123 protein-coding genes and 1 pseudogene (1 of these 124 cut by a window edge) are annotated in these 109,063 nt (G+C 67.9%); 27 read left to right on the top strand and 97 right to left on the bottom strand.

From position 1 onward, the window contains the following. Positions 1-174: 174 nt before the first annotated feature. The 3 genes from KNN16_RS00880 to KNN16_RS00870 all read right to left on the bottom strand — a co-directional run bounded on the left by KNN16_RS00880 (position 175) and on the right by KNN16_RS00870 (position 2,892). Entirely contained in the window at positions 175-1,545 is a 1,371-nt protein-coding gene (locus tag KNN16_RS00880) for a CpXC domain-containing protein (protein ID WP_303898093.1), read from the bottom strand. 233 nt (positions 1,546-1,778) lie between these two features. Next, the gene (locus KNN16_RS00875; protein WP_299283274.1) at positions 1,779-1,928 is read right to left on the bottom strand and encodes a class III signal peptide-containing protein; all 150 of its coding nucleotides are present in this window, start codon (positions 1,926-1,928) and stop codon (positions 1,779-1,781) included. A 121-nt stretch (positions 1,929-2,049) separates the two neighbouring features. After that, positions 2,050-2,892 (bottom strand): hypothetical protein, encoded by an 843-nt coding sequence (locus KNN16_RS00870; protein ID WP_303900577.1) that lies wholly within the window; start codon positions 2,890-2,892, stop codon positions 2,050-2,052. Between the two features lie 154 nt (positions 2,893-3,046). Here KNN16_RS00870 and KNN16_RS00865 point away from each other — a divergent pair, with 154 nt between their 5' ends. Then, positions 3,047-3,628: a class I SAM-dependent methyltransferase gene (locus KNN16_RS00865; protein ID WP_303898092.1), complete on the top strand. Its 582-nt coding sequence runs from the start codon at positions 3,047-3,049 to the stop codon at positions 3,626-3,628. A gap of 9 nt (positions 3,629-3,637) precedes the next feature. Here KNN16_RS00865 and folD read toward each other — a convergent pair whose 3' ends face one another. Together folD and KNN16_RS00855 are read right to left on the bottom strand one after the other, a co-directional pair. After that, positions 3,638-4,576 (bottom strand): bifunctional methylenetetrahydrofolate dehydrogenase/methenyltetrahydrofolate cyclohydrolase FolD, encoded by a 939-nt coding sequence (gene folD, locus KNN16_RS00860; protein ID WP_303898090.1) that lies wholly within the window; start codon positions 4,574-4,576, stop codon positions 3,638-3,640. Positions 4,577-4,590: 14 nt separating this feature from the next. Further along, positions 4,591-5,538, bottom strand: a complete 948-nt coding sequence (locus KNN16_RS00855) for an SPFH domain-containing protein (RefSeq protein ID WP_299283283.1) — start codon at positions 5,536-5,538, stop codon at positions 4,591-4,593. Between the two features lie 113 nt (positions 5,539-5,651). Here KNN16_RS00855 and KNN16_RS00850 point away from each other — a divergent pair, with 113 nt between their 5' ends. Together KNN16_RS00850 and KNN16_RS00845 are read left to right on the top strand one after the other, a co-directional pair. Further along, positions 5,652-6,335 carry a uracil-DNA glycosylase gene (locus KNN16_RS00850; protein ID WP_303898088.1) on the top strand — a complete coding sequence of 228 codons (684 nt, stop codon included), beginning with the start codon at positions 5,652-5,654 and terminating at the stop codon, positions 6,333-6,335. Between the two features lie 52 nt (positions 6,336-6,387). Then, positions 6,388-9,165, top strand: coding sequence for a transglycosylase domain-containing protein (locus KNN16_RS00845; protein WP_303898086.1), 2,778 nt, complete (start codon positions 6,388-6,390; stop codon positions 9,163-9,165). 93 nt (positions 9,166-9,258) lie between these two features. Here KNN16_RS00845 and KNN16_RS00840 read toward each other — a convergent pair whose 3' ends face one another. Further along, positions 9,259-10,116 carry a DMT family transporter gene (locus tag KNN16_RS00840; RefSeq protein ID WP_303898084.1) on the bottom strand — a complete coding sequence of 286 codons (858 nt, stop codon included), beginning with the start codon at positions 10,114-10,116 and terminating at the stop codon, positions 9,259-9,261. A gap of 176 nt (positions 10,117-10,292) precedes the next feature. Between KNN16_RS00840 and KNN16_RS00835 the strand changes: the two genes are divergently transcribed. After that, positions 10,293-11,780 (top strand): DNRLRE domain-containing protein, encoded by a 1,488-nt coding sequence (locus KNN16_RS00835; protein WP_303898083.1) that lies wholly within the window; start codon positions 10,293-10,295, stop codon positions 11,778-11,780. A 54-nt stretch (positions 11,781-11,834) separates the two neighbouring features. On the opposite strand, the gene paaD is transcribed toward KNN16_RS00835, so the two are convergent. From paaD to KNN16_RS00790, 9 genes are all read right to left on the bottom strand, one after another. Continuing rightward, on the bottom strand, positions 11,835-12,344 hold the full coding sequence (paaD, locus tag KNN16_RS00830; RefSeq protein ID WP_303898081.1) for a 1,2-phenylacetyl-CoA epoxidase subunit PaaD: 510 nt from the start codon (positions 12,342-12,344) through the stop codon (positions 11,835-11,837). Next, positions 12,338-13,132: a 1,2-phenylacetyl-CoA epoxidase subunit PaaC gene (gene paaC, locus KNN16_RS00825; RefSeq protein WP_299283304.1), complete on the bottom strand. Its 795-nt coding sequence runs from the start codon at positions 13,130-13,132 to the stop codon at positions 12,338-12,340. The genes paaD and paaC overlap by 7 nt, the downstream gene beginning before the upstream one ends. Next, positions 13,104-13,427 (bottom strand): 1,2-phenylacetyl-CoA epoxidase subunit PaaB, encoded by a 324-nt coding sequence (gene paaB / locus KNN16_RS00820; RefSeq protein ID WP_088572040.1) that lies wholly within the window; start codon positions 13,425-13,427, stop codon positions 13,104-13,106. The genes paaC and paaB overlap by 29 nt, the downstream gene beginning before the upstream one ends. Then, positions 13,399-14,430 carry a 1,2-phenylacetyl-CoA epoxidase subunit PaaA gene (gene paaA, locus KNN16_RS00815; protein ID WP_303898080.1) on the bottom strand — a complete coding sequence of 344 codons (1,032 nt, stop codon included), beginning with the start codon at positions 14,428-14,430 and terminating at the stop codon, positions 13,399-13,401. Before paaA ends, paaB begins: the two co-directional genes overlap by 29 nt. Before the next feature lie 15 nt (positions 14,431-14,445). After that, positions 14,446-15,009, bottom strand: a complete 564-nt coding sequence (locus tag KNN16_RS00810; protein WP_299283392.1) for a TetR/AcrR family transcriptional regulator — start codon at positions 15,007-15,009, stop codon at positions 14,446-14,448. A gap of 600 nt (positions 15,010-15,609) precedes the next feature. Then, positions 15,610-17,592, bottom strand: a complete 1,983-nt coding sequence (locus KNN16_RS00805) for a molybdopterin biosynthesis protein (RefSeq protein ID WP_303898079.1) — start codon at positions 17,590-17,592, stop codon at positions 15,610-15,612. Between the two features lie 326 nt (positions 17,593-17,918). Beyond that, entirely contained in the window at positions 17,919-18,125 is a 207-nt protein-coding gene (locus KNN16_RS00800; protein ID WP_088572039.1) for a cold-shock protein, read from the bottom strand. Positions 18,126-18,414: 289 nt separating this feature from the next. Then, positions 18,415-19,230 (bottom strand): inositol monophosphatase family protein, encoded by an 816-nt coding sequence (locus KNN16_RS00795; RefSeq protein WP_299283348.1) that lies wholly within the window; start codon positions 19,228-19,230, stop codon positions 18,415-18,417. 13 nt (positions 19,231-19,243) lie between these two features. After that, positions 19,244-20,419 carry an extracellular solute-binding protein gene (locus KNN16_RS00790; protein ID WP_303898078.1) on the bottom strand — a complete coding sequence of 392 codons (1,176 nt, stop codon included), beginning with the start codon at positions 20,417-20,419 and terminating at the stop codon, positions 19,244-19,246. A gap of 85 nt (positions 20,420-20,504) precedes the next feature. On the opposite strand from KNN16_RS00790, the gene KNN16_RS00785 reads away from it, so the two are divergent. After that, positions 20,505-21,380: a nitrilase-related carbon-nitrogen hydrolase gene (locus KNN16_RS00785; RefSeq protein WP_303898077.1), complete on the top strand. Its 876-nt coding sequence runs from the start codon at positions 20,505-20,507 to the stop codon at positions 21,378-21,380. Between the two features lie 86 nt (positions 21,381-21,466). On the opposite strand, the gene rpsI is transcribed toward KNN16_RS00785, so the two are convergent. The 37 genes from rpsI to rpsG all read right to left on the bottom strand — a co-directional run bounded on the left by rpsI (position 21,467) and on the right by rpsG (position 43,593). Next, positions 21,467-21,901, bottom strand: coding sequence for a 30S ribosomal protein S9 (rpsI, locus tag KNN16_RS00780; protein WP_366972091.1), 435 nt, complete (start codon positions 21,899-21,901; stop codon positions 21,467-21,469). Positions 21,902-21,966: 65 nt separating this feature from the next. Then, positions 21,967-22,395 (bottom strand): 50S ribosomal protein L13, encoded by a 429-nt coding sequence (rplM, locus tag KNN16_RS00775; RefSeq protein WP_273091625.1) that lies wholly within the window; start codon positions 22,393-22,395, stop codon positions 21,967-21,969. Between the two features lie 23 nt (positions 22,396-22,418). Then, positions 22,419-23,246 carry a tRNA pseudouridine(38-40) synthase TruA gene (truA, locus tag KNN16_RS00770; RefSeq protein ID WP_303898075.1) on the bottom strand — a complete coding sequence of 276 codons (828 nt, stop codon included), beginning with the start codon at positions 23,244-23,246 and terminating at the stop codon, positions 22,419-22,421. A gap of 36 nt (positions 23,247-23,282) precedes the next feature. Then, positions 23,283-23,657 (bottom strand): 50S ribosomal protein L17, encoded by a 375-nt coding sequence (gene rplQ, locus KNN16_RS00765; protein WP_088571996.1) that lies wholly within the window; start codon positions 23,655-23,657, stop codon positions 23,283-23,285. Positions 23,658-23,659: 2 nt separating this feature from the next. Then, positions 23,660-24,640, bottom strand: a complete 981-nt coding sequence (locus tag KNN16_RS00760) for a DNA-directed RNA polymerase subunit alpha (protein WP_299283357.1) — start codon at positions 24,638-24,640, stop codon at positions 23,660-23,662. Between the two features lie 104 nt (positions 24,641-24,744). After that, positions 24,745-25,383, bottom strand: coding sequence for a 30S ribosomal protein S4 (rpsD, locus tag KNN16_RS00755; protein WP_088571994.1), 639 nt, complete (start codon positions 25,381-25,383; stop codon positions 24,745-24,747). Between the two features lie 75 nt (positions 25,384-25,458). Continuing rightward, positions 25,459-25,845 (bottom strand): 30S ribosomal protein S11, encoded by a 387-nt coding sequence (gene rpsK / locus KNN16_RS00750; RefSeq protein ID WP_200808196.1) that lies wholly within the window; start codon positions 25,843-25,845, stop codon positions 25,459-25,461. A 128-nt stretch (positions 25,846-25,973) separates the two neighbouring features. Continuing rightward, positions 25,974-26,363, bottom strand: coding sequence for a 30S ribosomal protein S13 (gene rpsM, locus KNN16_RS00745; protein ID WP_088571992.1), 390 nt, complete (start codon positions 26,361-26,363; stop codon positions 25,974-25,976). A gap of 75 nt (positions 26,364-26,438) precedes the next feature. Then, positions 26,439-26,552 (bottom strand): 50S ribosomal protein L36, encoded by a 114-nt coding sequence (gene rpmJ, locus KNN16_RS00740; RefSeq protein WP_088571991.1) that lies wholly within the window; start codon positions 26,550-26,552, stop codon positions 26,439-26,441. A 121-nt stretch (positions 26,553-26,673) separates the two neighbouring features. After that, a complete protein-coding gene (gene map / locus KNN16_RS00735; RefSeq protein WP_303898070.1) occupies positions 26,674-27,510 on the bottom strand; it encodes a type I methionyl aminopeptidase in 837 nt (278 codons plus the stop codon). Further along, complete coding sequence (locus tag KNN16_RS00730) at positions 27,507-28,175, bottom strand: adenylate kinase (RefSeq protein ID WP_303898068.1); 669 nt, start codon at positions 28,173-28,175, stop codon at positions 27,507-27,509. The genes map and KNN16_RS00730 overlap by 4 nt, the downstream gene beginning before the upstream one ends. 15 nt (positions 28,176-28,190) lie before the next feature. Further along, entirely contained in the window at positions 28,191-29,495 is a 1,305-nt protein-coding gene (gene secY / locus KNN16_RS00725; protein WP_088571988.1) for a preprotein translocase subunit SecY, read from the bottom strand. A 19-nt stretch (positions 29,496-29,514) separates the two neighbouring features. Further along, on the bottom strand, positions 29,515-29,973 hold the full coding sequence (rplO, locus tag KNN16_RS00720; protein ID WP_303898065.1) for a 50S ribosomal protein L15: 459 nt from the start codon (positions 29,971-29,973) through the stop codon (positions 29,515-29,517). After that, positions 29,960-30,169 (bottom strand): 50S ribosomal protein L30, encoded by a 210-nt coding sequence (gene rpmD / locus KNN16_RS00715; protein WP_088571986.1) that lies wholly within the window; start codon positions 30,167-30,169, stop codon positions 29,960-29,962. Before rpmD ends, rplO begins: the two co-directional genes overlap by 14 nt. Beyond that, on the bottom strand, positions 30,159-30,689 hold the full coding sequence (rpsE, locus tag KNN16_RS00710) for a 30S ribosomal protein S5 (RefSeq protein WP_088571985.1): 531 nt from the start codon (positions 30,687-30,689) through the stop codon (positions 30,159-30,161). Before rpsE ends, rpmD begins: the two co-directional genes overlap by 11 nt. 15 nt (positions 30,690-30,704) lie before the next feature. Then, positions 30,705-31,073 carry a 50S ribosomal protein L18 gene (gene rplR, locus KNN16_RS00705; protein ID WP_088572037.1) on the bottom strand — a complete coding sequence of 123 codons (369 nt, stop codon included), beginning with the start codon at positions 31,071-31,073 and terminating at the stop codon, positions 30,705-30,707. Positions 31,074-31,121: 48 nt separating this feature from the next. Beyond that, positions 31,122-31,691 (bottom strand): 50S ribosomal protein L6, encoded by a 570-nt coding sequence (gene rplF / locus KNN16_RS00700; protein ID WP_088571984.1) that lies wholly within the window; start codon positions 31,689-31,691, stop codon positions 31,122-31,124. Between the two features lie 11 nt (positions 31,692-31,702). Further along, positions 31,703-32,113: a 30S ribosomal protein S8 gene (rpsH, locus tag KNN16_RS00695; protein ID WP_299283374.1), complete on the bottom strand. Its 411-nt coding sequence runs from the start codon at positions 32,111-32,113 to the stop codon at positions 31,703-31,705. Positions 32,114-32,190: 77 nt separating this feature from the next. After that, entirely contained in the window at positions 32,191-32,373 is a 183-nt protein-coding gene (locus KNN16_RS00690) for a type Z 30S ribosomal protein S14 (RefSeq protein ID WP_088571982.1), read from the bottom strand. A 44-nt stretch (positions 32,374-32,417) separates the two neighbouring features. Then, on the bottom strand, positions 32,418-32,960 hold the full coding sequence (gene rplE / locus KNN16_RS00685; protein ID WP_143597606.1) for a 50S ribosomal protein L5: 543 nt from the start codon (positions 32,958-32,960) through the stop codon (positions 32,418-32,420). 43 nt (positions 32,961-33,003) lie between these two features. Then, positions 33,004-33,324: a 50S ribosomal protein L24 gene (gene rplX / locus KNN16_RS00680; RefSeq protein ID WP_088571980.1), complete on the bottom strand. Its 321-nt coding sequence runs from the start codon at positions 33,322-33,324 to the stop codon at positions 33,004-33,006. 15 nt (positions 33,325-33,339) lie between these two features. After that, the gene (locus KNN16_RS00675; protein ID WP_299283379.1) at positions 33,340-33,663 is read right to left on the bottom strand and encodes a nucleotidyltransferase domain-containing protein; all 324 of its coding nucleotides are present in this window, start codon (positions 33,661-33,663) and stop codon (positions 33,340-33,342) included. Positions 33,664-33,681: 18 nt separating this feature from the next. After that, a complete protein-coding gene (gene rplN / locus KNN16_RS00670; RefSeq protein WP_088571978.1) occupies positions 33,682-34,050 on the bottom strand; it encodes a 50S ribosomal protein L14 in 369 nt (122 codons plus the stop codon). A 13-nt stretch (positions 34,051-34,063) separates the two neighbouring features. Continuing rightward, the gene (rpsQ, locus tag KNN16_RS00665) at positions 34,064-34,369 is read right to left on the bottom strand and encodes a 30S ribosomal protein S17 (RefSeq protein WP_273091651.1); all 306 of its coding nucleotides are present in this window, start codon (positions 34,367-34,369) and stop codon (positions 34,064-34,066) included. Beyond that, positions 34,366-34,578 carry a 50S ribosomal protein L29 gene (gene rpmC / locus KNN16_RS00660; protein ID WP_234977048.1) on the bottom strand — a complete coding sequence of 71 codons (213 nt, stop codon included), beginning with the start codon at positions 34,576-34,578 and terminating at the stop codon, positions 34,366-34,368. The genes rpsQ and rpmC overlap by 4 nt, the downstream gene beginning before the upstream one ends. A gap of 38 nt (positions 34,579-34,616) precedes the next feature. Then, complete coding sequence (gene rplP / locus KNN16_RS00655; RefSeq protein WP_088571975.1) at positions 34,617-35,033, bottom strand: 50S ribosomal protein L16; 417 nt, start codon at positions 35,031-35,033, stop codon at positions 34,617-34,619. A gap of 3 nt (positions 35,034-35,036) precedes the next feature. Then, entirely contained in the window at positions 35,037-35,729 is a 693-nt protein-coding gene (gene rpsC, locus KNN16_RS00650; RefSeq protein WP_088571974.1) for a 30S ribosomal protein S3, read from the bottom strand. A 44-nt stretch (positions 35,730-35,773) separates the two neighbouring features. Next, the gene (rplV, locus tag KNN16_RS00645; RefSeq protein ID WP_088571973.1) at positions 35,774-36,121 is read right to left on the bottom strand and encodes a 50S ribosomal protein L22; all 348 of its coding nucleotides are present in this window, start codon (positions 36,119-36,121) and stop codon (positions 35,774-35,776) included. Positions 36,122-36,154: 33 nt separating this feature from the next. Then, positions 36,155-36,436, bottom strand: a complete 282-nt coding sequence (rpsS, locus tag KNN16_RS00640; protein ID WP_088571972.1) for a 30S ribosomal protein S19 — start codon at positions 36,434-36,436, stop codon at positions 36,155-36,157. 16 nt (positions 36,437-36,452) lie between these two features. Further along, positions 36,453-37,289, bottom strand: coding sequence for a 50S ribosomal protein L2 (gene rplB / locus KNN16_RS00635; RefSeq protein WP_088571971.1), 837 nt, complete (start codon positions 37,287-37,289; stop codon positions 36,453-36,455). Between the two features lie 41 nt (positions 37,290-37,330). After that, positions 37,331-37,639, bottom strand: coding sequence for a 50S ribosomal protein L23 (gene rplW, locus KNN16_RS00630; RefSeq protein WP_303898059.1), 309 nt, complete (start codon positions 37,637-37,639; stop codon positions 37,331-37,333). A 28-nt stretch (positions 37,640-37,667) separates the two neighbouring features. Beyond that, positions 37,668-38,345 (bottom strand): 50S ribosomal protein L4, encoded by a 678-nt coding sequence (gene rplD / locus KNN16_RS00625; RefSeq protein ID WP_088571969.1) that lies wholly within the window; start codon positions 38,343-38,345, stop codon positions 37,668-37,670. 173 nt (positions 38,346-38,518) lie between these two features. Beyond that, positions 38,519-39,160 (bottom strand): 50S ribosomal protein L3, encoded by a 642-nt coding sequence (gene rplC, locus KNN16_RS00620; RefSeq protein ID WP_088571968.1) that lies wholly within the window; start codon positions 39,158-39,160, stop codon positions 38,519-38,521. 55 nt (positions 39,161-39,215) lie between these two features. Beyond that, positions 39,216-39,524 carry a 30S ribosomal protein S10 gene (gene rpsJ / locus KNN16_RS00615; protein ID WP_088571967.1) on the bottom strand — a complete coding sequence of 103 codons (309 nt, stop codon included), beginning with the start codon at positions 39,522-39,524 and terminating at the stop codon, positions 39,216-39,218. Positions 39,525-39,558: 34 nt separating this feature from the next. Then, positions 39,559-40,761 carry an elongation factor Tu gene (tuf, locus tag KNN16_RS00610; RefSeq protein ID WP_303897667.1) on the bottom strand — a complete coding sequence of 401 codons (1,203 nt, stop codon included), beginning with the start codon at positions 40,759-40,761 and terminating at the stop codon, positions 39,559-39,561. A 48-nt stretch (positions 40,762-40,809) separates the two neighbouring features. Beyond that, the gene (fusA, locus tag KNN16_RS00605; RefSeq protein ID WP_299282437.1) at positions 40,810-42,909 is read right to left on the bottom strand and encodes an elongation factor G; all 2,100 of its coding nucleotides are present in this window, start codon (positions 42,907-42,909) and stop codon (positions 40,810-40,812) included. Between the two features lie 216 nt (positions 42,910-43,125). Continuing rightward, positions 43,126-43,593: a 30S ribosomal protein S7 gene (gene rpsG, locus KNN16_RS00600; protein WP_088571265.1), complete on the bottom strand. Its 468-nt coding sequence runs from the start codon at positions 43,591-43,593 to the stop codon at positions 43,126-43,128. 471 nt (positions 43,594-44,064) lie between these two features. Between rpsG and glpX the strand changes: the two genes are divergently transcribed. Further along, the gene (gene glpX / locus KNN16_RS00595) at positions 44,065-45,075 is read left to right on the top strand and encodes a class II fructose-bisphosphatase (protein ID WP_303898052.1); all 1,011 of its coding nucleotides are present in this window, start codon (positions 44,065-44,067) and stop codon (positions 45,073-45,075) included. Here the strand turns inward: glpX and KNN16_RS00590 are convergent. Further along, the gene (locus KNN16_RS00590; RefSeq protein WP_299282431.1) at positions 45,029-45,643 is read right to left on the bottom strand and encodes a vancomycin high temperature exclusion protein; all 615 of its coding nucleotides are present in this window, start codon (positions 45,641-45,643) and stop codon (positions 45,029-45,031) included. The two genes, glpX and KNN16_RS00590, sit on opposite strands and share 47 nt — an antisense overlap. 162 nt (positions 45,644-45,805) lie before the next feature. Here KNN16_RS00590 and KNN16_RS00585 point away from each other — a divergent pair, with 162 nt between their 5' ends. Continuing rightward, positions 45,806-47,632, top strand: coding sequence for an SLC13 family permease (locus KNN16_RS00585; protein ID WP_303898050.1), 1,827 nt, complete (start codon positions 45,806-45,808; stop codon positions 47,630-47,632). Here the strand turns inward: KNN16_RS00585 and KNN16_RS00580 are convergent. The 5 genes from KNN16_RS00580 to pdhA form a co-directional block, all read right to left on the bottom strand. Continuing rightward, on the bottom strand, positions 47,589-48,224 hold the full coding sequence (locus KNN16_RS00580) for an FmdE family protein (RefSeq protein WP_303898048.1): 636 nt from the start codon (positions 48,222-48,224) through the stop codon (positions 47,589-47,591). The genes KNN16_RS00585 and KNN16_RS00580 overlap by 44 nt on opposite strands. Positions 48,225-48,265: 41 nt before the next feature. Further along, complete coding sequence (locus KNN16_RS00575; protein WP_088571416.1) at positions 48,266-48,445, bottom strand: twin-arginine translocase TatA/TatE family subunit; 180 nt, start codon at positions 48,443-48,445, stop codon at positions 48,266-48,268. 164 nt (positions 48,446-48,609) lie between these two features. Further along, on the bottom strand, positions 48,610-49,878 hold the full coding sequence (locus KNN16_RS00570) for a dihydrolipoamide acetyltransferase family protein (protein WP_303898046.1): 1,269 nt from the start codon (positions 49,876-49,878) through the stop codon (positions 48,610-48,612). Positions 49,879-49,905: 27 nt separating this feature from the next. Beyond that, positions 49,906-50,877, bottom strand: a complete 972-nt coding sequence (locus tag KNN16_RS00565) for an alpha-ketoacid dehydrogenase subunit beta (RefSeq protein WP_299282418.1) — start codon at positions 50,875-50,877, stop codon at positions 49,906-49,908. A gap of 23 nt (positions 50,878-50,900) precedes the next feature. Beyond that, positions 50,901-51,974 carry a pyruvate dehydrogenase (acetyl-transferring) E1 component subunit alpha gene (pdhA, locus tag KNN16_RS00560; protein ID WP_303898045.1) on the bottom strand — a complete coding sequence of 358 codons (1,074 nt, stop codon included), beginning with the start codon at positions 51,972-51,974 and terminating at the stop codon, positions 50,901-50,903. 225 nt (positions 51,975-52,199) lie between these two features. Here pdhA and KNN16_RS00555 point away from each other — a divergent pair, with 225 nt between their 5' ends. The 3 genes from KNN16_RS00555 to prmA are packed head-to-tail and all read left to right on the top strand — an operon-like array spanning position 52,200 to position 54,893. Then, complete coding sequence (locus KNN16_RS00555) at positions 52,200-52,814, top strand: nucleotide exchange factor GrpE (protein WP_303898043.1); 615 nt, start codon at positions 52,200-52,202, stop codon at positions 52,812-52,814. Between the two features lie 6 nt (positions 52,815-52,820). Further along, complete coding sequence (dnaJ, locus tag KNN16_RS00550) at positions 52,821-53,945, top strand: molecular chaperone DnaJ (RefSeq protein WP_303898042.1); 1,125 nt, start codon at positions 52,821-52,823, stop codon at positions 53,943-53,945. A 15-nt stretch (positions 53,946-53,960) separates the two neighbouring features. Further along, complete coding sequence (gene prmA / locus KNN16_RS00545) at positions 53,961-54,893, top strand: 50S ribosomal protein L11 methyltransferase (protein ID WP_303898040.1); 933 nt, start codon at positions 53,961-53,963, stop codon at positions 54,891-54,893. On the opposite strand, the gene KNN16_RS00540 is transcribed toward prmA, so the two are convergent. Together KNN16_RS00540 and KNN16_RS00535 are read right to left on the bottom strand one after the other, a co-directional pair. After that, positions 54,881-55,348 carry an MjaI family restriction endonuclease gene (locus KNN16_RS00540; protein WP_303898038.1) on the bottom strand — a complete coding sequence of 156 codons (468 nt, stop codon included), beginning with the start codon at positions 55,346-55,348 and terminating at the stop codon, positions 54,881-54,883. The two genes, prmA and KNN16_RS00540, sit on opposite strands and share 13 nt — an antisense overlap. A 7-nt stretch (positions 55,349-55,355) precedes the next feature. Next, on the bottom strand, positions 55,356-56,558 hold the full coding sequence (locus KNN16_RS00535) for a DNA methyltransferase (RefSeq protein ID WP_303898036.1): 1,203 nt from the start codon (positions 56,556-56,558) through the stop codon (positions 55,356-55,358). 188 nt (positions 56,559-56,746) lie between these two features. On the opposite strand from KNN16_RS00535, the gene KNN16_RS00530 reads away from it, so the two are divergent. After that, the gene (locus tag KNN16_RS00530; RefSeq protein WP_303898035.1) at positions 56,747-57,148 is read left to right on the top strand and encodes a class I SAM-dependent methyltransferase; all 402 of its coding nucleotides are present in this window, start codon (positions 56,747-56,749) and stop codon (positions 57,146-57,148) included. A 15-nt stretch (positions 57,149-57,163) separates the two neighbouring features. After that, positions 57,164-57,403, top strand: coding sequence for a hypothetical protein (locus KNN16_RS00525; RefSeq protein ID WP_303898033.1), 240 nt, complete (start codon positions 57,164-57,166; stop codon positions 57,401-57,403). Between the two features lie 6 nt (positions 57,404-57,409). On the opposite strand, the gene KNN16_RS00520 is transcribed toward KNN16_RS00525, so the two are convergent. From KNN16_RS00520 to KNN16_RS00505, 4 genes are all read right to left on the bottom strand, one after another. After that, entirely contained in the window at positions 57,410-58,543 is a 1,134-nt protein-coding gene (locus KNN16_RS00520; protein ID WP_303898031.1) for a metal ABC transporter permease, read from the bottom strand. Then, positions 58,524-59,414, bottom strand: a complete 891-nt coding sequence (locus KNN16_RS00515) for a metal ABC transporter permease (RefSeq protein WP_299282392.1) — start codon at positions 59,412-59,414, stop codon at positions 58,524-58,526. The genes KNN16_RS00520 and KNN16_RS00515 overlap by 20 nt, the downstream gene beginning before the upstream one ends. A 62-nt stretch (positions 59,415-59,476) precedes the next feature. Beyond that, positions 59,477-60,223: a metal ABC transporter ATP-binding protein gene (locus KNN16_RS00510; protein WP_303898029.1), complete on the bottom strand. Its 747-nt coding sequence runs from the start codon at positions 60,221-60,223 to the stop codon at positions 59,477-59,479. Next, on the bottom strand, positions 60,220-61,185 hold the full coding sequence (locus tag KNN16_RS00505) for a metal ABC transporter solute-binding protein, Zn/Mn family (RefSeq protein WP_303898028.1): 966 nt from the start codon (positions 61,183-61,185) through the stop codon (positions 60,220-60,222). Before KNN16_RS00505 ends, KNN16_RS00510 begins: the two co-directional genes overlap by 4 nt. A gap of 247 nt (positions 61,186-61,432) precedes the next feature. Here KNN16_RS00505 and KNN16_RS00500 point away from each other — a divergent pair, with 247 nt between their 5' ends. Genes KNN16_RS00500 through KNN16_RS00490 form a run of 3 tightly spaced genes read left to right on the top strand, consistent with a single transcriptional unit; the run spans position 61,433 to position 64,478 of the window. Next, the gene (locus KNN16_RS00500) at positions 61,433-63,076 is read left to right on the top strand and encodes a thiamine pyrophosphate-binding protein (protein ID WP_303898026.1); all 1,644 of its coding nucleotides are present in this window, start codon (positions 61,433-61,435) and stop codon (positions 63,074-63,076) included. Positions 63,077-63,113: 37 nt separating this feature from the next. Beyond that, positions 63,114-63,980, top strand: a complete 867-nt coding sequence (gene rfbD, locus KNN16_RS00495) for a dTDP-4-dehydrorhamnose reductase (RefSeq protein ID WP_303898024.1) — start codon at positions 63,114-63,116, stop codon at positions 63,978-63,980. Between the two features lie 36 nt (positions 63,981-64,016). Beyond that, positions 64,017-64,478, top strand: a complete 462-nt coding sequence (locus KNN16_RS00490) for a GatB/YqeY domain-containing protein (RefSeq protein WP_299282383.1) — start codon at positions 64,017-64,019, stop codon at positions 64,476-64,478. Positions 64,479-64,502: 24 nt separating this feature from the next. On the opposite strand, the gene KNN16_RS00485 is transcribed toward KNN16_RS00490, so the two are convergent. Further along, complete coding sequence (locus KNN16_RS00485; RefSeq protein WP_299282382.1) at positions 64,503-65,261, bottom strand: SIMPL domain-containing protein; 759 nt, start codon at positions 65,259-65,261, stop codon at positions 64,503-64,505. 117 nt (positions 65,262-65,378) lie between these two features. Then, positions 65,379-66,965, bottom strand: coding sequence for a murein biosynthesis integral membrane protein MurJ (gene murJ / locus KNN16_RS00480; protein WP_299282379.1), 1,587 nt, complete (start codon positions 66,963-66,965; stop codon positions 65,379-65,381). 278 nt (positions 66,966-67,243) lie between these two features. On the opposite strand from murJ, the gene KNN16_RS00475 reads away from it, so the two are divergent. Continuing rightward, the gene (locus KNN16_RS00475; RefSeq protein WP_299282377.1) at positions 67,244-68,179 is read left to right on the top strand and encodes a sensor histidine kinase KdpD; all 936 of its coding nucleotides are present in this window, start codon (positions 67,244-67,246) and stop codon (positions 68,177-68,179) included. Between the two features lie 87 nt (positions 68,180-68,266). On the opposite strand, the gene speD is transcribed toward KNN16_RS00475, so the two are convergent. Continuing rightward, entirely contained in the window at positions 68,267-69,790 is a 1,524-nt protein-coding gene (gene speD, locus KNN16_RS00470) for an adenosylmethionine decarboxylase (RefSeq protein WP_303898022.1), read from the bottom strand. A 714-nt stretch (positions 69,791-70,504) separates the two neighbouring features. Here speD and KNN16_RS00465 point away from each other — a divergent pair. The 4 genes and pseudogenes from KNN16_RS00465 to KNN16_RS15055 all read left to right on the top strand — a co-directional run. After that, complete coding sequence (locus KNN16_RS00465) at positions 70,505-70,879, top strand: methylglyoxal synthase (RefSeq protein ID WP_299282370.1); 375 nt, start codon at positions 70,505-70,507, stop codon at positions 70,877-70,879. After that, positions 70,876-72,057 (top strand): tetratricopeptide repeat protein, encoded by a 1,182-nt coding sequence (locus tag KNN16_RS00460; protein WP_299282367.1) that lies wholly within the window; start codon positions 70,876-70,878, stop codon positions 72,055-72,057. The genes KNN16_RS00465 and KNN16_RS00460 overlap by 4 nt, the downstream gene beginning before the upstream one ends. A 21-nt stretch (positions 72,058-72,078) precedes the next feature. Beyond that, positions 72,079-74,262 carry a glycosyltransferase family 39 protein gene (locus tag KNN16_RS00455; protein WP_303898021.1) on the top strand — a complete coding sequence of 728 codons (2,184 nt, stop codon included), beginning with the start codon at positions 72,079-72,081 and terminating at the stop codon, positions 74,260-74,262. Positions 74,263-74,729: 467 nt separating this feature from the next. Then, positions 74,730-75,611, top strand: a pseudogene (locus KNN16_RS15055) (sensor histidine kinase); the annotation flags it as partial. Positions 75,612-75,659: 48 nt separating this feature from the next. Here KNN16_RS15055 and KNN16_RS00445 read toward each other — a convergent pair. Continuing rightward, positions 75,660-76,613, bottom strand: a complete 954-nt coding sequence (locus KNN16_RS00445; protein ID WP_299282362.1) for a phosphatase PAP2 family protein — start codon at positions 76,611-76,613, stop codon at positions 75,660-75,662. 139 nt (positions 76,614-76,752) lie between these two features. Between KNN16_RS00445 and KNN16_RS00440 the strand changes: the two genes are divergently transcribed. Further along, entirely contained in the window at positions 76,753-77,442 is a 690-nt protein-coding gene (locus tag KNN16_RS00440; RefSeq protein WP_088571302.1) for a metal-dependent hydrolase, read from the top strand. A gap of 147 nt (positions 77,443-77,589) precedes the next feature. On the opposite strand, the gene KNN16_RS00435 is transcribed toward KNN16_RS00440, so the two are convergent. The 29 genes from KNN16_RS00435 to KNN16_RS00295 form a co-directional block, all read right to left on the bottom strand. After that, the gene (locus tag KNN16_RS00435) at positions 77,590-78,690 is read right to left on the bottom strand and encodes a peptidoglycan bridge formation glycyltransferase FemA/FemB family protein (protein ID WP_303898019.1); all 1,101 of its coding nucleotides are present in this window, start codon (positions 78,688-78,690) and stop codon (positions 77,590-77,592) included. After that, positions 78,687-79,697 (bottom strand): peptidoglycan bridge formation glycyltransferase FemA/FemB family protein, encoded by a 1,011-nt coding sequence (locus KNN16_RS00430; protein ID WP_303898017.1) that lies wholly within the window; start codon positions 79,695-79,697, stop codon positions 78,687-78,689. Before KNN16_RS00430 ends, KNN16_RS00435 begins: the two co-directional genes overlap by 4 nt. A gap of 80 nt (positions 79,698-79,777) precedes the next feature. Next, entirely contained in the window at positions 79,778-80,467 is a 690-nt protein-coding gene (locus KNN16_RS00425; RefSeq protein ID WP_273088656.1) for a response regulator transcription factor, read from the bottom strand. Between the two features lie 158 nt (positions 80,468-80,625). Next, positions 80,626-81,153, bottom strand: coding sequence for a ribosome maturation factor RimM (gene rimM / locus KNN16_RS00420; RefSeq protein WP_299282349.1), 528 nt, complete (start codon positions 81,151-81,153; stop codon positions 80,626-80,628). A gap of 24 nt (positions 81,154-81,177) precedes the next feature. Next, positions 81,178-81,411, bottom strand: a complete 234-nt coding sequence (locus KNN16_RS00415) for a KH domain-containing protein (RefSeq protein ID WP_088571307.1) — start codon at positions 81,409-81,411, stop codon at positions 81,178-81,180. A gap of 9 nt (positions 81,412-81,420) precedes the next feature. Further along, the gene (gene rpsP / locus KNN16_RS00410) at positions 81,421-81,753 is read right to left on the bottom strand and encodes a 30S ribosomal protein S16 (protein WP_314186292.1); all 333 of its coding nucleotides are present in this window, start codon (positions 81,751-81,753) and stop codon (positions 81,421-81,423) included. Between the two features lie 98 nt (positions 81,754-81,851). Beyond that, positions 81,852-83,174, bottom strand: coding sequence for a signal recognition particle protein (gene ffh, locus KNN16_RS00405; RefSeq protein ID WP_299282344.1), 1,323 nt, complete (start codon positions 83,172-83,174; stop codon positions 81,852-81,854). Between the two features lie 487 nt (positions 83,175-83,661). Beyond that, the gene (locus tag KNN16_RS00400; protein WP_299282341.1) at positions 83,662-85,074 is read right to left on the bottom strand and encodes an NADH-quinone oxidoreductase subunit N; all 1,413 of its coding nucleotides are present in this window, start codon (positions 85,072-85,074) and stop codon (positions 83,662-83,664) included. Between the two features lie 21 nt (positions 85,075-85,095). Beyond that, on the bottom strand, positions 85,096-86,619 hold the full coding sequence (locus KNN16_RS00395) for a NuoM family protein (RefSeq protein ID WP_303898014.1): 1,524 nt from the start codon (positions 86,617-86,619) through the stop codon (positions 85,096-85,098). Positions 86,620-86,676: 57 nt separating this feature from the next. Then, a complete protein-coding gene (nuoL, locus tag KNN16_RS00390; protein WP_303898013.1) occupies positions 86,677-88,602 on the bottom strand; it encodes an NADH-quinone oxidoreductase subunit L in 1,926 nt (641 codons plus the stop codon). 73 nt (positions 88,603-88,675) lie between these two features. Next, on the bottom strand, positions 88,676-88,978 hold the full coding sequence (gene nuoK, locus KNN16_RS00385) for an NADH-quinone oxidoreductase subunit NuoK (protein ID WP_299282333.1): 303 nt from the start codon (positions 88,976-88,978) through the stop codon (positions 88,676-88,678). 3 nt (positions 88,979-88,981) lie between these two features. Then, positions 88,982-89,491 (bottom strand): NADH-quinone oxidoreductase subunit J, encoded by a 510-nt coding sequence (locus tag KNN16_RS00380; protein ID WP_273088002.1) that lies wholly within the window; start codon positions 89,489-89,491, stop codon positions 88,982-88,984. Positions 89,492-89,533: 42 nt separating this feature from the next. Then, a complete protein-coding gene (gene nuoI, locus KNN16_RS00375; protein WP_088571314.1) occupies positions 89,534-90,058 on the bottom strand; it encodes an NADH-quinone oxidoreductase subunit NuoI in 525 nt (174 codons plus the stop codon). 28 nt (positions 90,059-90,086) lie between these two features. After that, complete coding sequence (gene nuoH, locus KNN16_RS00370; RefSeq protein ID WP_299282326.1) at positions 90,087-91,085, bottom strand: NADH-quinone oxidoreductase subunit NuoH; 999 nt, start codon at positions 91,083-91,085, stop codon at positions 90,087-90,089. Then, a complete protein-coding gene (gene nuoG, locus KNN16_RS00365) occupies positions 91,066-93,654 on the bottom strand; it encodes an NADH-quinone oxidoreductase subunit NuoG (protein WP_303898011.1) in 2,589 nt (862 codons plus the stop codon). The genes nuoH and nuoG overlap by 20 nt, the downstream gene beginning before the upstream one ends. Beyond that, positions 93,630-94,361 (bottom strand): nucleotidyl transferase AbiEii/AbiGii toxin family protein, encoded by a 732-nt coding sequence (locus KNN16_RS00360; protein ID WP_303898009.1) that lies wholly within the window; start codon positions 94,359-94,361, stop codon positions 93,630-93,632. The genes nuoG and KNN16_RS00360 overlap by 25 nt, the downstream gene beginning before the upstream one ends. Beyond that, positions 94,354-94,641: a hypothetical protein gene (locus KNN16_RS00355; RefSeq protein ID WP_303898008.1), complete on the bottom strand. Its 288-nt coding sequence runs from the start codon at positions 94,639-94,641 to the stop codon at positions 94,354-94,356. Before KNN16_RS00355 ends, KNN16_RS00360 begins: the two co-directional genes overlap by 8 nt. A gap of 96 nt (positions 94,642-94,737) precedes the next feature. Next, positions 94,738-96,024 (bottom strand): NADH-quinone oxidoreductase subunit NuoF, encoded by a 1,287-nt coding sequence (gene nuoF, locus KNN16_RS00350; RefSeq protein WP_303898007.1) that lies wholly within the window; start codon positions 96,022-96,024, stop codon positions 94,738-94,740. Then, positions 96,024-96,500 (bottom strand): NADH-quinone oxidoreductase subunit NuoE, encoded by a 477-nt coding sequence (nuoE, locus tag KNN16_RS00345; protein WP_303898006.1) that lies wholly within the window; start codon positions 96,498-96,500, stop codon positions 96,024-96,026. The genes nuoF and nuoE overlap by 1 nt, the downstream gene beginning before the upstream one ends. A gap of 69 nt (positions 96,501-96,569) precedes the next feature. Then, entirely contained in the window at positions 96,570-97,178 is a 609-nt protein-coding gene (locus tag KNN16_RS00340) for a hypothetical protein (protein ID WP_299282311.1), read from the bottom strand. Then, the gene (locus KNN16_RS00335) at positions 97,175-98,002 is read right to left on the bottom strand and encodes an alpha/beta fold hydrolase (protein WP_299282308.1); all 828 of its coding nucleotides are present in this window, start codon (positions 98,000-98,002) and stop codon (positions 97,175-97,177) included. The genes KNN16_RS00340 and KNN16_RS00335 overlap by 4 nt, the downstream gene beginning before the upstream one ends. A gap of 43 nt (positions 98,003-98,045) precedes the next feature. Beyond that, entirely contained in the window at positions 98,046-99,251 is a 1,206-nt protein-coding gene (gene nuoD / locus KNN16_RS00330; protein ID WP_366971952.1) for an NADH dehydrogenase (quinone) subunit D, read from the bottom strand. Positions 99,252-99,298: 47 nt separating this feature from the next. Beyond that, positions 99,299-99,844, bottom strand: coding sequence for an NADH-quinone oxidoreductase subunit C (locus KNN16_RS00325; protein WP_366971950.1), 546 nt, complete (start codon positions 99,842-99,844; stop codon positions 99,299-99,301). 43 nt (positions 99,845-99,887) lie between these two features. Continuing rightward, positions 99,888-100,415 (bottom strand): NADH-quinone oxidoreductase subunit B family protein, encoded by a 528-nt coding sequence (locus tag KNN16_RS00320; protein ID WP_322794804.1) that lies wholly within the window; start codon positions 100,413-100,415, stop codon positions 99,888-99,890. Further along, a complete protein-coding gene (locus KNN16_RS00315) occupies positions 100,403-100,774 on the bottom strand; it encodes an NADH-quinone oxidoreductase subunit A (protein ID WP_273091449.1) in 372 nt (123 codons plus the stop codon). The genes KNN16_RS00320 and KNN16_RS00315 overlap by 13 nt, the downstream gene beginning before the upstream one ends. A 301-nt stretch (positions 100,775-101,075) precedes the next feature. Next, a complete protein-coding gene (locus tag KNN16_RS00310; protein ID WP_303898004.1) occupies positions 101,076-101,258 on the bottom strand; it encodes a selenium-binding protein SBP56-related protein in 183 nt (60 codons plus the stop codon). An 18-nt stretch (positions 101,259-101,276) separates the two neighbouring features. Beyond that, positions 101,277-101,777, bottom strand: a complete 501-nt coding sequence (locus KNN16_RS00305) for a carbonic anhydrase (RefSeq protein ID WP_303898003.1) — start codon at positions 101,775-101,777, stop codon at positions 101,277-101,279. Between the two features lie 187 nt (positions 101,778-101,964). Continuing rightward, positions 101,965-102,207 carry a hypothetical protein gene (locus tag KNN16_RS00300; RefSeq protein WP_303898001.1) on the bottom strand — a complete coding sequence of 81 codons (243 nt, stop codon included), beginning with the start codon at positions 102,205-102,207 and terminating at the stop codon, positions 101,965-101,967. A gap of 70 nt (positions 102,208-102,277) precedes the next feature. Next, complete coding sequence (locus KNN16_RS00295) at positions 102,278-103,123, bottom strand: sulfurtransferase (RefSeq protein WP_303898000.1); 846 nt, start codon at positions 103,121-103,123, stop codon at positions 102,278-102,280. 649 nt (positions 103,124-103,772) lie between these two features. Between KNN16_RS00295 and KNN16_RS00290 the strand changes: the two genes are divergently transcribed. The 6 genes from KNN16_RS00290 to gcvPB all read left to right on the top strand — a co-directional run. Beyond that, positions 103,773-104,543 carry a class I SAM-dependent methyltransferase gene (locus KNN16_RS00290; RefSeq protein WP_303897998.1) on the top strand — a complete coding sequence of 257 codons (771 nt, stop codon included), beginning with the start codon at positions 103,773-103,775 and terminating at the stop codon, positions 104,541-104,543. 19 nt (positions 104,544-104,562) lie between these two features. Then, a complete protein-coding gene (locus KNN16_RS00285) occupies positions 104,563-105,270 on the top strand; it encodes a polyprenol monophosphomannose synthase (RefSeq protein ID WP_303897997.1) in 708 nt (235 codons plus the stop codon). A 14-nt stretch (positions 105,271-105,284) separates the two neighbouring features. Continuing rightward, complete coding sequence (locus KNN16_RS00280) at positions 105,285-106,190, top strand: class I SAM-dependent methyltransferase (protein WP_303897996.1); 906 nt, start codon at positions 105,285-105,287, stop codon at positions 106,188-106,190. Between the two features lie 69 nt (positions 106,191-106,259). Then, positions 106,260-106,649 (top strand): glycine cleavage system protein GcvH, encoded by a 390-nt coding sequence (gene gcvH / locus KNN16_RS00275; protein ID WP_299282279.1) that lies wholly within the window; start codon positions 106,260-106,262, stop codon positions 106,647-106,649. A gap of 64 nt (positions 106,650-106,713) precedes the next feature. Further along, positions 106,714-108,108, top strand: coding sequence for an aminomethyl-transferring glycine dehydrogenase subunit GcvPA (gcvPA, locus tag KNN16_RS00270; RefSeq protein WP_303897994.1), 1,395 nt, complete (start codon positions 106,714-106,716; stop codon positions 108,106-108,108). 242 nt (positions 108,109-108,350) lie between these two features. Next, on the top strand, positions 108,351-109,063 hold the beginning of the coding sequence (gene gcvPB, locus KNN16_RS00265; protein WP_299282274.1) for an aminomethyl-transferring glycine dehydrogenase subunit GcvPB. Its footprint extends 772 nt past the window's final position; 713 of the gene's 1,485 nt are visible here — the first part of the coding sequence; its start codon is at positions 108,351-108,353; its stop codon lies beyond the right edge, outside the window.

Below are 109,063 nucleotides of genomic sequence, written 5' to 3'. Positions count from 1 at the left end.
GAACCCCTGTCATCGATCCCATAGGGTGGCGGCGAAAGCCGCTCCGACAAGGAGGGGGGCCATCCACGAACGCTTCCTTCGGAGCCTCCGCTTCTCCTCATTCGTGTATGCGTGCTCCATTCGTGGACGGCCTTTCTCCCTCGCCATAGCGAAAAAGGTCGCGGCGGAAGCCGGTTAGGAAGGGCGGAGGATGGCCGGGGTGGCGGCGACCTGTTCGGCCATGGTGCGGATGGCGGCGATCTGCTCGGCGACCTCCGCCCGCCCCTCCTCCCGCATGCGCCCCTCCATCTGCTGCAGCCACTGGAGCCACTCCGGGGTCAGGAGGCGGCGGTTGCGCTCCAGGAGCCGACGGCGCCCCTCCTCGGAGGGGGTGTTGAGCAGGGCGTTGAGCAGCCGCAGCTCGGGCGGCAGCGTCTGCTGCAGAACGGCCATCGCGATCCGCCCCAGGAGGTCCAGGGCCTGGGCCAGCCGGGTCTCCCCCTCCTCCAGAGCCGCCCGGATGTTCATCTGCAGGACATCGAAGAAGATGTCGTCCAGCTCGGCGAGGTGCTGGACCAGCCGCTCCTGCAGCTCGCGCTCCGAGGGGGCGCTCAGGAGCTCCCGGATCAGACGGGCCCGCTCCTCATATACCCGCTGGATCTCCTGATCCACCGCCTCGCGGGCCTCGAGGATCTCCCGGCGCAGGGCGATCAGGCGTTCGGCCTCCTCGGCGCGCCCGGCCTGCTCCGCCTCCTCGATCCGACGCGTCAGGTTCTGGAAGAAGCGATAGTCCAGGAAGGGACGGCCCAGGGCCACCAGGGTCCGGCGGGTCGCCTCATCCGGAGCCTCCAGTAGCGCCTCCAGCAGGGTCTCTGAGCTGGGCGCCCGGGTGAATTTCTCCACCACCTGCGTCCGAGCCCGAACCATCTGCCCATAAGGGGTGAGCTCCAGCAGGCGATCCCGGATGGCCATCAGACGCGCGAACTCCTCCGCCGAGCCCTCCTCCTGGACCGCCGCCAGAGCTTCCTGGAAGAGCCGGAAGAACTCGCCGTTCATCTTCTCGGCGTTCTCCCGGATGATCTCCTCCGCGTCTTCGATGCGCCGGGCGTTCAGGAGGCGATGCAGCAGGAGCGTCCGTTCCTCCATGGCCTTGAGGTCCTCATCTGTGTAGCCATCGGCCCGGAGGATGGCCTCCAGCATGCTCGGGATGGTGAAAAACTCCTTGGGCTGGAGCAGATAGGCCTTGCGCTTCTCCCGGGGCAACTGGCGCAACACCGTCTCCACGAGCTGCCCCACGATACGCTGGCGGTCGGTCTCCTTCAGGTCCGCCTGGATCGGGATGAAGACGAAGGCCAGCTCCTTCTCCGGGTCGTGATACAGGAAGGGCGCGGCGAAGCTCACCCGGTTGCCGCACCGGGGGCAGACGAAGGCGTTGAGACGCCCGGCCAGAAGCAACCGCTTGAGCGGAGGCTCCTCCGAAACGTCGATGATCTGACGGACCGGGACCTGCACCGGCTGACCGCAGAACGGACAGCGGATGGTCATCGGCGTGGGGGGAAAGGGCATGCCGTTCCTCCTCGCACGATCTTGGGTTCTCCACAATCCACACCGGATGCGCCGCGCGGCGTCCGTGGGTTAGATTGTAAACCCGAAGGGTCGATCCGTGAAAAGACGAGGAAGCCCTCCGCTTGCCGGAAAGGAATCAGCGGACGAGGAAGCTCGGCGTCTGCGGGCCCGATGAGGCGAGATGCGCGGCAAGCCGCGCTGGGGGCGATTGAAGGTGCTCCGGCGCGAGGCGCTCAGGGCCAGCTGGAGACCACCTGGGAATACAAAGAGGAGACCGACTGCCCGAACACGGTCAGGGCCACCAGGACGACCAGCGCAATCAACAGGATGAGCAAGCCGTATTCCACCAGCCCCTGCCCCCGCTCCCGAATCCGATTGCGCATCCGGGCTCCACTCCTGAGATCATCGGGTCCTCTCCCGGCCCTGGACCGTTCCGTCCTCGAGGCAGGGAGGCTCTGTTTCTCAGTGTAATCCAGAAGGCCGGGCCGGGCGGTAGGACCTTGGTCATGGGGGTGGCCCGCCCGGGTGCGGCCCGTCCTCCCGGATCAGGCCGGTCAGCTCGGCATAGGGGATGAACTCGAACCACCGGGCTTCCTCTGCAGACCGGGGGAGAGGGGTCGGGCGGCGGGCGGGATGAAGGCCGGCCTCCGGCGGCCAGCGCTTCTCAGAGACCGTCACCGCCCAGCAGGGCCGTCCGAACGCCCGGGCCAGCCGGGCGATGGCCCGCGTCCCTACCTTGTTGACGATCCCCTCCGCATCCCAGGCGTCGGCCCCCACCAGGACCAGATCCACCTCCGGCAGCCATTGCAGGGCCACCAGATCCGGGAGGAGGAGGGCGGAGTGACCCTGGGCGGCCACGTCCTCCGCCATCCGTCGGCCCTCCCCACCGGGTTCCGAGAAGGGGCAGATCACTTCCAGGGGATGGCCCTCCCGGGCGAGGAAGGCCAGGGCACGGAGGACGGTGCCGCTGCGGGAGTGGGTCATGATCACGCGGGCCCTATGCAGGAGGGCCGCCGCGTGCCGGGCCGCCGCCTCCTCATGGGCCTCCAGCCGCTCCCGGAAGGCCCGAGCGGCCGCGGAGAGCGCCGCTCGCGCGGCCGGAGGATCGGGGGCCTCCGCCAGCGCCCGCCGGGCGGCGGCGGCAAGATGCAGCGGCGGGGCCATATCCGGGTGCGCGGCGTGCAGGGCGGCCAGCAACGCCTCCAGCCCGGCGCGGAGGTCCTCCATCCGTTCCGCCGGGGCGGCCTGCGCCCACGCCTCCAGGATCCACGCGGCCTGATCCGCCAGGGCCATGGCCCCCGAGACCCGGTCCGCCTGATACGCCCGCAACCGCTCCTGCCAGTCCACGCCCAAGCCCTCTCCGGCGCCGGATCCTCCCCGCCTCTTAGACGGAGTCGCGTCGGCCCCATTCTGTGGCAAAATCGAACATCGGGAGAGGGGCGAAAGCCCCTCCTACAAAAATTATCATTGCACCGCAACCCCCTGAAAGACGGAGCGCGTGATGGGATCCAACTGGCTGTTCGAATGGGTGGCGCCCTTCTACGACGCGGCGATCCGCTTCCTGGATCCGGAGCCTCTGGCCCACCATCTCGTCCTCCCGGCGGAAGGACGGCTGCTGGACCTCGGCGGGGGGACCGGTCGGGTGGCCTGGGCATTACGCGGTCAGGTCAGCGCCGCGGTGGTGGCGGACGCCGCCCAGGGGATGCTCCGGGTGGCGCGACGCCGCCCCGGGCTCCTCCCCGTGCAGGCCCTGGCCGAGCGGCTGCCCTTCCCCAATGCCTCCTTCGACCGGGTGATCATCGTCGACGCCCTGCACCACTTCATCGACGCCGGGGCCGCCATCCGGGAGGCCGCCCGGGTGCTCCGGCCGGGCGGACGTCTGGTGATCGAGGAGCCGGACATCGGCCGGTGGCCGGTGAAAGGGATCGCCCTCCTGGAGCGGTTGCTCGGGCTGCGAAGCCGCTTCCTCCCCGGGGAGGTCATCGAAGCCCTGGCCCGCTCCTCCGATCTGCAGACCCGAATCGAGCGCGACGCCCGCTCCTTTCGCCTCTGGGTGATCGGCTGGAAGCCACCGGAAGCGTGACGCCTTCCGCTATTGGACCCCGCCCGGCTGCTCCGGCGCCGGGCTCACGGGGAGCCAGGGGGAGGCGGCACCCTCCACCTGACGCTGGGCGGCCTTGAGGGTGTTGACCAGCAACATGGCGACCGTCATGGGGCCCACCCCGCCGGGGACCGGCGTGATGGCGCCCGCAATGGGCGCCACCTCCTCGAAGGCCACGTCCCCCACCAGCCGATAACCCCGCGGATCCTGGGGGTCCGGCACCCGGTTGATCCCCACATCGATCACCACCGCCCCCGGGCGCACCATCTCCCTCCGCACCAGGCCCGGGCGCCCCACGGCGGCGATCAGCAGGTCCGCCTGCCGCGCCAGCGACGCCAGATTGGGGGTCCGGGAATGACAGAGGGTCACGGTGGCGTCCAGCCGCAACAGCAACAGCGCCATGGGAAGCCCCACGATGCGGCTGCGCCCCAGGACCACAGCGTGGCGTCCGGCGATGGGGATCCCGGCCTCCTGCAGCATGGCCAGGATCCCCAGAGGGGTGCAGGGGATGAAACAGGGATCCTTCCCCTTCAAGCCCAGCCGTCCCAGGTTCGCCGGATGGAAGCCGTCCACATCCTTCTCCGGCGGGATGGCCCCCAGGATCTCCTCCTCATCGAGGTGCGATGGGAGGGGCAGCTGGATCAGGATGCCGTGGATCTCGGGGCGGGCAGCGAGGGCCTGCACGCGCTCCCGCACCGTCTCCGGATCCACGTCGGCGGGGAGATGCTCGCCGAAGGCGCGGATCCCCACCTCCGCGCACGCTTTCTGCTTGGCCTGGACGTAGGTCCGGGAGGCCGGGTGATCGCCGATGAGGACGGTGACCAGGCCAGGGACCTGCCCGGTGCGGGCCCGGAAGGCCTCCACCTGGGCTTTGACCCACGCCCGCCAGCGGGCCGCCATCGCCCGCCCGTCCAGGATGCGCGCCGCCATCCCCCGGGTCCCTCCTACCCGGAAGCTCCGCCCGGCGCGGCGCCCTCCCCGGAGGCCCGGGCGCCGGCGTCTCCCATCAGGTTCGAGAGGGGAGCCACCAGCCGGGTGAACTCCATCGGGAAGACGAACTTGGTGGCGGGGCTGGCTCCCAGGGCCTTGAGGGCCTCCAGATACTGGAGGGTCATCGTGTTGGCGTCGAGGGTGCGGGCCACGCTGAAGATCCGTTCCAGGGCCAGGGCGAACCCCTCCGCCCGCAGGATCTGGGCCTCCCGCTCCCCCTGGGCTCGCAGGATGGCGGCTTCCTTCTCCCCTTCCGCCTTCAGGATGGCCGCCTGCTTCTCGCCCTCGGCCACCTTCACCGCCGCCTCCCGCTTGCCGTCGGCCTCCGTCACCAGGGCCCGGCGGTTGCGCTCCGCCGACATCTGCCGGGTCATCGCCTCCAGCACGTCCCGGGGCGGCTGGATCTCCCGGATCTCCACGGCGGTGACCTTCACCCCCCAGCGCTCCGTCACCTCGTCCAGCTTCACCCGCAGGGCCTGGTTGATGTATTCCCGCTTGGCCAGCACGTCGTCCAGCAGGATGTCCCCGATCACCGCCCGCAACGTGGTGGTGGCGATCCCCACCGCCGCCGAGACGAAGTCCCGCACCTGCACCACGCTCTGGACCGGATCCACTACCCGCCAGTAGATCAGGAAGTCGATGCCGATGGGGGCGTTGTCCTTGGTGATGGAGGTCTGCTGGGGGATCTCGCGGAACTGCTCCCGCAGGTCCACGGTGATGGCGCGGTCCACAACGGGGATGAGGAGCACCAGGCCCGGCCCCTTGGCGCCGATGACCTTCCCCAGACGGAAGACCACCAGGCGCTGGTATTCGGGGACGATGCGGATCATGGAGCCGAGGAGGGCGAGGAGGATCAGGCCGACACAGAGCACCAGGACCAGCATGCTGATCAATGCTTCCATCGGGGCCTCCAAACGTGAAGTTCTGCCATCCGACCGCTTTACTGTATTTTACCCGGAGGCGGGGCCGGTCCGGGATTAGAATACAGATAGCCTGAACAGGAGGGGCGGGATCGGTGGGAGAATCCCTGGAGGAGATCGCCCGGGAGGTGATCGCCTGCCGGCGGTGCCCGCGGCTGGTGGCCTATCGGGAGGCGGTGGCCCGGCGCAAGCGGCGACAATTTCGGGACTGGGAATACTGGGGCCGGCCGGTCCCCGGTTTCGGCGACCCCCAGGCCCGGGTGCTGGTGGTGGGCCTGGCGCCGGCCGCCCACGGGGCGAACCGGACCGGGCGCATGTTCACCGGGGACGGCTCGGGGGATTTCCTGATCGCCGCCCTGTATCGCGCCGGCTTCGCCAACCAGCCCACCTCCACCCATCGGGAGGACGGGCTGGTCCTGCGGGACGTCTATCTCACCGCGGTGGTGCGCTGCGCACCGCCCGACAACCAGCCGTCCCCCGAGGAACGGGCGCGGTGCCGGCCGTATCTGGTGCGGGAGCTCCGGGCGCTCCCCCGCCTGCAGGTCGTGGTCACCCTGGGGCAGATCGCCACGGAGGGGTTCATACGGGCGTTGCGGGAGCTGGGTTACGAGGGGCCACGCCCGGCCTTCCGCCACGGGGCGGTGCATCCCCTGGGACCCGGGTGGCCCGTTCTGATCACCTCCTATCATCCCAGTCGCCAGAACACGCAGACCGGTCGCCTGACGTCGGAGATGTTCGACGCCGTCTGGGAGACGGTGAGACGCCTGCTGAAGGATTGAGGAGAAGAAGGCCGCGCCGCTTTCGGAGCATCCAGCGCTGGGGGAGCCGTCCATGAGCGAGCATTGGCCGCATCCGACCGGGGATGTGAGCGAGACGGCCGGCTGGTGGGTGCCGGGCCGGGATCGCACGCAGCGGATCCCACCGCGGCCGACGGCGGGAGGGCCGTCGGGAGGGCCGCCGCGTCCGCCCCGCGCCACCCCGGCGGCCTCCCGCCGCCCCTGGGGCCGGCGCATCCTCGCTGGGTTGCTGATCCTGATCCTGCTGGGCGCCGCGGGGAGCGTGGCCGCCCTGGCCGGCTACGTCTATGTGGCCATGCAGCTGCCGCCGCCGGAAACGCTCCAGGAGCGAGCCCTGAACCTCTCCACCTCGCTGGTGCTCACGGACCGCAACGGGGAGCTGATCGGGGAGATCGCCGACCCCCAGAGCGGGCGCCGCCAGCTGGTCCGCCTCTCGGAGATCTCCCCCTGGCTGATCCGGGCCACTGTGGCCACCGAGGACCCCCGGTTCTGGCAACATCCGGGGTTCGACCCCATCGCCATCGTCCGGGCGATCTACCAGGCGATCCGGGAGGGGGAGGTGGTCAGCGGCGCCAGCACCATCCCCCAGCAGCTGGTGCGCAATCTGATCATCTCCCCGGAGCGGACGCTGCGGCGCAAGATCAAGGAGGCGGTGCTGGCCGCGGAGATCACCCGCCGTTACCCCCGGGAGCAGATCCTGGAGATCTATCTCAACACCATCTACTACGGGAACCTGGCCTATGGCGTGGAGGCCGCCGCCCGCACCTACTTCGGGAAGCCGGCCAAAGACCTCACCCTGGCGGAGGCCTCCTTCCTGGCCGGGCTCCCCCAGGCCCCGGCCCTGTATGATCCCTTCACCCCAGAGGGTCGGGAGCGGGCCCTGCGGCGTCAGCGGGACGTGCTCCGGCTGATGGTGGAGGCCGGCTTCATCACCCCGGAGCAGGCAGAGGCCGCCGCCCGGGAGATGCAGGCGTATCCCTTCCAGAAGCCCCCGGCCGCCTCCCCCGCCCCCGAGGCGCCCCATTTCGCCCTCTATGTGCTGCAGTGGCTGGAACAGACCTTCGGCCTGGACCCCCAGACCCTCCACCGGGGCGGGCTGCGGGTGGAGACCACCCTGGACCTCCGCCTCCAGCGGATGGCGACCCGCGTCCTGCGGGAGCACCTGGCCAAGCTGGCCGATAAGAACGTCCACAACGGGGCCGTGGTGATCCTGGATCCCCGCACCGGTGAGATCCTGGCCATGGTGGGGAGCCCCGATTACAACGACGCCGCCCACGGCGGCCAGATCAACATGGCCATCGTCCCCCGCCAGCCGGGCTCCTCCATCAAACCGTTGACCTACCTCGTGGCCTTCGAAAAGGGGTGGACCCCCGCCACCCTGATCTGGGACGTGCCGACCCGCTTCCCGGACGGGCCGGGGCGATTCTACGAGCCGGTCAACTATGATCGCCGCTTCCACGGGCCGGTCACCGTGCGCTATGCGCTGGGGAACTCTTACAACGTCCCGGCGGTGAAGGCCCTGGCCTTCGTGGGGCTGCCGGCCTTCCTCCAGCGGGCCCGGGATCTGGGCATCACCACCCTCACCCGGCCGGATTACGGGCTTTCCCTCACCCTGGGCGGCGGCGAGGTGCCCTTGCTGGAGATGGTCGGGCTGTATGCGGCCTTCGCCAACGAAGGCCGGCGCGTGCCCCCGGTTCCGGTCCGTCGGATCACCGATGCCTTCGGCCGCGTGCTCTACGAATACACGCCGCCGCCGGGGCAGCCGGTGATGCGCCCGGAGCACGCCTATCTCATCACCCATATCCTCTCCGACAACGAGGCCCGCAAGGCCGCCTTCGGGCCCAACAGCCCGCTCAAGCTCTCACGGCCGGCGGCCGCCAAGACGGGGACCACCAACGACTTCCGGGACAACTGGACGCTGGGCTACAGCCCGGATCTGGTGGTCGGGGTCTGGGTGGGCAACGCCGACAACTCGGAGATGAAGGGGGTCACCGGCATCACCGGCGCGGCGCCGGTCTGGCATGATGTGATGGAAGAGGCCCATCGCATCCTGAACCTGCCGCCCCGGGAGTTCCGCCGGCCGCCCGGGATCATCGAGCTGGAGATCTGTCTGGATTCGGGGACGCGGCCCTCGCCCTACTGCCCCCCCGACCGGCGGCGGGTGGAGGTCTTCGCCGCCGATCAGCCCCCGCCCGGCCCGGAGCATGACCTCTGGCAGCTCGTGGTCCTGGACGGGGCCACCGGGCTGCGTTACGCCGAGGGTTGCCCGGGCCCGCCCATCGAGCGGGTGTTCTACATCGTGCCCGAGGAAGGGCGCTGGTGGGCCGAGCAGCGTCAGATCCCTCAGCCGCCCAGCGAGGTCTGCACTGCGGCCATCCCCCAGGTCATCATCCGATGGCCCAACGAAAGCACCGTGGTCCGAGGCATCGTCCCCGTGCAGGGGACGGTATGGATCCCGGACTTCGCCTACTACAATGTGGAATGGGGCATCGTGGGGGCGGACGGCGTCGCCTGGCAGTGGCTGAGCGGCCCGCATCTGGCGCCGGTCCGCGATGGCCAGATCACCGTCTGGGATACCTCCGGGCTGCCCACGGGGTGGTATGCCCTGCGGGTGACCGCCTTCAACCGCGCCGGGCAGGTCTTCGTCGGAGAGGTGCGGACCTACGTGGACAACGGGATCGTCCCCACACCCACGCCGATCCCGACCGTCACGCCTACGCCGCTCCCCACCCCGACACCGGAGGAGGCCACGCCCGCGCCGACGCCGATCCCCCTGCCGACGCTTCCGCTGACGCCGCTGCCCACCCCGTGACCGGAGTCCGGGTCGATGCAGGCCGATCCCTTGCGGTCTCGGATCGCTCCGGCGCGGCGGGCGCCCGGACCCATCGGTTGTCGGTCTGGGCGCTCACCGCCCGGCCAGAAACACCCCGGCCAGGATCAGCGCCAGGCCTGCGAGAAGCCACCCTGAGAGGGGCTCGCCGAGCCATAGCGCCCCCCAGAGCACCGCGAAGATCGGATTGAGATACACCACCAGGGAAACCCCGATCACCCCGGTCCGCTCGAGCAGCGCATAATACATCACGTAAGCGATCGCCGTGCCCAGGACCGCCAGAAGGATCAGGGCGGCGAGGGACTCAGGGGCCGGGGAGAGCGCCCACGGCCGATCCAGGAGCAGGCTCAAGGGGAGCGCCATCCATCCACCGCATCCCAGCTGCCCGATGGCCGCGTCCACCGGCGGGACCCCCCGCAGCGCCCGTCGGGCGTAGACGGTGGCTGCGGCATACGAGATGGCGGCTGCTACCACGGCCCCCTCGCTGAGCAGATGCGCATGAGCCGCCCGCCGCAGGTCCGGGAACAACAGGACCAGGATCCCCAGGAAGCCCAGGAGCAGCCCGGCCAGCTGGCGCCGCGAGGGTCGCTCCTCCCGCAACCCGATGGCCGTGAACCCGGCGGCCCAGAGGGGCATGGTGGCGATCAGCACCCCCGCCAGCCCGCTGGCGATGGTCCGCTCGCTCCAGGCGACCAGCGTGTGGGGAAGCGCGGCGTTGAAGGCCCCCATCACCAGATAGGTCCCCCAGGGCGGATCCGCCCGGGGGCCCGGACGGAGCCGTCGGAACAGCCCGAGGAGGGCGGCGGCGATCAACAGCCGTCCCGCCACGAACGTGAACGGCGGGATCGTCCGCACCCCAAGGGCGAAAAAGAGATACGAGGCCCCCCAGATGGCCCCCAGCGCCAGCAGGATCGCCATATCCCCCGCGCGCATCCCTTCCTCCCTCCCAGGATCGTCATCCGATGAGCGCACGGGACCGACGCCCATCACCCGGCTCCCTCCTCATCGGAGCTCCCGATGCTTGCCGGATCCCACACGCCCTTTGACGCCGCGCTGAAGCGCCGGTATGGTAGCCCATGTGCGCATTCGTTGGCCCGAGGAGGAGCTTCATGTCCTTTGAAACGAGAAGAGGTCGATCGCTCCCGGTCGGATGGCTCATCACGCTGGGCATCCTCACGCTGATGGGGATGGGCTTGCTGCTCCGCTCGCGACGGCCCCCGTCTCCTTCCCCCACCTTGACCGAAGGAACGCTCCCGTCCTCATCTCCAACCCTTTCCGCCACCCCTGCGCTCCGGGATCTCTGTGCCCCTGAGATGTTGCCTCGGATTCATGCCCCCCGCTTCGAAGGCCCGATCCCCTTCGAGCAGAGCGCCATCGCCTGGTTCGGGCAGGTCTCCCCCACGCGGAACTATACCGACATCCGCGTGGGCTACAACGCCCGCGAGCTCTTCATCTACCTGGCCATCTTTGACCGTCACCTCTGGTATGATGAGAACCCCACGCCGCAGACGCTGACGCAATGGGACGCCGCAACGATCCTGCTGGACACCTCCGGCGGCGATCGGCTTTCTCTTTCGTCATGGCGCTTCGTCGCCCAGCTCTACAGCGAGCCCAGCCCGTCTCGACGGAACGTCGAGCGGGGAAGCGCCGAAGGCTGGAAGCCGATCCACGTTCCGTTCAACGCGGTCCCGGGCTGGCGGGGAAACGCCCTGAACGACGACCGCGAGAGCGACCGGGGCTGGGCCATGGGCTTCACCATTCCCTTTTCCAGCCTGGGCCTGACCTCCGCGCCCCCCGAGGGGACCATCTGGCGGCTGGCCGTTCGGGTTCATGACCGGGATTCCATGGAAGATCCACCCCTCGAGGAGACCTCCTGGCCGCCCTCCGCCTCGCCGGACGACCCAAGCTGCTGGGGCTTTCTGCACTTCGGCCTCCCCGCTTATCACGCCACCGCCGTCCCGACTGGTTACATCCGGATCCGCCGCCCTGTGCGGAACAGCCCCCTCGTCCCGGACGCCAACGTGGGCGGCACCACATCCAACCAGTGTCCCGGCGATGAACACTACATCTGGAACGAATGGGGGAACCGCAACGACGGCCACGCGCCCGACTTCAACATCCAGAATCAATCCGATGTCGCTGACTGGCCGTGCTTCGCTAAATATTACGTGACCTTCCCTCTGGACGCGATTCCGCGGGGGAAGACAATCATCTCGGCTACGCTCACCCTCCATCAGTTCGGCAACGCCGGGGATCCCGGACAGGCCCGGCCTTCATGGATCCAGGTGCTGATCGCCTCGGCGGATTGGGATGAGGAGACCATCACCTGGAACAACGCGCCGCTGGCATATGAGAACGTCGGCGGCGCCTGGGTGGATCCCCTTCTCGAGTGGCCGGGGTGGCCTGGCGTTCCCCGCACCTGGGATGTCTCCTATGCGGTCGCGCAGGCCTATGCGCGGGGCGAGCCGCTGCGGCTGATCCTCTACAGCGCCGATTCGGCTTATCACAGCGGCAAATATTTCGTGTCCTCCGACGCCGAAGACTGGAACACGGAGGGACGACCGCTTCTGGAGGTATGGTGGGGGGAGTCCCGTTGAGGCGGACGATCCGAAAACAAAGGCACGAGCCTACATCCCCACCCGCGCGGGACCTTACAGCGGCTTGAAGGCCTCAAAAGGCTGCCGGCATGCCTCACAATAAAACAGCGCGCGGCACGAGGTGGGCCCGAAGAGGTTCTCCATCCGCGTGCTCGTGGAGCCGCAGAAGGGGCACGGCACCCCCTTCAGCAACTCCGGGGTGATCTCCCCCGCAGACGGCCGGGGCGGCGCGATCCCCAGCTCCCGAAGCGCCTGTCGTGCCCGCTCGCTCATCCGTTCCGGTGTCCACGGCGGCCGATATATCCGCCGCACCTGAACCCGCCGCGCCCCCAGGGCCTGGATGCGCTCGACGATCTCCCGCTCCATCACGTGCAGGGCCGGACACCCCACAAAGGTGGGCGCGAAGTCCACCTCCACCATGTCATCGCCCACCCGGACGTCGTAGATCAACCCCAGGTCCACCACCGAGACCGTGGGGATCTCCGGATCCTTCACCGCCTCCAGCGCGGCGAGGATCGCCTCCCGGGTCAGCCCCGGCCCGTCCGCCCGTCCGTCGTTCACCATGTCTCCCCCATCCCGGAGCGTGCGACCATCTGGAAATCCGTTAGCAGGGCAGTCAGGTGCTCCGTGTGCCGGCCGATCCGCCCGCCGTAAACGGGCTCCGCCTCCGGGATCTTCAGGGAGGCCGCCTCCAGGATGGGACGCACCTCCGCCTCCCAGCGGGCCCGCAGCTCGGCCTCCGGCGGCTGGATCCCCGCCGCCACCCGCAGGTCCTCTCCGGGCGCCGGCTCGAACAGCCCCAGGGCGTGCGGCCATGCCTGCTCCAGAGCCGCCTGCATCCGGCGGTGGCTCTCCTCTGTGGCATCCCCCAGCCGCAGCACCCAGGCCCGGCTGTGCATCAGATGATAGGTCTCCTCCCGGCGGACCTTCGTCGCCGCCGCCGCCAGCGGCGGATAGGCGCTGTTCATCAAGGCCTCCAGGCGGACCTTCTCCGCGTAATCGAAAAGGAACTGGCGGACCACCGTGAAGGCCCAATCCCCCCGGGGCAGCTCCACCAGGGTAGCGTTGCGGAACTCCGGGGGATCCCGGAAGTAGGCCATGCGGTCGGGGTCGGGCCACCCCAGCTCCTGCAGCAACGAATACCAGAGGACCGCATGCCCGATCTCGTCCTGGGCGATGCTGGCCATGGCGATGTCCGCCTCCAGGATGGGGGCATGGCCCACCCACTCCGCGTCCCGATGGCCCAGCAGGACCTCGTCGTCGGCCATCGCCAGAAGAAGATGCCCCACCGCCTCCCGGAGGGGATCCGGGAGCGGAACCGCTTCATTCGGCTTCAGGGAGGGACTGGCCATGGCGCTCCATCCACCTCCGCACCCGCTCCGTCACCCGGAAGCCCCGGGGCTCCCGATACTCTTTCTCCAGAGCGGAGGCGAACAGCTCCTCCGCCTCCTCGGCCCGGGAAGCGTAGATCGCTTCCGCGGGGACCACCCACAGGCTGGCGCAACGGCCCCGACGGGCGAACTGCTCTTTGGCCAGGATCAGGGCCATCTCCGGGTCGGGGGCGTGGACCGCTCCCACGTGGACGTGGGGGTCGCCCCGCTTCTCCTGGAGGAAGACCTCATAGACCGGCCACTGCGTATCGGCCATTGCCCCCTCCATTCGTCCGCTGCGCCGCCTTCGCTGTTAGAGCCTCCCGCACCCAGCGCCCCTCCTCGTGGGCCCGGCGCCGGACCGCCATCCGCTCCGCGTTGCAAGGGCCGTCGCCCTTGATCACCCGCCAGAACTCCTCCCAGTCCGGCTCGCTGAAGCGCCAGTGCCCGGTCTCGGGATCGTAGCGCAGGTTCGGATCCGGGATGGTGAGGCCCAGGCGCAGCACCATCGGCGCGTATTGATCCACGAACTCCTGCCGCAGCTGGTCGTTGGTCTTCGTCTTGATGCGCCAGCGCAGCAGCGTCGGGGTGTGCACCGAGTCGCGGTCCGGCGGGCCGAAGAGCATCAGCGCCGGATACCACCAGCGGTTCACCGCCTCCTGGATCATCTGCCGCTGGGCGGGGGTGCCGGTGGCCAGGGCGACGAAGGCGTCGTAGCCTTGCTTGATGTGGAAGGATTCCTCATAGCAGATGCGCTTCATCGCCCGGGCGTAGGGGCCGTAGGAGCCCTGGGCCAGCATCAGCTGGTTGACCACCGCCGCGCCGTCGATCAGCAGCCCGATGGCCGCCACATCGGCCCAGGTGGGCGTGGGGTAGTTGAACACCACCGAATACTTGGCCTTCCCGGCCAGGAAAGCCTCGATCATCTCCTCCCGGCTGATCCCCAGGGTCTCCGCCGCCCGATACAGCAGCTGGCCGTGGCCCCCCTCGTCCTGCACCTTGGCGATGAGGATCAGCTTGCGCCGGAGGGTGGGGGCGTGCGGGATCCACTTCCCTTCGGGGAGCATCCCCACGATCTCGCTGTGGGCGTGCTGGGAGATCATCCGGATCAGCTGACGCCGGTATTCCTCCGGCATCCAGTCGGTGGGTTCGATCTTCTCCCCCCGGGCGATGCGCGCCTCGAACTCCGCCAGACGGGCCTCGTATTCCGGGCCCTCCTGGGGAGGCGGCGCCTGCTCCGGAACCGGAACCGGATGACCCTGGATGCGGTAGGTGATCATGGGCCCCTCCTTCCTTCACGGATCCGCAGACGGGGATTCCGAGCGAACCAGCCCTCGCACCGCCCAGTCGCTGAAGGCCTCCGCGATCTGATCCGGCGAGAGCGGGCCTTTCGGCTGATACCACACGGCCACCCCGTTCAAGGCGGTCAGGATGAAGCGGGTGATCAGCGGGACATCCAGGTCTGCCCGGAAGACACCGGCCGCGATCCCCTCCCGCAGGATCTCCCGGAAGAGCGCCTCATAGGCGTCCCGGCGGGCGAGGATCTCGCTCCGGCGTTTCGGGCTCAGCGCCCGCCATTCGTGGTTGAAGACCACCGCCGCATCCTGACGCTCCGTCACCACCCGGATGTGGGCGGCCACCGCCATGCGCAGCTTCTCCAGAGGAGGCCGCTCCGAGCGGACGATGGGCTCCAGGCTGGAGAGGAAGGCCTGCGCCGCCTCGTCCACGATCTCCCAGAGCAGCTCCTCCTTGGAGGCGATGTGCGCATAGAGGCTCCCTCCCTGCAGGCGGATCGCCGCCGCGATGTCCCGGATGGACGTCCCGTAGTAGCCGCGCTGGCTGAAGAGCCGCCCGGCCACCCGCAAGATCGCCCTGCGTCGATCGCTCCTGCTTCCTCGCGCCATTTTTGCTAACGAACGTTTGCTTAAATTATAGGGGGGAGAACGGATCCTGTCAAGACCCTCGCCGCAGGGGGGTGTGCCCCAAAACCGTAGGACAACTGCGAGCAGTTGTCCTATAACGCGGCGAGGCCCGACAAAATTGGGACACACCCGCCGCAGGATGCGCCCCAAGGCCGAGGGCGGGTTCGACCTCCGGGGCGCTCCGCACCCGCTTCCTCAGGAGAAAACCGGGCATCGAGGCGAAAGCCCTCCTGCCGGCAGGAACAGCTTCCGCCGCGACCCATTGCTTCTGCAGGCCCAAATTCGTTTCGCCATCCACATAGTAGGCGCGGCTTTCGCCGCGCCCCATCACGCCATCGAAGACGGAGGTTCGGCACGTAAGCCGAAATTCATTTCGGCATCCGTATTGTAGGAGCGGCTTCAGCCGCGACCTCGCTGCCTCGAAGACAGAGATTCGGGGCTAAAGCCCCTCCTACACCTACAAATGACGCGGCCGGCAAAAACCCACCATCGGCCGGAGGCCCATTCCGGCCGATGGCACCTGGCGGTCCCACCCGTTCACGGACCGAGGCGGGCCACTTCAACCCCCATCGCCCGGACATCGTAACCCGGCAATGCCGCCACCGCGGCCCGGAACCGGGAGTCATGCAGGAGCTCCCGGAGCGGGCGGAACCAGGGGTCCTCATACAGATCCTGGGGGATCACCAGATCATAGCGCTCCAGAGCCAGGGGGAGGAAATCCAGCCCCATCGCCGCCGCCGCCGCTCGAATCCCAAGCCCGACGTCAGCCCGGCCGCTGGCCACCGCTGCCGCCACCGCCAGATGCGTCAGCTCCTCCCGATCGTAACCCGAGATGGAGGCCGGATCGATCCCCAGGCGCTGCAGATAGTAATCCAGCAGCACCCGCGTCCCGGCGCCCCGCTGGCGGTTAACGAACCGCACGTCCGGCCGCGCCAGATCCCGGAGATCCCGGATCCCCTTCGGGTTCCCTGGGGCCACCATCAGGCCCTGCTCGCGGTGGGCCAGGGTGACCACCACCACGGGCACGCCGGCCAGGTAGCGGCGAACATAAGGGAGGTTGTATTCGCCGCTCTCGGGATCCAGGAGATGGGTGCCCGCGAGATGACACTCCCCCCGCCGCAGGGCGATCAGCCCGCCCAGGCTGCCGGCGTTCGCGCTCCGCAGCCGCCGTCCCGGCCAGCGCTCCGCCAGGAACTGAGCCATCAGATCCAGCGCCATGTCATGGCTGCCGATGGCCAAAATCGTCCCCTCGATCGCCTCCGGATCCGTATACAGCTCCACCGCCACCGTCTCCCCCTGGTCATAGCCCTCCACGAAGCGGGGGATCCGCAGGATCCCATCCGCCCGCACCAGGGAGGAGAGCACCCCCGCCCCTCGGGAAAGCGGGGCGGCCACATAGCGTCCCCCGACCCGCCCCACCGTCACCCGCACCCACTCCTCATCGCCGAGCGGGGAAAGGAGCTTGCGGGTGAGCACAGCGTCCAGGCGCGGCCGCCGGCGCGGCGGAAGGCCCAGCCAGCGCGCCAGCAACGGTTCCACGAAGATCTCCCCGGTGAGGGCCGCGGAGACCGGGAAGCCGGGGACGCCGATGACCGGGACCGAACGCCCATCCACCCGGAGGATCCCCAAGATCACGGGATGGCCGGGGCGCACCGCCACCCCATGGACCAGCAGCGTCCCGAGGGTGGAGACCACCCGCGCGGTGAAATCCTCGCTGCCCGCCGAGGAGCCGGCGTTGATGAGAACCAGGTCGTGGGTCCGCGCGGCCTCCCGTGTGGCCTCCAGCAGGCGCTCGAAATCGTCGGGAACGATGGGGAAACGCGTGGGGAGCCCGCCCCACTCCCGGACCTGGGCCGCCAGCACCAGCGAGTTGAACTCGATGAGCTCCCCGGGGCGCACCCCGCGGGCCGCCGCTTCCTCCGGAGGGATGAGCTCCGTTCCGGTCGGGAGGATGGCCACCCGCGGCAACCGGCGCACCGGCACGGTCGCATATCCGCACGCCGCGATCACCCCCAGGTCCACCGGCCGCAGGCGGTGATTGGCCGGCAACACCAGCTCGGCCGCCGCGATGTCCTCCGCCACCGGGCGGACGTTGGCCCAGGGGGGGACCGGCTGATAGAGAGTGATCCGGGTGGCCCGCTCCGGGGCTTCCCCATCGAACTGCACCTGCTCCACCGGGACCACCGCGTCCGCCCATGGGGGGAGGGGATCGCCGGTGTCCACATAGCAGGCGCCGATGCCGTCCGGACCGGGCGGGACGGGAAGCACGCGGGGCTGGGTCTCGGTGGCCCCCACGGTATCCTGAGCCCGCACGGCGAAGCCGTCCATCGCCGCCGCCGCATAGGGCGGGACGGAGAGGCGCGCCCAGATGGGCTCCGCGGTCACCCGGCCCAGGGCCTGCTCCAGCGGCACCCACTCTCCGGGAAAGGGAGCGTCGAGGCCCGCTTCCGTGAGGGCCCGCGTGAAACGGGTCCACGCTTCCTCCAGGGGCACATCTTCCAGATAGATCCGGCGTCCCATCGGTGAAACTCCCAGGTGGCAGATCCGAAGGCCTCGCTTCCACCAGCCTTCCGATCCCATCCCTGATCACCCTGTGTCATTCTAACAGGTTTCCTTCCCTTGATGGACTTTAAAAGACGCCTGCGGACAGACGGGGGTTCTCCGCACCGGCCGGGATAGCGATCGAAATGAATTTCGATTTGCAAGCTGACGGCTCAGAGGCCGGGCTCTTCCCCCTGTGCGCCCTCTGGATTCGCGAGGGGCCGCGTGGCGCGGCGTTCGTTCTAAAAAAACGACGGCCCCACCTTTCGGCAGGGCCGTCGCGACCGGATGCCCGGTTCAGGAGATCAGGCGGAGAGGCGGGTCACGTCGTAGGCCTGGGGGCCCTTGGCGGTCTGCCGGACGCTGAACTCCACCCGGTCCCCCTCCTCGAGGTTCCGGAAGCCATCCCCGGCGATCCCGGAGTAGTGGACGAAGATGTCCTTCTCTCCCTGATCGGGGCGGATGAAGCCATACCCCTTGATCCGGTTGAACCAGCGGACGGTTCCCTTCATGCGTGCTTCAGACATCGGAAGAACTCCTTACGTAAAGTTAGGACGAAGCCGGAGCCCAGGCTTCCGTTGTTCTGGAAGGGCTCGAGGACGGACCGGGGGATGGCCAGGGGCCGATCTCCGGGTCAACAAAAAACCGCCGGGCGTCTCGGGCGACCCGGCGGTCTGGCCTTCGACTTCCCTTCCGCGTGTGCTCCTCACGCACCCTCATTCTACCAGATTTCCCCCTCTTGTCAAATCCGGGTTTAGCGGGAAATCGCGGATGCGGAGCCCCGAGCGCGGCGCACCGATCTCAGCGGCCGGAGGATTCCCCGAGCAGGGCCCACACCGCTCGATCCAGCCGACCGTTGCTCACCACCGCCCCCGCATCCCGGAACGTCCAGGGAGAGCCATCCGGGCGATTCATCTGTCCCCCCGCCTCCCGGACCAGCACGGCGGCGGCGGCCACGTCCCATGGCTGCAGCGCCAGGTGGAAATACAGATCCAGCCAGCCCGCGGCCACGTAGGCCATCCCCAGGGCGGCGGATCCGATGGCCCGCACGGTCTGGCAACGCACCGCCAGGTAGCTCAGCCAGGCCAGGACCTGCTCCCGCGTCTCGTTGCGATGCCCCCAGTCCAGCCCGATCAACGCCTGCTCCAGGCGCTCCGTCTCGCTGACCCGGATGGGCCTGCCGTTCAGGAAAGCGCCCCGGCCCCGGGCGGCTGTGAACAACATATCCTGGAGGGGAGCGTAGATCACCCCGACCACCGGCTCCCCTTCCACCAGCAGGCCGACGGAGACGGCGAAATACGGCAGGCGCCGGGCGAAGTTCGTCGTCCCATCCAGAGGATCCACCACCCAGACGATGCCCTGGGCCATCGCCTCCCGCGCTTCCTCCTGGGACGTGCCCTCTTCCCCCAGCACACGATGGGCGGGATCGTGGCGCCGGATCACCGCCACGACGGCCTCCTGAGCGGCCAGGTCCGCCGCGGTCACCCAATCCCGGAACCCTTTCTCGTGCACCTGGCGCGGCATCGGCCAGTGGGCGCGGAGGACCGCACCTCCTGCCAGGGCGGCCTCGATCGCCGTCAGCAGCCAGACCTCCAGATGGGCGCCCGATGGGCTCATGGTCTCCTCCCGCTTATGGGCTCCGCAATCGATCCAGGAGGATCGAAACGGCCGTCCCGCTCTCGAGAAGGCGGAGCGCTTCCTCCAGACGAGGGGCCGCAGGACGCTGATCCGCGGGCTCCTCCTGGTAACCTTCCAGCACCCATTTCATCAGCTGACCCACGAGGCTGTCCGGGCCGGCGAGCTGCTGGAGGCGAACGGCCGCCGTCCGGCGAACCGGAAGGGCCTGCGCCTCCTGCGCCCAGCGGACCTGCACCTCCGGATCCAGGGTCCAGCGGATGAAGGACCACGCGGCGGCCTGCTGGCCTGGATCCGTCGCGGCGATCGCCAGATCCCAGCCCCATCCCGGCAGGATCGGACGGCCGCGCATCCCGGGATCCGGCAGCGGGGCGAGGGCCGGGCGGAAGCGCAGGCGCCCGGCCTCGCTTTCCCGTTCCAGCGTGAAGAGCCAGCGGCTGGAGCCGAAGAGGAGGACCGTTTCGCCCTCCAGGAAGGCCCGCAGCGCCTGCGGGGGATCCGCCAGGCGGGCGCAGCCCACCCGGAGCATCCCCTGCACCGCCTCCAGCAGCGCCTGGGCCTCGGCCTCGGAGCGCCCGGCCAGCCACCCCTGAAGCGTCCAGGCTGCCCGTGGCGCCATCCAGCCCGCGGTGTCCGGGATCCCATCGCCGTTCAGATCCAGCGCGCCCCGCAGGCAGACCTGGCGGATCGCCTCCCAGTCCCCCGGGGGTTGCTCCAGGCCGGACTCCAGCAAGCGATCGATGTCCGCGTAGAGCACCAGCCCTTCCCGAAGGAAAGGGAGGGAGCCCGCCGTCGTGGGGGGCAACAGATCCTGGCGCTCCGCCGCAGAAAGGCCGCGGACCGGATCCTCCATCCAGGGCCTCAAGGGGGTCAGCCGGCCGGCCTGCACGAGGGCGGGGACCGCCTCGGAGGGGATCAGCACGAGATCAGGCCCGCGCTCCGAGGGCTGATGGAGACGACGGAGCAGCTCGGAGGAGCCGGGGAAGGTTTCGATGTAAATCGCCACGTCCGGATGCCGGGCCATAAAGGCCTCGGTCAGCCGAGCCAGGGCAGCCCCCCGTTCGGGATCCAGGGCGTGCCAGAGGACGAGCAGACGGGACGGCCTCCCCAGCGGGGCGCAGGCCGCTGCGGCCATCAGGGCGAGAAGCCCCACTCCCTGTGTCCAGCGCATCCTCCCTCGCTCCTCACGAGCCTAAAATAGGGATGACCATCCGGATTTTACTTCACGCCGCTATCCCATCCCGGGAGCCAGACAGATGAGCACCCTGAAGGTGGGACTGGCCCAGATCTATCCTCGCCTGGGGGATCTGGAGGCGAACCTGGAGAAGCATCTGGAGTTCATCGAGGAGGCGGCGGCGCGGGGCGCCGACCTCGTCGTGTTCCCCGAGCTCTCCCTCACGGGCTACGTGCTGCAGGACCTGACCTACGAGGTGGCCATCCGGCCGGAGCCGGATCATCCGATCCTCCGCCCGCTGCTGGACGCCAGCCGGCGGGTGGATCTGGTGGTGGGGTTTGTGGAGATCGATGAACGGGGACGCTACTATACCGCGGGGGCCTATCTCTCCGGGGGGCAGATGCTCCATCGTCATCGCAAGGTGTATCTGCCCACCTACGGGATGTTCGACGAAGGCCGGGACATGGCCCCCGGCGACCGAGTCCGCGCCTTCCGCACCCGGTTCGGCCGTTTCGGCCTGCTGATCTGTGAGGATTTCTGGCATGTCAGCCCTCCCTACCTGCTGTGGCTGGACGGGGCGGAAGTGTTGATCTTCACCTCCGCCAGCCCCGGGCGCGGCCTGGGGATCCCCGGGAAGCTGGGAAGCGCGCGCTGGGTGGAGCTGGTCAATCAGGCCTACGCCAGCCTCTTCACCGTGTTCGTCATCCATGTCAACCGCGCCGGCTTCGAGGACGGTCAGAACTTCTGGGGCGGGTCGACCATCTTCGACCCCAACGGGGATCTGGTCGTCCAGGGTCCTTATTTCGACGAGGCGCTGATCCTGGCCTCCATCGATCTGGATCAGATTCGGCGGACGCGGATCCGCCTGCCGCTGGTGCGCGACGAACGCCCGGATCTGGTCCTCCGGGAGCTGCGGCGGATCCTCGGATCGTCCGCCCCGGAGGCACGGGATCCCTGACCGTGCGAACAGAGAAGGGGCGGGCAGGAGGACATGGCGCTCCTGCCCGCCCCCGGAGCTTCGCCATTTGGATCCGCCATCGCGCTTCAGCGCTTGGGCGACTGCGGGGCCTTGCGCGCCCGCTTGAGGCCCGGCTTCTTGCGCTCTTTCTCCCGCGGATCGCGGGTCAGCATGCCATGTTGCTTGAGCAACGGCCGCAGGCTCGGATCGATGGCGAGCAGCGCGCGGGCCAATCCCAAACGGACCGCCCCGGCCTGCCCGGTGAGGCCACCCCCCTCCACCTTCACCGTCACGTCCAGCTTCCCCTCCAGCCCGACCAGACGCAATGGCTCGAACAGATGGTGGAGATCCTGCGGGCGCACGAAGTAGTCCTGGACCGGCTTGTTGTTGACAATGAAGACGCCGGTCCCGCCTGTATACAGCCGGACCCGGGCCACGGCCCGCTTGCGCCGGCCCACGCCTTCGACATACGGTCGGCCTTTGAAGGCCTCAAAGGTGATCCCTTCCATCGCCACAGCCATCCCGGCTCCTTTCCTCCATGGAGTTCAGGGGAAAGGGGGCTACGCGCCCCCCTGTCCGGATCGACTCACAGCGGAAGCGGCTTGGGCTGCTGGGCCTGGTGCGGATGCTCCGGCCCGGCATAAACCTTTAACTTCTTGAGCATGCGCCGTCCCAGCCGGTTCTTGGGCAGCATCCCCCAGACGGCCTTCTGGATCACCCGCTCCGGATGCGTCTGCAGCATCCGGCGCAGCGGGATCTCCTTCAAGCCGCCGGGATACCCGCTGTGGCGGTAGTAGATTTTCTGATCGAGGTGCCGCGGGTGAACGGCCACCTTCTCCGCGTTGATGACAATCACATAATCCCCGCAATCCTGGGAGGGGTCGAAATACGGCTTGTGCTTGCCACGCAGGATCTGAGCGATCCGGCTGGCCAGCCGTCCCAGGTTCTGGCCTGTGGCGTCGACGATCCACCACTCGGCTCGGATGTCCGCGGGTTTGGTCACATAGGTTTTCACGGTCCTCCCTCCACCGCATCGGGTCAGGTTTCCGGATCTTCACGTCCGCCCGATCGAGGCCTCCCACCCTCCATCCAGTGGGGCAGGAAGTCCGGCGCCGGCGGGATCGCGATCCGATCGTAGCGTGCCCCGACGAAATACAAGCCGTGGGCAGGGGCGGGGGCGTCCGCCGGGTAGGCCTCCGGGTGCTCCAGGTAGAACCCTGCCGCCTCCGGAGGGCGATCGCCTCGCCCCACCGCCACCAGCACAGCAGCCATGATCCGAACCATATGATAAAGGAAAGCGTCTGCCTCGATCTCGAAGAACACCCAGTTCCCGTTGGCCTCCACCTGCGCCCGGCGGACCTCCCGCACCGTGTTCTGGCCGCGAGGGGGGCGGCCGAAGGCGCCGAAATCGTGGCGGCCCACCCAGGCGGCGGCCGCCTGCTGCATCGCCTCCAGGCGGAGCGGGCGCGGCACATGCCACGCCAGGTATCGCCCGAAGGGATCCCGCCAGGGCCCGGTGTAGATCACGTAACGGTAGGCCCGCGACCGCGCCTCCCGGCGGGGGTGGAAGTCCAGCGGCGCCTCCCCCAGAGCCCAGACCACAATGTCCGCCGGCAGGACGGCGTTCAGGGCTCGCTGGAGATCCGCCAGGGAGTGGCGCCAGGTCACATCAAAGGCCACCACCTGACCCAAAGCATGCACCCCGGCGTCCGTGCGGCCCGCCCCCCGCACCCGGACCGGGACTCCGGTCAGGCGGGCGAGGGCGGCCTCCAGAGTCCCCTGGACGGTCGGCTCATGAGAAGGGGCCAGCCGCTGGAACCCTCGATAGGCTGTGCCGACATATGCGATGGCCGCCCAGACCCGCATCCGCTCCTGCTCGCCCGGCCTGCACGGGCCGCCGGCTTAATCCTGGACCAGCTCCAGGCGCGCCATCGGCGCGGCGTCCCCCCGGCGGAATCCCAGTTTGTAAATCCGGGTGTAGCCCCCGTTCCGATCCCGGTAACGGGGCGCGATCTCATCGAAGAGCTTCTTCACCACTTCCCGGCCGTAGAGCCGGGCCGCCGCCAGCCGACGCGCAGCCACCTGCCGGGAGGGATCCTCCAGGGCTTTCTTGGCCAGCGTGATCAGCTTCTCCGCGTAGGCCTGCACGAACTCCGCCTTGGCCTCCGTGGTCTCGATCGCCCCGTGCAGGAAGAGCTGCGTGGCCAGGTTACGGGCCAAGGCTTCGCGATGATCCTTGTCCCGGCTTAACGTCTTCCCGGCAACTCGATGGCGCATGCTCAGGCCTCCTCGATCTCCTCCTCAGGCTGGGCCAGGTCCTCGGGCTTCAGGAACCCCCGCTCGATCAGCCGTTCGCGCAGCTCCTCCAGGGATTTGGCGCCGAAGTTGCGGACCGAGAGCAGGGCTTCCTCCCCGCGATACAGGAGCTCCAGGACCTGGCCGACGTTGGTGATGCCGGCCCGCCGCAACGGGTTAATCACCCGGGCGCTCAGCTCCAGGCTTTCCAGCGAGGTCTCATAAGCCTGGGGCGGGATCATCGCCCGCACCGGAGCGGGCACCGCTTCCTGCTCCTCCGGGGCCACGAACTCGGAGATCAGGGAGAAATGCTGCATCAGCAGGCGAGCGGCCTCGATCAACGCCTCCTTTGGCCCCATCGTCCCATCCGTCCAGATCTCCATCACCAGGCGATCGTAGTTCGTCCGCTGTCCCACCCGGGCCCGGTCGATCTCGAAGGTGCACCGGCGGACGGGGCTAAAGATGGCGTCCACGGGGATCTCCCCGATGGGCAGGCGGCCGCGCTCCTCGGCCGGGGAATATCCCCGCCCTCGCTCCACCGTCATCTCGATCTCCAGACGGGTCCGCTCGTCGTCCACCGTGAACAGGTAGAGATCGGGGTTGACGATCTCCACCTCGGGCGGGCACTGGATGTCGGCCGCCGTGACCACGCCCTCGCCGGCCACTTCCAGCCGCAGGCGGGCCGGCCCGTCGCCGTAGAGCTTCATCCGGAGCTGCTTGATGTTCAGGATGATCTGGATGACGTCCTCCCGGACGCCCGGGATGGTCGAGAACTCGTGGGGCACATCGGTGATCCGGATGCTGGTCACCGCAGCGCCCGGCAACGAGCTCAACAGCACCCGCCGGAGGGCGTTCCCGATGGTCACCCCATAGCCCTGCTCCAGCGGGCTGATCACAAAGCGCCCGTATGCCTGCGTCAGGATCTCCGCCTCCACTTTAGGCAGAACCAGCGTGACACCCGCCACAAAGGCCTCCTTTTCCGAATCGGGAACGGAACGGGGGGCGCCTGTGAGCCCTTCCCTCCTCCATCATCCCCCAGCGAAGGGAAGGGCCAAGCGGCCGCCCCGGTTTAACGGGAGTAGAACTCCACGATGAGATGCTCCTGAACCCGCGTGTCGATCTCCTCCCGGACCGGCAGGCGCAGCACCTGTCCGGAGAGATCTTGCGGGTTGAGCTGCAACCAGGGAGGTGGCCGATGGCCTTCCAGCCGTTCCGCGAGGGCCTTGAAATACTCTTTCTCTCGGCTGCTCTCCCGGACCCGGATGATATCGCCAGGTTTGACCTGGTAGGAAGGGATGTCCACCTTGCGTCCGTTGACCTCGAAGTGGCCGTGGCGGACCAGCTGCCGGGCCTGGGCCCGGGAGCTGGCGAACCCCAGCCGGTAGACCACGTTATCCAGTCGGCGTTCCAGCAGGATCAGCAACAGGGCGCCGGTCATCCCCCGGGCCCGCTGGGCGATCTCAAAATAACGCCGGAACTGCCGCTCCAGCACCCCATAGATGCGCCGCAGCTTCTGCTTCTCCCGAAGCTGCAGCCCGTAATCCGAAGGGCGGCTGCGCCGGAACTGCAGCTCCCGGCCGTGCTGCCCGGGCGGATAGTTCCGTCGCTCAATGGCGCACTTGGGCGTGAAGCAGCGCTCTCCCTTCAGATAGAGCTTCTCGCCTTCCCGCCGGCACAATCGGCATACCGGTCCGATGTAACGTGCCATTCCCTCCTCCTCACAGGATCTGCGCAGACGATCGAAGGCGCGCGGTTCGGCCCATCGGCCTGAAAGGGGAAGACCTCACACCCGCCGCTTGGAGGGCGGCTTGCACCCGTTGTGGGGGATCGGTGTGACGTCGGTGATGGAACGGATCTTCAACCCCATCGCGTGCAGGGCCCGCAGTGCCGCCTCCCGCCCGGGGCCGGGCCCGTTGATGAAGACGTCGATCTCCCGCACCCCCATGTCCATCGCCTTGCGGGCGGCCTGTTCCGCCGCCAGGCGGGCCGCATAGGGAGTGCTCTTCTTGGAACCCTTGTAGCCGATGGTCCCCCCGCTGGCCCACGTTAAGGTATCCCCGTTGGGATCCGTCACCGTGACGATGGTGTTGTTGAACGTGGCGTGGATGTAAACGTGCGCCCGCGTCACGTTCCGGCGGGCCTTACGACCGCTCCGCGAACCTCGCGCCATCGATCCCTCCTCAGGCAATGTGGATCACCCGGGGAGAGGCAAAGAGCCTCCCCGCCATCTTCACCCCAGCCATCCGGATGATCTCCCCCATCGCCCCGGGCTTGGGCGGCGACGGGGAAAGGGATGGCTTACTTCTTCTTGGCGCCGCGCTTGCGGCCGCGGCCGGGCACCGTCTTCCGCGGACCCTTCCGGGTCCGGGCGTTCGTCCGGGTCCGCTGGCCGCGCACCGGCAGGTTCATTTTGTGCCGCAGCCCCCGGTAGCACCCGATGTCGATCAGGCGCTTGATGTTCATGGCGATCTCGCGTCGCAGATCGCCCTCCACCTTATAGTTCCGCTCGATGGTCTCGCGAAGGATGTTCACCTCGCTCTCCGTCAGATCCTTCACCCGCTTATCCGGGTTCACCCCGGTCTGCTGAAGGATCCGCTTGGCCAGCGAGCGGCCGATCCCGAAAATGTAGGTGAGGGCGATCTCCACCCGTTTATCCCGGGGCAACTCCACGCCTGCGATCCGTGCCATCGCGCATCTCCTCCCTGAACGCTGTCCCGGCGATCCCGATTCAGTCCTCCCCCAAAGTGGCCGGGCGATCCCGGCTCACCCCTGGCGCTGCTTGTGCTTGGGGTTCTCGCAGATCACCCGCACCACTCCTTTGCGCCGCACGATCTTGCACTTCGGGCATCGCCGGCGCACCGAAGGTGTGACCTTCATCGCGCCCTCCTGAAGGACCTGAATGTGTCGGCAGCAAGCGGTGATCTTTTATTTTACCGGAACATGCGGAACTTCTCCAGTTCCGGACGGATCTCGGAGCCCGACAGCGGCTGAACCGGCCTCAGGAGGCGAGCCGGGGATCATCCTCCAGGGCGGTGAGGATGATGGGATCCCCCTCCGTGATCGCCACGGTGTGCTCAAAGTGAGCCGTCAGGCTTCCGTCCAGGGTGACCACCGTCCATCCGTCCTCCAGGATGCGGGTCCGCCAGTCCCCCATGATCACCATCGGCTCGATGGCCAGGGTCATCCCGGGTCGCAGGGGAAGGCCCCGCCCGGGGCGCCCCCGGTTTACGAAAGAGGGGGCCTCGTGAAGGGCCCGCCCGACCCCGTGGCTGACGAACTCCCGGGCCACCTGGAAACCCTGGGATTCCACGGTATGCTGGATGGCCCACTGGATGTCACCCAGGCGACGGCCCACTCGGGCCTGGGCGATGGCCGCCCACAGGGCCGCCTGGGTGACCTCGATCAGGCGCCGGGCCTCCGGGGAGATCTCCCCGACGGGGAGGGTGATCGCCCCGTCGGCGAAGTATCCCCGGAAGTTCACCCCCACATCGATGCTGATGATATCGCCTTCCCGGAGGCGATAGGGCCCGGGGATCCCGTGCACCAGCACGTGGTTGACGGAAGTGCACAGGGTGGCCGGATAGGGCGGTCCGCCTTCGTCCTTCATGCTGGGATACCCCTTGAAGGCCGGGATCCCGCCCCGCCGGCGGATGTAATCCTCCGCCCACCGATCGAGCTCCGCGGTGGTCACGCCGGGCTGGACCAGGGTGCGCATGGCCTCCAGGACCTCGGCCACGATGCGGCCGGCCTCCCGCATCATCCGGATTTCCTGCCACGTCTTGAGCCGGATCCCTTCGGCCGGACGACGCGTTCGAGGGACCACCCAGGGGCTCATGGATCCGCCGTCCTCCGGATCTCGATGGCCTGGAGGAGGGCCGCGGTTACCTCCGGGATCGGTTGCTCCCCATCGATCTCCACCAGGAGCCCCCGGTCCCGGTAGAACGAGACCAGCGGCGCCGTCTGCTCCTGATAGACCTGGATCCGCCGGCGCTGGACCTCCTCGGTGTCGTCCTCGCGCTGGTAAAGGGTCCCTCCGTCCAGATCGCATCGACCGGGGATGCGAGGAGGATTGAACTCGATGTGATAGACCGCCCCACAGGTCCGGCATGTCCAGCGGCCGGCCAGGCGGCGGAGCAGCAGTTCCTCTCGCACCCGGATATAGAGCACGGCAACCAGGGAGCGCCCCATCTCGGAGAGCATCTCATCCAGCGCCCGGGCCTGGGCAGGCGTGCGAGGGAACCCATCCAGGATCACGCCGCCCCGGCAGTCCGGCTGCTCCAGCCGCTCCCGGATCATGCCGATGGTCACATCATCCGGAACCAGCTCCCCCCGATCCATATACTGGCGGGCCAGCTGCCCGAGAGGGGTCTGACGATGCAAGTGATCCCGGAAGAGATCCCCGCTGGCCACATGGGGGATGCCCAGGCGCTGGCTGAGGATCTTGGCCTGCGTCCCCTTCCCCGCCCCTGGGGGTCCCATCAGGATCAGATCGAGCGGCATGGGATCCTTACCCCCTCAGCGGATGAAGCCCTCGTAGTGACGCATCACCAGTTGCGCCTCCAGCTGGCGCATCGTGTCCAGGACCACGCCCACCACGATGAGGAGAGCGGCGCTGCTGAAGAGCAGCACATTGGTCTGGAGCACGGCCCGCACCGGCCAGGGCAGGATGGCCAGGATCCCCAGGAACAGCGCCCCCACCAGGGTGATCCGCCGGGAGATCCGGTTGATATACTGCTCGGTGGCCTTCCCCGGCCGGATCCCCGGGATGAATCCGCCCTGCTTCTGAAGGGTGTCAGCCAGGTTCATCTGCTGCAACATCACATCCGTGTAGAAATAGGTGAAGGCCACCACGGTGATGAAATACATCGGCCAGTAGATATCGCTGAATCCGGAGAAGACGCTCACGATGGTGTTGGCGATGCTCGCCACAATGGCGTTGCTGGAATACTGGAAGAACTGGGCGATGATGGCCGGGAAAGCCAGGACGGACTGGGCGAGGATGAGGGGGATCATCCCCGCCATGTTCACCCGGAGGGGGATGTAGGTGCTGCCGCCCCCGTAGATCCGATGGCCCCGCACCCGGCGTCCATACTGAACCGGGATCCGCCGCTGGCCTTCCTGGATGAAGACGATGGCCGCGACGGTGATCACGGTCAGGGCCAGGAACACCAGGATGCCCAGGGTGCCGTTGCTGGTCCAGATCTGGGCCAAGTTGTAGGGGGCTCGGGCCACGATCCCCCCGAAGATGATCAGGGAGAGCCCGTTGCCGATCCCTTGTTCGGTGATCAGCTGGCCCAGCCAGATGGCGAACATGGTGCCGGCCGTCATCGTCAGGATCACCGTCAGGGTCGGCAGCAGTTGATGAGGAGCGAAGCCGAAGTTGGGCAGCACCGCCCGGCCGGGGGCGCTGAGCAGGTTCGCCTGACCGATGGCGTAGAGGGCGGCCAGGGGGACGGTCAGGAAATACGTGTATTGCTCGAGCTTGCGCCGGCCTTCGGATCCGCCCTCTTTCACCAGCCGCTCCAGCTGCGGCACGACGGGCACCAGCAACTGCAGGATGATGGAGGCGGTGACGTAGGGATACACGCCCATGGCCATAATGGAGAAGTTCGCGATGGCCCCGCCGGAGAGCAGATCCAGGATGATATAAAGCTGCCCGGCGGCGGTGGTGCCCTGGAGCAGCTGCTGCAGAGCGGCGCGGTCCACGCCGGGCACCGGGATGTGGGCGGCCAGGCGGTAGATGGCCAGGATCAGCAGCGTATAGAGGATCTTCCGCCGCAGATCCGGCAGATGCCAGGCGTTGCGCAGGGCGTCCAGCATACGGCCTCCTCGGTCTCCCTTAGCGAGGGATCACCACCGCCTGGCCGCCGGCGGCCTCGATCTTCGCTCGCGCCGAGGCGGAGAAGCGATGGGCCTTGACCACCAGCGGGCGATCCACCTCCCCATCTCCGAGGATCACCACCGGCTCCTCCGGATCCCGGAGCAGGCCGGCCTGGGCCAGGATGAGGGGGGTGATCTCGCTATGGGGCGGGAAACGGTTCAGCTGGCCCACGTTGACCGGCTGGTAGATCACCTTCTCCACCAGGGTGAAGCCCTCCCCCCGCGCTTTGGGCAGGCGGCGGACGAGGGGGGTGCGGCCGCCCTCAAAATAAGGCGGCATCTTGCGATCGCCGGAGCGGGATTTCTGGCCCTTGCGCCCCCGCCCGGCGTAGGTGCCGTGGCCCGAGCCCAGACCGCGGCCCACCCGCTTGCGCGCTTTCTTCGACCCCGGTGCCGGCTTCAGTTCATGCAGCTTCACGCTCCACCTCCTCCACCTGAACCAGATGGCTCACCTTGGCCACCATCCCCCGCACCACCGGGGTGTCCGGCCACTCCACCACATCGTTTAGATGGCGCAACCCCAGGGTGCGCAGGGTGCGGCGCTGACGCTGGGAATACCCGATGGGGCTTTTCACCAGCGTGATGCGCAAACAGCGGGTCCCTTCAGCCTTCATGGCGCCTCCGGCTCCACGGTGGCATCACTTCCTCAACCGGCTTCCCTCGGATTTGGGCCACCTCCTCCGGGGAGCGGAGCATCTCCAGCCCTTTCATCGCAGCGTAGACCACGTTGACCGGGTTGGTGCTCCCCAGGATCTTGGTCAGCACGTCCCGGATCCCGGCGGCCTCCAGGACAGCGCGGACCCCGCCGGCGGCGATCACGCCGGTGCCCGGCGAGGCGGGTCGCAGGATCAAGCGGGTGGCCCCGAACTTGACCTCCACCGGATGGGGGATCGTGGTCCCCAGCAGGGCGATCTTCTTCATGTTTCGACGGGCTCGCTCGGTGGCCTTGCGCATGGCCTCCGGGACGGCGCGGGCTTTGCCGATTCCTACTCCCACCCGTCCGTTGCGATCGCCGACCACAGCGACCACCCGGAAGGAGAAGGAACGACCCCCCTTGTGGACCTTCGCCACCCGGGCGATGTCCACGATGCGCTCCTCGTATTCCACCGTCGGGACTTCCTGGATCTCCGCCATTGTCACCTCGCCCTGTTAGAACTCCAGTCCGGCCTCACGGGCGGCGTCGGCCAGGGCCTTCACCCGGCCGTGGTATTTATAGCCGCCGCGGTCGAACACCACCTTGCGGATCCCCTTCGCCAGGGCCCGCTGGGCGATCAGGCGGCCCACCAGGCGGGCCTTCTCCGTCTTGGTCAACCCATCCAGCTGGCCCCGCAGCTCGGGATCCAGCGTGGAGGCCGCAGCCAGGGTGATCCCCCGTGTGTCGTCGATGATCTGGGCGTAGATGTGTTTCAGGCTCCGGAAGACCGAAAGCCGCGGCCGCTCCGGCGTGCCGAAGACCTTTTTGCGGACCCGTAGATGCCGTCGACGGCGTCCTTCGTCTCGTGGATGCTCCCAGCTCATCCGCTGCTCCTCCATAGGGCCAGGATTCCATCCCTGAGCCCGAGGATATTACTTGGCCTTGCCGGCCTTCCCAGCCTTGCGCCGGATCGGCTCGTCCTCCCAGTGATCGCCCTTCCAGTATGTGTAGCGGATCCCCTTGCCCTTGTAGGGCTCGGGCGGACGCAGGGCCCGGATCTTGGCGGCCACCTGGCCCACCTGCTGCTTATCGATTCCGGAGACGGTGATGATGCGATCGCGGGTGTTCACCTCGAAGGTGATCCCCTCCGGCGGCTCCACAATGATGGGGTGGGAATATCCCAGATAGAGCACGATGGCCTTGCCCATGGGCTCAGCCCGGTAGCCCACCCCTTCGATGCGCAGGTGCTGCTGAAAACCCTGAGTGACGCCGGTGACCATGTTTGCCAGCAGGGCCCGGGTCAAGCCATGCAGGGCCTTGTGCTTGCGGTCGTCCGAAGGGCGTCGCACCACCAGATGGCCGTCCTCGATGGAGATCTGCATCGACGGATGGAAGGTCTGAGTGAGGGTCCCCTTCGGCCCGGTGACGGTCACCGTCGAGCCCTCGATCCGGACCTGGACCCCCGGCGGGATCGGGATCGGCTTCTTGCCTACGCGCGACACGGCTTCCTCCCTCACCAGACGTAGCAGAGGACCTCGCCGCCGACCCCCAGGCGGCGGGCCTGTTTATCGGTCATCACCCCTTTCGGGGTGGAGAGGATAGCGATGCCCATCCCGCTCATCACCAGCGGGATATCCTCCTTGCCCACATACACCCGACGGCCCGGCTTGCTCACCCGTTTCAACCCCGAGATGGCCGGCTTGCGGAAGCGCCGCTCGCCGATGTATTTCAGCTTGATGATCAGCTTCGGCTGAGGCCGATCGTTCGTCACCTGGAAGTCCTCGATGTAGCCCTCCTCCTTCAACACCCGGGCGATGGCCACCTTCAGCTTGGAGCTGGGGATGGCCACCCGGCTGTGCCCCACCATCGAGGCGTTCCGGATTCGGGTGAGCATGTCGGCAATCGGATCCGTCACCGCGCTCATCGGTTTCACTCCTATCCGAATGTTCCCTATCAGACCTGGGAGGGCTTTCCCTGCGCCGGGTTGAGACATGGGCGCGCTCACCAGCTGGCCTTGCGGACGCCCGGGATCAGCCCCTGGAGGGCCAGCTCCCGGAAGCAGATCCGGCACAGGGCGAAGCGACGGATGTAGGCCCGGGGCCGGCCGCACCGGCGGCACCGGTTCCGCACCCGCACCTTATATTTCCGACGCATCTCACGATAAATCATGCATTTCCGGGCCACAGATCCCCTCCGGCATCCGGTGTGGAAGTCCTCCTTCTTACCGCCTATCCTTTGCGGAACGGCATGCCGAGCAGCTCCAGCAGCCGCCGCGCCTCGGCGTCGGTCTTCGCCGTGGTCACAATGGTGATCTCCATCCCCCGGACTTTATCCACCTGGCTGTAGTCGATCTCCGGCCAGACCAGCTGCTCGCGCAGCCCCAGGGTGTAATTCCCCCGGCCGTCGAAGGAATCCGGGGAGACCCCTCGGAAGTCCCGGATGCGAGGCAGGGCTACGTTGAACAGCCGATCCAGGAACGCCCACATGCGGTCCCCCCGCAGGGTGACCTTAACCCCGATGGGGCGCCCGGCCCGCAGCTTGAAGGCGGCGATGGATTTGCGGGCCTTGGTCACCAGGGGCTTCTGGCCGGTGATGGTGGCGATGTTCTGCACCGCATAATCCAGGGCTTTGGGGTTGGTCACCGCCTCTCCCACCCCAACGTTGACCACCACCTTCCAGACCCGCGGGACCTCCATGATGTTGCGATAGCCGAACTCCCGCATCAGGGCCGGGCGGACCTCTTCCAGGTATCGCTGTTTCAGGCGTGGGATCACCTTGGTCGTCGCCTCCGCCATCCTGTTGCCTCCCCGGGTTTCACACGAAGGTAGCCTGACACTTCTTGCACTGGCGCAGCTTGCGCCCCCCCTCCACGACAAAGCCCACCCGGGTGGGGCGATTGCATTTCGGGCAGATCAGCATCACGTTTGAAATATGAATGGGCGCCTCGAATTCGATGATGCCGCCGACCTGCCCGCGCCCGGTGGGGCGGGGGCGCTGATGTTTCTTGACGATGTTGACCCCGGCGACCACCACCCGGTTCTCCTTCCGGAGCACCCGCAGGACCTCCCCCTGAGCGCCCCGGTCGTCCCCGGCGATCACCAGGACCCGATCCTTCCGCTTGATCTTGGCAGCCATAGGCCTTCTTCTCCCTCAGAATTCCGCTTCATAGAGAATCACCCCTTTATCCCGCACGATCCACCCGAGGCCGGTCTCCTGCATGCGCTCGAACTCCTCGGGGGTGTAAACCAGGATCTCGGCGGGCCGCTCGAACTCGACCAGATAGGGCACCATCTCCCGGAGCCGCTCCATGAAGGGCTGATCGGTGCGTTTGATGACGATGATGTCGTAATCGCTCCAGGGATCCGCCTCCCCCCGCGCCCGGGAGCCGAACAGGATGATCCGCTCCGGCCCATAGCGCTTCAGGAGCGCTACCAGCTTCTCCAGATTGGGATCCGGCGGCATCCCCCGGCGCACCGCTCCCCCCTCTCGCGCTCACAGCACCTCCGGGGCCAGGGAGATGATCTTGGTGAAGCCTTTGTCGCGCAGCTCCCGGGCCACCGGACCGAAGATCCGTGTCCCTTTCGGGTTGCCGAACTCGTCCAGGATCACCGCCGCGTTGTCGTCGAAACGGATGGTGGAGCCGTCCGGCCGCCGGTATTCCTTGGCCGTCCGGACGATCACGGCGCGCACGATCTCGCCTTTCTTCACGGTGGCCGTCGGGATGGCGTCTTTCACCGTGGCCACCACCACATCCCCCACATACCCGTAGCGGCGATAGGATCCCCCCAGCACCCGGATGACCAGGATCTCCCGGGCGCCGGTGTTGTCTGCGACCTTGAGGCGGGTTTCCTGCTGGATCATGGATGACCTCCGGCTACTCCGCCAGGATCTCTTCGCCGGGCAACTGCTCCGGCACCGGCTCCACCGGCTTCTGGGCCCGCTCCAGGATCGCCTCCACCACCCAGCGTTTGCGTCGGCTCAGGGGACGGGACTCCACGATCTGGACCAGATCGCCCATGCGGGCCAGGTTCCCTTCGTTGTGAGCCATGAACTTGCGGCGACGGCGGATGACCTTGCCATACAGCGGGTGGCGCACCAGCTCCTCCACCGTCACCACCACTGTCTTATCCATCTTGTCGCTGGTCACCCGTCCGATGAAGCGCTTGCGACGGTCCTTCATCGTCGACCTCCCCGAGCCAGCTCCCGCTCCCGCAGGATGGTGAGCATGCGAGCGATGTCCTTGCGCAGGGCACGGATACGGTTCACATCCTTCAGCTGATTCATCGCCCACTGCAGGCGCAGATGGAAGAGCTCCCGACGGGCCTGCTCCAGCCGGTTGCGGATCTCTTCATCTGACCAGTTGCGGATTTCCTCCGGACGAAGGGCCACGGCTTCCTCCCCGCGTGATCGCATCTGAAAACCGGTAATCAGACCTGCTCCTCGGCCGTGATGATCTGAGTTCGGATGGGCAACTTGTAGGAGGCCTGCCGCAGGGCCTCATGGGCAACATCGGCGCTCACCCCGCCGATCTCGAAGAGGATGCGGCCGGGCCGCACCACGGCCACCCAGTGGTCCACGTTCCCCTTCCCTTTGCCCATGCGGGTCTCGGCCGGCTTGCGGGTCACCGGCTTATCCGGGAAGACCCGGATCCAGTATTTGCCCCGCTGGCGCAGGAAGCGGACGATGGTGCGGCGGGCGGCCTCGATCTGGCGGGCGGTCAGCCAGCATGGCTCCAGGGCCTGGAGCCCGTATTCGCCGAAGGCCAGCTCCACACCGCGGGTCTCCTTGCCCTTCATCCGCCCCCGCATCTGCTTGCGGTATTTGACGCGCTTGGGCATCAGCATCGCTTATCCTCCCCGTTGCGCCGAGGTGACCCGGGCGACCATCTCCGCGGTCTGCTGGACGTAAGCGCCCGGCTCGGTGTCGCCCCGGTAGATCCAGACCTTGATCCCGATCTTGCCCCATTTGGTGATCGCCTCGGCCAGGGCGTAATCGATGTCCGCCCGCAGGGTGTGGCGGGGGACCCGGCCCTCCATCAGGGTCTCCGTGCGGGCCATCTCCGCTCCGCCCAGCCGGCCGGAAACCGTGATCCGGATCCCTTTGGCCCCGGCGCGCATGGCCTGCTGGATCGCTCGCTTCATGGCCCGGGCGTGGCTGACCCGCTTCTCGATCTGCTGGGCGATGCTCTCCGCCACGATGGCTGCCTCCAGCTCCGGCCGGGGGACCTCCACGATCTCCACCCGCGCCTTCTTGCCGGTCATCTCCTCAATGGCCTGGCGCAGCTGCTTGATCCCCAGGCCCTTGCGCCCGATGACGATGCCGGGCCGGGCGGCGTGGATGTAGAGGTTGATCTGCTTGGGGAAGCGCTCGATCTCAATGCGCGCGATCCCCGCCTCCTTGAGCTGCTCCTTCACGAACTGACGGATCTTGAGATCCTCGTGGAGCAGCTCCACATACTCCCGGCCCTCGGCATACCAGCGGGCCAGCCAGTTCTTGGTGATCCCCAGACGGAAGCCGATGGGATGAACTTTTCGACCCAAGATGACCTCCTCTATATCTCAGCGGATCCCCTGCGGCAGCCGGCTCATTCGCTCACCCGCTCCTCCAGGACCACCGTGAGGTGCGTCGTCCGCTTGAGGATCGGGCGGACCCGACCGCGGGCGGCGAAGCGGACCCGCTTGTAGCGTGGTCCGTCGTCGGCCCGGATGTCGACCACATAAAGGTCCGCGGGCGACAGACCGTAGTTGTTCTCCGCGTTGGCCATGGCGGAGCGGATAAGCTTCGCCACGTAGCGCGCCGCCTTCTTGGGCGTGAAGCGGAGCACATCCAGGGCTTCCTCCGCCCGCATCCCCTTCACCAGGTTGCAGACCAGGCGCGCCTTGTAGGGCGAGATCCGAATGTAGCGGGCAACTGCCCGAACCCGATTGGCCATCGTCCATCCCCCTCCAGGTTCTCCCACGGGGCCTTACCGCACCCCCGTCTTCTTCTCCTTCACCGTATGCCCCCGGTAGGTCCGGGTGGGGGCGAACTCGCCCAGACGGTGGCCCACCATCTGCTCGGTGATGTAGATCGGCACGTGGCGCCGGCCGTCGTGGACCGCGATGGTGTGGCCGACCATCTGGGGGAAGATCACCGAGGCGCGCGACCAGGTGCGGATCACCCGCTTCTCGCCCCGGCGGTTGAGCTCCTCGATTTTCTTCAGAAGCTTCGGATCGCAATAGGGACCCTTCTTCAGCGAACGGCCCATCGCCGATCACCTCCCTTTATGCCTTCTTCTGCCGGCGCTGGATGATATATTTGTCCGTGGCCTTGTTGCGCCGGGTCTTCTTGCCCAGGGCATGCTTGCCCCATGGGGTCTTCGGGTAGGGCAGGCCGATGGGCGCCCGCCCCTCGCCGCCCCCGTGGGGATGATCCCGCGGGGACATGGCGGAGCCACGGACGGTGGGGCGGATGCCCAGCCAGCGCTTGCGGCCGGCCTTGCCCAGGCGGATGTTCGCGTGCTCCAGATTCCCCACCTGGCCAATGGTGGCGTAGCACTCCAGGCGGACCTTCCGGATCTCCCCCGAGGGCAGGCGCAAGATGGCGTAGCCTTCCTCTTTGCCCAGCAGCTGCGCCGCCGCCCCCGCGGCCCGGGCGAGCTGCCCGCCGTGGCCCGGATACAGCTCCACGTTGTGCACCAGCGTTCCCACCGGGATGTTGGCCAGGGGCATGGCGTTGCCCACCCGGATCTCGGCCTGGGGTCCGCTCATCACCACATCCCCCACCTGCAGGCCCAGGGGGGCCAGGATGTAGCGCTTCTCCCCGTCCGCATATTGCAGGAGGGCGATCCGGGCGGTGCGGTTGGGATCATACTCGATGCTGATCACCTTCGCCGGGATCCCCTCCTTGTCCCGACGCTTGAAGTCGATGATCCGGTAGAGCCGCTTATGGCCGCCCCCTCGATGGCGGACGGTGATCCGTCCCTGGAAGTTGCGCCCGGCGTGCTTCTTCAAGGGAACGACCAGGGACTTCTCCGGCTCGTCCTTGGTGATCTCCTCGAATGTGTATCCGGTCGCGTTCCGGCGACCGGGCGTCGTCGGTTTATACACCTTAATTCCCATCGGGCATCCCCTCCCACGCCCTCGAGGTCTCGCGCTCCGGATCAGACCTCGAAGATATCGATGGTCTGGCCGGGGGCCACCTGAACGATGGCCTTCTTCCAGCCTGGACGGCGCACCACTTGCTTGGGCTTGCTGCTCAGGATCCGCGCCCGCCAGTCCCGCCGCCGCTTGGCGGGGACGTTGATGATCCGCACCGCCAGCACCTGGACGTTGAACAGTTTCTCCACCGCCTGCTTCACCTGCTGGCGGTTCGCCCGGGGATCCACCTCGAAAACATACTGGCCCATCTCCTTCAGGCGAGTGGTCTTTTCGGTGATGACGGGCCGCTTGATCACCTCATACAGATCCATATCCCATCCCCCCACTCAGGGCTCAGGCTCAGGCCGCCGATGCGGCACCCGCTGCGGGCAGGGCGAACTTCTTCCGCACCACCGGACGCGTCAGCCAATCCTCGATCATCGCCAAAGCGTCCAGCGGGATGATCAGGGTCTCATATTTAAAGAGATCCCGGATGTTCAGGCACATGGCGTGCAGATAAGCGACGTTGGGCAGGTTGCGGACCGCACGCCGGACGTTCTCGTTAGGCCCGGCCAGGAGAATGAGGGCGCTTTTGCCCACAGGGAGCCGCGCCAGGACCTCCTTCATCAGCCGGGTCCGTGGCTCAGGCAACTCCAGGCGGTCCAGGATAAGGATCTGGCCCTCCCTGGCCTTGACGGAGAGGGCTGAGCGCAGGGCCGCGCGACGCATCTTCTTCGGCATCCTCTGCTCGTAACTGCGCGGCCGCGGCCCGAAGACCACCCCTCCGTGATACCAGTGGGGGGCGTCCCGGCTTCCCTGGCGGGCCCGCCCGGTGTGTTTCTGCGGCCACATCTTCCGGCTGCTGTAATGCACCTCCCCCCGCGTCTTGGTCTTGTGGGTCCCCAGCCGGGCGTTGGCCAGCTGCCGGACCAGGGCCTGATGCATCAGGGGGATGTGGATGGGCGCCTCGAACACCTCCGGCCGCAGCTCGACCTCCCCCACCTGTTGCCCTTCGATGTTCCAGACTGGAACCCGCATCGTGCGATCTCCTCTTCAAACGGTTCACATCCATGCGAACAGGCAGGCGCTCCCTGCCCAATCCCGCGGTCGATCTTCTTAACTTTTAGAGAGACCAAGATAATCGTCGATGCGCTCTCTTTAATTCGAAAACTGCGAGACAGATGCTCGAAATAAATTTCGAGTTACTTCAGTTAATAGGGGCGCTTGGCCTGCCGGATGATCACCAGTCCGCCTCGGGGGCCGGGGACGGCGCCCTTGAGGGCGATGAGATGGCGCTCCGGATCCACCCAGACCACCTGGAGGTTGCGGACGGTGACCCGTTCGTTCCCGTAGTGGCCGGCCATGCGCTTCCCCTTGATCACCCGCCCGGGATCCGTGTTGGTGCCGATGGACCCGGGTGCCCGGTGTCGGTCCGACTGGCCGTGGGTTTTCGCCTGGCGGGCGAACCCGTGTCGCTTGATGCCGCCGGCGAATCCCCGCCCCTTCGACCAGCCGGTCACATCCACCCGCTCCCCCGGGGAAAAGATTGAGACCGTCAACACCTGCCCCTCCTGGTATTGAGAAAGAAGTGCCGGGTTGGGCAGGCGGATCTCCCGGAGCACCCGCAGGGGAGGCAGGTTCCGCTTCACCAGATGCCCCAGCTCCCCCTGGGTCAGGCGGCGAGGCTTGGTCTCCTCGAACCCCAGCTGGATCGCCGCGTAGCCGTCCCGCTCCGGGGTGCGCAGCTGCGTCACGTAACACGGCCCCGCCCGCAGGACGGTCACCGGGACCACCTCGCCCTGCTCGTTGAACATCTGCGTCATTCCGATCTTGCGCGCCAGCAAGCCCTTCATCGCCGAAGCCTCCATCAGGGGACTGGCGCCCGAGCCGGGCCCATCATCCCCGGGATCAGATCTTGATCTCAATATCCACGCCCGCCGGGAGGTTCAGGCGCATCAGCTGATCGATGGTCTTCGGATCCGGATCCAGGACGTCGATCAAGCGCTTATGGGTCCGGATCTCGAAATGTTCCTGGGAATCCTTATCGATGAACGGCGAGCGGATCACCGTGAACCGTTCCCGCTTGGTGGGGAGCGGGATCGGCCCGATCACCCGCGCGCCGGTGCGCTCCGCCACCTCCACGATGCGGCGGGCGGATTCATCCAGGATCCGGTGATCGTAAGCCTTCAGACGGATGCGCAACCGCTGCTTGGCCATCGCGCTCACCTCTCCGAGTTCAGCGGGCCAGGGGTTAGTCGAGGATTTTGGTGACCACGCCGGCGCCGACGGTGAGGCCGCCTTCCCGGATGGCGAAGCGCAGCCCTTCCTCAATGGCCACCGGCGCAATCAACCGCACCCGCAGGTTCACATTGTCCCCCGGCATCACCATCTCCACCCCCGCCGGCAACTGAATCTCCCCCGTCACATCCGCCGTCCGAAAGTAAAACTGCGGCTTATACCCGCTGAAAAACGCCTTGTGCCGCCCCCCCTCCTCCTTCTTCAACACATACACCTCCGCCTCAAACTCCCGATGCGGCTTGATCGTCCCCGGCGCCGCCAGCACCATCCCCCGCTCCACCTCCTCCTTCGCCACACCCCGCAACAAGCACCCCACATTGTCCCCCGCAATCCCCTCCTCCAGCGACTTGTGAAACATCTCAATGCTCGTCACCACCGTCCGCTTCACCTCCTCCCGCAGCCCCACAATCTCCACCTCCTCCCCCGGCCGTATCCGACCCCGCTCAATCCGCCCCGTCACCACCGTCCCACGCCCCTTAATGCTAAACACATCCTCAATCGGCATCAAAAACGGCTTGTCCACCTCCCGCACCGGCTCCGGAATATACTCGTCCAGCGCCCGGATCAGCTCCCAAATCGGCCGATACTCCTCCGCCTCCGGATCCGTGCTCTTGCTCTCCAGCGCCCGCAACGCACTCCCCCGAATCACCGGCACCTCATCCCCCGGATACCCATACTGGCTCAGCAAATCCCGCACCTCCAGCTCCACCAGCTCCAGCAACTCCGGATCATCCATCATATCCACCTTGTTCAAAAACACCACCATCGCCGGCACGTTCACCTGCCGCGCCAGCAGCACATGCTCCCGCGTCTGCGGCATCGGCCCCTCCGGCGCCGCCACCACCAAAATCGCCCCATCCATCTGCGCCGCACCCGTAATCATATTCTTGATGTAATCCCGATGCCCCGGACAATCAATGTGCGCATAATGCCGCCGCTCACTCTCATACTCCACATGCGTAATGTTGATCGTAATCCCCCGCAACCGCTCCTCCGGCGCCTTGTCAATCCGCTCAAACGGCACAAACTCCGCTAACCCCTTCAACGACAACACCTTCGTGATCGCCGACGTCAGCGTCGTCTTCCCATGATCAATATGCCCAATCGTCCCCACATTCACATGCGGCTTCGCCCGCACAAACACCGCCTTCGACATCGCTCGCCTCCTTATAAATGTTCTGAGTTCTGAGACAAATCGCCCGGATTATCGACCGACGGGCTTCTTTTCGCCGGCGCGGATGATCCCCTCCGCGATGTGGGGCGGCACCTCGGCGTAGTGATCGAACTCCATGGAGAAGGTGCCGCGGCCCTGGGTGATGGAGCGAAGGGTGGTGGCGTATCCGAACATCTCGGCCAGGGGGACCAGGGCGCGGATGGACTGGACGCCTTTCCCCCGGTTTTCGATCCCCTGGATCTGGGCCCGGCGGGAGGAGAGATCTCCGACTACGTCCCCGGTGTAGATCTCCGGAACGATCACCTCCACCCGCATGATGGGCTCCAGGAGGACGGGAGCGGCCTTCTCGGCGGCGTTGCGCAGGGCCAGGGAGGCCGCCACCTTGAAGGCCATCTCCGAGGAGTCCACCTCGTGGTAGGACCCACCCACCAAGGTGGCCCGGATGTCGGTCAGGGGATACCCGGCCAGCACCCCGGCCTCCATGGCCTCGATCAGGCCCTTCTCGATGGCCGGGATGAACTCCTTCGGGATGATGCCGCCCACCGTGGCGTCGATGAACTCAAAGCCCTTGCCCCGCTCCAGAGGCTCGAAGTCGATGATCACGTGCCCATACTGGCCCCGACCGCCGGTCTGGCGCACGAAACGGCCCTCGGCGCCCTTCACCGGGCGGGTGAAGGTCTCCCGGTAGGCAACGCGGGGACGGCCGACGTTGGCCTGCACCCGGAACTCCCGCTTCATCCGCTCGATGAGCACCTCCAGGTGCAGCTCGCCCATCCCGGAGATGATGGTCTGACCGGTCTCCGGATCCATACGGACCCGGAAGGTAGGGTCCTCTTCGGACAGCTTGCGCAGGGCCTCGCTCAGGCGGTCCTGATCGGCCAGGGTCTTGGGCTCGATGGCCACCGAGACCACGGGCTCCGGGAAGGTGATGCTCTCCAGGATGATGGGAGCCTCCGGATCGCAGAGGGTGTCCCCCGTGAAGGTGTCCTTCAGCCCCAGCGTGGCCGCGATGTCTCCGGCGTAGACCTCCTTGATCTCCTCCCGACGGTCCGCGTGCATCCGGAGGACGCGGCCGACCCGCTCCCGCTTGTTCCCGCGCGTGGAGTTGGTGATCTGCTGGCCGGCGGTGATCTTCCCGGAGTAGACCCGGAAATAGACCAGGCGGCCCACATAAGGATCTGTGACCACCTTGAAGACCAGGGCGGCCAGGGGGGCCTCGTCGGAGGCAGGCCGGGTTTCCTCCTGGCCGGTGAGAGGGTTGACGCCCTTCACCGGCGGGATGTCCACCGGGGAAGGCAGGTAATCGACGATGGCATCCAGCAGGGGCTGGATGCCCTTGTTGCGAAGGGCCGAGCCGCACAGCACCGGGACCACCTTCCCGGCGATGGTAGCCCGGCGGAGGGCCGCCCGCAGCTCCTCAGTGGAGATGGGCTCCCCCTCCAGGTATTTCACGGTGAGGGCATCGTCGGTCTCTGCGATCCGCTCCACCAATGTCTCCCGGGCTCGCTCCGCCTCCTCCCGGAGCTCCGGGGGGATCGGCTCATAAACCATCTGGGTCCCCAGCTCGTCGACCCAGTAGATCGCCCGCATCTCCAGCAGATCGATCACCCCCCGGAAGTCCGCCTCGGCCCCGATGGGCAACTGGATGGGGACGGGGTTCGCTCCCAGGCGGTCCCGGATCATCCCGATGGTGTTCCAGAAATCCGCCCCCACCCGATCCATCTTGTTCACGAAACAGATGCGGGGCACCCCATACCGGTCCGCCTGGCGCCAGACCGTTTCGGACTGGGGCTCCACCCCGTGGACGGCGTCGAAAACGACGACACCCCCGTCCAGCACACGCAGGCTCCGTTGGACCTCGGCGGTGAAGTCGATGTGCCCGGGGGTGTCGATGATGTTGATCTGGTGCTCCCGCCAGTAACAGGCCACGGTGGCTGCGGTGATGGTGATCCCCCGCTCTCGCTCCAGCTCCATGTAATCCGTCACCGTGGTCCCCTCATCCACGGAGCCCAGCTTGTAGGTCCGCCCGGTGTAAAACAGGATCCGTTCCGTCGTCGTGGTCTTGCCGGCGTCGATATGGGCGATGATTCCGATGTTTCGGATTTTCTCAATCGGGACTTCCCGTGGCATCTTCTCAGATCCTCCCCGATCAGCCGAGCTCCCTCTGAAATGTTCTCCGTGATCCAGCAATCATACCCGCGGCGGAGGCGCTTTTCGGGCCACCGCCCCTGAGATCTTCTTCCCTGCTGGCGGGAAGCGCGCCGGTTGTTCAGCGGCAGGGTCACGGCCCCTGGGCCGTCGCGCCTGCCGCGCCCTGCGGGTCCGGTTCCTGGCTCCCGGAACCGCTCACCAGCGGTAGTGAGCGAAGGCGCGGTTGGCCTCGGCCATGCGATGGGTGTCCTCACGCTTCTTGACGGCTGCCCCGGCCCCGTTGGCCGCGTCGATGAGCTCGGCGGCCAGCTTCTCGATCATGGACTTGCCCGGGCGCTCCCGGGCGGCGTTCACGATCCAGCGCAGGGCCAGGCTGACCTGGCGATCCGGCGGCACCTCCAGAGGGATCTGATACGTGGCGCCGCCGACCCGGCGGGGTCGGACCTCGAGGAGAGGCTTGGTGTTGGCCAGGGCCTTCTCAAAGATCTCCATGGCCGGCCGGCCGGTGCGGCGCTCGATCAGGTCGAAGGCGCCGTAGACGATCCGCATCGCCAGGCTCTTCTTGCCGTTCATCATCACCTTGTTGATGAGCTTGGCGACCAGGACGCTGTTGTAACGAATGTCCGGCGCGATTTCCCGTTTGGGCGCACGACCCCGTCGCATCGTCCTCCTTCCTGCGGGTCCGGGTTTCTGATCCGAATATCTGCCAGGGGATGAGGCTCCCACCCCAGAGGATCACACCGCACATACATCGGATCCAGCCGCCGATGCGGCCCAGGCCGCCGGCGCGCGGAACGTCCCCGCGGCCGGACGGCGAAAAGAGGATCCCGGGGAAGCACCCGCCTGGCAGACGCAACAAGAGATTATAACGAGGGGGAAAGGGATTGTCAAACTCCATTCGCGCGGACACCGTGCCGGGAGATCGTCGCCCGATAGGGCGGCCGGAAAGGCGCAGCGTCCATCCCGGGAACGGGAAGGAGCGTATCCCCGCCGGAGGGGCCTCATCGATGCCCAATCCCGGCCCGCGACCCCGGGGTGCTGCTCCCTCCCAGCCCATTCCACACCCGGGGCGTGGATTCACATCCTCTCATACAATGGGCCGATGGAGGGATAGACCAACCGGGGAGGATCCCGATGGCTCAGGAACCCGACCGCAACCTGGCCCTGGAGCTGGTGCGGGTGACGGAGGCCGCTGCCCTGGCCGCCGGCCGCTGGATGGGCCGGGGGGATCGCGAGGCTGCGGACCGCGCCGCCGTGGAGGCGATGCGCCTCATGCTCCGCTCCATCGACATGGACGGCGTTGTGGTGATCGGCGAGGGGGAGAAAGACGAAGCCCCGATGCTTTACAACGGCGAGCGCATCGGCAACGGCCGCCCCCCTCAAGTCGACGTCGCCGTCGATCCCATCGATGGAACCCGGCTGTTGGCGCTGGGACGGCCCGGGGCCCTGGCGGTGATCGTCCTCTCGGAGCGGGGAACGATGTTCAGCCCGGGCCGCATCGTCTACATGCACAAGCTGGCCGTGGGGCCCGAGGCCCGGGAGGTCATCGACTTGGACGCGCCGGTGGTTGAGAACCTGCGGCGCATCGCTCGGGCGAAAGGGAAGGACGTCGACGACCTCACCGTGGTGATCCTGGACCGGGAGCGCCATGCGGATCTGATCCGGGAGGTCCGAGCAGCCGGGGCGCGGATCAAGCTGATCCCCGACGGGGATGTCTCCGCCGCCCTGATGACCGCCTTCCCGGACTCCGGGATCGATCTCCTGATCGGGATCGGGGGCTCTCCGGAAGGGGTGATCGCCGCCGCTGCCCTGAAATGCCTGGGTGGGGAGCTCCAAGCCCGGCTCTGGCCGCGGAACGAGGAGGAACGCCGCTTCGCCGCCGAAATGGGCTACGATCTCCACCGCATCCTCACCGCCGACGACCTGGTCCGCGGTGACAACATCTTCTTCGCGGCCACCGGGATCACCGATGGGGAGATCCTGCGAGGGGTTCGCTACACCGGGACGGGGGCGCGGACGCACTCCCTGGTGATGCGCTCCCGGTCCGGGACCATTCGATTCGTCGAGGCCCATCACCGCTGGGACAAATTGATGCGGATCAGCGGTTACCCATACGATCGAGGCGCAGACGAAGCCCCTCGATGAGGGCGCTGAGGGAGGCGGGGATCTCCCGGAAGCTCCACCATATCGCCCGGTTCCCGTAGGACGAGCGATCCGCCGCCAGCCCCACGGCGTCGATGCCGGCCGACGCGCACAGCCAGAGGGCGCGATCGAGGTGGAAACGCTGGCTGACCACCACGGCCCGGGTCACGCCGAAGACCTCCCGGGCCCGCCGGCATGAGTCCAGGGTCCGCATGCCCTCGGGGTCCAGCCGGAGGGCGGCATCCGGGACGCCCAGGCGCAAGGCCAGGCGGCGCATGGCCTCCGGCTCGTTGTAGTAGGGGGAGGAGCGGCCGTCCCCGCTGAGCAGCAGGAGCTCGACCTTCCCGAGGTGATAGAGGGCGGCCCCGGCCCGAACCCGGTCGGCCAGCACGGCGGTGGGGGAGCCGTCGGCGCGCAGGCCGGCCCCCAGGATGAGGGCCGCCGGCCGGGATGGAACCTCCTCCGGCCGTTCGTAGATCCGATGGCGGCTGTAGAGCCCCAGGAAGAACCGGGCGGCCACCGGCGTCGCCGCGATCAGGGCGATCAACACGCCCACGTATCCCCAGCGCATCTCCCTCTCCCCGGGCTACGGGAAACGGCCTCTGAATCCACAGGGAGCCCCCGGAGGGCCCCGGACTTTCGAACTATCCTCTCCCATGGATCCCGGAGGTAAGATGAGGAGGGATCCTAACCCGGAGAGATATCATACCGGATCTTTGAGAGGAGAGAGCCCGTGGAGGTGTTCTCCCTCACGGCCGTCTGGCTGACGCTGATCCTGTTGCTGATGGCCGGCCTGCTGATGAGCGGGGCGCTGCGGCCCGATCTGGCGGCGCTGATCCTGGCCCTTGGGCTTTCCTTTAGCGGTCTGCTCTCGCCGCAGGAGGCCTTCAGTGGGTTCAGCCGCTCCGCCGTCATCGCGCTGATCGCGCTGTTCATCCTCACCGCCGGCCTGAACCGCACGGGAGTCTCCCGAGCGCTGGGGGAGCGTCTGAGCCGATGGGCGGGGGATTCCCCCATGCGGCTGGTGGCCGGGATGACGCTGCTCAGCGCGTCGCTCTCCGTGACCATGAACTCGGTGACCGCAGCGGCGGTGGTCATGCCGATGGCCGTTCAGGCCGCCCGGCGGATCGGCCTGGCCCCTTCCCGCATCCTCATCCCCATCGCCTACGGCGCGCTGCTCGGGGGAATGCCGACTCTCTTCACCACCGCCAACCTGCTTCTCAGCGGGCTGATGCGGGACCACTACGGCCGATCCCTGACCATGCTGGATTTCATCCGGGCCGGTCTGCTCCCAGCCGCCCTGGGGTTGCTCTGGGTGATCGGAGTCACCTGGCGCACCCTCCCGGAACGCTCCCCGGCAGGACAGCTGATGCACCTGCACCGGCTGAACCGGGAGCTGGCGGAGCTCTACGGTCTCAAGGATGGGCTGGTGGAGCTTCTGGTCGAGCCGGATTCGCCGCTCTGTGGGGTCTCCCTGGTGGAGAGCCAGCTGGCTTCGCGGCACGGCGTGACGGTCATCGGGATCCGCCGCAGGGGACAACTGCTCCTTTCCCCGCCCAGCTCAGAGGGTTTGCAGGCCGGGGATGTGTTGCTGGTCGCCGCCGGCCCGGAGGGCACAGCGCCCTTCGAGCAGGCCCTCCGGGACCTGGGGCTCCGCCCGCTGCCCCGTCCGGTCTCCCCGGAGGTGCTGGAGGAGGGGGAGGCGGGCCTGATGGAGGTCCTTCTCTCCCCCCACACGACGTTGATCGGCCGGACGTTGCGGGACCTGCGCTTCCGGGAGCGCTACGGTCTGCAGGTCTTAGCCATCTGGCGGGAGGGGCGGCCGATCCGGGCCCGGCTGGCGGACGAACGTCTCCGCTTCGGCGATGCCCTCCTGGTTTACGGTCCATGGGAACGTATCCGCCTGCTCCAGGGCGATCCCGAGTTCATCGTCCTGCAATCCAACGGGGAACCGTTGCGGACCTCCCGCCGGATCCCGGCCATCGCGATCATGGCGGGGGTGATCCTGGCCTCAGCCTTGACATCCCGCTCGGTGGCCGAGGTGACGATGGCCGGGGCGGTGCTGATGATCCTGGCGGGATGTCTGACGATGGAAGAGGCGTATCGGGCCATCGAGTGGCCCACGGTGTTCATGGTGGCCGGGCTGCTGCCCCTTTCCATTGCCATGACGCGCACCGGGGCCGCGGAGGGGCTGGGGACGGTGCTGCTGCATGGCCTGGCGGGGGCGCCTCCCTGGGTCAGCGTGCTGGTCTTCACCGGGATCGCCGCCGCCCTCACCCAGGTGCTCTCCGCCTCGGTCACCGCGGTGGTGTGGGGGCCCATCGCCCTGCGGGCGGCCGCGACCCTGGGCGTCCCGCCGGCGGAGATGGGGCTGGCGGTGGCCCTGGCGACCTCGGCGGCGTTCCTCACCCCCATGGCCCATCCGGCCAACGCCCTGGTGATGGGCGCCGGCGGTTACCGACCCCGGGATTTCCTGCGAGCCGGATGGCCGCTCTGGCTGCTCTCGGTTGGGGCGATCACGGCATCGACGGTGGGATGGGAATTGGGACTTCCCCGGTGAGCGGGATCGGCTCCAGGGCGGTGTAGTAAGGGGCTTCCGCGCACGCCCGGCAGAGGATCTCGCCGTCCCGCACGATCTCCCGCCCGTCGTTGATGCCCTCGCCGCAGCGCGCGCAGAAGACCCGACGGATCGGATGGCCAGGCAGATCCTCCGGAGGGATCTCCACCCGGACCCACCGGGCGTAGAAGAGGTCTTCGTCGGGCATGATGCGATAGGCGTGGCGTTGGGCGGCGGCCCGGCTGAGGCCCGGGGGGGCCAGATGCAGGGCCGTCTCGCGGGCATCATCCCGGGCCACAATCCGCACCGCCCGACCGGTCCGGGTGTCCACGAAGGTCGCGGCCGCCTTCCCGTAATCGATGTGCTTGAGGGTCCGCCGTCCGAGCCGGCAGCCGGTGACGGTGGCGATAGCGTCGGTCAGGCAGCGGTCGATCTCCACATAGACGATGAGCCGACGGCGATCCGCGGGGTCCTCGGGATTCAGACCCAGCAACCGGCATCCCAGGAGGGCCATTCGGACGCCGAGGATCTGGCCCGGGCAGAGGTGGCCGTGGAACGCGGCGGCCTCTTCCAGCCATTCGTCGAGGGTGCGCATGGCGTGCCTCGTCAGGGATCCAGAAGCGATCGTGTCCCCCATCACGAAGGCTTGTCCGGCTTCGTCTCCCCTTTTTCCTCCTCCGAGGTCAGACCGCGCCGGAACTCCCGGATGCTCTGGCCGAGCTCCCGGGCCAGGTTGCTCAGGCGACCGGGCCCGAAAAGCAGCAGGGCGATCAGAAGGATGATGATCAGCTCGGTCGGTCCCAGACGGAACGGCATCTTGTCCTCCAGCACGCGATAGGTGAAGGCCCCCGCGGGGGCCCTTCTCCATCATACGCCAGTCGCTCCAGGGAGGGAATCCGCGGGGCTTCCGCGCGGAGGGGCCGGGCGGGCCTCCCCGACACCCGGCCCCGTCCCTCCGCGCCGTGCAGGGACGCAAGGTCTTATTCCACCAGCAAGAGGAGGGGGTTCTCCAGATAACGCCGGAAGGCTTGAAGGAAGCGGGCCACCTCGGCGCCGTCGGTCACCCGGTGGTCCGCCGACACGGTCACCTTCATGCGCTGCCCAATGGCGAGCTGCCCGTTCTTCACTACGGGCACCTCCCGGACGCTTCCGACGGCCATGATGGCGGCTTCCGGGGGATTGATGATGGCGATGAAGTGCTCCACGTCGAACATCCCCAGGTTGCTCACGGTGAAGACGCTGCCCTCGATGTCCTCGGGGCGCACCTTCCCGCTCCGGGCTCGTTCCACCAGCTCCTTGCTTTCGCGGGCGATTTGAGCCAGAGGCTTGCGATCGGCATCCCGCAGGACCACGGTGATCAGCCCTTCCTCCAGGGCCACGGCGATGCCGATGTGGATGGCCTCGTGGCGGACGAGGCCACCTTCCTGGTAGGAAGAACGCAGGGCAGGGAACTCCCGAAGGGCCAGGGCAGCGGCCTTTACCACCATATCGTTCACGGTCACCTTTCCGCGCTCCCCCAGGGCCTCGTTGATCCGCGCCCGCCAGGCCATGGCCTCGTCCATATCCACCTCGACCGTGACATAGAAATGGGGCGCGGTCTGCTTGCTAACGGTCATCCGCCGAGCGATGGCCTGCCGCAACGGGCTGACGGGCACCGCGGTGGGCGCGGGCGTGGGAACCGGGGCGGGCGCTGGGGTTGGGATGGGCGCGGCGGCCGGCGGAGGCGGGGGGGCGGCGGCCGGCGCGCGGGCCTGGAGGTAGCGATCCACGTCGCGCTTCACCACCCGCCCTCCCGGGCCGGTGCCGGGGATCTCCCGCAGGTCGATGCCGGCCTCCCGGGCCAGGCGACGGGCCAGGGGGGAGGCCTTCACCCGCCCGCCGGGAGGCGGGGTGGGCGCCCCAACCGGAGCCGGCGCAGGCGCGGGTGGAGGAGGAGTGCCGGGCGCAGGGGTGGGGAGTGGTGGTCCCTCCCGGACGGCCGGGGCTGCGGCGGGGGCTTCCACCGGCTCATCCGGGGCGGCGATGATGGCGATGGGCGTGCCCACCGGCACCGTGGTCCCTTCTTCGATGAGCACCGCCTTCAGCACCCCGGAGGCCGGTGCCTCGAACTCGATGTTCACCTTCTCCGTCTCGATCTCCGCCAGGGGCTCGCCTGCCTTCACCGGCTCCCCCACCTTCTTCAGCCAGCGCAGCAGCTTCCCTTCTACCATATCGAAGCCCATCTTGGGCATCGTCACCGTCGTCGCCATCCCGGAACCTCCCGCCCGGCGTGTTCCTCAGCGCAACAGGAGCTTCACCGCCTTCACCACATCCTCCGGCCAGGGAAGGACCGCCCGTTCGTGGTGCTTGTTGTAGGGGAGCGGGACTTCGCGGCTGCCCAGACGCATCACCGGGGCGTCCAGCTCATCGAAAGCGTGCTCCTGGATGCGGGCGGCGACCTCAGCGCCCACGCCGAAGGAGCGCCACTCCTCGGTGACCACCAGAGCCCGATGGGTCTTGGCCACGGATTCATACACCGGCTCCATATCCAGCGGGCGCAGCGTGCGCAGGTCCACCACCTCCACCTCGATGCCCTCCCGGGCCAGCTGCTCCGCCGCCTGCAGGCTGGCCTGCAGCATCCGCCCGTAGGTCACGATGGTGCAATCCCGCCCGACACGTTTGATTTCGCTTTTGCCGATGGGGACGACGTAATCCCCATCGGGGACCTCGCCGCGCACCGGGTAGAGGGCGGTGTGCTCGATGTAGATCACCGGATCCTCGTCCCGCAGGGCGGCCTTCAGCATCCCCTTGGCGTCGTAGGGGGTGCCGGGGTAGACCACCTTCAGGCCCGGCACGTAGGCGAAATAGACCTCGAAGGTTTGGGAGTGGGTGGCGGCCAGCTGGCCCCAGCCCGCCGGCACCCGGATCACCAGAGGCACCTTGAACTGGCCGCCGAACATGTAGGACATCTTGGCCGCGTGGTTGACGATCTGATCCAGGGCCAGGAGGATGAAATTGATGGTCATGATCTCCGCGACCGGGCGCAGGCCGCCCAGGGCCGCCCCCAGGGCCACCCCCACGATCGCCGACTCCGCGATGGGAGTGTCCCGCACCCGTTCCTCCCCGAACTCCTCGTAGAGGCCGCGGGTCACCGCATAGGTCCCCCCATAGGCTCCCACATCCTCTCCCATGATGAACACCCGGCGGTCCCGCTGCATCTCCTCCCGCAGGGCCTGCCGGATCGCCTCACGGATGGTCATCACCGGCATCGCGTGCCCTCCATGGCAACGGATCAGGATCCTGAGGATTGATCCCAGAGCCGGAGGAAGCGCTCATCGCCCCGCCAGTCCCCCACCGGGTTGGCGTAGATGAAGTCGTAGATCTCCTCCAGGGGCGGATCCGGGCTCTCCTCGGCGAAGCGCATCACCTCCTCCATCTCGCGTTCCACCTCTTCGTGGATCGCGTCCAGCCGGGCCTCCGGGATCCCCTCGACCTCGATGAGGTGCCGGCGGAACCGCTGGATGGGATCCCGTTGCTTCCACTGCTCGACCTCTTCTTTAGTTCGATAGAGCTCGGGGTCGGCGACGGAGTGGCCCTGGAAGCGGTAGCAGAGGGCCTCGAGGAAATAGGGGCCGTTGCCGGCGCGGGCCCACTCCACGGCGCGGGTCGCCGCCTCGTAGACGGCCAGGACATCCATACCATCGATCCGCTCGGCGGGGATGTTCGCCATGCAGGCCTTCTTGTAGACCTCCGTGACCGCGGAGGCCTTCTCGATGGCCACGCCCATCCCATAGAGGTTGTTCTCGCAGAGGAAGACCACGGGGGTCTTCCAGAGGGCGGCCATGTTCAGGGCCTCGTAGAACTCCCCGATGTCCGTGGCGGCATCGCCGAAGATAGCCATCACCACGCGCGGCTCCCCCAGATAACGGGCGGCGAAGCCCAGGCCCACGGCCATGGGCAGGTGCCCGCCCACGATGGCGTGCCCGCCCCAGAAGTTATGCTCCCGGCTGGCGAAGTGCATGGAGCCCCCGCGGCCCCGGCTGCAGCCGGTGACCTTCCCATACAGCTCCGCCATCAGGACGCGAGGATCCAGCCCCCGGGCGATGGCGTGGCCGTGATCCCGATAGTGCGTGATGAGGTGGTCCTCCGGGCGGAGGGCGGCGATGGCGCCCACTGCGACAGCCTCCTCGCCGATGTAGAGGTGCAGGAAGCCGGCGATCTTCCCCTGCTGATACGCGATGCGAGACAGCTCCTCAAAGCGACGGATCAGGACCATCTGGCGGTAGAAGGAGAGCTTGGTCGCCACGTCAAGCGCCGCGGCCGGCGCTGCAGCCTTCGCTGCGTTCCCTTTCCCACGACCGCTCATCCGGGACCTCCCCTTATGTGCGCTCGATTCGACCGGACGTCCTGGGGGCTCACCCCAATTTTGCAATTCGGTGTGATTATAACATATCGGGCGCAACAGGGTCCGATTTTGCCGGACCGGGATCCGACGCCCCGAATGGGGCCGGGTTAAAATTAAATCCCGGGCGGAGCGCCTCGGTTTTCCCTCCGCCCGATCCGATCCATCTCCGATGGAGGAGGTGGTCCCGTGGAGGAGCCCAAGGAGGTGATGACGGAGAGCGCGGGGGAGAACACGGCCCCCGCGATGTCCCCGGAGGCCCCGGCGGCGGAAGCCGAGGTCTCCCTCGTGGAACAGCTGGAAGCGTTGCGAAAGGAGCTGGAGCAGGTCCGGGCCCAGGCCCAGGAATACCTGGAGGGCTGGCAGCGGGAGCGGGCGGCCTTCGCCAACTACCGCAAGCGAGTGGAGGCCGAGCGGGCCCAGTTCGCCGCGGAGGCCACCGCCCTCTTCATCCGCAAGCTGCTGCCGATCCTGGACGATTTCGAGCGGGCGCTGCGGACCCTCCCGGACAACCTGCGGCATCTCACCTGGGTGGAAGGGGTGGCCCTGATCTACCGCAAGCTGCAGCTGGCCCTGGAATCGGAGGGCGTGCGGCCCATCGAGGTGAAGCCCGGCGATCCCTTCGACCCGATGCTGCACGAGGCGGTGCTCTACGAGCCGGCCGAGGGGTTCGAGGACGGGCAGATCGTGGAGGAGCTGCAGCGCGGCTACAAGCTGGGGGATCGGGTGTTGCGGCCGACCCTGGTGAAGGTCGCCCGCAAGGCCGAGCCCGGGTCGGAACCCTCAGCCGCAGAGGGCGGATAAGGCGCCATGGCGACTTTCCGGAAGGACTACTACGAGATCCTCGGCGTCCCACGCAACGCCACGCTGGAGGAGATCAAGCAGGCCTATCGACGGCTGGCCCGCCAGTATCACCCGGATGTCAACAAGTCGCCGGACGCCGAGGAGAAATTCAAAGAGATCAACGAGGCCTACGCCGTCCTCTCCGATGAGGAGAAGCGACGGATCTATGACATGTATGGCCACGCCGGGCTGGAAGGGCGGGGGCTGCGCCCGGAGTCGGCGGATTTCACGGACCTCTTCGCCGATCTCTTCGAGGATCTCTTCGGATTCGGGGTCCGCACGCGGGCACGGCGGGCGCCCCGGCGCGGTGCGGACCTTCAGACCGAGGTCACGCTGACGTTCGAAGAGGCCGCCCGGGGCGTGGAGAAGGATGTGGAGGTCGTCCGCCACGAGCCATGCCCGCGCTGCCGGGGGAACGGCGCGGAGCCCGGGACCGGCCCGGCCCGCTGCCCGACCTGCGGCGGCATCGGCGAGGTGCGGCGGGTGAGCCAGTCCTTCCTGGGCTCTTTCGTCCAGGTCACCACCTGCCCGACCTGCCAGGGGGCCGGCGAGGTGATCGCCACCCCATGCCGGGAGTGCGGCGGGGAAGGGCGCGTGCTCACCCGTCGTCGCCTCGCCGTCCGCATCCCGGCCGGCGTGGACGACGGGATGCAGATCCGCATCCCCGGGGAGGGGGAGCCGGGGGAGAACGGCGGGCCGCCGGGCAACCTTTACGTCCAGGTCAAAGTCCAGCCTCATCCCTACTTCCGGCGTCGGGGGGATGACCTGATCGTCCAGGTGGCCATCAACGTGGCCCAGGCGGCTCTGGGGGATCGCATCCCGGTCCCCACCCTGGAGGGCGAGGAGCTGGTGGAGATCCCGCCGGGGACCCAGCCGGGGCATGTGATCCGGCTGCGGGGGCGGGGCATCCCCCACCTGCGGCGCAACGGCCGTGGGGACCTGCTGGTGGTCGTCCAGGTGGAGATCCCCACGCGCCTCACCCCGGAGCAGCGACGGCTCTTTCAGGAGCTGGCGCGCACCCTCCCGGCGGGGGGCGCGCAGAAACCGGAGAAAGGGTTCCTGGAGCGCCTGCGGGAGCTTCTCGGCGGATAAGCGGGGGCGCATCCGATGCGCTGGCTGGAGATCTCGGTGCGGGTGCCCACGGAGCTGGCGGACAACATCGCGGAGATCCTCTCCCGCTACGCGCCCCACGGCATCGCCTACGATTACGGCCCCATCGAGGCCGATGAGGCGGACTGGGAACGCCCTCGCCGGCCCCCACCGGTGCTCACGGTGCGGGCCTACCTGCCGATGGTTGGAGACTGGGAGACGGCGCGGCAACGCATCGAGGAGGGGTTCTGGCATCTGCGTCAGATCCTCCCCTTTCCCCCACCGCAGTTCCGGGAGCTGGATGAAACCTCGTGGGAGGAGGCGTGGAAAGCCCACTACGATGTGCTGCGGGTGGGCCCCTTCGTGATCAAGCCCAGCTGGCGGACCGCGCGGCTGGAGCCGGGGGATGTGCTCATCGAGCTGGATCCGGGGATGGCCTTCGGGACCGGCACCCATCCCACCACGCGGATGTGCCTGCAGGCCCTGGCGGAGTGGCTCCGGCCCGGCGATCGGATCCTGGACCTGGGCACCGGGTCCGGGATCCTGGCCATCGCCGCTGCCCGGCGGGGGGCAGGCCGGGTGTGGGCGCTGGACATCGACCCGGTGGCCGTGCAGGTGGCGCGGGAGAACGTGGAGCGCAATGGAGTAGCGGACCGGGTGGAGGTCATCCAGGGCTCCCTGGAGGAGGCCCGCGCCCTGAGGGAGCGGTTCGATGGGATCGTGGCCAACATCGTGGCCCCGGTGATCGGCCGTTTCTGTGAGCAAGGGATCGCCCACCTGCTGCGGCCGGGGGGATGGATCGTGGTCTCGGGGTTCTTCCAGGGAGAGCAGGAAGGGACCGTCCGTCAGGCCCTGGAGGCCGCCGGCCTCACCGTGGCGCGCCGCTGGGCCGAGGAGAGCTGGGCCGCCCTGGGGGCGCGGCGGGAGATGGAGGCCCGCTACGCGCCATGATCCGGTCCTTCGCCGGCTTCCGCGCGAAGCCGGCCGAGCTCCTCCCGGATCGCCTCCACCACCTCCTCATTCCAAATCCGCTTCCGACCGCCCTTCTCGGTGATGGAGAACACCACAAAGACCTTCCCACCCTGCTCCTGCTGGAAACGCGCGTGGGATCGCCCCATCCACTCATGCCATCTGTGGGCCTCCGGGGCCTGCTGGTCAGTGATAGGCTTCACCTGGATTTCAGCCCGGAGCTGCTCGCTGATCTTCACGTAGAGCCTGCGAGCGACCTCCGCGAGATGCTCCCGCATATCATGGCCCAGAAGAGGTCCTTCCGGACGGACGTTCTCGAAGTAATAGCGCTCCCAGTCCTCCAGGGTGCGTGGAGCACAGGCTTGGATCGATTCGGACAGCCGGCCGACATAGCGAGGGCGGTTGAACTGCCAGCGGTTGAAGGCGATGTTCAGCACCCATTCTTTAGAGGATCGCAGTCCGTCGCTCCTCCGCAGCGAGGAACCGCTCGCGATACCGATGGAAGGTTGAGCGATCGGCATCCGCCAGCCCCATCTCAATCATCTTGCGGTTCACGAAAAGCCGATTCGTCAGATAGAGATAAGCCGGCATCGGCGCGTTTTTTCCTTCAGGAGGTTGATCAAAGCGCAGGTGGACGGGCTTGCCCAACACGAACTTTTGCAAATAATGGATCGCCGCCTCACGACGCTCCGGAGGCACCCGGATTCCGAGCAGCTGCACCACCAGCCCGTTCTGAAGCTGCAGGGTGTGCTCATCCAGGACCGCCACCACCCGGAAGGTGGCTTCTTCATCGAAGCATAGGAGGCCGGGGTCCACCCGCGGCTGGGCGTCCTTCACACGGGGGATGTAATCCGGAGGCGGATCGACCGGCGGCTGTTCCTGCTCCCGCCGGAGGATCCGCACTGAGGGCGCGAACAGCGCCGACGCATGAAGGCCCAGCTTCTGGCGGATGATCGGCTCGAAGGCCGGCTGGATCTCATAGCCGATGGCCTTCCGACCCAGGTCGAGGGCCACCTTCACCGTTGTGCCGCTGCCCAGGAAGGGATCCAGCACGGTCTCTCCAATGAACGAGAACATCCGGATCAGCCGGCGAGGCAGCTCGTCCGGGAACATGGCCTCGTGAAGGGTCTGACGCTCACCGCCGAAAGACCAGTGGCCGCTGAAGAAAGCCTTCCATTCTTCCCGTGTCATCCGGGAGGCCTCCCGGATCTCTGGAGGAACCGGCTCCGACCGACCGGGCTTTTTGAACAGCAGAATGAACTCATAATCCAGCTCCACGATCCCGTTCGGGGGATAGGGGAAGGAGCCCATGACCACTGCCCCGCCGGTGGTGCGCATCGTGGTTTTCTTCTGCCAGATGATCGCTCCCATGTAGTCGAAGCCGATGACCTCGCACTGGGCGATGATCTCCGCATGGAGCGGGATCACTTTATACTGGCCGTAAATGACGGCCCGCGCGAACTGATCCCCGATGTTGATGCACAGACGGCGACCCGGCCGCAAGACCCGCCATGCCTCCCGCCAGACCCGGCTGAGATCCATTAGATACTCGTGGAGGGTTTGCCCGTAGCCAATCTGGCCCTTTACGCCGTAGTCCTTGATATGCCAGTATGGGGGGGGAGGTGACGATGAGATCCACGCTCTCATCCGCCACCTCCGCCATGTTCCGGCTGTCTCCGATGACGATCAGGGCTTCCACATCCATCATCGCGCTCCTCGAAGTTCATCCCACCCAAGCCCGGAAAGCGTCCGAAGCTCCCTCCATTATAATGATAGCCCGGGCTCCTGAGCGAAAGTCGCGGCTGAAGCCGCTCCTACAAGTGAGGGGAAACAGGATGATCGTTCCGCCTTTATCGAAGTGGACCCTCGTCCTATTGCAGGCCTTTTTCCGCTGGCTGTATCACGAAGGGGCGTGGGCCTACGAGGGGGTGGCGGCGCTGGTCTCGATGGGGCGCTGGACGCACTGGGTGACCCGGGTCCTGGATCAAGTGGAGGGAACCCGGGTGCTGGAGCTCGGCCACGGCCCGGGGCATCTCCTCGCCGCGATGGCCCGCCAGGGCCTCCACCCCGTCGGCCTGGATCCCTCCCCGGCGATGGGACGGTGCGCCCGTCGGCGGACAGGCGCATCGGTTCCTCTGGTGCGGGGACGCGCCCAGGCGCTTCCCTTCCGGGACGGATCCTTTGACACAGTGGTGACCACCTTCCCGGCCCCCTTCATCCGGGAACCCCGCACCTAGCAGGAGGCAGCCCGGGTGCTGCGCCCCGGAGGGCGCGTGGTGGTCCTGTTCGCCGCCCAGCCCCCACCCTCTCTCGTCGGGCTCCCCTGGCGATGGCTCTACCGCCTGGCCGGGCTCCGATCTCCTGAAGGCCATCCGGAGGCCCTCCTGCGCGACCCGGCCCATCCGGCGGGGCTGGAGGTCGAACCCTGGACGTTCACCGATGGGGCCTGGACCCTCCACGGGATCCTGGCCCGCCGGCCGCCATGCCCTTGAGCGCTTTCACCGCAACAGGAACACCCACTCTCCCTCCATAAGCGCTTCCCGGGCCGCCTGACGCCCCGCCTCCGTCAGGCGGAGGCGTTCGCCCTCCCGGATCACCCACCCCGCCTCCTCCGCCCGCCGGATCACCGCAGCCGTGAAGCCGGGCTTCCAGCGCAGATGCTCCGGGAGATGGGCGAGGGCGCACTCCTCTGCCTCCGCCGGGGTGCCCTCATGGCTCAGCAGATGGACCGCCAACAACTGCTGAGCCAGGCGCCAGCGTCGCTGCGTCGCCTGACGGCGCCGCGCGATCCACCCGTGGCGCGGCCCCCCGATCCAGGCCAGGGCGAACAGGAGACCTCCCGCCGTCGCCATGGCGCCCGCGATGGAGACATCCAAGGCATTGGCGAAGCCATATCCGCCCATCGCCATCGCCACCCCCAGCCCGACGGATCCGAGGAGCATGCGATCCAGGCGATCGGTCAGGAGGTAAGCCGTCGCCGGCGGAGCCACCAGCATCGCCACCACCAGCACCACCCCGGCGACGTCGAAAGCCGCCACCACCGTGAGGGAGGTCAGGGCCATCCACGCGTAGTGCAACCAGGCCGGCCGGAACCCGAAGACATGGGCGAGATCCGGATCGAAGGCGGTGAGCTGGAGCTCTTTGTAGAAAGCGAGGATGAAGAGGATATGCAGGACGAGCAGCGTCCCCATCACCCAGATGCCCCGGGGACCCAGATCCCATCCACCCCATGTCAGGCGATCGAAGGGCGCGAAGGCCAGCTCCCCCAGCAGGACCGCATCGAGGTCCAGGTGGATGGAACCCGCGCCGCGGGCGATCAGCACCACCCCCAGGCTGAACATCGCCGGGAACACCAGGCCGATGGCTGCGTCCTCCTTGAGCCGCCCGCTCCGCAACAGGGCGTCCACCCACCCCACCGTCAGCACCCCCGCGCCGGCCGCGCCGAGCAGCAGAAACGGGGAGCGGAGATCCCGGATGATCAGGAAAGCCGCCACGATCCCCAGGAGGACCGAATGGCTGATGGCATCGCCGATGAGGACCATCCGGCGCAGCAGCAGGAAGGCCCCCGGCAGGGCGCAGGCGGCCCCAGCCAGGGCGGCCACCAGGATGATCTCAACCTGCGGGGCGAGCATGGGACTTCCTCCGGTGCAGATACCAGCGGCGCAGAAGCCCACGGCGCGGCGCGATCAGGAGGGAGAGCAAAGCCAGCCCGCAGGCCACCAGGACGATAAGCGGGCCGGTGGGCAGACGGCCGACCCCCGCGCTCATCAGCGTCCCCAGCCCGCCGGAGAGGGCGCCGAACCCTCCGGCGAGGACCACCATCCGCTCCAGACGGTCCGTCCACTGGCGGGCGGCGGCCGCCGGGGCCACCAGCAGGGCGCTCATCAGCGTCACCCCCACCGCAGGCAGGCCGATGGCCACCGTGAGCACCATGAGGGCGGCGAGGAGGACCTCCAGAGTCCCCACCGGCAAGCCGCAGGCCTGTGCGAAGATCGGATCGAAGGCGAGGAGCTTCCATTCCTTCCACAGGAGGAGCAGGAAAACCAGAACGAGGAAGGCCGCTATGGCGATGGCCGCCACATCCCGTCGGAGCATCGTTGCGGCCTGGCCGAAGAGAAAGCGATCCAGGCCGGCCTGAGCGGCCGTCGGCCGCTGCTGGGCCACCGTCAGCCCCACCATCCCCATCCCGAAGAACACGGAGAGGACCAGGCCCAGGGCGGCGTCCGGCTTGATGCGGGAGCGCCGGGGGATCTGCACGGCGAGGAGGGCGCCGATTCCGGAGGAGAGGGCCGCGCCGAGGAGCAAGGGCGGAAGCTCCCGACTGCCGGTGATCAGGAAAGCGAGGACGAGGCCGGGCAGCGCGGCGTGGCTCATCACATCCCCGATCAAGCTCTCCCGGCGGAGCACGGCGAAGACCCCCAGGGCCCCCGCCACTCCACTGAGCAGGCTGGAACCCAGGGCGACCGTCCAGAACGTGGGATCCTGAAACAGTTCCGGAATCATCCCACCCCTCCTGAAGGCAAGGCCGGAGCATGAGAGGATGGAATCGCTGCCCCACGCACGCCTTAGGAGAGAGCGACCGGAAGACCGGCGGCCGCTCCCTGATAGGTCCGGTTCAGGTTCTCCACGGTGAACACCTCCGCCACCGGTCCGCTGGCGACGCAACGGACGTTGAGGAGGGTCACCCAGTCGAAATAGGTCGGCACGGTCTGGAGATCGTGGTGCACCACCACGATGGTGCGGCCGGCCGCATGGAGGCGCTGCAGGACCGCCGCCAGGGCCTGTTCGGTGACCGCATCCACGCCGGCGAAGGGCTCGTCCATCAGGTAGAGATCGGCGTCCTGGGCCAGAGCCCGGGCCACGAACACCCGCTGCTGCTGGCCTACGGAGAGCTCGCCGATCTGCCGGTCGGCCAGGTGGTCCATCCCCACCTGGGCCAACGCCTCCAGGGCCCGTTCCCGATCCGCCGGGCCCGGCCGGCGGAACCAGCCCAGGTGGACATAGCGGCCCATCAACACCACATCCAGGACCGTGGCCGGGAAATCCCAGTCCACCGCGGTGCGCTGGGGGACGTAGCCGATGCGGCGGCGGACCTCCGCGGGAGGGCGCCCGAACAGGGTGATGGATCCGGAAACCGGGCGGACCAGACCCATCAGGGCCCGCAGGAGCGTGGTCTTCCCGGCCCCGTTGGGGCCGACCACAGCCATCCGCACCCCTCGGGGAACCCGCCAGTCCACATCCCAGAGGGCCGGGCGATCCCCATACATCACGGTGAGATCCTCCACTTCGATCGCCCACTCCTTCCGGATCATCGCCGTTCCTCCGAAGGCAGAGGCTCCAGCAGCCCACGGGTGATGGTCTCCACGTTGTAGCGCATCATCCCCGCATACGTGCCCTGCGGGGAGTTGGGGTCGCCCAGGGCATCGGAATACAGCGGCCCGAGGACCCGCACCGCCCATCCACGCGCCCGCACCGCCTCCTGAACAGCCTCCAGGTAACGGAAAGGCACGCTGGTCTCCACGAAGATCGCCCGGATCCGCCGGCGGGCGATGAAATCGGCAAGGGCCTGGACGTCCGCCAGGCCCGCCTCCGCAGCGGTGCTGATCCCCTGAAGGGCGCGGACCTCGAAACCGTAAGCCCGACCGAAGTAGCCGAAAGCATCGTGGGAGGTGATCAGCACCCGTTGCTCAGGAGGGATCCGCGCCACCTCCGAACGGATCCAGGCGTCCAGATCCTCCAGCTCGCGCTGGTAGGCATGCAGCCGGGCCGCGTAGAGATCGGCGTGGGCGGGATCGAGATCCCTCAACGCCTGCGCCACCGCCTCCGCCGCCCGCATCCAGAGGCGGACATCGAACCAGATGTGGGGATCCGGGGTGCCCTCGAACCCTGGAGGATAGCGGAGATCCTCCGGCGGGATCGCCTCCCCAACGGCGACCACCGGGGCCCAGCGGGACATCCCGGCCAGGACGTCGGCCATGCGAGCCTCCAGATGCAGGCCATGGTAAACGATCAGATCCGCCCGCATCAGCTTCCACACGTCGCTTTCCCGCGCCTTGTAGAGATGGGGATCCACCCCCGGCCCCATCAGCGCGGCCACCTCCACCCGATCGCCCCCGATCCGCCGAACCAGGTCCGCGACCAGGGTGGTGGTGGCCACCACGCGGATGGGACGCTGCGCGAGCTCCGCCGCGCGGGCCCGCCGCTCCACCGGAGCGCAGGCGACGATCCCGCTCACCGCCAGCGCGAGCCAGAGCGCCCACCCGCCCCATCGCATCCCCTCCGATCCCCCACCCACGGCGCCCTCCGAGGCGATCGTCTGCACAAGATTTTAGGCTTTCCTAAAATCAGCGTCAAGCACCTCGATCCGTCCCCCCTCTTCTCCGAGCGCCGGCGAACCGCAGAGATGAGGATGTGTGCGCGTCGCCCGTTCCTCCCCTTGCCTCCGGGGGCCATTGCCCGCAACATTAAGAGGGGCGCGTTCTCCTCCTGCGCGTCCGCATCCTCCCGGGAGGAAGCGAGCGATGTCCAGCGTGCATGGGGGACGGCTGGTGGCGAAGGCGTTGAAGGCGGCCGGCGTGGAGGTGATCTTCACCCTGTGCGGTGGCCACATCCTGCCCATCTACGACGGCTGTCTGGACGAGGGGATCCGGATCATCGACATGCGCCACGAGCAGGCGGCGGTCCATGCCGCCGATGCCTGGGCCCGCTTGACGGGACGGCCGGGCGTGGCGGTGGTCACCGCGGGACCGGGGGTGACTGACAGCGTCACCGGGGTGGCCAACGCCTTCCGGGCCAACAGCCCGGTGCTGGTCATCGGCGGGCAGGGGCCCTTCGCCCAGCTGGGCCGCGGGTCGCTGCAGGAGATGGACCACGTGGCGGTGATGCGGCCGATCACCAAATGGGCCGGCGCAGTCTACGAAACCGAGCGGATCCCGGAGTTCATCGAGGTGGCTTTGCGCCACGCCTGGAGCGGGCGCCCTGGCCCCGTCTTCCTGGAGATCCCCCTGGACGTGTTGTTCCGCTTCGTGGACGAGCGGCATGTGAACTTCCCCCGTTTCGACCGCCCTGTGCCGCGGCCCGGGCCGGCGAAGGCGGCGCTGGAGCAGGCGGTGGGGATGCTGGGCGAGGCCGAGCGCCCGGTGGTGATGGCCGGGAGCGCGGTCCGCTGGTGCAACGCCTACAGCGCCCTGGCCCGCTTCGTGGCCGACCTCGACCTCCCGCTGTTCACCAACGGCATGGCCCGCGGGACGCTGCCGCCAGACTCCCCCCAGTTTTTCCAGCACGCTCGCCGTAAGGCCTTCGCGCAGACGGATCTGCTCATCCTGGTCGGCGGGGAGTTCGACTTCCGGCTGCGGTTCGGGCAGGAGATCGCCGCCACCGCCCGGGTCATCCACGTGGACCTGGAGCCCACGGTGATCGGTCATAACCGCCCGGTGGACCTGGGGCTGGTGGGGGACATCGGGGAGATCCTGGAGGCATGGCGCCAGGGCATGCAGGCGCGCTTCCCCGGCCGGCGCTTCACGGCGTGGCGCGAGGCGCTGCGGGCCGTCGAAGCGGAGCAGGCCGCCTTCTGGGAGCAGGGGAAGGACGCGACGGACGTCCCCATCCACCCGCTGCGGCTGTGTCACGAGCTGGCCCGCTTCATCGACGAGCGAACCATTGTCATCGGGGACGGAGGGGATATCGTGGCGGCGGCCTCCCGGGTCCTCCCGGTCTACCGCCCGGAGAACTGGATGGATCCGGGGCCCTTCGGCTGTCTGGGAATCGGGGCGCCCTTCGCCATCGCCGCCCAGCTGGCTTATCCGGACCGCCGGGTGCTGGTGCTGTTCGGGGACGGGGCCTTCGGCTTCAACGGGTTCGAGTTCGACACCGCGGTCCGCTTCGGGCTGCCGATCATGGGCGTGGTGGCCAACGACGCGGCCTGGAGCCAAATCCGGCGGCCCCAGATCGAGATGCTGGGGGAAGCCCGGGCGGTGGCCACCGCGCTCGCGCCCACCCGCTATGACCGGGTGGTGGAAGCCCTCGGGGGATACGGGGAGCTGGTGGAGCGGCCGGAGGAGATCCGGCCTGCCCTGGAGCGGATGGCCGCGGCCCGCCGCCCGGCCTGCCTGAACGTCCGCACCCGGCCTCTGCCGCCGGGCGTGCTCTCCGCTCGGTATTTCTAAAGGCTCCGGTTTCACCCCCCCAAGAGGAGGGTTCGGGATGCGGGTGCTTCTCACCGGCGGCACGGGCATGCTGGGGCGCGCGATCCGGGAGGTCTGGGGATCGCAGCCGGGGATCGAGCTCCTCGCCCCGCCCCGCGCGGAGCTCGACCTCGCCGATCCGCCCCAGATCTTCGAGGCCGTTTCGCGCATCCGCCCCGAGGTGATCCTTCACGCCGCCGCCATCGCCGACGTCGACCGTTGCGAGGCCAACCCCGACCTGGCCTTCCGGGTGAACACGGTGGGAACCGCCTGTTTGGCGGCGGCCGCCCAGATGTCCGGTGCCACCCTGATCTTCATCAGCACCGACTATGTGTTCGACGGCACCAAGGGAACTCCCTACACGGAGTTCGACCGGCCCAACCCGATCAACGTTTACGGATGGAGCAAACTGCAGGCGGAGGAGTATGTGCGGACGCTGTGTCCCCGCCACTTCGTGGTGCGCACGGCGTGGCTCTTCGCCCCCTGGGGGCAACACTTCGTCACCCACACGGTGGAACGGATCCGGAAGGGGGAGCCCGTGGGAGGGATCGCCCAGGTCGGTTCCCCCACCTTCGTCCTGGACCTCGCCCAGGCCCTGCTCCGCCTGCTGGAGTATCCGGCCTACGGGCTGTATCACATCGCCAATCACGGGGCGGTCTCCCGCTATGAGATGGCCCGGACCATCCTGGCGATGCTGGGGCGAGATCCAGAGGAGGCTGTGCGGCTCTCGGGGATCTCCGGCCGGCGGGCTCCCCGCCCCGATCGCAGCCCCCTGCGCAATTATGTGCTGGAGCTGCAGGGCCGGGACCCGATGCGGCCGTGGACGGAGGCCCTGGCGGAGTGCCTGGAGCGGATGGGGCTCCGGGTGCGCCATCTCTCGTCCTGAGCAGGATCCCATGCAACCCGACAGGGGAGGACCTGAATGGGCTTGAAAGAACGGCTGCAAGAAGACCTGAAGGCGGCGATGCGGGCGGGGGACGAACCGCGCAAGACCGCCATCCGCATGGCGCTGCTGGCGATCCGGATGGCGGAGGTGGAGGCCGCTCGCCCTCTGACCGAGGACGAGATCCTGAAGGTGCTCCAGAACGAGGTGAAGCGGCGCCGCGAGACCCTGGCGGAGCTGGAGAAGGCGAACCGGCCGGACCGGCTGGCGGCGGAGCAGGCGGAGCTGGAGGTTCTGCTCTCCTACCTCCCGCAGCCTCTCACCCGGGAGGAGATCGAAGCCATGGCCCGGGAGGTGATCGCGGAGGTCGGCGCCGCCTCACCCGCCCAGCTGGGGGAAGTGATGAAGCGGCTGATGCCCCGGGTCCGCGGCCGGGCGGACGGCCGGGAGGTGCAGGAGATCGTGCGCCGCCTGCTCTCCGAGCCGTCCGCCGGCTCATGATCCCACCGGCTCATCATTCGTAGATTATTGGAGCTGCCAGGTCACCTCGATCTCGACGGTGATCTCCAGCTCCCCGGCTGCGACGGGGACAGCGGCCGCCTCGGCAGCCATTCGGGCCATGGGGCCAGGAATGGGACGCGTGAGGGAGGTTTCGCGAACGGACTGCACAGGCCCCAGCTGGGCTCCCAGGGTGGCCGCCAGGGTCTGGGCCCGGGCTTTCGCGTCCTCGGCGGCCAGCCGTCGCGCCTCCATCGCCAGGCGGTCCGGGCTCCCGACCTGGAAGGCGATCCCCTCCACGCGGTTCGCCCCGGCCCCCACGGCGGCATCCACCCCAGCGCCCACCGCCTCCAGATCCCGGAAGATCGCGGTGTAAACGTGGACGACCCGATACACCCGAGGGCCGATGGGCCGGCCGGTTTGCGGATCCCGGGGCTCCTCGATCTGGATCTGGAAGGAGGCGGTCTGGATGTCGTTCTCCGCCACCCCATGGGCCTTCAAGGCGTCCAGCACCGCGGCGGCCCGTCGGTTGTTCTCGGCCAGGGCGGAGGCCAGGGTTTCCCCGGACGTCTCCACCCCCAGGGTGACGACCGCCTGATCCGGGCGCGCCCGCACGGTCCCCACCCCGTTCACCGTCAGCGTGCGCGGGCTTGCCTCTGTTCCCTGAGAACGCACGGCCTGGGCCGATGGCCCCACCGGCACCCCTGCTCCGGGCGCGGAGGGATTCGTCCGGCACGCGGCCAGCAGGATCCCCCCCACTACCCCCAGCCATCGCCAGCGGTTCATATCCGCCTCCCGCTCCTGAAATGTAAGCCGAAGCTCGCTTCAGCATCCGGAGGAAAGACGTTCCGGATCGCCCCGCGGTTCCCGGCCCCCGGACGACGCCGGAGAGCGGAAGAATCCTCAGCGAGCGAACCCCGAGGGGCGGGCGACGAGACGGGTCAGCGCCCCAAGGGTCAGGAGATAGATCAACGCCCCAAGGCCTCCGACGGCGAGGAGGTGAAGGGCTTCGCCGGTGGTGGAATGGGGGAGAGGAAGCCGGGCCCATGCCATGGAGATGCCCAGCGCCATCATCAGGGAGGCGACGAGGACGCGGAGAGCGAGCCGGGACAGGCCGTAGGGGCGCATCGAGCCCACCTGACGGAGCAGCAGGGCCCCCATGATCGCCGCATGGGCGGCCCACTGCACCGAATTGGCCACCGCCAGGTCGGTCACCTGCAGGGGTCGGAACAGCGTGGGGGCCAGGGCGGCCGCAAGGTAGATCCCCACGTTGCAGATCAGCCCCACCAGGGCGGGGGTGAAGGTGTCCTGCCGGGCGTAGAAGGCGAACACCAGCGGCTGATCGACGGCCGCGAAGATCAGGCCGGGCAGGTAGCCCCGCAGCACCCCGGCCACCACCGCCGTGTCTGTGGAAGTGAAGCGGCCATGCTCGAAGAGGAGGGCGATCACGGGTTCCGCCAGCACATACAGGCCGAAGGCGGCGGGGATGATCAGGATCAGCACCATCCGCAACCCGGCGGCCAGGGTGCTCCGGAAGGGCTCCAGATCCCCCCTCCCCTGGCGGGCCTCCACGCTGAGGCGGGAGAGGCGGGGGAGGATGGCCACGGAGATGGCGGTCACCACCAGCCCCAGGGGGAACTGGATCAACGTGGTCGCGTAGCGCATCCAGGCGATGCTGTTCGGGCCGGTGCGGGAAGCCAGGTGGTAGCTCAGCAGGATGGCGACCTGATTGACCGCCAGCCCGAACACGACGGGAAGGTAAAGGCGCAGGATCCGCCGCAAGGCGGGATGATACACGGAGGGGCGGGGCCACAGGCCATGCAGGGCAGGCAGCTGCAACAGCACCTGGGCGATGGCGCCCAGGACCATCCCCAGGGCCAGGGCGAACACCCCGATGCGCGGCCCCAGCAGGAGGGCGGCCGCGACGATGGCGGCGTTGAAGGCGGCCGCGGTGAAGGCCGGCAGGGTGAACCGCTGGAACGCCTGCAAGAGCCCGCCGATGACCCCGGCGGCGGCGAGGAACCACACCGCCAGAACCGTCAGGCGCAGGAGGCTTGCGGTCAGGTCCAGCAGGTGAGGATCCAGGCCCCCGGCTAACAGCCACGCGACCGGCCTGGCCCCGATCTCCACCAGAAGCACCACCGCCCCGATGATCCACCCGGCCCAGACCAGGACCGCCCCGGCCAGACGCCGGAGCTCCTGAGGCTGATCCGCATATTCCCGGAACACCGGGATCAGGGCGGAGCTGACCATGCCCCCGACCAAGAGGTCATACAGCTGGACGGGGACCACCGCTGCGGCCTCGAAGGCGCTCAGCGGCCCGCTGGACCCGAACAGCCCGCTCTTGACCGTCTCGCGCAGCAGGCCGATCAGGCGGCTGGCGACGTTGCCCGCGGCGATGATCATCGCATCCCGGGCCAGAAGGACCGTCTCCGCCTCCCGCCCGGCCATCTGTCGGATCCGCCTGCGGAACCCTTCCCACCGGTCCATGCCGGTCTCCGCGCTGGATTCGGCGGGGGCACAGACGCCCCCCGGGATACCTTCCCCATTTTACGCGCAGGCCGGAACGCGTTCCGCCCTCCGGGCGCTCCGCCCACCCGAGCCCCACGGAAAAGCGCGTGGCCCTGGTCTGCAATTTAGTTGTTTCCACCTAAAAGGATGTTAAAATGGTTTCTAACAGGCGCGACGCCCGCCGGGGTGGAAGCGTCCTTGCCCGGGTTGGGATCTTCCGGCGATTCGGCATCCCAGTGTTTTCGAGGAGCGCCGCGATGGGGCACCCGTATCTCACACCGGATGAATGGCTTTCCCGGCTGGAGCAGCAGGTCCTCTCCGCCTTTCGAGAGCTCCGGGGGTTGTATGAGCAGGAGAGAGCCCGGCGGGAAGAGCTGGAACGGGCCTACCGGCGGTTGAAGGATCTGGACGAGCTGAAGACGACCTTCGTGGCCCGCGCGGGCGCGGAGCTCCGTCAGCCCCTGGGGCTGGTGATCGGCTTCCTGGAAGCGGCCCTCGGCCAGCTTCCATCTTCGGAGATGCCGGACATCGCGGCGATGTTAGAGGGGGCCTTGCGAGGAGCTTATCGGCTGCTGGAATACATCGCTCCTCTCACCGCCTTTGCGGAGTTACACCGCCAGCCGACGGCTTTTGTGGAGCCTCTCCCGCTGGGCCAGTTGATCCATGATCTGCTCCGGGCGGAGCAGCCGACCCTCGCCGAGCGTTCAACGGAGATCCGTCTGGATCTGAGCGAGGAGGCGGAGAACACCCGCGTCGATGGACCTTATGGGGCTTACATCCTGCGCACCTTACTGGATTTCCTTTTCGCCGCTCGTCGAGAGGGAGGCCCCCTGGAGATCCGCGCCCGGATCCGGGAATCCGTCCTGCTGGTGGAGCTGGTCGATCCCACTCTCCGCCTCCCGGCGGAGACGCTGGCCTGGCTGAACGAAGGGGCCGCCGGGATCTCCGGGCCACAACCCGCTCGCCCCCGGGTGGATCCTGCGGTGCTGGGCCTGGCGATCACCCGAAGGGCCGCTCAGGCCTTAGGCGGCGATCTCTTCCTCCGGAGCGAGGGGGACCAGGGGATCACCCTGAGCGTCCTGCTCCCGGCCCGCCCCCTGGGGGTGGAGGATCAAATCGCCCTGCTCAGCCAGGCCCTGGAACGCCTTCCCTCTTCCGAGCCCCAGCGGCCAAGCCCCAGGGTCCCCGAGTAGAAGCTCCGCCGAGGCCCATGGGGGATCGGGAGACAGCATCGCCGGTGGGGGGAGAGACTTCTCCCCCCACCGGGGTGTCCGACGCCTTCAGACGCCCATCGGGAGGGCGGAGGAGCGGAGCGAAGGCGTCTCCGTCTCCGCTCGCAGAGCGGGGAGGACCATCAGGGGGCCCAGGCCGCGCTCCAGGGTGATTTGGGCCGACTCCTCGGGCTGCAGATAGTCCTTGAGCACCTCAACGATCACCTCCGGATCCGCCTCCCCGCAGGTGAACACATCCACGGCTACGTAGGCGTATTCCGGCCAGGCGTGAAGGGAGATGTGGGACTCCGCCAGGAGCACCAGGGCGGAGAACCCATCCGGGACGAAGCGGTGGATTTTCATGTTCAGCAGGGTGGCGCCGGCCCGACGCACCGCATGCTCCAGGACCTGCTTCAGCCCGCGCAGGGGCTCCCGGTTCCGGCATTTCCAGAACTCGGCGATGATGTGCCGGCCCAGGGTGAGCTGGGTGGGGAACGGGGTGGGCGCGGGGGTCATCACCGAGGCGGTGATGGCCATATCCACATCCGGGCTGCGCCACACCTGATCGATGGCGTCCTCGTCCTCGTAAAGCTCCCGCCCTCCCTCGATGACGTAGTCCTCCGGCGGCTGGAACTCCGGCAGCGTCTCCACCCGGAAGAAGGTCGAGCGATACCATGGCGTCCGCGCCGGGCGGGCGAAGGGCGGCAGATCCGGGATGGGCTGCTCGTCCGGGTCCTCCCAGTTGGCGTAGAGACTGAAGTCCGGCAGGATGTGGGTGAAGGTGATGGCGTGCCGGCTGAGGAGCTCCCGCTGCCACACGTGCCACTTGCTGATGTTGGACTCGATGCGGGTGATGCCGAAGTAGCCCGCATGCCCCTCCCCTTTCCGCAGGCACATGAAGCCCTTCTCCAGGAAGAGCAGCAGGCCGTGCTCGGTCTCGGTCGGGTCGGTGAGGAAGGTGTCGAAGCGGCCGAGCAGCTCGGTGGGGAGGCGCTCGGTGAGGCTGCGGCAGTAGACGGTGATGTTCAGGCCGGCCCGGCGGGCGGCCTGTTCGATGAAGTCGCAAAGGCGGCGGTCGATCTCAATCACCACGACCGAGCGGGGTAACCCGGTCAGGGCCAGGGCCAGGCTGGCCAGGTCGTCATCGCCCAGCACGATGATGTCTTTGCCCTCCACATCCCCCTGGGCGACCATGAGGGCGACCCGCCGCATCACCGAGTCGATGGTCTGATAGCCCTGGTCGTAGGCCGCCAGAGGCTCCGGACGGCCCTGGGCCAGCTCCGCGTAGCGCCGCGTCACCTCCGTGAAGAAACCCAGGTCCACCCCGGTCCCCCCGCAGGCGGCGCAGCGGATCTCGGGCACCACCTGAACGCCCAGCTCCCGGGCCAGGGCCTGGCCGCGGTCCGTCAGGAGCAGGCGCTGCCCGTCGAAGGCCAGGAGCCCGTGGCGGAGCAGCTGCTGGACGCCCTCCACCACCCGTGGAAAGGGAAGCCCAGCGGTGCCGGCGGCCTGCCAGGGGTCCCCCTCCCGCACGATGGCGCGCAGGAGGCGGGCCAGCTCCGAGCGCCCCAGGGTCAGGATCTCCCCCGCCATTGTTCACCTCCTTTCCCCGGAATGTTGGCGGCGCCTTCCGGCGCCCGGAAGCGGAGACGGCTCCGCACGCACCGTCCCCTTACAAAGCAAATAGGCAGCACGGGTTCCGCACCCGGCATCATCGGAAGTCCCGACGCATGCCAAAAGCCGGAACGGCTGCCTATTGAGTTGTCGCTTGCCTCAACGCCGCGTAGTTGCACACCAACCCGGCCGGCTTTCCCCACCGGTCCGCAGGTTTTGATTATAGCAAAATGTGCGCAGGCGAACAACATGGCGCAGGCAAGGCAACGCCCGCAGCGGCCTGGATTTCCCGGTTCTCCAGACAGGACGAGCCGGTTTCCACCTTCAGATAAAAGAGGAGGTGGGCAACCGCTCGTCGGTGCCCTGCAACCTATGGGGGACGAATCAAAACCGGCAGACCGGATATCGAGCCCTCAAGGGCCTCCAATCCCTTCCAACGAGGATCCCCCTCATGGGTTCGGATGGCCTTGATCCCATCGGCCTCCGCTCCTGGTGAAGGGATAGAGGGTCCGGTCACACATCACCCCGGGATTTCCACCAGGCGAGCGGGGGAGCGATCTCTCCTCGGTGTGGTCTGGAGGATCCGCAGTGGGCCCTCTCATGCGTGGAGCTCCCGCCGGGCGGAGGACCTGGGTTAACATTGAGGGGAACCTTCCCGCGCGGCTTCAGAACGAATCGGGAGGCATCGCAGTCATGCCCAAGCGGATCGCGATCATCGCCCACGACGGCAAGAAAGGGGAGCTGGTCGAATGGGCCCGGCAGGAGCGGGAGCGCCTGGCCCGGCATCAGCTGGTGGCCACCGCCACCACCGGGCGCACCCTCCAGGAAGCCCTGGGGCTGGAGGTGGCCTGCGTCCGCTCCGGCCCCCAGGGCGGGGATGCCCAGATCGCCGCGATGGTGGTGGAAGGCCGGATCGACGCGGTGATCTTCCTGGTCGACCCCCTCTACGCCCACCCCCACGAGCCGGATATCCGCACGGTGATGCGCCTGTGCAACGTCCACAACATCCCCCTGGCCACCAACCTGGCCACCGCCTCGATGGTGCTGCGCGGCCTGGAGGAGGAATGACCCGACGCCGGCGCTGGCTGCTCTGGCTGCTCCTCGATCTGCTGGCCCTGTCCGCCCTGTTCGCGCTGGACTGGCGGCTGCGGGCCGGGGGACGCATGCCCGCCATGGCCGTGACGCCCACCCCGACCCTCTCCGCCGCGCACTACGCCCGCCGGGCGGAGGCCGCCTATCAGGCGGGAGACCTCCGGAGCGCGGAGGAAGGCTACCGCCTCGCCCTGGCCTTGGAGCCGGAGAACCCGGCGCGTTACCTCCCGCTGATCCGCCTCCTGGCCTTCACCAACCGCCTGGAGGAAGCCGCCGCCTGGCTGGAGCGAGGCCGCCGGCTGGCTCCGGAGGATCCGCGCCTTCTGGGGATGGCCGCGTTGATCCTGGACTGGCAGGGGAGGATCCCCGAGGCGATCCAGGCTGGGGAACAGGCGGTGGCCCGCCTTCCCGAGGAGGCCGCCCTCCACGCTTATCTGGCAGAAGCCTACGCCGACGCCCATCGCCCGCAGGCCGCCCTGGCCGCCGCCCGGAAAGCCCTGAGCCTGGCCCCGGATTCGCCGGACGCCCACCGGGCCCTGGGCTACGTCTACGAGACCCTGGGGCGCTATGCGGAGGCGATGGCGGCCTACCAGGAGGCCCTGCGCCGGGATCCGCTGATGGTGGTGACCTGGCTCGCCCTGGGGCGCAACGCCCTGGTCCTCGGGCAGACCGCCGCCGCCCTGGACGCCTTCCAGCGGGCCGCTGCCCTGCGGCCGGAGGACCCACGGGTTCTGGACGAGCTGGGCTGGCTGTATTACAACCTGGGCCGGCTGGAGGAGGCGGAGCAAACCTTGAGGAAGGCCCGGGAACAAGACCCGGACGACTGGCGGATTCTGTATCACCTGGGGGTCACCCTCTACGCCCGGCGGAAGTATGAGGAAGTGGTGGACGCGAACCATCTGCCGCGGGGGATCGCCCGGCTGCAGGCCGTCCTCCGGGCAGAGGGGAAAACCTGCGCCCCGGAGACGCTGCCGACGGAGCCGCGCTGCGCCCGCCTGGTGGAGATGGCCTACCTGCTGGGTCTCTCCCACTACTATCTGGGGGACTGCGCCGCTGCGCGCCCCTGGCTGGAGCAGGCCCTCGCCATCTCCCCTCAAGAGGAAAACGCTCGGCGCGGCCTCCGGTTGTGCGAGGGCCAGTCCCCCACGCCTTGAGGGAACGACACCGAAGCGCCTATGCGTGAACACCCATCGCCTCGGATCATTCATCAAGGCCAGGCCCCAGGGGGGCGATGTTGCGCCCTGGGGGCTCCGCTGGGGATCCTCCTGATCGCCTTCGCCTTCTACCTGCTCGGGCTGCCTGCGTCCTTTGTCCACAACGATGAAGCCCATGGAGCCGTCGTGTGGATCTACGATCTCCCGGGCACCCTCGCCGCCGTGGCCCGGGACAGCCATCCGCCGCTCTATTACCTCGTGCTCTGGGGATGGCTCCGCCTGGTCCCGCATCCGTTCGCCCTCAAGTTCGTATCGCCGTTCTTCGCATTGCTGGCGCTGGCCCTCACCTACCGCCTGGTGGCGGAGGCCGCCGGGCGTCGGGCCGCCGCGGGGGCGGTGCTCCTGATGGCCTTCAACCCGCTGTTCTTCGCCCTGGCCACCCTGGGCCGGATGTATCCGATGGCCATCGCCGCCGCCGCCCTGGGGTTCCGGCAGGCCCTCCGCCGGCGCGATGGCAGCTGGCTGCTCAGCGCCTGGGTCCTGACCCTCACCCACTTTTACGGCCTCCTTTTCCTCCCGGCCCAGCGCCTGCTGATCCCGGGATGGCGCCCCCGGCTCCGGGAGCTGGGCCGGATGGCCCTGGCCCTCCTCCCCATCGCCGGGTGGTCCCTCTGGGCCCTCGGCCCCTCCATGGCCCACACCGTCCGCACCCTGTCCCGCATCCCGGTTCGTCCCACCCCCCTGGAGGTCCTGGCCAACCTGATGGGCGCCCTGGGGATCGGGATCGGGGCGGACGGGCGGCTGGGGATGCTGGGGGCCCTCGCCGTCGCCCTGGGGATCCTGGCCTCATGGCGGGCCCGACGCCTCTGGGGCGCGATGGCGCTGCCCGTGGGCCTGGGGCTCCTCCTCACCCTGCGTTTCCCTTTCTATGCGGCCCGCTATTTCGCCCCCCTCCTCCCCCTCTACGCCTGGGCCCTGGCCGCCGGCGGGTCGGCGCGGCGGCGCGTGCTGTGGCCGTTGCTGTTGAGCCTGGGGCTCTACGGGATCGGACGGACATGGGCGGTTTACGCCAACGCGCCGATCTACGCCGAGGCCCAGCGGGAGCTCTACGCCACCCTCTTCGAAATGGCCCATCCGACGGACCGGATCGCTTTCCACGGCTACTGGAACCAGGCGGAGATGGCCCTGTTCTACCCGGAGACCCGTCCGCGTCTGCTCCCGCTGGAGGCGATCCGTCCGGCGGACTCCTCGCTTCCGACGCGCACCTGGGTGGTGGGCGTTACCTTCTTCCAGGACCTCTACCGGCCGGTCGTTGAGGCCCTCGCCCGGGAGGGCCCCTTCGACGTCCATGCCTGGTATCCGATGGCGGAGGTCTTTCGCTTCGTCCCCTGGGAGGAACCCGCGCCGTGGCGGCCGACCGGGGTTCGTTTCGAACAGGGGATCGTCCTGGAAGCGGTGGCCTGGCTGGACCCGGTCACGGACCCGGGCGGGAGCATCCGGGTGGGGCTGCGCTGGCGAGCGGAGGGCATCCCTGAAGGGCGTTACGTGGTCTTCCTCCACCTATGGGATGAGCAGGGGCGCTACCGGGCCGGCGTCGATCGAGAGCCGGATCCCCCCACGTCCGAATGGCAGCCCGGGCAGCTCGTCACCCAGACCCTGGCCCTCGCGGCCCCGCCGTTCCTGCCGGCCGGCCGCTATCGCCTGATGGTGGGGCTTTACGAGCGCCTGGGCTCCGGCTGGCGGCGCCTGCGCACGGCGGAGGGCGCGGAGGCCTGGCAGATCGGAGAAGCGGAGATCCGCCCCCGCCTTGCGAGCGCCTTCGCCTCCGGCATCCCCCTGCCGGGCGGGATCACCGTCCGGCCCCAGGGTGCGTGGCGGACGACCCTGGATGGGACGCCACGGTTGCGGGTGCACCTCCTCTGGCAGACGGACCGCCCGCTCCCGGATGACACCCATCGCCTCTGGATCCGGGGTCCGGACGGGACGATGCGGCCCCTGGATCCCCCGGAGGGATGGTTCCCGGGATCCCGGATTGCCGGCGAGGAGGCCGCGGAGATCTGGGAATGGCGGGAGCCGCTCCCCCCGGGGCGCTATCAGGTTTTCTGGGAGGGTGGGGGTCTCTTCCCCCTCTTCGCCTTCCGGATCCCTCCGGAGGGCTATCGGTGGGATTACGACTGGATCTTCCGGAACCGTCTTCCCTGGTAGTCGCTTCGCCGCGGGGGATGGCAAAATAGGGGATAAGGAATCGCACGCGGGAAGCCAAGGAGGGCGCGCTGAACGCGGATTCCGGGACGGCGCTGCGCTTCTTCGCCGGACTGGTCTACTACACCCTGGGGCTGATCCTCCTCCTGCAGTCCCGGGGCCAGAGCCGGCTCCGTCTGGCCCGCAGCCTCCCCTGGCTGGCGGGGTTCGGCCTTCTGCACGCCCTCTACGAGTGGAGCGGGGTCTTCCCGCTGCTGGACCGCGTTCCGTCCGGGGAACTGCTGGCCCTCGGCCGGACGGTGACCCTGGCCCTGGCCTTCCTGTGCCTGTTTGAGTTCGGGGCGGACATCGTGGCCCCACTGGGCCCCCGCTGGCGATGGCTGCGCTCCCTCGGGTGGGGCCTGTTCCTGACCTGGGGAAGCGTGGCCCTGCTCCTCAGCCTCCTCCCCCAGCCCCTGCCCGCCTGGCGGATGGATATTGAGGCCGCCGCCCGGCTCCTCCTGGGCTTCCCCGGCGGGATGCTCACCGCTTACGCCCTGCGCCGCCACACCTTCCACCTGCTCGTTCCCCTGGCCCGTCCCCATATCATCAGCATGCTGCGCATGGCCGGCCTCGCCATCGCCGCCTACAGCGTCCTGGCCGGGCTGATCGGACCGGCGGAGATTTTCCCTCCGCTGAGCGAAGCGACGCTGGAGCGTTTCCTCGGGGTCCCGGTGTTCCTGCTGCGCAGCCTGGCCGGCATCGTGCTGGTCGGAGGGATGCTGCGGGCTCTGGAGATCTTCGAGATCGAGCTGAGCAGCCGGCTGGGCAGCCTGGAGGAAGCTCAGATCCTGGCCAGCGAGCGGGAGCGGATGAGCCGGGAGCTGCACGACCGCACCCTCCAGATGATCTACGGCGCCGGGCTCCTGCTCCGCAACCTCCAGACCCAGATGGAGCCCGCCCAAGCTGCCACCCTCGACCCGGTCATCCGCATGCTGGACCAGGCGGTGCAGAGCCTGCGGGAGATCCTGCAGGAGTGGCAGGCCCGTCCGGCCATGGCCAGCCTGGTGGATGGGATGGAGCGGTTGATCCGCGAATACGGGCTCCCCGCCCTGATGGACGTGGAGACCGACTGGCAGATCCCGGCCGACGCCCAGCTCCCTCCGACCCAGCTCCGCCACATCCTGGCCATCGTCTCCGAGGCCTTGAGCAACGTGGTTCGCCACGCCCGCGCCCGTCGCGTTCGCATCGCCGCGGCGCTGAAGGACGGGCGCCTGCAGATCCGCATCGCCGACGATGGTCGGGGCTTCGGGCCGGAGGCCCAGCCCGGCTTTGGCCTGCGCAACATGGAAGAGCGCGCGCACCTCCTGAACGGGCGTCTGGAGATCCAGAGCCAGCCCGGCGTGGGGACCACCGTGATCTTAGAGATCCCGTGGGGAGGGATCCGTCGGGGGGACCTCTATCGTCCCCTGTGGTCGGGCCAGCCCCAGCCGGAGGAACAGGAGGGGCGCCCCGGCGGTCACGTAGAGGCCAACCAGGAGGTAGCGGAGTAACCGGAGCCCGGGCATCCCGGCGGCCTCCCCAAGGAGGCCGGTGAAGACCATCCCCAGAAGGACGTAAACCGCCCCCAGGCTGACCAGGCCGAGCGAGAGCCGGACGCCGCGCTGCATCCACACCCCTCCGGGATCCAATCCCCCGGAGGCCCGGGATTCAACGAGGACCCCCCAGGCCATCCCCAGCCAGGCGCCCAGAGGCACGGCGGTCTCCCGGGTGGGGTGGAGGAGGAACAACGCCAGGGCCGCCCCGGCAGCCAGGGCCGCTTTCGAAAGGGCGGAATGAGGAAGGCGCCGAACCAGCCCGGGGAACAGACGCAGGGTCGCCAGCGCCACCAGAGCCCCGACGGCCCAGCCGGCCACCACATCGTGCGGGAAGTGCACGCCCAGGACGACGCGGGAGAGGCCGACGAGCAGGATGAGGAGAACCGCAAAGAGGGTGAAGGGCCCGCTGCGGATCATCCCGGCCAGGGTCCCCCACATGGCCGCCGCGTTCAGCGCGTGCCCGCTGGGCAACCCGTAGCCCAGGGCCTCCCCACCCGGCAGCCACACCTGCACCCGGTCGGGCGCGACCTGGAAGGGCCGGGGCGTGGCGAAGAGGTCCTTGAGGACGAACGTGAGATAAGCTCCCAGCAGCAACGCTGTGGCGGCGTAAAGCGCCTCCCGCTTGCGGTAACCCCAGAGCAGCACGGCGAGGATGAGCAGGAAGGCCTGCTCCTCCCCCAGCCAGGTGATCGCCCGCCACAGCGGGAGGGCCCAGGGCGGCTGGAGCGCCTGCAGCGCAACGATCCCCTCGATCTGCCAGCGGATCCAATCCGGCATCCTCACGCCTCCAGGGGGAGAGGTAACGAAGCAGCCCGGGGGGGTGCCTCCACCCCTGACCCTCGTCCGCAGACGCAGTGCTATAGTATATACAAAGGGAAGCCGGACTTTCCATTCCACGTGCGGAAAGGAGGTCCCCATGGCGGTTCGGGTCACCTGGTATGGCCACGCGGCGTTCCTCCTGGAGAGCGATGGCAAGCGTATCCTCATCGATCCTTTCCTGAGCGGCAACCCCCTGGCTCCGGTGAAGGCCGAGGAGGTGCAGGCCGATGTCATCATCATCACCCATGGCCACGCCGACCACGTGGGCGACGCGGTGGACATCGCCCGGCGGACCGGCGCGCTGGTGATCAGCAACTATGAGATCACCTCCTGGTTCCAGAGCAAGGGGGTGCAGAACGTCTGGGCGCTGCACATCGGCGGAGGCCGGGATTTCGACTTCGGCCGCGTCAAGCTGACCCCCGCCCTCCACGGCTCCGTCCTTCCGGATGGCGCCTATGGGGGGAACCCGGCGGGCGTCCTCCTGTATCTGGGCAAGCACCGCATCTACCACGCCGGCGACACCGGGCTCTTCGGGGATATGAAGCTGATCGGCGCGGAGAAGCTGGACCTGGCCCTGCTGCCCATCGGGGACAACTTCACCATGGGGCCCGCCGACGCCCTCCAGGCCGTCCGCCTGCTGAAGCCGAAGGTGGTCATCCCCATGCACTACAACACCTGGGAGCTGATCCAGCAGGACCCCCATGCCTGGGCCCGGAAGGCGAAGGCGGCGGTGAAGGGCCTCAAAGTGGTGGTGCTGGAGCCCGGCGGGACCTTCGAGCTGAAATGAAAAAACCTGCGCCGATGAGGTCCAGTTCCTCTCAGAGCCGGCGGGCCCTATGGGAGCCCGCCGGCTCCGCTCTCGGGGCCTTCCGGATTTCCCGGGCAGGTGATTGCTTTCGGCCACATACATGCAGGGCAAGTGCTCGCAGTTGCCCTACGTAGGGCCTCCCCCTTCTATCCGGCGCCAGTAGCGGCGGCGCAACCATGCCAGGTAGCGGGGGATCAGCTCGGTGTAAAGCCGGTAGAGAAGCGGCCGGACGGGGTAATCCCAGGTCCCGATGAAGCGCACATAGCGTCCCCCGAACCCCCGCTTGAAGCGATATACTCCCCACATGGGATCTGACTCCACGGGCTCCGCCGGTGCTCCCCAGAAGTCATACCGGCGGCATCCGACCGAGCGGGCCCAGCGGATGGCTTCCCACTGCAGGCGGTGGTTCGGCATCTTGTCCCGGTGGCGGTCCCGCGAGGCGCCGTAGAAATACCAGGCGGTGGGCCCGAAGCGATAGAGGATCACCATCGCCACCGGCTCCCCGCCCACCTCGGCCAGGAGCGGCCGGGCGCAACCCGCCTCGTAGAACATCCCCCAGGCTTGCCGGTAGTAAGCCCGCGGTCGGATCACGAAGCGGTCCCGCCGCGCCGTCTCCGCGTAGAGCTCGTAAAGCAGGTCGAAGGCCTCCGGGCCCACCGGCCGCACCGTCACGCCCTTGCGCTCGGCCAGACGGATGTTGTAGCGGGTCTTCGGATGCATCCCGCGCAGCAAGGTCTCCTCATCCGCCTCCAGGTCCAGCCACAGGCTGGCGGGGAACTGCACCGACTCGGCGGCCGGTCGCCACCCGCGACGCAAAAGGATAGTTTTCAAGGGGGCAGCCACCGGAGCCCGCGGCCCCTCCTCCGCAGGGCCCTCCGCCTCCACCACCTCGGGGTCGATCCGCAAGAGGATCCCCCGACTCCGGCGGGCCAGCGCCTCCAGGTCCCGGAGGACGACTTCCGCCGCTTCTTCATCGGCCGGATCCATCAGAGGCCCTCGGGGAATGTAGAGCAGGCGGAACAGGCCCAGGCGGTCCTCCCGGCACAGAACCTGGGCGGCCGCCCGCACCCGTCCGTCCGCATCGACCCAGAGCCAGCGCGTGGGCCGCCAGCCATAAAGAGCCTTGAAGGCCCCCCATGTCCAGCTCTGGAGGATGTGGGGGGAAGGCAGCTGGAGCAGCGCCCGATCCCAGGCCTGCGGATCCTCGATGCGGAGGGAGCGGATCATGCCCGGATCAGCCTCCGAAGCAAGCGGTAGAGCCGGGGGCGATAGACGCGATCGAAGGCGCCTGCCCAGCGGACGATGCGGCCGCCGAACCCCCGCTTGAAGCGATACACGCCCCACAGCCCATCCCGGCGGGCCATAAACTGGGCCTCCAGGATCTCCGGCTCCTCATCCGGGATCCCCCACAGGTCATACAGGCGGCATCCCCGCGCCTTCGCCCAGCGCATCGCCGTCCACTGAAGGGCGTAGGTGGGCATCCTCTCCCGGTGGCGGTCTCCTGAGGCGCCGTAGAAATACCAGGCTCGCTCTCCCCAGGCGAAGGCCATCAGCCCGGCCAGAGGCTCCTCCTCATAGTAAGCCAGCCAGAGGCGGGCCAGATGAGGGACGAAGCGTTCGTAGGCGGCGCGATAATACGCGAAGGTGTGGATGGCGAAGCGATCCCGCTCCGCTGTCCGACGAAGCAGCTCGTAAAATCGGGGGAGATCCTCCGGCCCGGCCTCCCGCACCGTCACGCCCTTGCGCTCGGCCAGGCGGATGTTATAGCGGGTCTTGGGATGCATCCGCTGAAGCAGGGCCTCCTCCTCTCCCTCGAGGGAGACGAGGATGGTCCGCCGGGGCTGCACCGGCGGGGCGGGCTGGAATCCGAAGGCGAGAAGGTCCAGGGTGAGCTCTCCCTCGGCCGCGTCGGGCTCCAGGCGCAGGTAGAGGGCCCGGACCTCCCGGGCCAGGCGGTCCAGGGCGCTCTGCAAGCAGCGGAAGACCTCCGGGCGTTGCCAGTCTCCCACCGGCCCTTTCGGAACATAGAGGATGGAAAAGCCCAGGGGGAGGGAGCGGATCAGAACCTGCAGGCCGGCGCGGGGGAAGCCGCCCTCGATCACCAGCCACCGGCGGGCCTGCCAGCCGAAGCCCGCCTTCAACGTGGCCCAGGGGGCGGTCTGGAGGATGTGCGCCTCCGGATGGGCTTCCAGGAAGGCCATCCAGGCTTCCGCATCCACCTCCCGGACGCCCATCCCCTCCGGCGCGCAACCGCCCCCCGGAGGGACCACAAACCCGCCGTGCGGCTCAGGCTCCCGGTGAGGCCAGCGTTCCGTCATCCGAGGGCGAACCGGTAACCGTGGCCGCGCTCCGTCAGCAAAAAGCGCGGCTGATCAGGGTCCGGCTCGATCCGCTGGCGGAGGCGCCAGATATACCATTTGACGTTCTGGGGATCCACGCTGCCGTCGGGCCAGACGTTCCGGGCGATCTCCTCGGGGCTGAGGGTTTGCCCGGCCCGCTCCGCCAGATAGCACAGCAGGCGGTGTTCCGTCTCGGTCAACAGCCGCTCCTCCCCATGCAGGATCACCCGGGGATACTGGGGATCGATGAGCAGGGCGCCCTCCCCGAAGCGCCAGTAGATCCGCTTGCCGGGCGGCGGCAGGCGAACCCGGCGCAGGTGGGCATCGATGCGGGCCAGGAGCTCCTCCATTGAGAAAGGCTTGACGATGTAGTCATCGGCGCCCAGCTTCAACCCCTCCACCCGTTCCTCCACAGCGGCGCGGGCGGTCAGGATCAGGATGGGCACCGTGGAGACCGCGCGGATCTGCCGGCAGACCTCCAGCCCATCGATATCGGGAAGCATAAGGTCCAGGATCACCAGGTCCGGCTGGTGCTCCTGGAATTTCTGCCAGCCCTCCGTGCCGTTGAAGGCCAGGACCACCTGGAAGCCCCGCCGCTCCAGGAAACGACGGATGAGTTCCGCCAGCTCCGCCTCATCCTCCACCACCAGGATCGTCTCCGCCATCCGCGCCCTCCCCGCGCAGAGATCGAAGGGTCCCGGGAAGCATCCCCATCCTCAGCTTCCAGTATGACATAAGGCACGGAGTTTGAGCAAGGTTAGCCAGCGGAACCCCGAAGTCCTGTCTCGCTTAAGCGCCGGAAGGGAGGATCGGAGGCCCGGCCTCACGCCTCCTCCGCCTCATCGAGGAGGCCGGGCATGGGCCAGATCACCATCCGGTTGGCTTCGACGTCGATCTCCCGGACCACATCCCGGATGGCCGGGATGAGGACCTCCCCGAAGGGGCCCAGGACGACATACACGTCGTTGGCTCGGGTGTAGAGGATCTCCTTCACGCGCCCCAGGTATACCCCTTCGGTGGTGTAGACGTCCATATCCAGGATCTCGTGCTCGTAGAACTCCCCCGGCGGGAGCGGGACGGCCTCCTCCCGCTCGATCAGCACCAGACGTCCCCGCAACGCCTCCGCCGCCTCCCGCGTCTCGCATCCGGGCAACCGCATGAGGACCATCCCCTTGTAATACCGGAAGCGGACTCCCTCGTAGGGGATGGCTTCCTCCCCAATGTAGACCCGCTTGAGCCGTTTCAGCCGCTCGGGGAAATCGGTGAGGATCTCCAGCTTCATCTCGCCCCGGACCCCCCAGGGGCGGGCGATCCGGGCCACGGCGAGGAAACGGGGGAGCGGCTTCCGCATCGCGGACAACCCCGGTCCGACGGCTTACTCCAGGGGCTCAATCCGCAGATCCACCTTCCGATGCGGAGGGGCCGCGGCCCGCATGACCTGACGGATGGCCTCCGCCAGATGTCCCTCCCGGCCGATCAGGCGTCCCATCTCGCCGGGCGGCGCCTTCAGGATGTAACGGATCACCGGCCCCCGGCGCAGCTCCCGGATCTGCACCGCGGAGGGATCGTCCAGCAGGGCCCGGACGATGAACTCCAGGAAGGCCCGCATCGCAGCCTCTCAGCGGGTGGAGGTGCGGGTGCCGGCCTCCAGGGCTGTGGCCTCCGCGACCAGCGCCTCCAGCGGCTCGCCGGCCTTCAGCCGCTCGAAGCGAGCCAGCGTCCCCGTCTTACGGAACAGGATCCGCACCGCCTCCGTGGGCTGGGCGCCTACCCGCAACCAGTGGAGGGCGCGGGCCTCGTTCACCACGATGGTCTCCGGCTCCGTGCGGGGGTTATAATGCCCGATGATCTCGATGAACTTCCCATCCCGCGGCGCCCGCGAATCCGCCACGACGATCCGATAAGTGGGTTCGTGCTTCTTCCCCATGCGCTGCAGTCGGATCCGAACCATCTCCACCTCTCACAGGATGAAGTTTTATCGAGACAACCCAAAGGCTGTCCCGTTCCGAAGCGGAAACGTCATAGGGGGCGGCAGGCCGTCCCCGGGCCTCAACGGAAAAACGGGAAGGGGAAGCCGCCGCGGCCGGCTTTCATCTGCTTCATCAGACGCTGGAGCTGGCGGAACTCGTTGAGCAGCTGGTTGACCTCCTGCACGGTGGTCCCGCTGCCCCGGGCGATCCGCCGCTTGCGGCTGGCGTTCAGGATCTCCGGGTTGCGCCGTTCCTCCGGCGTCATCGAGTTGATGATCGCTTCGATGCGCTTGAACTGGCGATCCGCCTCCTCCGGCGAGAGCATTCGAGCCATCTGACTGTAACCGGGCAACATCTCCAGCAGCTGGGAGAGCGGCCCCATCTTCCGCAACATCCGCAGCTGCTCCCGGAAATCCTCCAGGGTGAACTCGGCCCGGCTCAGCTTGCGGGCCATCTCCGCCGCCTTCTCCGCCTCCACCGCCTCCTGGGCCCGCTCGATCAACGTGAGCACATCCCCCATGCCCAGGATCCGGGAGGCCAGCCGCTCCGGCTGGAACGGCTCCAGCTGATCTGGCTTCTCGCCCACTCCGATGAACTTGATGGGGACCCCGGTCACCGCTCGGATGCTGATGGCCGCCCCGCCGCGGGCATCCCCATCCAGCTTGGTGAGGATGAGGCCGGTCAGGCTCAGCCGCCGATGGAAAGCCTCAGCCGCCCGGACGGCGTCCTGGCCGGTCATCGCGTCGACCACCAGCAGGATCTCCTCCGGCCGGATGGCAGCCCGGATGGCCTCCAGCTCCGCCATCATCTCCTCATCGATGTGCAGCCGGCCCGCTGTGTCCAGGATCACCAGGGTATGTCCGTGATCCCGGGCGAACCGCAGCGCGCGGCGGGCGATGTCCACCGGGTCCGCCTCCGGCCCTTCCCGGTAGACCGGGATGTTCAGCTGCTTTCCCAGGATCTCCAGCTGATCGATGGCCGCCGGGCGGTAGACGTCGGCCGCCACCAGCAGGGGGCGCTGGCCGGCCTTCCGCATGCGCAGGGCCAGCTTCGCCGCCGTAGTGGTCTTGCCCGATCCCTGCAACCCGACCAGCATCACCCCGTGGGGCGGGGAGCCCGCGAGATGGAGCGGGGCCGGGCTGCCCAGGGTTTTCACCAGCTCCTCGTAGACGATCTTGATCACCTGTTGGGCCGGGGTGAGGCTCCGCAACACCTCGGCCCCCACCGCCCGCTCCCGGACCCGGGCCAGGAAGTCGCGGACCACGGTGTAGTGGACGTCCGCCTCCAGGAGGGCCAGGCGGATCTCCCGCAGCGCCGCGTCCACGTCGGCCTCGGTGAGCACCCCCCGCCGCCCCAGGCGGTCGAAGATCTGCTGGAATTTCTGGGTCAGCCCCTCAAACATTCTCTGATCTTTCCCTTTCAGGGGTCCCGGGGCACAGATCCTCCTCGCTAACCCAGGGGGAAATTATAACACAAGCGCGGATCGATCTACGGGTTCGCGCCACCGCCCATGCATCGAGGCGCGGATGGGTCTATGCGCCTTCATCGGGGAGGCTCGCCGGGATGGCGATCGCACCGATGGGAACTCGGCCCCCCATAGACGCCCCGTGCCGGCCTTTGCGCCGATTGAAATCGGCCTTCATCGGCGCTTGCGCGCCAGGCGTCGGCCTCCGCCGACACAGATGCAAAGAATGCCTTTTTCGGTCGGCGCAGGTCGACCGCTGGCCGCAGGCCTTCTGAGGTCGGATTCATCCGGCACGCCCCGCGCCGAGCGTCGGCCTCCGCCAACGCAAAGGATGCCTTTTTCGGTTGGCGCATGCCGACTGTCGGCCGCAGGCCTTCTAAGGCCGGATTCATCCGGCGCGCCCCACCAGAGGGGTCAGGAACGTTCAGAGGGTCACCCCTTTTAGCAGGAACCAGAGGAAGCCCAGGAGGAGCGTGCCCAGGCCGGAGATCACCACGGAGGCGCGCACCCAGGGATAGCGGGCCGGGAGACGAAGGGGCTCCGGCCGGCCCATCCACATGGCCACCACCACCCGCAGGTAGAAATACGCGGAGATCACTGTGGTGATCACCCCGATAAGGACCAGGGCTGTCCACCCGGCCTGCCAGGCCGCCGCGAACAGGAGCAGCTTGGCGAAAAAGCCCGCCGTCGGCGGCACCCCGATGAGGGAGAGCATGAAAAGCGCCATGGCCGCTCCCATCCCCGGGGCGCGGCGGGCCACCCCCGCGTAGGCCTCAAAGGAGTGATCCTCCCCCTCGGGGCCTGCCATGCTCACCGCCACCGCGAAGGCCCCCAGGGTGGCGAAGGCGTAAGCCAGCAGGTAGAACACCACGCCCGGCAGCGCCAGCGACGGCTCCCCCAGCAGGCCCAGGAGCAGATACCCGGCATGGGCGATGCTGGAATAGGCCATCATCCGCTTGAAGTCGGATTGCATGAGGGCAACGATGTTGCCCACCAGCATGGTCGCCGCAGCCATCCACGCCAGCGGCCCCGCCCAGAGAGCCGTTGCCGGCGCCAGACCTGTGAGGAGCACCCGGGCCAGGGCGGCGACGGCCGCGGTCTTGGTCGCCGCGGCCATAAACCCCGTCACCGGCGTGGGCGCCCCCTCATACACATCCGGCGTCCACAGATGGAAAGGCACCGCCGCCACTTTGAAGCCGAGGGCCACCAGCAGGAGCGCCCCGCCGATCCAGACCAGGGGCCGGGCCCCGGGATCCGGCCGCTCCAGCCATGCGGCCAGGTCCCGCAAGTTCGTCACGCCCGTCCCGGCAAAGATCAGGGCGATCCCGAACACCAGGAAGGCCGAGGCGAAGGCCCCCAGCAGGAAATACTTGAGGGCCGCCTCCTCCGATTCGGCCCGGGGCCGGGCGAAGCCCGTCAGCACATACAGGGGAAACGACAGCCACTCCAAGGCCAGGAACACGATGAGCAGATCCCCGGCCACCGCCATCAGCAGCATGCCGGCGGAGGCCAGCAACAGGAGCGCGTAATACTCCCCGCGCTCCAGCCCCCGATCCACCAAATAATGGCGCGACAGCAGGATGGCCATCCCGGTCCCAAGCAGGACGGCCAGGCTGAACCAGAAGGCCGGGCGATCCCACACGACCATCCGATGGAACCCCTCGACGGGCCCCTCGCCGGCCAGGGCGAGGGTGACCCCCAGCCCCGCTCCGGTGATCCCCAGGGCCCCCCAGGCCATCCCATGGGCCGATCCCGGACGCCGGAAGGCTTCCACGAGGAGCAACCCCAGCGCCCCCGCCGTCAGGACGATCGTCGGCCACAGCGGTGTCCACATCATCCCCGATCCCCTCGCTCGATCTCAACGCATCGCGAGCGCCGCCCCAGCCAGGGCAGCCAGCGTTTGCTGCACCGAAGCCTGCATCGCCGCGAAGAAGGGATGCGGATAAAGCCCAATGAACACAATCAACGCCAGGAGCGGCGCCATGATCGCCAGCTCCCGCCCGTTGAGATCCGGCAACCCCCGCCAGCGCTCCGGCAGCGGACCATGCAACACCCGCAGGATCATCGTCAGGATGTAGACCGCCGCCAGCACCACCCCGAAGGCCGCCAGGACCGTCAGCGCGCGGGCCGCCGCCCCCAGGGCTGTGGATCCGAAGGCGCCCAGCAGGATCAGGAACTCCCCCACGAAGCCGTTGAGGCCGGGCAGCCCCATGGAGGAAAACCCCACCACCATCAGGATCCCACCATACAGCGGCAGCGCCTTCCACAGCCCCCCCAGCGCCCGGAAGTCCCGCGTGTGGGTGCGCTCATACAGCATCCCCACCAGCAGGAACAGCCCCCCGGTGCTCAGACCGTGGTTGACCATCTGGAGCAGCGCCGCCTGCACCCCCAGGGGGTTCAGGGCGGAAAGCCCCAGCATCACGAACCCCATATGGGAAACGCTGGAGAAGGCCACCAGGCGCTTGAAGTCCTCCTGGGCGTAAGAGGCCAGGGCCCCGTAGAGGATGGCCACCACCGCCAGGATGGCGATGGGGAGAGCGAGCTCCCGGGCTGCGGCCGGGAAGAGCGTGAAGTTCCAGCGCAGGAACCCGTAGGCGCCCATCTTCAGCAACAGAGCGGCCAGGATCACCGACCCGGCCGTTGGGGCCTCCACATGGGCATCCGGGAGCCACGAATGGAAAGGCCACATGGGCACCTTGATGGCGAAGGCCAGCCCGAAGGCCAGAAAGAGCCAGCGCTGGACCTCCGGGGCGAGCAGCGGGGAAAGCCGCGCGGCCATCCATTGGGGATCGAAGGTCCCCGTCCCGGTCAGCGGGCGGGAGAGGAGCCAGAGGGCCACGATGGCCACCAGCATGAACACCGAGCCGGCCATCGTATAAAGGAAGAACTTCACCGCTGCATACACCCGGCGCGGGCCGCCCCAGATCCCGATGAGCAGCGTCATGGGCACCAGGGTGAATTCCCAGAAGATGTAAAACAGCAAAAGGTCCAGGGACAGGAACACCCCCAGCACCCCGGTCTCCAGGGCGAGCATCAGCGCCATGTATTCCTTCACCCGCTCCTCGATGGTCCAGGAGGCGGCCAGGGCCAGGGGGAAGATCAGGGCGGTGAGCAGCACCAGCCACAGGCTGATCCCATCCACGCCCACTGTGTAAGAGGCGCCGATGGCGGGCGCCCAGACCCAGCGCTCCACCAGCTGGGGCTCCGGACGGGAGAGATCCAAACGGGCCAGGGCCACCAGGGCCAGCCCCAGCGAGATCAGGCTGAACCCGAGGGCCGTCCACCGGATGGCCCTCGTTCGCTCCCGTGGGAGGCCCAGGATCAACAGGGCCCCGACCAAGGGGGTCATGAGGATCGCCGTCAAGATCGGAAACTCCCGCATCCCCTTTCGCTCCCGAAAGCAGATCGTCCGCTTTTGCCAGGGGGATCCGGCTCCCGCTCAGCGCAGCATGAGCAACACGTAGAGCAGCAGGAAGACCGCGCCGAAGAGCACGGAGAGACCATACTGCCGCACGTAGCCGCTGCTCCAGCGACGCGCTTGGGCGGCGGCCATCCCCACCAGGCGGGCCAGGCCGTTCACCGCCCCGTCGATCCCGTAAGGCTCTACCACCGTTGCCACCGCCCGCGCCAGCCCCTGGAAGGGGCGGACGAACAGCGCATCGTAGACCTCATCCACGTAGAGCTTGCGGTTCAGGGCGGTGAAGAAGGCGCCGAGGGCCTTCTGCAAGGGATCCTCCACGCCCGCCGGCCAGGCCTGGGGACGGTAGATCGCCCATCCCGCCCCCACCCCCGCCAGGGCGATGAGGGTGGCCAGGGCGGCCTGCTCGGGATGGAAGGCGGGAGGATGCCCCGGCTCCAGCCAGGCGGCGAGCAGGCCCAGGCCGGGGGCGTTGATCCACCCCGCCACGATGGAGAAGAAGGCGAAGATCCCCAGCGGGGCCGTCATCACCGCCGGGCTCTCCTCGGCATGGGCGGCCTCGGGGCTGCGGGGCGCGCCGGCGAACACCATCCACACCTGACGGGTCATGTAGAAGGCGGTGAGGAAGGCCGCGGCGAGCAGCAACCCGTAAGCCAGGGCGGACCATCCCGCTGTTCCCCGGAGGGCGTTCAGGATCTCATCCTTGCTCCAGAACCCGGCCAGGGGCGGGATCCCGGCCAGGGCCGCCGCCCCGATCCCATAGGTCCAGGCGGTGGTCGGCATCCGCCGGGCCAAGCCGCCCATGCGACGCATGTCATTCGGATCGAAGGGGCCGGATCCTCCACCGTGATGGTGCGCGTGCTCCAGGGCGTGGATCACCGATCCCGCCCCCAGGAAGAGCAAGGCCTTGAAAAAGGCATGGGTGCCCAGGTGGAAGATCGCCGCCGTGGTGGCCCCTGCTCCCGCCGCCGCCACCATATAGCCCAACTGGGAAATAGTGGAGAAAGCCAGAACCCGCTTGATGTCAAACTGCCCCGCCGCGATCAATGCCGCCCACAGGGCCGTGGCCGCCCCCACCATGACCACCACACCCTGGGTCAGCGGGGCCGCGGCGAAGAGCGGATGGGCGCGGGCGATCAGGTAGACGCCTGCGGTGACCATGGTCGCCGCGTGGATCAGGGCGGAGACCGGCGTGGGGCCGGCCATGGCATCGGGCAACCAGACATAGAGGGGGATCTGGGCGCTCTTCCCTGTCACCCCTGCGAAAAGCAACAGCGTGATCAGCGTGAGCAGGCCCGCCTCCACCGCCCCCCGCTCCACCGCCTCAAAGACCGGCCCGTAGCGGAACGTGCCGAAGGTCCAGAAGAGCAGCAGAAGGCCCACCGTGAACCCAAAGTCCCCAATCCGGTTCGCGATGAAGGCCTTGCGCCCCGCCCATGCGTTGTAGGGCACCTCGAACCAGAAGCCGATCAGCAGATACGAACAGAGCCCCACCAGCTCCCAGCCCACGAAGAGGAGAAAGAAGTTGTCGGCCAGGACCAGGAGGAGCATCGAAGCCAGGAAGAGGTTGAGGAACATAAAAAAGCGGCGGATGTGGGGATCGCCCGCCATGTAGCCGATGGAGTAGATGTGGATCAGCGTCCCCACCAGGGTCACGATCAGCGCCATAGCGGTGGAGAGGGGATCGAGGCGGAGCCCCACCTCGACCGCGAGCGGCGGGACGGCCGCCCAGCGATAGAGGGAGATCTCCACCAGACGGGCCTCCGCCGGGCGGGCCAGCAGGGCGGCGAAGACCAGGGCCGAGGCCCCGAAGGAGGCCGCAGCGGCCGCCGAGGCCACGATCCCGACCGTGCGCTCCCGCGTCTGGCCGGTGGAGACCAGGTTGATCAAGAAGCCCAACAACGGGAAGGCGATGATCAGCCACGACCACCCGAACAGCGCGTCCATCTCCCGTCTCCGCTTCAAAGTGAAAGGGCCGGGTCCGGCCCCAGGATCCTCTCGATCCCGCGGATCTCGCCGCTCAGCCTTTCAGGCTGCGCAGCTCATCCACGTTGGTGGTCTGCTTGGTGCGGAAGATGGCCACCATCAGGGCCAGGCCCACCGCCACCTCGGCCGCAGCCACCGTCAACACGAAGAAGACGGCCATCTGCCCCTCCAGCAGGCCGCGATATCGGGAGGCGGCCACGAAGGCCAAAGCGGCAGCGTTCAGCATCAGCTCCACGCACATGAAGACGATCAACGCGTTCCGTCGGATCAGGAACCCCACCGCCCCGATGCCGAAGAGCAACGCGCTGAGGGCCAGATAATGAGTCAAGGTGACCATCCCTCAGCCTCCTGACCGCAGATCCCGGGCCAGCACCACCACCCCGACCATGGCGATGAGCAACAGGATGGAGGTGATCTCGAAAGGAAGCACATGGGTCGTCAACAGCCGCGCCCCGATGGCGGCCGGATCCCCCAGGGGAGCCGGCGGGCTCCCGGCGGGGGCCAGCCCGGCCGGCGCCTGGAGAAAAGCGAACAGCGCCCCCCCGACCAGCACGATCCCCAGACCGACGGCCAGAGGGATCTGAGTGCGCAGACCGATGGCCCCGCCCACCCGCTCCGCCCCGAGCATCATGATCACAAAGAGGAAGAGGACCATCACCGCCCCGGCGTAGACCGCGATCTGCACCATCGCCACAAAGGGAGCGTTCAGAAGCAAATAGAAGATCGCCACGGTGATCAGGTTCAGCACCAGGAACAGGGCGCTGTGCACCGCGTTTCGGGTGAGGACCATCGCCAGGGCAGTGGCCACCGCAACCCCAGCCAGCACATAGAATGCGATCAGCTCCCCCAACGTCGCCTCCCGGGATCGAGATCCGTCGAAAGCAGCGCCGCCTCACACCGGCTCGTTGACCAGCCCCTCCTCCCAGATGGAGCGCGTGCGCAGGGCCGGGTCCGTGGTCCGCTGAGGGGTGCCCGGGACCCCGGGGGGCGGCGGCACCAGCAGCTGCGCCTTGGTCACGATGAACGACTCCCGGGTGTAGCCGGCCGGCGGGATCTTATCCGTCAGCACGATGGCGTTGGTCGGGCAGGCGTCCTCACAGTATCCGCAGAAGATGCACCGCAGCAGGTTGATCTCGTAAACCCGGGCGTAGCGCTCCCCCGGCGAGTAGCGCTCCTCGTCGGTGTTCTCCCCCGCCTCCACGTAGATGGCGTCGGCCGGGCAGGCTGCGGCGCAGAGGGCGCAGCCGATGCAGCGCTCCAGGCCGTTGCTGTAGCGCCGCAACTCGTGAACCCCCTTGAAGCGCGTGCGCAGGGGCCGCCGCACCTCCGGGTAAGGATAGGTCACCGGGCCCCGCAAGTTGGTCTGCAGGAACTCCTGCAACGTGGTCAGCAAACCTCGCAACAGCTCCGCCACCATCGGTTCACCTCGCTTCCCGTCTGCCGGCTCATCCGATCAGCGCGATCACCACCGCCGTCCCCATCACGTTCGCCAGCGCCAGGGGCAGAAGCACCTTCCAGCCCAGCCCCATCAGCTGATCGTAGCGGATCCGCGGCAACGTGGCCCGGATCCAGATGAGGAGGAAGAGCAGCAGGATCACCTTAAGGGTGAAGTAAACCACCCCCAGGGCCGGGTAGAGATCCACCCAGGGTCCCAGATAGCCTCCCAGGAAGAAGGTGGCCATCAGGGCGCTGAAGCCAATCATCTTGACGTATTCGGCCATGAAGAAGAGGGCGAACTTCATGCTGCTGTATTCCGTCAGATAGCCGGCTGTCAGCTCCTGCTCCGCCTCCACCAGGTCAAAGGGAGCCCGCTTGATCTCCGCCAGGCCGGTGAGGAAGAAGATGACCGCCGCCAGGGGTTGATAGAAGATCAACCATCCCCCGCGCTGGAACTCCACGATCCCGCTGACCTGCAACGTGCCTGCGGTCAGCACCACGCTGACGATGGCCAACCCCATCGCCAGCTCGTAGCTGATCATCTGGGCCGCCGCCCGGATGCCCCCCAGCAGCGCGTATTTGTTGTTCGAAGCCCAGCCCGCCAGGGTGACCCCGTAAACGCTGATGGAGGTGATGGCCACGATGTAAAGCACCCCCACGTTCACATCCGTCAGCTGCAGCCGGGTCCGATAGCCCAACAGGGTGAGCTCCGGCCCGAAGGGGATCACGGCGAAGATCATGATGGCCGGCGCCAGGGTGATCAGGGGGGCCAGGACAAACAGGACCCGATCCGCATAAGTCGGGACGAAATCCTCCTTGAAGAACAGCTTAACGGCGTCCGCCAGGGGCTGGAGCAGCCCGTAAGGCCCGGCCCGGTTCGGCCCGATGCGAGCCTGGAAATCCGCCACCAGTTTGCGCTCGGCCAGGGTGAGATAAGCGAAGCCGGTGAGCAAGAGCATCACCAGCACCGCGCTCTTGATGGCCGCCTCAAGCAGAAACGGCCCCATCTCCCACCTCCATCGGCAACGCCACCGGGAGCCCCTCCAGGATGCCCGTCCGCCCGATTCGGGAGGCCGGGGCCAGGATCACCCCGGCCGGAACCGTGGCATCCGGCTCCACCCGGAGCGGGACGCTACCCCCGTTCACCGGCAGGAGGACCGGTTGCCCGTCCCGCAGGCCCAACCGCGCGGCCGTCTCCGGATGCGCCCGCGCCGCCGGCGGGACCATCCGGTTGCGCAGGTGCGGCGTGCGCGCGATCAGCATCCCCTCGTCGTAAAGCCGGCGGACCGGCACCACCAGCACCGCCTCCTCGGAGGGGACAGCGGGAGCCTTCCAGGCCAGCGGCCAGCGGGCCTGAGGGGACTCCGCCTCCGCCGGCCAGACCCGGCCCAGGCCCCCGGTGTTCGGCCGCGCCGTCCCGCCGAAGTAAAGATCCCGCGACGTGCCCACCGGCGGCCATTGGGGCCGGGTCCAGGCCAGGGCCCCGTAATCCATCCCGGCATAGCGGGGGAGAGCGCGGGCGATCTCATCCATCACGGCCTCCGGGGTGAGGTAGAGCCAGCCCGCACCCAGCCGGCGGGCCAGGGCGGTGAAGATCTCCCAGTCCGCCCGGGCCTCCCCCTGCGCCGGGATGGCCTTGTAGAACCGCTGCACCCGCCGCTCCGCGCTGGTGAACGTGCCATCCCGCTCGGCCCAGGATTGGGCCGGGAGCACCACATCCGCGAGGCGGGCCGTCTCGGTGAGGAAGAGGTCCTGCACGACCAGAAAGCCCGCCCGCGGCATCGGGCGGCCATCCCCCAGGGGATCCGCGCCGACCACATACAGGAAGGGAACCTCCCCCGGAAGAGGCTGCGCGCCGATGAAGTCCAGGGCCCCCTGGGTGTTGCCGTGAGGCCAGAGGGGCAACAGCCCGTTCTGGGCCCGGCCCACATGACCGGTCAACGCCAGCAGATCCGCCGCCAGCCCGACGAGGGCCTCCTCGTCGAAAACCCCCTCTCGCCCGAAGAGGAACACCACATCCCGCGCCTCCGCCACCGCCCGGGCGAAGGCTTGCAGGGCCTCCCGCGGGACGCCGCTCCGCCGACCGATCTCGTCCAGGGAATACCCCATCACCGCCTTCCGCAGGGCCTCCACCCCGTCCAGGCGGGGCCGCGCCTCGGGGGCGATGCGGTCCTCCTCGAAGAGCACCCGAAGCGCCCCGATGAGCACCAGCGCCTCGGTCCCATATCGATAGCGGAGGATGGGATCCGCATAGCGCTCGGCCTTCTGCGGGCGGCCGCCGGCCACGATCAGCCGGGCTCCGCGGCGCACCGCCCCTCGGACCCGCAGGAACCAGACCGGGGCCTCCTCCTCCAGGTCGCCCGCCATCACCACGATCAGGCTCCCACGGCCCATCCGTCCGAAGTCTGTGCCCACCCCCACGCCGTAGCGGGCCACCCACTCGGCGCCGGCGATCGGCGGGTCCATCGTGATCCAGGAGGAACCCAGCACCTCCGCAAACAGCCGGCGGAACAGGTAGAGATCTTCGTTCGGCAAGCGATCCCCAATGATCCCGGCCGCCCGGGCCCCCGCCTGCCGCATGGCCTCCGCCACGCGCGCCAGGGCTTCCTCCCAGGAGACGGGGACCAGCTCCCCGTTCCGCCGCGCCAGGGGCTGGCGGAGGCGGTCCTCTGCGGTGGCGAAGTGATGGACGAAGCGGCCTTTGTCGCAGATCCAGATCTCGTTGACCTCCTCGTGCTGGCGCGGCATCACCCGCAGGATGTCCCAGCCGCCCTTGCGGGCCGAGATCCGAACGTCCAGGGTGATGTTGCAACCCACCGGGCAGTGCGGGCAGATGCTGGGGATGGGCGTCATCTCCCAGGGCCGGGCGCGGAACCGGAAGTCCGTGGTGGTCAGCGCCCCCACCGGACAGATGTCCGTGGTGTTGCCGGAGAAGTAGCTGGCGAAGGGAGGATCCGAGAACGTGATGATCTCCATCCCCCGCCCCCGATCCGAGAACCCCAGCACCGGGTCGTCGGCGATCTCCTCCTGGAAGCGGATGCAGCGGCCGCACAGGATGCACCGCTCCCGATCCAGGATGATCAGATCGCCCAGGGGCACCCGCTTCTCCTGGCGCATCTTGTCCCAGTAATCGAAGCGGGACTCGGCGGGGCCGTAACGCATCGTGAGGTTCTGGAGGGGGCATTCCCCGCCCTTGTCGCAGATCGGACAATCCAGAGGATGGCTGGTGAGCAGGAACTCCAGGACCGCCCGCTGGGCCTCCCGGACCTGGAGGGTGTTCGTCCGCACCACCATGCCGTCGGCGACGCGGGTGGTGCAGGCGGTCTGAAGCCGGGGCATCCATCGCACCACCGGCCGCCCCTCCTCGTCCCGGAGGGGTTGGCCGGTGTTCGGGTCCGTCTGGAGCGTCCCGATCTCCACCAGGCACATCCGGCACATCCCGGCCGGCTCCAGCTTGGGATGGTAGCAGAACACCGGGATGTCGATGCCGGCCCGCTTGGCCGCGTCCACCACCAGGGTGCCGGCCGGCACCTCGATGGGTTGATCATCGATCAGGATCCGCACCGTTCCGGCCATCCTTCATCCCTCATCAGCGAGTTCGACGCGAAAGGGTATCGCGCCGGGATGTCTGATCGTCCCTCGCGTCCTCCAGGACCATCCGGCCTGGAGCGGCGCGCCAGCGCCTCCGCCAGATCGGTGTAGAACCGTCGGAAGTCCTCCAGATCCAGAGGCTTAAGGAGAGGCGGGAGGGCCCGCATTCGTTTCAGTTGCTGATAAATGAAGCCCGCCAGATAGAACTCCCTCAGTCCCGGATCCTTCTGACGAGCCAGGATCAGCAAGTGATCGAAATCCAAATCCGTCTCCCTCAAAATGAAGTAGAGATCGATGAAATCCCGCATCTCGCCACGGCTCATCAGGGCCGTCACTTTGTTAGCCGCGATGTTTTCCAGAGAATCCACCCGTATTCCCTCCCACTCCATGGGGGAGCCAAACCATGGTCCGGGATCATACACCAGATCCACCTTGAGAGGTGGCTGATCCCTGGATTCGAAGAGGAAGGCGCGACAGAAAAAGGGCGAGCGGCGCTCGAGCTCCACCGTCAGCCCTTCCCGGCGGGCGATGTCGCTCACCCCACGCTCCACATCCTGCATATCCTCCGGGTTCGGCGTGAAAAGATCCAGATCCTCGCTGATCCGATGGAACAGGTAGAAGGCAGCCAGCGCGGTCCCACCGGTCAGCACGAACCCCCGGGAGAGGGGCATGGCGAAGAACGCTTTAAGCACCCTCTCCTGAAGGGGCGTCAGAAGCGACCTCATATCCCCAGACACGGAGCCCCCATTCCCAGATCTCGCGAAGGTCCGGCGGCCAGATGTAACGGCGGACCACCGGCCAGTTCGCGGCGATCTCAGCAGGCGTGACATATCGCCAGATCTCCTCGAAGGGGGCCTCGGAGACGATCCGCCCGATGAGCCGGGCCCGCTCCTCCGGATCCCCCTCGCGAAGGATTCGCCGGATCTCCTCTTCCGTTAAGTCCCCGCTCCATGCGAAAGACGCCCGAGGCATCGTCCCCTCCAGCCGCCGCGCTGGATCGAAGCGATCGCCATCGCTCTTATCCTTTCTCCCGTGTATTCGTGCTCCCCATCCGCGGACGGCCCCCGCTCATGCAGGCGCTCCCACCGGCGCCTCGATCGTGCGCCGGAGGTAGGCCTCGTATTCCTTCCGGAAGTGTTTCAGGCTGGAGAGGACCGGGCTGGTGGCGAAGTCCCCCAGCGGGCACAGGGTCTTGCCCGCCATCTGGCGAGCGATGCTCTCCAGAAGATCAGCGTCCCCCGGCCGCCCGCGCCCGGCGACGATCCGCTCGTAGACCCGCCGCAGCCAGTAAGTCCCCTCCCGGCACGGCGTGCACTTGCCGCAGGACTCATGCTGGAAGAAGCGGATCATCTTGTAAGCCGCCCAGACGATGTCCACCGTGTCGTCCAGGACGATGATGGAGGCCGAGCCCAGTATGGAGCCCGCGGCCTGGACGGACTCGTAATCCAGAGGCGTGTCCAGGGCGGAGGGAGGCAGCATGGGGGCGGAGGCCCCGGCGGGGAGGATGGCCTTCACCGCGCGCCCCTCTTCCAGGAGGCCCTGCCCGTATTCCTCCCCGAAGATCAGATCCCGGAAGGTGATCTTGCCCAGCTCCGCCTCGTAGTTTCCGGGCCGGCGCACCCGCCCGCTCAGGCAGAAGATCTTGGGGCCCGGGCTCTTCTCCGTCCCCATGGCCCGATACCAGGCCGCCCCGTGGAGAATGATGGGCGGGACGTTGGCCAGGGTCTCCACGTTGTTGACCACCGTCGGCTTGCCGTAGAGGCCGTGGGTGGCCGGGAAGGGCGGGCGCACCCGAGGGTGGCCGATCTTCCCCTCCAGGGACTCCAGAAGGGCGGTCTCCTCCCCGCAGATATAGGCCCCGGCCCCCAGGTGGACGAACATCTCCACCGAGTAGCCGGTGCCCAGGACGTTGCGGCCGATGAAGCCGGCGGCGTAAGCCTCGGCGATGGCCGCCTCCAGCCGACGGGCCACCGAACGGTATTCCCCCCGCACGTAAACGTAGACCCGCTCCGCCTGGATGGCGTAAGCCGCCAGAAGAGCCCCCTCGATCAACTGATGGGGGTTCCCCTCCATGATCTCCCGGTCCTTGAAGGTCCCGGGCTCGGACTCATCGGCGTTGACCACCACGTATTTGGGGAAAACATCCTTCGGCACGAAGGACCATTTCATCCCGGTGGGGAAGCCCGCCCCGCCCCGCCCCCGCAGGCCCGAGGCCTTCACCTCCTCGATGACCTGCTCCGGGGTCATGGCCGTGAGGGCCTTCCGCCAGGCCTCATAGCCCCCGTGGCGGACATACACCTCCAGCCGGTGGAGGTCGGGGATCTCCCGATGCCGCAACAGGATATAGCGCCCCATCACATCCCATCCCGGGAGAGATCTTCCACAATCCGATCGAAGACCTCCGGCGTCACGTTCTCCACAAACTCCAGGTCCACCTGCATCGCCGGCGCACGATGGCACGCCCCGATGCACATCACCGTCTCTAGGGTGAACCGGCCGTCCGGCGTGGTCTCGCCCGGACGCACCCCCAGACGGCGCGTCGCATGGGCCACCAGATCCTCCGCGCCCCGCAACGCGCAGGGGAGATCGTCGCAGATTTGAATCAAATGGCGTCCGATGGGGTGGTCATAGAAAAGAGTGTAGAAGCCCACCACCTCCCGGACCTCCGTGGGGCTGACCCCGGTGATCTCCGCCACCTCCTGGATGCCCTCCTCCGTGCAGTAGCCGTATTCCCGTTGCACCAGGTAGAGCAACGGCAGCACCGCCGAGCGCTTGACCGGATACTTCGCCAGGATCGCCTCGATCTCTTGCGCGTATTTCTCCCGAAGCATCCCTTCCACCTCGATCCGAAGTGGGAAACCCGGCTCGCAGGGGCACGTTCACGCGAGGCCCTGCCCCCCTCACCATTCAACCCGGTATCGACAGGCCGGCTCCCCGCGGCCGCGACAGGACTCTTCCATCACCCGAATCGCCTCCACCGGCCGCTCCAGGACCCAGGCGGTGAGGGCCTCGAGCACGCCGGCGGGAAGATCGCAGCAAGGCTCCGCACAACTCACCCCCACGCAGTAAGGACAGGAGGGGTTTTCCCAGTAAACCCGGTCCCCTTCCCGCCATACCTGAGGGGAGGAGCCGGTCTCCGTGCGGACCACCGCGGCGGCCCGCTGCCAGGCGTTGTAAACCCGCTCCCGGGGTGCCTGCAGGATCCCGGAGACCAGCCGGATCAGGTTCGCCACCCAGCCGTAGGCCTGGAGATCCCGCTGGAGAACCTCATGGCCGATCCGGCGCAGCATCCACCCCCCATCCGGGCCGAAGCGCTCCCGGATCGCCTGGCAGAAGGCGGAGATCTCCTCGAAGGTGATCCCGGGCTCCGGGCTGAGGGGCGGCAAGGCCTCCTCATACCGCGTCAGCCCGGCCTTGCGCAGCGCATCCCGATAGGCCTCCGGCCCGATCAGGGATCGGGCGGCGTCCAGGATCTGCCGGGCGTAGCGATCGGTGATCTGCCCGCTCATCGGGCGCCCTCCCCCAGAGCCTGGGCCAGGAAGGACTCCAGCAGCGGCGTCACCACGTCCGGGCGCTCCAGGTTGGCGATGTGCCCGGCCTCCGGGATGATCTCCAGGCGCGCCCCCGGGATCGCCCGAGCCATCCGCTCCGCCTCATGAGGGGGTCGCGAGACATCATCGGCCCCCACCACCACCAGGGTCGGCGCCCGGATCTCCCCCAGCCGCTCCAGTACCGAGGTCCGGCTGAAGATCCCGCGCCCGATGGCCAAAATCCCCGGCAGGCGCTCCGGCGGGATGGCCGCGAGGGCCGCCTTGAACCGGGCGATGAGCTCCGGGTCCCGCTGGACCGTGACCGGCGAGAAAAAGAAGGGCACCAGCGCCTCCAGGATGGGCGGAGGGAGCGCCCCGGCCTGCTCCACGGCGGCCATCATGGCGAAATAGCGCTGCCGGGATTCCTCCGGCTCCGCCCCCGCATCAGTGTCCATCAGCACCAGGGCGGCGACGGCCTCCGGGTGGTTCAGGGCCAGGCGCATCCCCCACATCCCGCCCACCGAGAGGCCGACCACCGCGAACCGGGAAAGCCCCAGGGCCTGGGCGAAAGCCCACATGTCCTCCGCCAGCTCATCCACCGAGTAGGGCGAATGCGGCGGAGGGTCTGAGCGGCCGTGGGCCCAGATCTCCGGCACGATGCAGCGGTAGGCCCGCGAGAGGACGGCCACCTGGGGCTCCCACATCCGGGCATCCCACAGGTAGCTGTGCCCAAACAGCACCGGGAACCCTCTCCCGTGCTCCTCGTAGAACATGCGGCGTCCGCGGATCACCACCTCCGGCATCCCTCACCTCCTGACTTGAGGAGAGGCCGGCGAACCGGTCCCCTCAGCGATCCACCTCCCCCAGCACGATGTCGATGCTGCCGATGATGGCCACGAGATCGGCCACCAGGCATCCCTTGGCCATGATCGGGAGGGCCTGCAGGTTCACGAAGGAAGGAGCCCGGAAATGGACCCGGCGAGGCTTCGGCGAGCCATCGCTGTTGATGTAAACCCCGAACTCCCCGCGCGGGGATTCCACGGCGTGATAGACCTCGCCCGGCGGCGGGCTGAAGCCCTCCGTCCAGAACTTGAAGTGATGGATCAGCGCCTCCATGCTCCAGGCCAGCTCCTCCTTCGGCGGCGGCGTCACCTTGCGGTCCGGGGTGATGTAAGGACCCTTGGGGAGACGCCGCAGGGCCTGGTCGATGATGCGCAGGCTCTGGCGCATCTCCTCGATGCGCACCATGAAGCGGTCATAGACATCCCCGTTCTCCCCCAGCGGCACATCGAACTCGAAATGATCATAAGAGGAATACGGCTGGGCCTTGCGGACGTCGTAGTTCACCCCGGAGCCCCGCAGGGAGGGGCCGGTGACGCCCCAGGCGATGGCGTCCTCCGGGGAGATCACGCCCACCCCCTTCGTCCGCCGGAGCCAGAGCGGGTTCTTCTTGAGCAAACGCTCGTATTCGTTGATCCGCGCCGGCATGATCTTCAGGAAAGCCCGCACCGCTTCCTCGAACCCCTCAGGGACGTCCCGCCACAGCCCGCCGACCCGGAAATAAGAAACCATCATCCGCTGGCCGGAGACCATCTCGAAGATATCCAGGATCATCTCCCGCTCGCGGAAGCAATACAGGAACACGCTCATCGCCGCGATGTCCAGGGCATGGGTCCCCAGCCAGACCAGGTGGCTGGCGATGCGCTGCAGCTCTGTCAGGATGACCCGGATATACTGGGCCCGCAGGGGGACCTCCACCCCCATCAGCTTCTCCACGGCCATCACGTAGGCCAGGTTGTTGGACATCGGGGAGAGGTAATCGATGCGATCCGTGAGGGGGATGATCTTGGTGTAGGTTTTGGACTCGCAGTGCTTCTCGATGCCAGTGTGGAGATACCCGATGTCCGGGACCACGGAGACGATGGTCTCCCCGTCCAGCTCCACCAGCAGGCGCAACACGCCATGGGTGCTGGGATGCTGGGGCCCGACGTTGAGGAGGATGGTCTCCCCGCGCAGGGCGCGCTCGGAGACCAGATGCTTCAGCTGCTCCAGGGTGAACGCCTGAACCTCACCTTCCCGGATGGCCATGGCCGGCCCTCTCATTCCCGCGCGTAGGGTTTGCGGGCGTCGATCTCCCGCCAGTTGAAGGAGAACTGAACCGGCTCCACCACCAGCGGGTGATCCCGCCGCAGGGGATGCCCCTCCCAGTCCTCCGGCAACAGAATGCGGCGCAGGTCGGGGTGGCCCTCGAAGCGGATGCCGAAGAGATCATAGACCTCGCGCTCGTGCCAGTTCGCCGTGGGCCAGATCCCGGTCACCGTAGGGACCACCGGGTCCTCTTCCTCCAGGAAGACCTTCACCCGCAGCCGGAGGTTGTGCGGGAGGGAGTAAAGATGATAGTTCACCGCGAAGCGGGGACGCTCCGGCCAGTAATCCACTGCGCACAGGTCGGACAGGAAATTGAAGCGGCACGCCGGATCATCCCGCAGGAAGCGGCAGATCTCCACCAGGGCCTCCCGGCGGACCACCAGGGTGGTCTCTCCCCGGAACTCGATGACCTCCTGAACCGCCTCGCCGAACCGCGCGCGCACCCGCTCGATCACCTCAGGGATAGGCACCGCCGTCCTCCTCTTCCCAGGGGTCAGGCAACATCCTGCGCATGGCCGGTGGGAGCCCCTCGATCGCCCATCAGCGGGATCGGCTCCCCCGGCGGATCTTCTCGTGAAGCCGCATGATGCCGTCGATCAGGCCCTCCGGGCGCGGGGGGCAGCCGGAGACGTAGACGTCCACGGGGATGATCTCATCCACCCCCTGGACGATGGCGTAGTTGTTGAAGACGCCGCCGGTGGAGGCGCAATCGCCCATGGCGATCACCCACTTGGGCTCGGTCATCTGATCGTAGAGCCGCCGGACCACCGGGGCCATCTTCCGGCTCACCCGCCCGGCCACGATCATGAGATCCGCCTGACGGGGGGAGGCCCGCATGATCTCCATCCCGAAGCGGGAGAGGTCGTAGTGGCTGGCCTGGGTGGCCATCATCTCGATGGCGCAGCAGGCCAGGCCGAAGAGCAGCGGCCACATCGCCCGGGTGCGCCCCCAGGCGGCCACCCACTCCAGGGCCTCCTCCAGGGTGGTCAAAGCCACCCCCATCTCCCCGTTCTTCTGACCCGGCGCCGAAGGGCTGTATCCCGTCAAAGGCTCGCTCACCGCTCCCATTCGAAGGCTCCTTTCCGCCAGGCGTAGACATACCCGATCAGCAGGACCAGGACGAAGAGCCCCATCTCCACGAGGGCCAGGGTCCGCAACGCCCGCACCTGCAGGGCCCAGGGGTAGAAAAAGATGATCTCAATGTCGAAGAGGATAAAAAGCAGGGCGGTGAGGTAAAACTTGACCGGGAAGCGACGCTGGGCCGGCCCGATGGGGAGCATGCCGGACTCATAGGGGAGATGCTTGCGGCGGCTGGGCCGCTTGGGAGCCAGCAGGGCCGGCGCCACCAGGGCCACGCCCCCGATCCCCAGCCCGATCAGGAGCAACATCCCGATGGGCACATACTCCAGCAACGTCCCCGTCGACATCGATATCCCCCTCGGGAACCTTTTGTTCATTTTACCACAAAGGGAGGGAGCGTCAATCTTTCGTGCGCAGCGGAACAAGATTGGGGGGAGGCTGCAAGCCCCGCACGGGGACTCTGAATTTGAAAGAGGTCCTTCATCCAAAAAATGTCCGCAGCGCCGGGCCGATCAACGCGAACGCCCCGAGGAGGTCCAGGTTCACCCCGGCCTGTCGGAGAAGGGCCAAGGGACTGCCCTCATCCATGACCCGGGCGATCAGGCCGGCGGTCCATGCATACCACCCCGCAGCGCATCGTCATTTGTTTCACCGCTGATCCACCTGCCCGTAAGTGGGGGAACGGGGATCCACATCCACCACCGCAAGGGCATCGGGCCGCCCATCCGGGTTCGGGTTCACCGTCGCCACATCGGCCGGGCGCTCCGGGGGCGCCTGCATGGTGAGCCGAGGGGACGGATAGAAGCTGGGGTCGAGCCCCCGGAGCGCCATCGCTCATCTCTGGAAGGGTTAGGGATTCATGGGAACTTCGCGAAGCCGGCCGGTGCGCACGTCGTAAATGAAGCCGCGGATGGCGTCTTTATGGAGCAGGAAGGGGCTGGCCTGAAGCCGCCGGATGGATTGTCGGATATCCTCCTCCAGATCGGAGAAGGCCTCGAAGGCGAAGGGCGGCCGGATCCCGATCTCCGCCTGGATGCGATCCTTTACATCATCATCCCGGAACGTCAGCATGCCGCAGTCCGTGTGATGGATGAGCATGATCTCCCGCGTGCCCAGCAGGCGTTGGGAGATCGTCAGGGAACGGATCACATCCTCCGTGACCACCCCTCCGGCGTTGCGGAGGATGTGCGCCTCCCCCTCCCGCAGGCCCAGGATCCGGTGCACATCGATGCGCGCGTCCATGCAGGTCACGATGGCCAGCCGCCGGGAGGGAGCGGCGGGGAGGTGACCCTGGTCGAAGGAGGCCGCGTAGGCCTCGTTGCGGCGCAACAGCTCATCGATCTCGCTCATCCCCATCCCTCCTTTCTGTTTCCTCAGGGAAAGGCCATATCGCATGCAATGGGCTTCGCTCCGGGCTGACATACAGTCTACAGTCAGCCCACCGGGCAATGTTCCTCACAGATGAAACAGCTCATGCAATCCTCTGGATGGCTCGTGATCGCTCGAAACCAGGGGCGTCACCTCGATCCAAAGCAACTCAAGGGGACATCCCCAGCAGGATGCGGGCCTCCTCGCCCTCCCGGTGCACCTCCAGGACCGCATAGCCGTTCCGCTTGGCCCACGCGGTGACGGTGAACTCGTCGGCGTAGCCTTTCACCCACACCGCCACCGCCTCCTCCAGCCCCAGGCCAGCCAGGGCCTGCTGAACCCGCCCGATCGGGGAATCCGTGCACAGCTCCACCCCGGCCCGCAGATCCACCGTCCGCACCACCCGCGCCATGCCCACCTCCCACTACCGAGGAGCAAAGGCTGGGCGGGAGCGCCGGGCGCCCGCCCAGCCCTTCTGTCGTTCAGCGCTCGATGGGAAGCCCCACCGTGTTGCCCCACTCGGACCACGAGCCGTCATAGTTGCGGACGTTGGGATAGCCCAGCAGATGGCGCAACACGAACCAGGTCACCGAGGAGCGCTCTCCGATGCGGCAGTAAGTGATGACCTCCTTGTCCGGGGTGACCCCTGCCTCCTCATAGATCCGGCGCAGGGACTCGGCATCCTTGAAGGTGTCATCGTCGTTGAGGGCCTTCGACCATGGGATGTTCACCGCGCCGGGGATGTGGCCGCCCCGCTGGGCCGCCTCGTTGGGATACTCCGGCGGAGCGGTGATCTCCCCGGTGAACTCCGCCGGGGAACGCACATCCACCAGGGCCACCCCGCGCTTGCCCAGCACGTTCAGGACGTAGGGCAGATGCGCCCGCAGCCGAGCGTCCGGGTCCTGAGCCCGATAGGTGGTTGGGGGATACGAAGGGACTTCCTCGGTGAGCGGGCGTTTCTCCTCGATCCACTTCTTGCGGCCGCCGTTCAGCAACCGCACATCCGCATGGCCGTAATACTTGTAGATCCAGAAGGCGAAGGCCGCGAACCAGTTCCGGAAATCCCCGTAAAGCACCACGGTGGTGTCGTTGGAGATCCCGGCGCGGCTGTTGAGGGCCTCGAAGGCCTCCTTGCTCAGGATGTCCCGCCGCACTGGATCGTTCAGATCCTTCCGCCAGTCGAAGAGCACCGCGCCCGGGATGTGGCCCAGATGATAGGCGCTGGCCGGGTCATAATCCACCTCCACGATCCGCACCTTCGGATCCTGAAGGTGCTGGGCCACCCACTCGGTGTCCACCAAAGCCTGCGGATCCGCATACGTCGCCATGGCAGGTCCCTCCTGAAGCTCAGTTTTTGGAATCAGGCGGGTTGGGAGAACAACTTCTCTATCCCCCTCCCCCCGAAGGGGATCCGTTTTCCCTGTAAAGGGAAGATCACCTCCGCCAAGGTGGTCTCTTAGGCTCCCCTTCGGTTCTGCTCTCCGCTCACCCCTGGCGGATTGAAAACGGCAACTGACGACAGGGAGAACAGAACCGGTAGAGGGAGGGAGGTTGGGTTGACCGGAAGCGGAGAAGCGGGGGCAGAGGGAGGTCGGTTCCGCTCAGCGGGGCGCGCGTCCCAAGCGGGCGGCCCCCTTCTGCCCCCGCTCAGGACAGATACAGGTGTTCATCGAGGAGATGAGATCCACCCGCTGCGCGATCCGCAACCGCGGAGCGCCCCTCGCGCCAGCCGGTGGATGCCGGATCCCAATCCGCATCGGCGGCCCACGCCTTCCGGGGTTTGTCCATATATGTAGCACGCGCAGGTTTTTCTGTCAAGTCGTTTGAGCGAAAAAGGATGCGGCGGTCACATTCGGCCATCGGGGCATGCCCCGCGTCGACCGGAACGGAGGCGTGGGGATCCCTGGCGTCCTCCCCTGGAACGCCCTCCGGATCTTCCGCGTTATGATAGAAGCGCATCCGCGTTCGGAGGAGGCCATGGATCCCAAAGAGCGGGCGGAGGACTTCTTCTCCCGTTATGCCCCGGCCTACACCGAGAGCGTCTCCCATCGCTCCGGGGAGGATCTGCAGCGGCTGATCGCCATGCTTCAACCTCAGGGCCACGGGCGTTTGCTGGACGTGGCGACAGGCCCCGGGCACACCGCCTTCGCCCTGGCCCCATACGTGGAGGCCGTGGTGGGCCTGGATCTCACCCCGGCGATGGCCCGGGAGTTCCGGCGCCAGGCCGATCCCTTCCCCCGGTCCTTCTTCGTGATCGGTGACGCGGAGGCCCTGCCGTTCCGCGATGGGGTCTTCGAGTGGGTTACCTGTCGGCGGGCGGCCCATCACTTCCCGAAGCTCCCCCGCGCCCTCGCGGAGATGGCCCGCGTGCTCGCCCCGAACGGACGGCTGGGCCTGGTGGATATGATCGCCCCCTCCGACCCGGCCGCCGCCCGCTTCCTGAACGAGCTGGAACGGATCCGGGATCCCTCCCACATGCAAGCCCTCAGTCGGGAGGAATGGCAAGCCCGGATAAAGGCCGCCGGCCTGCAGGTGCGCGCTCTGGAGGTCGTGGAGGAGCTTCTCCCCTGGGAGCGCTGGTGGGCGCCGGTGCCCCCGGACGGCCCGGCCGCCGCCCGAGCCCGCGCCTTCGCCGCCTCCGGCGGCCCCGAAGCCGCAGAGATCCTCCTCCGCCGCTCAGATGGATGGATCATCCGCAAACAGCGGATGATCCTGATCGCATCCCACGCCCCTGCCCATCCCTCTTGAAGGAAAGGAGCGAGAGCCGGTGCGCAGCCTGGTGATCATCCCCACCTATAACGAACGGGAGAACATTGAGGCCCTCATCCGGGCCATCCTGAGCCTCCCCCTGGACCTGGAGGTGGTGGTCGTGGACGATCATTCCCCCGATGGGACGGGGGAGATTGTGGACCGGATGGCCGCGGCGGATCCACGGATCCACGTGATTCATCGGCCGGCCAAGCTGGGCTTAGGGACCGCTTACGTGGCCGGGTTCCGCTTCGGCCGGGCTCGGGGCTACGACCGTCTCCTCACCATGGACGCGGACTTCTCCCACCATCCGGCCCACCTGCCCGATCTCCTCGCCAGAAGCCGGGAGGCGGACCTGGTGATCGGATCCCGTTATGTCCCCGGCGGGGAGGTGATCGACAGCCCGTGGTATCGCCGGCTGCTGAGCCGAGGGGCCAACGGGTTCGCCCGCCTCGTGCTGGGGCTGACCCCCCGCGACGTCACTACCGGCTTCCGCTGCTATCGCCCCCAGGTCCTGGAGGCCATCGCCCCGGAGACCATCCGCGCCGAGGGCTACGCTTTCCTCATTGAGATCACCTACCGGGCGCAGCGGGCCGGCTTCCGCATCGCCGAGGTGCCCATCCGCTTCCAGGACCGCCGCTACGGGCGGTCCAAGATCTCCCGGCGGGAGATCTGGCGGGCCCTGGGCACCGTCCTCCGGCTCGCCCGCGACCGGATCGCCGGATAACCCTGGAGGCTTCGATGGAGTTCGTGGCCTGCAACCTCTGCGGCTCCTCCCGCGCCCGCCTGCGGTTCCCCAGCACCCTGGACCGCCGGCGAAGCCGGGCTCCGGACTTCCGGTGCACCAGCGACGGCTACGGCATCCATCCGCCCATCGTGCAGTGCCTGGAGTGCGGACTGGTCTACACCAACCCCCGCTATGAGACGGCGGAGATCACGGAAACCTATCGGGCGATGGAGGACCCGCTGTATGTCCTGGAGCGGGAGGGCCGGGTGCTGACCTTCGAGCGGCACCTCCGGCCCATCGAGCGGCTCCTCGGACCCGGCCGGGGCCGACGGCTGCTGGATGTGGGTTGCCACGTCGGCGTGTTCCTGGAGATCGCCCAGGCCCACGGCTGGGAGGCCTGGGGGGTAGAGCCTTCCCGATGGGCCGTGGAGGTCGCCCGCTCCCGGGGGCTGCGGGTGGTGGAAGGCACCCTCCGGGAGGCCGCTTTCCCGGAGGCCTGGTTCGATGTGGTCACCATGTGGGACGTCATCGAGCACCTCAGCGATCCGATGGGGGAGCTGCGGGAGATCCATCGCATCCTGAAGCCGGGGGGCTGGGTGGTGATCCATACGATGGACATCGAGAGCCCCTTCGCCCGGTTGCTGGGCCCGCGGTGGCCCTGGCTGATGGAGATGCACCTTTACTACTTCTCCCGGCGCACCCTGCAGCACATGCTGGAGCGAGCCGGGTTCCGCTTCCACCACGCCGCCGCCGAGGGCCGCTACCTGCGCCTGGGCTACCTCGCCACCCGGGTCCGCGCCCTCTTCCCAACCCTGGGCGCGCTGCTGAGCCGGCTGGTCCGGGCCGCGCGGCTGGAACGCCTGCCGGTTTACATCAACCTGGGCGATCTCTTCACCGCGTATGCCTGCAAGCCGGAATGACCCCCGTTGCCCTCGCCTGCCCATCCGCTTAGAATGAAGACAGATGGATCCTCTGCGCCGGAGGTCACCATGAACATCCCGCCGGATCTCCGCTACACCGAGTCCGACGAGTGGGTCCGCCTGGAAGGCGACGAAGCCGTCTGCGGTGTCACGGATTACGCCCAGAGCCAGCTCTCCGACGTGGTTTACGTGGAGCTCCCCGAGGTCGGCCGCACCTTCCGCAAGGGCGAGGTCTTCGGGACCATCGAGTCGGTCAAGGCCGCGGCCGACCTTTACATGCCGATGAGCGGGACCATCACCGCGGTGAACACGGAGCTCGTCCAGAACCCGGAGTGGGTCAACCAGGATCCCTACGGGCGGGCCTGGCTGATCCGGTTCCGCCCCAGCGATCCGGCGGAATACGAGACCCTGATGGACGCGGAGGCCTACCGGGCTCACTGCGAAGCTCGCGCGCACTGAGCCCATCTTCCTCCGCGCAACCCCGAAGTTCCTCGCGCGGGATCATCGTGTTCCGGAGGCGCCGATGCGGTTCATCCCGCACACTGAGGAAGAGCGTCAGGAGATGCTCCGGGTCATCGGCGTGGAGCGCATCGAGGACCTCTTCGCGGATGTCCCGGAAGCCTATCGGTTCCCTCCGCTGAACCTCCCTCCTCCCCTGACCGAGCTGGAGGCCCGCTGGGAGCTGGAGGCCCTGGCGGAGGCCAACACCCACGCCGGCCAATATGCCTGCTTCCTGGGGGCCGGTGCCTACCGCCATTTCATCCCCGCCGTGGTCGATGAGCTGCTCCGCCGGGGCGAGTTCTACACCGCCTACACCCCCTATCAGCCGGAGGTCAGCCAGGGGACCCTCCAGGCGATGTTCGAGTTCCAGTCGATGATCTGCGCCCTCACCGGCATGGAGGTCGCCAACGCCAGCCATTACGACGGCTCCTCGGCGCTGGCGGAGGCGGTGCTGATGGCCCTGCGGCTAACCCGGGGCGAGCGGCCCCGTATCCTTCTCTTCCCCACCATCCATCCGGAATACCGGGCCGTGGTCCGCACCTACGTGCAGCACCTGGACGTCCGCCTGGAGGGGGATGAAGGCTGGACCCGGGAGCAGCTGCGGGAGCCGCTGGCCGTGCTGGAGGCGCTGGAGGCCCGTCTGGATGGGGAGACGGCGGCCCTGGTGATCCCTTACCCCGACTTCCTGGGCCGGGTGCTCCCGCCGGCCCGCCTGCGGGAGACCGCGGACCGCGTGCACCGGGCGGGGGCGCTGCTGATCGCGGTGATCAACCCCATCGCCCTGGCCCTCTTCGAACCCCCGGGGTCCTGGGGGGCGGACATCGTGGTGGGCGAGGGGCAGCCCCTGGGGATCCCCCTGAGCTTCGGCGGGCCTTACCTGGGCCTGATGGCCACCCGGATGGCCTTCGTGCGCCAGCTGCCGGGGCGCCTGGTGGGGGAGACGGTGGACCTGGAGGGCCGTCGGGGCTATGTGCTCACCCTCTCCACCCGCGAGCAGCACATCCGCCGGGAGAAGGCCACCAGCAACATCACCACCAACGTGGGCCTGATGGCTCTGGCGGCCACGATCTATCTCTCGGCCCTGGGCCGGCACGGCCTGCGCCAGGTGGCCGCCCTCTGCTACCACAAGGCCCATTACCTGGCCGGGCGCATCGCCGCCCTCCCCGGCTACGAGGTGTGGACGGAGCAGCCCTTCTTCCATGAGTTTGTGGTCCGAACCCCCCGGCCGGTGGAGGAGATCAACCGGATCCTCTATGAGGACTATCAGATCATCGGCGGCTACGACCTGGGCCGGGCCTACCCGGAGCTGGAGGGCCATATGCTGCTGTGCGCCACGGAGATGAACACCCGGGAGGAGCTGGACGCCCTGGTGACGGCCCTGGGCGAGATCGGCGGAGAAGGACAAAGCCGCGGTTGAAGCCGATCCGGCAGAAGGATGCCGAGGAGGGGCTTTCGCCCCGAACTTTCCATCTTCGATGGCGCGGAGATCACGGCTGCAGGAGAGGCTTTCACCCAGGGCCTCGGCCTTTGATGGCATAAGGGTCGCGGCTGAAGCCGCTCCTACAACCCAGATGCCGAAATGAATTTCGGCTTACGTGCCGAACCTCCGTCTTCGATGACGCGAAGGTCGCGGCTTCTACAGGTTAGGGAGGTGAACCGATGACGGAGCCCTTGATCTTTGAATATTCGGTCCCCGGCCGGCGCGGGGTGGAGCTGCCGGAGCCCGATGTGCCCGAGGCCCCTCTGCCGGAGGGGTTCCAGCGGGCGGATCTCCCGCTGCCCGAGGTCAGCGAGGTGGATGTCGTCCGCCACTTCCTCCGGCTCTCCCAGATGAACTACGGGGTCGATAAGGGCTTTTACCCCCTGGGCTCCTGCACCATGAAATACAACCCCAAGATCAACGAGGAGATGGCCCGCCTGCCGGGCTTCGCCCACCTGCACCCCTATCAGGATCCGGAGACGGTGCAGGGCGCGCTGGCGCTGATGTATCACCTGCAGGAGTTCCTGAAAGAGATCGGGGGGTTCGCTGCGGTCTCCCTCCAGCCGGCGGCAGGCTCCCAGGGGGAGCTGGCCGGCATCCTGATGATCCGGGCTTACCATCGGGACCGCGGGGAGGGGAAGAAGCGGATCAAGATGCTGATCCCCGACTCGGCCCACGGCACGAACCCCGCCTCCTCGGCGATGGCGGGCCTGCGGGTGGTCAACATCCCCTCCGACCGGCGTGGGAACATCGACCTGGACGCCCTGCGGAAGGAGTGCGATGAGACGGTGGCGGGGTTGATGATCACCAACCCCAACACCCTGGGCCTCTTCGACGAGAACCTCCTGGAGGCCATCGACCTGGTCCATCGCTGCGGGGGGCTGATCTACGG

The organism is Thermoflexus hugenholtzii (assembly GCF_018771565.1).
Lineage (GTDB): Bacteria > Chloroflexota > Anaerolineae > Thermoflexales > Thermoflexaceae > Thermoflexus > Thermoflexus hugenholtzii_A.
This window is presented reverse-complemented; position numbering and strand designations above follow the sequence as displayed.

Coding starts and splice junctions, on each gene's coding strand:
- rpsI (WP_366972091.1), bottom strand. CDS start 21,901: ATGGCTGTGGCGATGGAAGGGATCACCTTTGAGGCCTTCAAAGGCCGA.
- KNN16_RS00435 (WP_303898019.1), bottom strand. CDS start 78,690: ATGATCCGCTCCCTCCGCATCGAGGATCCGCAGGCCTGGGATCGGGCG.
- KNN16_RS00490 (WP_299282383.1), top strand. CDS start 64,017: ATGGGCTTGAAAGAACGGCTGCAAGAAGACCTGAAGGCGGCGATGCGG.
- KNN16_RS00475 (WP_299282377.1), top strand. CDS start 67,244: ATGGGGCACCCGTATCTCACACCGGATGAATGGCTTTCCCGGCTGGAG.
- rpsJ (WP_088571967.1), bottom strand. CDS start 39,524: ATGGCCAAGCAGCGGTTGCGCATCCGTCTGAAGGCTTACGATCACCGG.
- KNN16_RS00465 (WP_299282370.1), top strand. CDS start 70,505: ATGCCCAAGCGGATCGCGATCATCGCCCACGACGGCAAGAAAGGGGAG.
- dnaJ (WP_303898042.1), top strand. CDS start 52,821: ATGGCGACTTTCCGGAAGGACTACTACGAGATCCTCGGCGTCCCACGC.
- KNN16_RS00865 (WP_303898092.1), top strand. CDS start 3,047: ATGGGATCCAACTGGCTGTTCGAATGGGTGGCGCCCTTCTACGACGCG.
- KNN16_RS00880 (WP_303898093.1), bottom strand. CDS start 1,545: ATGCCCTTTCCCCCCACGCCGATGACCATCCGCTGTCCGTTCTGCGGT.
- KNN16_RS00565 (WP_299282418.1), bottom strand. CDS start 50,877: ATGCCGGTGATGACCATCCGTGAGGCGATCCGGCAGGCCCTGCGGGAG.
- nuoI (WP_088571314.1), bottom strand. CDS start 90,058: ATGGTGGCGGAGCTGTTGCGAGGTTTGCTGACCACGTTGCAGGAGTTC.
- KNN16_RS00500 (WP_303898026.1), top strand. CDS start 61,433: ATGTCCAGCGTGCATGGGGGACGGCTGGTGGCGAAGGCGTTGAAGGCG.
- pdhA (WP_303898045.1), bottom strand. CDS start 51,974: ATGAGCGGTCGTGGGAAAGGGAACGCAGCGAAGGCTGCAGCGCCGGCC.
- rplP (WP_088571975.1), bottom strand. CDS start 35,033: ATGCTGATGCCCAAGCGCGTCAAATACCGCAAGCAGATGCGGGGGCGG.
- nuoK (WP_299282333.1), bottom strand. CDS start 88,978: ATGGTCACCTTGACTCATTATCTGGCCCTCAGCGCGTTGCTCTTCGGC.
- KNN16_RS00395 (WP_303898014.1), bottom strand. CDS start 86,619: ATGCGGGAGTTTCCGATCTTGACGGCGATCCTCATGACCCCCTTGGTC.
- secY (WP_088571988.1), bottom strand. CDS start 29,495: ATGCTGGACGCCCTGCGCAACGCCTGGCATCTGCCGGATCTGCGGCGG.
- KNN16_RS00455 (WP_303898021.1), top strand. CDS start 72,079: ATGCGTGAACACCCATCGCCTCGGATCATTCATCAAGGCCAGGCCCCA.
- rplC (WP_088571968.1), bottom strand. CDS start 39,160: ATGAAGGGCTTGCTGGCGCGCAAGATCGGAATGACGCAGATGTTCAAC.
- rplR (WP_088572037.1), bottom strand. CDS start 31,073: ATGAGCTGGGAGCATCCACGAGACGAAGGACGCCGTCGACGGCATCTA.
- folD (WP_303898090.1), bottom strand. CDS start 4,576: ATGGCGGCGCGCATCCTGGACGGGCGGGCGATGGCGGCCCGCTGGCGG.
- rpsH (WP_299283374.1), bottom strand. CDS start 32,113: ATGAGCGCGGTGACGGATCCGATTGCCGACATGCTCACCCGAATCCGG.
- KNN16_RS00300 (WP_303898001.1), bottom strand. CDS start 102,207: ATGGCGCGGGTGGTGCGGACGGTGGATCTGCGGGCCGGGGTGGAGCTG.
- tuf (WP_303897667.1), bottom strand. CDS start 40,761: ATGTCGAAGGCGGTGTTTGTGCGGGCGAAGCCGCATGTGAATGTGGGG.
- nuoE (WP_303898006.1), bottom strand. CDS start 96,500: ATGCTTCGGGAGAAATACGCGCAAGAGATCGAGGCGATCCTGGCGAAG.
- KNN16_RS00310 (WP_303898004.1), bottom strand. CDS start 101,258: ATGGCGCTCCGGGGGCTCGACCCCAGCTTCTATCCGTCCCCTCGGCTC.
- rplN (WP_088571978.1), bottom strand. CDS start 34,050: ATGATCCAGCAGGAAACCCGCCTCAAGGTCGCAGACAACACCGGCGCC.
- nuoH (WP_299282326.1), bottom strand. CDS start 91,085: ATGGGGCCGTTTCTGCTTGAGGCGGCCATCAAGAGCGCGGTGCTGGTG.
- KNN16_RS00280 (WP_303897996.1), top strand. CDS start 105,285: ATGGAGTTCGTGGCCTGCAACCTCTGCGGCTCCTCCCGCGCCCGCCTG.
- KNN16_RS00730 (WP_303898068.1), bottom strand. CDS start 28,175: ATGCCGCTCGATCTGATCCTGATGGGACCCCCAGGGGCGGGGAAGGGG.
- speD (WP_303898022.1), bottom strand. CDS start 69,790: ATGGCGGGGGAGATCCTGACCCTGGGGCGCTCGGAGCTGGCCCGCCTC.
- KNN16_RS00875 (WP_299283274.1), bottom strand. CDS start 1,928: ATGCGCAATCGGATTCGGGAGCGGGGGCAGGGGCTGGTGGAATACGGC.
- KNN16_RS00485 (WP_299282382.1), bottom strand. CDS start 65,261: ATGAACCGCTGGCGATGGCTGGGGGTAGTGGGGGGGATCCTGCTGGCC.
- rplX (WP_088571980.1), bottom strand. CDS start 33,324: ATGGCTGCCAAGATCAAGCGGAAGGATCGGGTCCTGGTGATCGCCGGG.
- KNN16_RS00445 (WP_299282362.1), bottom strand. CDS start 76,613: ATGCCGGATTGGATCCGCTGGCAGATCGAGGGGATCGTTGCGCTGCAG.
- rplB (WP_088571971.1), bottom strand. CDS start 37,289: ATGGGAATTAAGGTGTATAAACCGACGACGCCCGGTCGCCGGAACGCG.
- KNN16_RS00430 (WP_303898017.1), bottom strand. CDS start 79,697: ATGGGCGTCCGGGAGGTGGATGCGGAAGCCTGGATGGCCTTCCTGGAA.
- fusA (WP_299282437.1), bottom strand. CDS start 42,909: ATGCCACGGGAAGTCCCGATTGAGAAAATCCGAAACATCGGAATCATC.
- rpsM (WP_088571992.1), bottom strand. CDS start 26,363: ATGGCACGGATCGCAGGCGTGGAGTTGCCCCGGGATAAACGGGTGGAG.
- KNN16_RS00855 (WP_299283283.1), bottom strand. CDS start 5,538: ATGGAAGCATTGATCAGCATGCTGGTCCTGGTGCTCTGTGTCGGCCTG.
- rplV (WP_088571973.1), bottom strand. CDS start 36,121: ATGGCCAATCGGGTTCGGGCAGTTGCCCGCTACATTCGGATCTCGCCC.
- KNN16_RS00530 (WP_303898035.1), top strand. CDS start 56,747: ATGATCGTTCCGCCTTTATCGAAGTGGACCCTCGTCCTATTGCAGGCC.
- KNN16_RS00295 (WP_303898000.1), bottom strand. CDS start 103,123: ATGGCGACGTATGCGGATCCGCAGGCTTTGGTGGACACCGAGTGGGTG.
- KNN16_RS00290 (WP_303897998.1), top strand. CDS start 103,773: ATGGATCCCAAAGAGCGGGCGGAGGACTTCTTCTCCCGTTATGCCCCG.
- KNN16_RS00355 (WP_303898008.1), bottom strand. CDS start 94,641: ATGCCTCGGGCGTCTTTCGCATGGAGCGGGGACTTAACGGAAGAGGAG.
- paaD (WP_303898081.1), bottom strand. CDS start 12,344: ATGGTGAACGACGGACGGGCGGACGGGCCGGGGCTGACCCGGGAGGCG.
- KNN16_RS00535 (WP_303898036.1), bottom strand. CDS start 56,558: ATGAGAGCGTGGATCTCATCGTCACCTCCCCCCCCATACTGGCATATC.
- KNN16_RS00440 (WP_088571302.1), top strand. CDS start 76,753: ATGGCGGTTCGGGTCACCTGGTATGGCCACGCGGCGTTCCTCCTGGAG.
- nuoF (WP_303898007.1), bottom strand. CDS start 96,024: ATGGGGCGCTATATCCTGTTGCGGCATCGGGAGATCCCCGACCTCCAC.
- KNN16_RS00790 (WP_303898078.1), bottom strand. CDS start 20,419: ATGCGCTGGACACAGGGAGTGGGGCTTCTCGCCCTGATGGCCGCAGCG.
- KNN16_RS00845 (WP_303898086.1), top strand. CDS start 6,388: ATGAGCGAGCATTGGCCGCATCCGACCGGGGATGTGAGCGAGACGGCC.
- KNN16_RS00840 (WP_303898084.1), bottom strand. CDS start 10,116: ATGCGCGCGGGGGATATGGCGATCCTGCTGGCGCTGGGGGCCATCTGG.
- KNN16_RS00510 (WP_303898029.1), bottom strand. CDS start 60,223: ATGATCCGGAAGGAGTGGGCGATCGAAGTGGAGGATCTCACCGTGATG.
- paaA (WP_303898080.1), bottom strand. CDS start 14,430: ATGATCACCTACCGCATCCAGGGTCATCCGGTTCCGGTTCCGGAGCAG.
- KNN16_RS00315 (WP_273091449.1), bottom strand. CDS start 100,774: ATGTCGACGGGGACGTTGCTGGAGTATGTGCCCATCGGGATGTTGCTC.
- rplW (WP_303898059.1), bottom strand. CDS start 37,639: ATGGATCTGTATGAGGTGATCAAGCGGCCCGTCATCACCGAAAAGACC.
- rfbD (WP_303898024.1), top strand. CDS start 63,114: ATGCGGGTGCTTCTCACCGGCGGCACGGGCATGCTGGGGCGCGCGATC.
- rpmD (WP_088571986.1), bottom strand. CDS start 30,169: ATGAAGGCTGAAGGGACCCGCTGTTTGCGCATCACGCTGGTGAAAAGC.
- KNN16_RS00400 (WP_299282341.1), bottom strand. CDS start 85,074: ATGATGTGGACACCGCTGTGGCCGACGATCGTCCTGACGGCGGGGGCG.
- rplD (WP_088571969.1), bottom strand. CDS start 38,345: ATGCGGGTTCCAGTCTGGAACATCGAAGGGCAACAGGTGGGGGAGGTC.
- KNN16_RS00515 (WP_299282392.1), bottom strand. CDS start 59,414: ATGATTCCGGAACTGTTTCAGGATCCCACGTTCTGGACGGTCGCCCTG.
- KNN16_RS00835 (WP_303898083.1), top strand. CDS start 10,293: ATGTCCTTTGAAACGAGAAGAGGTCGATCGCTCCCGGTCGGATGGCTC.
- nuoG (WP_303898011.1), bottom strand. CDS start 93,654: ATGGCCGGAACGGTGCGGATCCTGATCGATGATCAACCCATCGAGGTG.
- rpsQ (WP_273091651.1), bottom strand. CDS start 34,369: ATGAAGGACCGTCGCAAGCGCTTCATCGGACGGGTGACCAGCGACAAG.
- map (WP_303898070.1), bottom strand. CDS start 27,510: ATGAGCCCCTGGGTGGTCCCTCGAACGCGTCGTCCGGCCGAAGGGATC.
- rpmJ (WP_088571991.1), bottom strand. CDS start 26,552: ATGAAGGTCACACCTTCGGTGCGCCGGCGATGCCCGAAGTGCAAGATC.
- KNN16_RS00575 (WP_088571416.1), bottom strand. CDS start 48,445: ATGCCGTTCCGTCTGGGACCGACCGAGCTGATCATCATCCTTCTGATC.
- KNN16_RS00805 (WP_303898079.1), bottom strand. CDS start 17,592: ATGGGACGCCGGATCTATCTGGAAGATGTGCCCCTGGAGGAAGCGTGG.
- KNN16_RS00520 (WP_303898031.1), bottom strand. CDS start 58,543: ATGCTCGCCCCGCAGGTTGAGATCATCCTGGTGGCCGCCCTGGCTGGG.
- rpsG (WP_088571265.1), bottom strand. CDS start 43,593: ATGCGACGGGGTCGTGCGCCCAAACGGGAAATCGCGCCGGACATTCGT.
- ffh (WP_299282344.1), bottom strand. CDS start 83,174: ATGTTTGAGGGGCTGACCCAGAAATTCCAGCAGATCTTCGACCGCCTG.
- KNN16_RS00335 (WP_299282308.1), bottom strand. CDS start 98,002: ATGCCGGAGGTGGTGATCCGCGGACGCCGCATGTTCTACGAGGAGCAC.
- rpsP (WP_314186292.1), bottom strand. CDS start 81,753: ATGGTTCGGATCCGACTGCAGCGCATGGGGAAGAAGCACGAACCCACT.
- truA (WP_303898075.1), bottom strand. CDS start 23,246: ATGCGGGTCTGGGCGGCCATCGCATATGTCGGCACAGCCTATCGAGGG.
- KNN16_RS00460 (WP_299282367.1), top strand. CDS start 70,876: ATGACCCGACGCCGGCGCTGGCTGCTCTGGCTGCTCCTCGATCTGCTG.
- KNN16_RS00320 (WP_322794804.1), bottom strand. CDS start 100,415: ATGGGAGCGGTGAGCGAGCCTTTGACGGGATACAGCCCTTCGGCGCCG.
- KNN16_RS00415 (WP_088571307.1), bottom strand. CDS start 81,411: ATGCGGGCCTTCCTGGAGTTCATCGTCCGGGCCCTGCTGGACGATCCC.
- rpsE (WP_088571985.1), bottom strand. CDS start 30,689: ATGGCGGAGATCCAGGAAGTCCCGACGGTGGAATACGAGGAGCGCATC.
- rimM (WP_299282349.1), bottom strand. CDS start 81,153: ATGCGGAAGCCGCTCCCCCGTTTCCTCGCCGTGGCCCGGATCGCCCGC.
- KNN16_RS00800 (WP_088572039.1), bottom strand. CDS start 18,125: ATGAAGGGAACCGTCCGCTGGTTCAACCGGATCAAGGGGTATGGCTTC.
- prmA (WP_303898040.1), top strand. CDS start 53,961: ATGCGCTGGCTGGAGATCTCGGTGCGGGTGCCCACGGAGCTGGCGGAC.
- KNN16_RS00425 (WP_273088656.1), bottom strand. CDS start 80,467: ATGGCGGAGACGATCCTGGTGGTGGAGGATGAGGCGGAGCTGGCGGAA.
- rpsD (WP_088571994.1), bottom strand. CDS start 25,383: ATGGCACGTTACATCGGACCGGTATGCCGATTGTGCCGGCGGGAAGGC.
- paaC (WP_299283304.1), bottom strand. CDS start 13,132: ATGGCCAGTCCCTCCCTGAAGCCGAATGAAGCGGTTCCGCTCCCGGAT.
- rpsK (WP_200808196.1), bottom strand. CDS start 25,845: ATGGCGCGAGGTTCGCGGAGCGGTCGTAAGGCCCGCCGGAACGTGACG.
- rpsS (WP_088571972.1), bottom strand. CDS start 36,436: ATGGGCCGTTCGCTGAAGAAGGGTCCCTATTGCGATCCGAAGCTTCTG.
- KNN16_RS00305 (WP_303898003.1), bottom strand. CDS start 101,777: ATGAGCGAGATCGATGAGCTGTTGCGCCGCAACGAGGCCTACGCGGCC.
- gcvPA (WP_303897994.1), top strand. CDS start 106,714: ATGCGGTTCATCCCGCACACTGAGGAAGAGCGTCAGGAGATGCTCCGG.
- KNN16_RS00795 (WP_299283348.1), bottom strand. CDS start 19,230: ATGAGCCCATCGGGCGCCCATCTGGAGGTCTGGCTGCTGACGGCGATC.
- KNN16_RS00785 (WP_303898077.1), top strand. CDS start 20,505: ATGAGCACCCTGAAGGTGGGACTGGCCCAGATCTATCCTCGCCTGGGG.
- rplQ (WP_088571996.1), bottom strand. CDS start 23,657: ATGCGCCATCGAGTTGCCGGGAAGACGTTAAGCCGGGACAAGGATCAT.
- paaB (WP_088572040.1), bottom strand. CDS start 13,427: ATGGCCGATACGCAGTGGCCGGTCTATGAGGTCTTCCTCCAGGAGAAG.
- gcvH (WP_299282279.1), top strand. CDS start 106,260: ATGAACATCCCGCCGGATCTCCGCTACACCGAGTCCGACGAGTGGGTC.
- murJ (WP_299282379.1), bottom strand. CDS start 66,965: ATGGACCGGTGGGAAGGGTTCCGCAGGCGGATCCGACAGATGGCCGGG.
- nuoL (WP_303898013.1), bottom strand. CDS start 88,602: ATGGACGCGCTGTTCGGGTGGTCGTGGCTGATCATCGCCTTCCCGTTG.
- KNN16_RS00580 (WP_303898048.1), bottom strand. CDS start 48,224: ATGCGCACCCTCGACGAATGGCTGGAAGAGGCCGCCGCGTTCCACGGC.
- KNN16_RS00590 (WP_299282431.1), bottom strand. CDS start 45,643: ATGCGCTGGGGATACGTGGGCGTGTTGATCGCCCTGATCGCGGCGACG.
- glpX (WP_303898052.1), top strand. CDS start 44,065: ATGGCTCAGGAACCCGACCGCAACCTGGCCCTGGAGCTGGTGCGGGTG.
- KNN16_RS00340 (WP_299282311.1), bottom strand. CDS start 97,178: ATGAGCGGGCAGATCACCGATCGCTACGCCCGGCAGATCCTGGACGCC.
- KNN16_RS00570 (WP_303898046.1), bottom strand. CDS start 49,878: ATGGCGACGACGGTGACGATGCCCAAGATGGGCTTCGATATGGTAGAA.
- KNN16_RS00505 (WP_303898028.1), bottom strand. CDS start 61,185: ATGCGATGGGGCGGGTGGGCGCTCTGGCTCGCGCTGGCGGTGAGCGGG.